The following is a 115,343-nucleotide window of genomic DNA, read 5'->3' as shown; positions in this document are numbered from 1 at the left end:
TGGGCGCCGGAGTTACGAACCGCAAAGCGCTCACCGGCGGTGCCGGCCGCAAACAGCTTGCCACCGGTGGCGCCATACAGACAGGTGTTGCCGACAATGGAGGTTTCCTGGGTCTTGAAATCGCTGCCACGGGGCGGCTTGACCACCAGCTTGCCGCCGGTCATGCCTTTACCCACGTAGTCGTTGGCATCACCCTCCAGAATCAGGTTCAGACCACCGACGTTCCAGACACCGAAGCTCTGGCCAGCGGTGCCGGTCAGGTCCAGGGTGATGGGGGCATCGGTCATGCCCTGATTGCCGTAACGGGCGGCAATCTCGCCAGACAGGCGTGCACCAATGGAACGGTCACAGTTAGTCACCCGGTAACTCCAGGCACCGCCGGACTTCTCGGCGATGGCAGCAGCGGTGTCCTGCACCATCTGCTCCGCCAGCTTACCTTCATCGAACGGCTTGTTGCGCTCAATCTGGCAGGTGTGCGGCTTGTCAGCCGGAATGTGGTCGTTCTGCAGCAGACGGGTCAGATCCAGCTTCTTCTGGCGCTCGGTATTACCCGGCAGACGCTCCAGCAGGTCAACACGGCCGACCAACTCTTCCAGAGAACGCACACCCAGCTTCGCCAGCCATTCACGGGTTTCCTCCGCCACAAAGCGGAAGAAGTTCATGGCCATTTCCACGGTGCCCTTGAAGTGCTCTTCGCGCAGATAGTCGTTCTGCGTGGCGACACCGGTCGCACAGTTATTCAGGTGGCAGATCCGCAGGTATTTACAACCCAACGCCACCATCGGCGTAGTACCGAAGCCAAAGCTCTCCGCGCCCAGAATCGCGGCTTTCACCACGTCCAGGCCAGTCTTGATGCCGCCGTCGGTCTGCAGGCGAATCTTGCCTCGCAGATCATTGGCGCGCAGCGCCTGCTGGGTTTCCGTCAGGCCCAGCTCCCAGGGGGAGCCAGCGTAGCGGATTGAGGTCAGCGGACTGGCTGCGGTACCGCCGTCATAACCGGAAACCGTAATCAGGTCGGCATAAGCCTTGGCAACGCCCGCGGCAATCGTGCCCACCCCGGGCTCTGATACCAGCTTGACGGACACCAGCGCCTCCGGGTTCACCTGCTTCAGGTCGAAGATCAGCTGCGCCAGGTCTTCAATGGAGTAGATGTCGTGGTGCGGCGGTGGTGAGATCAGAGTGACGCCCGGCACCGAGTAACGCAGGCGGGCGATCAGGTCATTCACCTTACCGCCCGGCAACTGGCCACCTTCGCCCGGCTTGGCACCCTGGGCCACCTTGATCTGCATAACATCGGCACTACGCAGGTACTCAGCGGTCACACCGAAACGACCGGAAGCCACCTGTTTGATCTTGGAACGCTTGTTGGTGCCATGACGGGCCGGGTCTTCGCCGCCCTCACCCGAGTTGGAACGACCACCCAGCGTGTTCATGGCCACGGCTAGAGCCTCGTGCGCCTCCGGAGACAGGGCACCCAGAGACATAGCCGCAGAGTCAAAACGCGGGAAAATATTCTCCACGGGCTCAACGTCGCTCAGGTCAATTGACTGGATGCCCTCACGGAACACCAACAGGTCGCGCAGGGTGGCAACCGGGCGCTCATTGACCAGACCGGCGTATTCCTTGTAGGTGCCATAGTCGCCACTGATCACGGCATCCTGCAGTTTGCCCACCACATCCGGGTTGAAGGCGTGGTATTCCTGGCCATGCACGTACTTGAGCAGGCCGCCCTGGGAAATAGGCTTACGGGGCTTCCAGGCAACCGCGGCCAACTGCTCCTGATCCTGCTGGAAATCGAAGAAGTCGGCGCCCTGAATCCGGCTCGGGACGCCTTTGAAACACAGGTCTACCACATTGTCGGCAAGACCAATGGCTTCAAACAGTTGGGCACCGCGATAGGAGGTAATGGTGGAGATACCCATCTTCGACAGGATCTTCAGCAAGCCCTTGTTGATGCCCTTACGGTAATTGTTCTTGGCTTCGATCGGATCCATCAGCATTTCGCCGGTGCGAATCAGATCGTTCAGGATCTGGTACGCCAGGTACGGGTAGACCGCCGTGGCACCAAATCCGAACAGTACCGCAAAGTGATGCGGATCCCGAGCCCAGCCGGTCTCAACAATGATGTTGGAATCACAGCGCAGACCACTCGCCACCAGGTGATGATGCACTGCGCCGGTGGCCATCAGGGCATTGATGGGGAGATCTCCCTGAGCCAGGTCCTTATCGCTGAGAATCAGCAGCACCTTGCCATCACGGACGACTTTTTCAGCCTCGTCACATACTCGACGAACCGCCTGCTCCAAGCCCTCTTCAGGACGATAGCTCAGGGCGATTTTTGCCACCTCAAATCCCGGACGATCGTTATTACTGATCTTCAGGAACTTGGCCGGCGACAGCACCGGCGTGGTCAGGATAATCCGGTTAGCATGCTCCGGAGACTCCTCGAAAACGTTCTGTTCCGCGCCCAGACAAGTCTCCAGAGACATGACGATGGTCTCACGGAGAGGATCAATGGGCGGGTTGGTGACCTGCGCGAATTTCTGCCGGAAGTAATCCGCCACATGGCGCACCTTGCTGGACAGAACCGCCATCGGGGTATCGTCCCCCATGGAACCGACCGCCTCCTGGGCACTCTCAGCCAGTGGGCGCAGCACCTGGTCCCGCTCTTCAAACGAGATATTGAACATCTTCTGATGAACCAGAAGCTCTTCGGATTCCATCAACTTGAATTCCGGGGTCGCCTGATTCAGCGTGGTCTCGACTCGCAGTGCATTGTCCTTGAGCCAGCGCTTGTAGGGCTGGGCTTTTTTGAGCCGCTGGTCGATATCCCCGGTATGCAGGACCTCGCCGGATTCGGTATCGATGGCCAGCATCTGACCCGGGCCAACCCGCCCCTTGGCCACCACATCATCCGGTGAGTAGCTGTACGTTCCCACTTCCGAGGCCAGGGTGATGAAATCGTCCTTGGTGATAACCCAGCGTGCGGGACGCAGACCATTGCGATCCAGCATACACAGCGCATAACGGCCATCTGACATTACCAGGCCCGCAGGGCCATCCCAAGGCTCCATATGCATGGAGTTGTACTCGTAAAAGGCCCGCAGCTCAGAATCCATGGTATCAACATTCTGCCAGGCAGGCGGAATCATCATGCGCACCGCCCGGAACAGGTCTACACCACCTGCCAGGAGCACTTCCAGCATGTTGTCCATGCTTGAGGAGTCGGAGCCAGTCAGGTTAACCAGCGGCTGCAGGGTCTGCAGATCCGGCAAATCCGGTGAGCTGAACTTGGCTGCGCGGGCAATTGCCCAATTACGGTTACCGTCGATGGTGTTTATCTCACCATTATGGGCCAGGAACCGGAACGGCTGCGCCAGTGGCCAACGCGGCATGGTGTTGGTCGAGAAGCGCTGGTGGAAAACACAGATGGCCGTTTGCAGATCCGGATCACCAAGGTCTTTGTAGAAGTTGGCCAGATCTGCGGGCATCATCAGGCCTTTGTAGGCCAATGTCTTGTGGGAAAGACTGCAGATATAGAATTCCGGGTCTTCCGTCATATCCCGCTCGGCATGACGGCGCCCCACAAACAGGCTAATCGCGAATTCTTGCTCGGCCTTACCGCCAGGCTCTACAAACACCTGTTCAATGCGCGGCAGACAGTCCAAGGCCATAGGACCAAGGCAGCTGTCATCAACGGGCACTTCCCGCCAACCCAAAACCTCAAGCCCTTGCTCCGTAAGCCTTTTTTCTATAGCAGCCCGACCAGCAGAAGCTTTTGCGTCGTCCTTAGCCAAAAAAACCTGGCCAACTGCAAACAAGTCGCCAGGTTTTTTGCCGAAGGCTGCCTGAGCAGCTTTGTAGAGGAAGGCCTTGGGGCTCTGAATAAGCAGACCACAACCATCACCGGTCTTACCATCGGCGGCAATACCGCCCCGGTGGGTCATGCAGGTCAGAGATTCAATGGCTGTCTGCAACAGCTTATGGCTCGCTTCGCCCTTCATGTGGGCAATCAGGCCAAAACCGCAGTTGTCCCTGAACTCATCAGGATGATACAAGCCTGTCGTCATAAGCGTTCTCTCGCGTGTAAATGCTTCCCGCCAGCGACACTCCCGCACCAAAAAAGTGCAAAAAATACGCTGACACCGAAAAAAGGGGGAAGGGATTTTACACACGTGAAACTACGTATACAATTTTTTTCGTAGCTTGGTGCCTGAAGCGCACCGGAATGGTGCGAAAATCAATAATCCTCGTAGGGTCGAACCCAAGGATTCGAGATCCTCAGCGCGTCGGGCAGACTAGCCGCCGCCGCCCCGGCCTCTTCTCGGCTAGAGTATTGACCATAAACCAGCATAAACCAAGGTAAGCCCTGGCGCTCACCCTTAGTGTAGCTCAAATTCGCATCCTCGGGCGCTCGACGCAGTACATTCAACACCGTTTGTTCCTGATTGCCTGCAACAAGTTGCAGCGTCCAACCCTTGCGCTGACGTAACTGGTCAAGTGCCACAAATTTAACGGGGTTAGCTGGCACAAACTCTGGCTCTGGCTCTGGCTCTGGCTCTGGCTCTGGCTCTGGCTCTGGCTCTGGCTCTGGCTCTGGCTCTGGCTCTGGCTCTGGCTCTGGCTCTGGCTCTGGCTCTGGCTCTGGCTCTGGCTCTGGCTCTGGCTCTGGCTCTGGCTCTGGCTCTGGCTCTGGCTCTGGCTCTGGCTCTGGCTCTGGCTCTGGGACAATCTCTGTTTCAGGCAGAGGCTGTGTCAAATCTTCAGTAGCATTGGTTTCGCCCGGAACGCCAGACTCATCTTCGCCCGCAGGCGCAATCAAAGTCGCTATTTCCGGCTCAGGCTCCTCAGTACCCGGACCAATGGTAATGCTCTTACGGACTGGCTCAGGCTCAACCTCGGCGTCAGCCTGTCGCTGAACCGTGCTCTCATATTGCTGGGAAACAAACCACCAGGATGCCGCCAGCAATAGCAGCCCCAGCGCAGGCCACCGCATATGCGCAACCGTAAAACCAGCTTTCGAGGAGGACGTTGCCGACGACGGAACCATGTCCAGCCAAACACCCGGCGCAACACGCTTTAGCCGACCAAAGCTGCCCTGGCTCAACACCTCCAGCTTTTTCAGACGAGAGGTCGACAGCAGCTCAGACTGAGAGCCGCCCGCCCGGTGAACCCTGGGTTCGAGATAAGCCTTGATATCTTCGCGGCTTAACGGAGGCAGGTTCAGGTGATGCGCATAAGCGGAATCCGGGCGATCTTCCAATTGGTGCCACACCTGCTCGGTTCCGGCCAGAATCGGAACGGCAGAAACAGACCGTTCTGATGCCACAAAGCCTGCTACCAGAAGATTCAGAACATCCGACTCAACCCGGTCTGCATCGTCAATCAGCAGCACTTGCCGGTGACCTCGGCGGAGGCCGGATTCGGACCAGCGAAAATAGCGATAAACGGCCTCTCTGGGCTCAGAGTCTGCCGGTATCCCGGATTTCGCCAATTGTTTCAGGTAACGCGCGAGGGCCTGGCGGCTGGTAAGCGCCGATGCGGGAATTCGATGAAAATCAAGCCTTGAGGACTCGCTGCGCACCAACTCTGCCAACACCCGGGTCTTACCGGCCCCCGGCGCACCGGTCAGAACCAGCACCATATCCCCGAACCCACAAAGATGGCGCAACGTTTCCAAAGCATGCTGACGCATGGCATCCGGAAAAAACGGTGTTTCCATCTCGAGAGGGTTGTCGCGCAGACCGTATCGCTGCTGGAGTCGGGGGAAAAGCCCCCCGCCATCGGTACTGTTCAAGGATTCTTGAGTCACACGCCGTCCCTGTTTCTGAAACTCAGAGCCCATCAGCCTGCCTGCGGCAGGAATGCCCTCAAGGTATCACGGATGTTGTCAGCGGAGGCATTCTCGGTGATAAAGGCATCACCTATTGCTTTCAGGAGAACCAACCGTAGCCGACCATCCACATTCTTCTTGTCCACGGACATCAGATTCATGAAGTCCTCTGATGTCATGCCGCTCGGTGCCCACTCAGGCAAACGAGCGCGCCGAATCAGGGCAACCGCCCGGGCCCGGTCGTCCGCCGAGATCAGCCCCTCTCTCACAGAGAGATCGGCTGCCATCATCATACCCGTGCCCACGGCTTCACCGTGCAACCAGTTGCCGTAGCCAGCAAAGGTTTCAATGGCATGACCAAAGGTATGACCAAGATTGAGGATTGCACGCAACCCGCCCTCTCGTTCGTCAAGCGCAACAACTTCCGCCTTACAGACACAGGAACGATAGATCGCCTCACCTAACGCCTTGGCATCAAGTCGTAACAGGCTCTCCATGGAATCCTCAAGCCAGGCCAGGAAAGACTCGTCCCGAATCAGGCCATATTTGATCACCTCTGCGAGACCGGCAGACACCTCCCTCTCCGGCAGTGTTTGCAAGCTGTTGGTATCGATCAGCACCGCCTGCGGCTGATGGAAAGCACCGATCATGTTCTTGCCAAGCGGGTGATTTATCCCTGTTTTCCCCCCAACAGACGAGTCCACTTGAGAGAGCAGCGTGGTTGGAACCTGTATGAAGGGAACGCCGCGCTGGTAACAGGCCGCCGCGAAACCCGCCATATCACCCACAACGCCGCCGCCCAGGGCAACGAGTGTCGTTTTGCGGGTATGTCGTTTTTCCAGAAGCGCGTCGAAAATGAGGTTGAGCGTCTGCCAATCCTTGAACTGTTCTCCATCGGGCAAGGTCACTACGTCAATGGCCTTGCCGGGAAAACAGCCTTTCACCTTCTCAAGATACAGGGGGCCAACGGTATCGTTAGTTACGATCATGACCTGCTGGCCTGCCACCCAGGGTGTCAGGTCAAACGAGCCCAGCAGCCCCTGCCCGATAATGATCGGATAGCTGCGCTCCCCGAGCTCAACCTTCAGCTCTCGAAGTACCTTGTACATTATGCCTGCCCTCTTTCCGCCGCTGTCTTCTGTGGCGGGGCGTTTTAGGATTGATTCGGTTCACCAGTTGCCGAACCACAAGACGGGGGCTTTTACGATCGGTAAACATAACGATATCCGCCAACTCGGTATAGAGCGGGTCCCGAATCGCAAACAGCCTGCGCAACACGCCTTCCGGATCGTCGTTCTGCAACAACGGTCGGTTCCTGTCCTTACGTGTGCGCTCAACCTGTTGGTCTATAGACGTTTTGAGGTAAACCACCACAGCGTTCTTTTTCAGCAATCCGTGGTTTTCAGCACGCATGACGGCACCGCCCCCGGTTGCCAGTACCGTGCCCACCTCATTGGACAGCTCGTCAAGCATTGAGGTTTCACGCTGACGAAAACCGTCCTCACCTTCAACATCGAAGATCCAGGGAATATTGGCACCACATCGCTCTTCGATAATCCGGTCCGAGTCCAGGAATCGATAGCCGAGCTCCTTGGCCAGCAACCGGCCAATGGTGCTTTTTCCAGCCCCCATGGGCCCAACCAGAACAACGCGCTTGGGCAAAGACATAATTTCCGCTCAACAAGTTTCAGGCGGGTGAGAATAGCATAAGGACCGGCAATCCATAAGCGGCTTGGAACCGGTGAACCACCCCTGAACGAAAAAACCGCCGGGGTTACCGGCGGTTTTTAGACTGCAGCGAGCTTATTGCAGTATGTCGTTCTTGATGATCTTCGGCGTAATAAAGATCAACAGCTCGCTGCGCTCATCAACATGCTCGGTGCGTTTGAACAGGCGCCCGAGATAGGGGATGTCACCCAGGAATGGGGTTTTCGTGGTCTGAGTGGCAACTTCAGACTGAAAGATACCACCCAGTACAACCGTCTCGCCGTTAGCAACCAATACCTGAGTTGTAACCTCGTTGGTATTGATAGACGGGATACCTGCAGTCACTTCTCCTCGGGAATCCTGATTTACAACGAGATCCATAATGATCTTGTCGTCGGGCGTAATCTGCGGTGTAACCTCAAGCGAGAGCACTGCTTCTTTGAACTCTACGTTGGTTGCACCGCTGGATGTTGCCTCCTGATATGGAATTTCTTCACCGGACTTGATAGACGCAGTCTGACGATCAGCCGTTACAACCCTAGGCTGCGAAACCACTTCCGCGCGACCATCACTCTCCAGTGCCGAAAGCTCCAGATCCACCAGGAAGTCATCACTTCCCCACCCGATGGCAAAGGAGGATGCTCCATCACCACTTACACCAAGATCGACTCCCAGCGCACCCGGGAAAGAAATGGTGTTGCTGCCTCCGCTTGCAGCATCTCTGGCTTCTTGCAGGGTTCCGAGAGAACCACCAACAGTGATCACATCATCACCATCGACGTTGTAAGCCGCGCCGCCCCAGCGAACACCAAGATCTTCCGCAACGTTTGTCTGAGCGCGAACAATTCGAGCTTCAATTGACACTTGGCGAACCGGGACATCCCACGTGGATACCAGCCGGCGAATTTCCTCCAGCTTCTCAGCGGTTTCCCGAACACTGATGGTATTGGTTCTGGCATCGGAAGACACAAAACCACGGGAGGAGATCAGTTCTTCATCCGCCTGAATCAGAGCAACCACATCCGCCGCCTTGGCGTAGTTCACCTGAATAATATCCAGCCGGACCGGTGCCAACTCAGCGATCTGTTTGTTAGTTTCAAGCTCAAGCTTTTCACGGGCCGCAATTTCCTCAGCAGGCGCAACCAGCAGTACGTTGCCAATCTGACGCTTATCCAAACCTTTGGTCTTGAGGATCAGATCCAACGCCTGATCCCAGGGAACGTTCTGCAGACGCAGAGTGATACTGCCGCCCACCGTGTCACTGGCAACCAGGTTCAGGCCAGTGAAATCAGCAATCAGCTGAAGCACAGAGCGAACTTCAATATCCTGGAAGTTAAGGGAAAGCTTCTCGCCGGTATACGGGAACTTCTCCTCGCGACGAGCTTCCGCCTCTTCCTGACTCAGAGCTTCAACACTCACAGTGAATTCGCGACCAGACTGATAGGCGATATAGTCGTAGTCGCCCTCCGGTCTAATTTCGACGACCGCACTTCCATCTTCCACAAAGGTATCAATGCGAGTCACCGGCGTTGCAAAATCCGTAACATCAAGGCGCCGACGTAGATCCGCGGGAACCTGGAGATCCGGCATTGTCAACCGGATCCGGCCACCCAACTCGTTCAGATTAACGGTCGCCGTGTTGCTACCGAGATCGACGATAACCCGACCTTCACCCTCTTTACCACGACGGAAATCGACACCGGCCAACGCGTTCGAGGATGCTGACGAAACCGTTGCCGTCCGTTGCGCAGGTTGAGAAGTTGAGGCGACGGCATCGGACTCACCACCAATGGTCATTACCAGAGAGTTATTGGTACGTACGGTATCGTGAGGCACCAATTCGACCAGATTAAAGATCAAACGGGTGCGATCCTTGGTTTCCACCACGGTGACGCTCTGGGCATTACCTGTACCCAGCGGAATGCTGCGCTGATTCAGGGCACTGGTGGTATCCTTCAGATCCACCGCAATCCGGGCTGGCCGCTCTATGGTATAGCCCGAAGGCTCAGGCGGCGTGCCATCAAACTGCATGGTGACTTCCAGCCGCTCCCCTGGCAGCGACGAAAACGACAAGTCCTGAAGCGTGACCGCGCTGGCCAGGCCGCTCCATAACCCGATGGCAATCACGCCTACGCAGACATTGAGTTTTTTGAACATCGCTAGCCTCGACCCTAAACCTGTTTGTTCGTGCATGTTTCTTGAATTCATACCGTTACCGCTCCTCAGCCTTCATCCAAAGACAGGGAGCGCGGGCGTTCTACCCAACCACCCCGGCCATTCGGAACGATTTCAATCAGTTCAATGCGGGTTTCACTGACCCCCACAATACGGCCATAGTTCTGGCCCATGTAATTACCGGTGCGCACCCGGTGAATGCCGCCCGAGTTATCTCTAATCAGAGCGAACAGGTTGCCCTCAACCCCCTGTAGCGTGCCCACCATGGCCAGAGACTTGAGGTCAAAGTTCTCAAGCACTTCCCGGGGCCGGTCCAGATCCGGCTCAACGTCACTGACTGGCTCCTCATCAACCATCGTAAGTTGGACATCTACCGGCGGCTCAAACGGTGCGCGCCGATCTGCTGCCGAATAACTAAAGGCCTCGTAGGCCTTGAACTCCGGCAAGGGTTCCACATGCCCACGGGGTTTCGCCCGGGTATCTGCCATAAACTTGTCGAGATCCGAGAAACCGTTTCCCTGGGAACAAGCCGTCAGCAAAGACGCCAGACACACACCCAGCCAGGCTTTTCCCGCATGCTTTCCTGTCATGCTCATTCTCCAGCCCGGTAGCGGTAAGTACGGGCAACCACCTGCATGTCCAGCTGGTCTCCGTCTCCGCCCATTGGTTTAATGGTTAAATCGTGCAGTGTTACGATGCGCGGCAGGCTCGCCACACTGCTTACGAAAGAGGCCAGCTCATGATAGGAGCCGGATACCCGAATATTAATGGGAAGTTCGGAGTAGAAGTCTCGCTGCTGCTCCGGCTGAAGCTTGACTTCCTGCAGCGCCAACCCACTACCTAATGCGGTGTTGGTAATATCTTCCAGCAAGCCTGGCACTTCCGTCTCACTGGGCAACTGACGCACCAGAGCCCCAAAGGTTTCTTCCATTTCTTCCATCTGGGCCTTGAATACATCCAGGTTCGCCACCTGATAGGCCTTCTGCTCGTAGCGCTGCTTGAGTTCCTGCTCCTGCTGCTCCACCCGATCGAGCTGGGCATACTGATCCTTGATAAAGAACCAGTAACCACCGCCAAGTATCAGGCCGAAGACAACTAACGCCACAATGGCCTTGATTGGTGCCGGCCAGATGCCGGCATTGTTGATATCAAGATCATTGATATCGAATTCGTTAAGACTTTTCAGAGAGTCCGCGAGGCTCATCAGTTATCCTCCCCTTCGGGCTCAGGTGTGCGCTGCTGGACAGAAAGATTGAACTGGCTATAGCCAGAACGGGCGCTGTCTGCTGCGGCCACATTGGTCAGGTTGGGATTGGCAAACCATTCAGAATCTTCGAACTGACGCATCAGGTTCGAAATGCGGCTATTGGACTCAGCCATACCCACTATGTCGAGTCGCTCACCGGTTTTCTTGAGATCGGTGTAGTAAAGTCCGTCAGGAAGGGTTCTCACCAACTCATCGAAGACCCGCACAATTACCGGCCGTTTGCCCTGAAGATCCTGAATCACCTGCATGCGCGCCAGCAACTCATCGCGCTGACGCTTGAGGTTTTCAATCTCCTTGATCTGCTTGTCCAGCTCTTTGGTTGCAGTCTCAATATAGGCATTACGGGATTGCTGATAGGCAATCCGGCTGTCCATATCCGATTTCCAGAGGAAAGCCAGGCCACCCGCGATAATCACGGCGCCCAGTATCATCACAACAAACTGTTTCTGCTTCTCGGCGCGAAGCTCTTCCCGCCAGGGTCTGAGGTTAATCTTTGCCATCAGTCGAAACTCCTCATTGCCAGACCGCAGGCAATCATCAACGAGGGGGCATCATTGCTTAGCGCAGAGGCATTAACCCGGGAGCCCACCGCCATATTGGCAAACGGATTGGCCACCAGGGTTGGCGTTCCAGTTTTCTCTTCCACCATTTCCGTGAGCCCCTGAATCGACGCTGTTCCTCCGGCAAGCACCACGTAATCCACCGCGTTGTACTGACTCGCGCCGAAGAAAAACTGCAGCGCCCGCGCCACTTGCTGAACAACCGCTTCCCGGAACGGGGTCAGGACTTCCTCGTTGTAGTCGTCTGGCAAACCACCCTGCTTCTTGGCCAGACCAGCTTCTTCGAGCGACAACCCGTAACGACGCTGAATTTCTTCCGTCAGCTGTTTTCCGCCAAAAATCTGCTCGCGGGTATAGACCGTCTTACCCTCTGCCAGCACACTCAGAGTTGTCATGGTCGCGCCAATATCAACAATGGCAACCACCAACTCTTCACCCTGGGAGTCGAGCTGAGGTTCAATCAGGCTGTAAGCCCGCTCCAGAGCATAGGCTTCCACGTCGACAATCCTGGTTGTCAGCCCTGCAATTTCCAGGGCGTCTTCGCGGATGTCGACGTTTTCCTTACGGCAGGCCGCCAGCAGCACATCCACCTGATCCGGGTTGGATTCGGACGGGCCCTGGACCTCGAAATCGATCGCCACTTCATCGAGGGGGTAAGGAATGTACTGATCGGCTTCCAGCGCAATCTGGTCTTCCATTTCAAACTCGTTGAGACCACCATCCATCTGGATAACCTTGGTGATCACCGCCGAGCCGGAAACAGCAACAGCCACCTGTTTCACACTGGTACGTGACTTGGACGCGACACGCTTGAGCACTTCCCCAACCGCTTCGACGTCTGTGATGTTTTTTTCAACAACTGCATTGGCCGGCAACGGCTCTACCGCATAGCTCTCGACCTTGTATCGATCGCCATGTTTTGACAGCTCTAGCAGCTTGACCGAACTGGAGCTTACATCCACTCCAAGGACGGCACTGGATTTTTTTCCTGGTAATCCGAACACGCGCTCACCCTATACCTGGTTAAATGCACCCGGCGTTGGAACCCCTGAACCACTCCCTGTAAAGGCGATCATTTCAGAGGCGTTCTATGTGTTTTTTATGTAAGAGAATTTCTTATTTATTCCGTCTACAATGCAATCTCTCGAATTTCGGGAGACATTGCAGACGGCGAGGCGACCGAACCTTCCTAAAGCAATTTCTCAAATAATAGACCTATATCCAACAGTTGTCAGAAAAAAATGTCTCATTTGTTGCGTACATCTCGCGTTTTTGCCTGGTTCTTTCTTACCGGCCTGAGTGTCGCCATTATTATTTCCTCAAGCCTGTATCTTTATCTTCGGCCCAATCTGCCACCGGTCGAGCAATTGCTGGATGTCCGGCTGCAGACGCCGCTTCGGGTGTATAGCAAAGACAACAGATTAATAGCAGAATTCGGTGAAAAGAGAAGGGCACCGATCACAATAGAACAGATCCCTACAATTCAGTTACAAGCCTTCCTGGCAGCGGAAGACGCGCGGTTTTACGAGCACTTCGGAGTCGACATTAGAGGCCTGACGCGGGCTGCAGTGGAACTGATCACCACCGGAGAAATCCAGTCTGGCGGCAGCACCATCACCATGCAGGTTGCAAAAAATTACTTTTTGTCACGCGACCGGACCTTCATACGAAAGTTCAACGAGATACTGCTGGCTCTTCAGATTGAACGTGAACTGGACAAAAACAGGATTCTTGAGCTCTACCTGAACAAGATCTACCTCGGCAACCGGGCCTATGGAATCGCCGCTGCCGCTCAGGTTTACTACGACAAACCGGTGACAGAACTTTCACTGGCCCAGATGGCAATGTTGGCAGGTCTCCCCAAAGCGCCCTCTGCCTACAACCCCCTGGCAAATCCGGAGCGAGCCCTGATTCGCCGTAACTGGATTCTCGGCAGAATGAAAGACCTGGGCTACATCACCGAAGACGCCTGGTCTCTGGCCAGCAAAGCACCGCTGACCGCCAGCTATAACACTCGTGACGCCGAAGTGGATGCCGACTATGTGGCCGAGATGGCCCGGGCCGAAATGGTTCGCCGCTACGGAGAGAATGCTTACACCGATGGCTACAGCGTGACCCTGACCGTCGACAGCGACAAGCAACAAACCGCTACCGAAGCCCTGAGGGCAGGCCTCGAAGCCTATGACCGCCGGCACGGTTTCCGGGGCCCCATCGGACAGTTCGATACTGAAGGCCTGACCCCGGCCGAACTGTCGGACAAGATGCAGAACTACCCGCGGGTTGAAACGCTGATGCCAGCCGTTGTGACATCAATAGACGACGAAAAGAACGAAGTAAAAGTACATGCCCGGCACCTGGGCCCCGGCGTCATGCCCTTTGAAACCATGACCTGGGCGCGCCGATTCCGAACCGAGAGCATCACCGGCCCCGAACCAGAAAAACCTTCGGATGTGGTCAACCCCGGGGAGGTCATCTATGTAAAAGTTGACCAACTGCCACAGATTAAAGACTCTGAGTCAGAACCTGGCAGCGAGAGCGCATCCACGCAGGCCATCACCGAACTGCGAGTTTCCCTGGCGCAAGCACCCCGAATCGAGGGCGCACTTATCTCCCTGGAAGCCAAAACCGGCGCCATTGAAGCTTTGGCGGGCGGCTACAGCTTTAACCAGAGCAAGTACAATCGCGCCACCCAGGCCAGCCGCCAACCAGGCTCAACGTTCAAGCCGTTCCTGTACCTTTCCGCGCTGGAAAACGGCCGAACACCGGCGACCATCTACAACGACGCTCCGATCGTATTCGAAGACTCCGAACTTGAAACCGCATGGCGGCCACAGAACTCATCGGGCCAGTTCTACGGACCAACCACCTTGCGCGAGGGCCTTTACCGCTCCCGCAACCTGGTTTCCATCCGCCTGCTGAGAGACCTGGGCATCAACACCACCCTCAGCTACCTGAAGCAACTCAAACTCCCGACTGAAAACATGCCCTCCAACCTCTCGCTCTCCCTGGGCAGCGGCCTGCTGACACCCATGGAGCTGGCACGAGGCTTTGCGGTGATAGCCAACGGAGGTTACGACGTACAGCCCTACCTGATTGAACGAATCGAGGAATGGGACGGCACCGTGGTCTATGAAGCCCCGAAGACCATATTATGCGACGAGAACTGCGACGCCTCTCAGACGCAGGTCGCCGATGCCGAACAAAGCACTTCGGAGCAACCACCCGAAATTGAAGGGATGACACTGCCAGCCTCCGCAGCCGAGGAGAACACAACCAAACCACGGATTATGCAACGCCTGGCCGACGAACGATCAATCTACATCATGCACTCCATGATGCAGGACGTGGTTCGCCGGGGAACGGGACGTCGCGCCCTGGCCCTGAATCGAAGCGACATTGCCGGCAAGACGGGTACCACCAACGAGCAGAAAGACACCTGGTTCGCAGGCTTCAACCACGATATCGCAACTACCGTCTGGGTCGGATTTGACCAACCCTCTCCCCTGGGTCGCGGCGAGTATGGCGCCAGTACCGCACTGCCGATATGGGTCGACTATATGAAAGTAGCACTGGCAGACCAGCCAGCAGCCACCATGCCCAGGCCCAACGGCATCGTGAATATCCGCATCAACCCGGAAACCGGAGAAAGAGCCCGACCCGGCGAAGAAGCCGTGTTCGAAATATTCAAGGAAGAAGACGCACCCTCGCCTCTGCCAGCCGAGAGTATCGGAGGGAACGGCGACAACGGTAACGGAGGCGACCTGTCACGGCAGATCTTCTGATCTGTCGCAGCACCACCCCAAGCAGGACGCACAAAAAAACCGGCGGGATCTCCGCCGGTTTTTTGAAGCCAGACTACATCCCGATCAGATGATGTCGTCCATAGACTTCAGCGGGTAGTGCGCAGGGTACGGATTACGCGCAACACCGGAATCTACTGCAGCGCGGGCCACGGCGGCCGGCACTACTTCCAGCAGACGAACGTCCATCGGCTTTGGAATGATGTATTCCTTACCGAATTCGAACGAATCAACACCGTAGGCTTCACAGATTTCCTGCGGCACCGGCTCTTTGGCCAGTTCACGGATTGCGTTAACCGCGGCAACCTTCATTTCCTCGTTGATAGCGGTCGCACGTACATCCAGTGCACCACGGAAAATGAACGGGAAGCCAAGCACGTTGTTCACCTGGTTCGGATAGTCAGAGCGACCGGTCGCCATGATCAGATCATCGCGGGTGGCCAGAGCCACTTCCGGGCTGATTTCCGGATCCGGGTTGGAACAGGCAAACACCACCGGGTTCGGTGCCATTTTCGCCAACTGCTCGGCAGACAGAAGATCCGGGCCGGACAGACCCAGGAACACGTCTGCGCCGTCGATGGCGTCGTCCAGAGTGCGCTTGTCGGTATCGTTGGCGAACATCGCCTTGTACTGGTTCAGATCATCACGACCAGAGTGGATCACACCCTTACGGTCGAGCATGAAGATGTTCTCAGAGCGCATACCGCAGCTGATCAGCAACTTCATGCAGGCAATGGCGGCCGCACCGGCGCCCAGACATACCACCTTTGCCTCTTCAATTTTCTTGCCCTGCAGCTCAAGGGCATTGATCATGCCGGCCGCAGTTACGATAGCGGTACCGTGCTGGTCATCGTGGAAGATGGGCACGTTACACTTTTCAATCAGCGCACGCTCAATCTCGAAGCACTCCGGTGCTTTGATGTCTTCGAGGTTGATACCACCGAAGGTATCGGCGATACGCTCAACAGTTTCAATAAACGCTTGCGGGCTTTCGGAATTAACCTCGATGTCGAAGACGTCAATTCCGGCAAAGCGCTTGAACAGTACGCCCTTGCCTTCCATAACCGGCTTGCTCGCCAGAGGGCCGAGATTACCCAGACCCAGGATAGCGGTACCGTCAGAGATCACGGCAACCAGGTTACCCTTGGCTGTGTATTTGTAAGCGTTCTCGGGGTCCTTCGCGATCTCGCGGACCGGTTCGGCAACCCCGGGGCTGTACGCCAGGGAGAGGTCGCGGGAAGTCTGGGTCGGCTTCGTGATTTCAACACTCAGCTTACCCGGCCGCGGTTTGGCGTGATATTCAAGGGCTGCTTCTTTCAGATCTTGAGACATTGCCACTGTTCCGTTTGTCACGTTTAAAGGTAAATCCCGCTGGAGCTCGCCCAACGGAGCGCGCCATTATGGCGCGCCCGACCCAAAACGACAAGCCGAAATCGAATATTTTATGAACAGTCAATAGTGCATTTTGCGTATATAGCAAACTTTATTTTTCATTGGCGCACAAAAAAAGCGCCAAAAGGCGCTTTTTTCAACATCCCGGCGCGGATCAGTCTTTCTTGCCACCGATACGGCTGCCGAAACGCTTCTGGAAGCGATCGATACGACCACCGGTGTCCATAACCTTCTGCTTGCCGGTGTAGAACGGGTGGCACTGGGAACATACGTCCAGCTGCAGATCGTGGCCGATGGTAGAACGGGTCTTGATCACATTACCGCAGGAACAGGTAGCGGTGATGTCTTCGTACTTCGGGTGAATACCTTCTTTCATGGCGAACCTCGTTAGGTCATGCCGCTACCTGATCACGGGGCATCTTAGCTGCCCAAGTGCCAGGCACCGCATGTTTGAATCAATTGAAAAGACCGTGCACAATCAAGCCCGGCCAGAAACAGACCGCGAATCTTACTGACAAACCCGACCACAGGCAAGTATCTTGGCCATCCGGAACAGTCCGGACACCATGCAACCAGCCTACTTTTGCCCGCTTTCAGGATACGCAGTTACCGTGACACGGCCCTCAACCGCTCGCATCGCCCTGAATCGCCCGCTCCGGCGACTCTTTGATTACCGAATCCCGGAGACCATGACCGTCTCCCCCGGGCAACGCGTGAAAGTACCCTTTGGCAGGCAAACCCTGACCGGCCTTGTGGTGGAAACCGGCGTGACACCACCGGACGGCATTACCCTCAAGCCCATCCTGGAAGTGCTGGAGCCGTGGCTCGCCTTACCCACAGCCACCTTCCAACTCCTTAGCTGGGCCAGCGACTACTATCAGCACCCCTTGGGTGAGTGCCTGTTCACCGCCCTGCCTCCCGCATTACGCCGAGGCCGGCCGTCACAGCAGAAACAGGATGAACACTGGCAAGGCACCCAAAACATCGCCCCACTGCCGGCCAACGCCCATCGACAGAAAGCCTTGCTGGAATCCATCCAGCGCGCACCCGGCATATCGACCGGCGAACTGGTTAAAGCCGGCTTCAACCGCCCTCAGATCAAAAGCCTTCGCGATAAAGGCCTCATCGAACTTAGCGATCCACAGCATCCGACTTTCAGCGAGAGCATCGTCACAGTAGACGGCCCCAGACTCTCACCCGCGCAACTGGCAGCGGCCAAAGAATTACCGCAGGTTACAGATCGCTTCAGCGCCACACTTCTTTATGGCATCACCGGGAGCGGCAAAACCGAGCTCTATCTTCATTACCTGACACAAAAACTGCAGGACGACCAACAGGCTCTGGTACTGGTTCCCGAAATCAACCTCACGCCCCAGACCCTCGAGCGCTTCAGGCGTTACTTCGGCAACCGGATTGTAGCCTGGCACTCGGCCCTGAACGACAGCGAACGCTTGGCTACCTGGCTGAGAATCCGACATGGGGAACCGGTTATTCTGATTGGCACCCGCTCCGCCGTCTTGCTGCCGTTCACGAATCTTCGCGCCATTGTTGTGGACGAAGAACACGACAACTCCTACAAGCAGGGCGAAGGGTTTCGCTATTCGGGGCGGGACGTTGCTGTCTATCGGGCTCACCTGAATCAGTGCCCCGTCATCCTGGGCTCAGCAACGCCTTCGCTGGAATCATGGCACAACGCCAGGCAAGGCAAATACCACCTTATCCGGCTGGAACAACGGGCTGGCAATGCCTCACCTCCGGAAGTGGAATTGCTCGACATCCGCAGCCGCCCTCTGGAGGCCGGCCTTTCGCGCCCCACCCTGAACGCTATAAAGGAAACACTGGTACGAGGTGAGCAGGCACTGGTATTTGTGAACCGGCGGGGATTCGCCCCCATTATGATGTGCTTCGATTGTGGCCACATGGAGGAATGCCCGCGCTGCGATACCCGACTGACATACCATCGCCGGGACAGAGCCATGCGTTGCCATCACTGCGACTTCCAGATGGCCGCAAGCCACAGCTGCCCCAAATGCCGGAGTGAAAATTTCAAACCCGTAGGCCAGGGCACAGAGCGCACAGAAGAAGCCCTGGCCGAACAGTTTCCGGACACCCCCATTGTACGGGTAGACAGGGACAGCACCCAGCGCAAAGGGAGTATCCAGAATATACTGGCTCAGGTTAACAGCGGTGCCCCCTGCATACTGGTGGGCACCCAGATGCTCGCCAAGGGCCATGACTTTCCCAACGTGACCCTGGTTGCCGTCGTCAACGCCGATGGCGGCCTGTTCAGTGTCGATTTTCGGGCGCCGGAACAGATGGTGCAGACACTATTGCAGGTCAGCGGCCGCGCTGGCCGGGGCGAAAAACCTGGCAAAGTGCTTATCCAGACCTGTCACAGCGACCACCCGCTATTGAAATCTCTCTGTAAGGGCAACTACGCCGCCCTGGCAGACCAACTTCTGACTGAACGCCAAACCGGCGCCCTGCCACCATTCCGCGCCATGGCCATACTCCGCGCGGAAGCCGACACCATGCAGGCAAGCCTGCAACTGTTAGACAGCATTAAACCAATGACGGCCGCGAACGGCATAGAAACCTGGGGGCCGCTACCGGCGGTAATTGCACGTAAAGCCGACCGGCACCGAGCGCAACTAATCTTGTGTAGTGACAGCCGAAAGCAGCTGAACCGGCTACTGAGCCAGATCTGTCAGCATCTGGATCAGAGCAAACTGCCGGCGAGCACTAAATGGATTGTGGATGTGGATCCCCAGGAGACCGGGTGATACCCTACACTCCAAAATGTGACACAGCGCCCACCATGCAATTCGTTACAATCTTTTTCAGAATTCCCCATTCGTAACCATTTCGTTTGAATTGACTGTGCTATGATTTCCAGCCATATAACCAACAAACCTAGAAAGAGACCTGAGGTTGCGGTTCTCGTGCAGGGAATACGCAGCGAAAAGGCTTTTGCTGTAAACGAAAACTGGAGATAAAAAATGTCAGGGAAATTCCTTGCGCGTGCGTCGGCGTTGTCGCTGGCTGTGTTGTTGGCGGCTTGTGGGGGTGATGATGATTCTACTCCGATTGTTAATGTGAACCCACCTTCCAACCCGGATTCCACTCCCGGCGAAACCGACACAGGGACAGGAACCACCAATCCGGATGATGGAACAACAACGCCTGGAGAAGAAACTCCGCAGATATTGGCACTACTCGGCAACGGGACAGGTAGCAGTTTTTCCGAGGGCCAACTTTTTAGCACAACTCCAACAATACCGTCTGGCGGATCGCACTCTTTTGATCTGACAATTGCCGACCCTGAAACCAAAGAGCCTTGGCTTAAATCCGGTCAAAGCATTAGCTATGCCTCACCCTGCATTGACGCTGGCCTTGCAAGTATTGAGGGCCCGACAACCGCGGCCTCTGGCATAATCAAAGCACGCTATGTCAGTTCGGGATGCTATGACACAGATCTAGTTCACGCATTTGTCGAAGACAGCCCCACTCCGGCGGCCTCTGGCGCCGTCACTATCGAACCACCAGAAACATTGGAATTGGCCTTAACCGATTACAACCCTGTTACCGAGTCCTTCTCGTCAGTCAACACCATCCTTAGCACTTCCACTAGCATCGCAAAGAATGGTCAAGCTCGACTCACAGTGGGTATTGTTGATGTTAATAACGGTAACAGCTTGCAGAATGGCATCCCCTTCACCGTAAACTTTGAATCATTTTGTGCCGGCGGAGAAAATAACTCTCAATTTGAACCAGCATCTGTGAGCACCACCAGCGGTATCGCAGAGACAATTTTCACTGCCGGCAGTTGCACACAAAACCCGCAAAAGATTACCGCAACACTTGAGAGTGAAAGTGGTCAGCTCGTTCCTAAAGCCACTATCGAAATAGCTGTTGATGAAACACAGGCATTCCAGCTTGTAGCTGCGCTTCCGGACCCGATGAGCATCGCCCCCTCGACCTTGTCCGAAGAAGGGCGTGAAACTGCCGCAACTGTCAGCTTTACCCTCAAAGATCAAACAGGCGAACCGCTAAAATTTGAAGACGTCACCTTCACAATAGATCGCCCTGGCACCGCCGACTTTATTGAACAAGGCACTGGCAGCATCGTAAACAGCGTTACTGCGAATACGGGCAACGATGGTGTGGCGACAGCCCAGGTGCGAGCAAAAGAAGGCGTTGATCATGAAGAGTTTCGGGTTATCGCAACCTTCGGAGACCTGATGACATATACGCAACCAATTGTGGTGAATTCACTACTTCCGTACCAACCGAAGTTCTCACTCAGTGCAGAGAATTTCGCACCTGACACTTGGGGTGTAAATGGCGTTCAATCCAACCTGACCCTTTACGTTGCGGATATAAATGGCAACCGCATTAGAGGGAACGTCTATGTAAACTTTCAGACCGATCAAGGCTCAATTGACCCTGATTGCGTAGTGACCGATGGCCGCTGCACCGTGACCTGGGAAAGTCTGCTAACTGACGCCCCATATGCCAACATCACCGCTTCAACACATGGTCGGATCACCACAACACAGATAGGGACAATCTCATCTACAACCACACTGTTAATGTCAACAAATGATAACGTTTTCCTAGAACTCTCACGAAAAGGCGCCCAAGAGATTACAGGAACTGAGTATTGCGCAACCGCGTGGGTTCAACTTCCTGGAGAGGGTTCCTCCAAATTTTCTCCGCCTGTAGGGACAACGATTAACTTTGCCGTCGATACGGGGGAAGCCGTACAAGGCGCCGTTACTTCCAAGACTATTGGCTCTACCGGAAGCCTTGTCTTCGATTCTGATGGCTACGAGGTTTGCACAAAAATTAAACCGGAAGCGGATGAAACCGTAACCCCGACCGTTTACACCATCGAGCTTACGGCAACGGTGCAAACCCCTGGCGAGGGAGCAGCAGAAACAGAAATTATCGCTGAGACCTGGTAAATCGTAAAAAGCCCGGCCCCCAGCGCCGGGCTTTTTGCTTACACCCCAACTTTCCGCGATAATACGCCCCTTCTGATTTCAACGGGCGCCCTGCCCTGTACCCATTCTCCTGAACACCGAGTCATCTGACGCATGAAAGAGACCGTATCCGAGCTTCTCCAGTCCGCACTGGCGGCCCTGCAGTCTGAAGGCACCCTGCCGGCAGACCAGGCCTTTACCCCGCAGGTGGGCAACACCAAGGACAAATCCCACGGCGACTACGCCTGCAACATTGCCCTGGTGGCCTCGAAAGCTGCCGGCTGCCCGCCGCGAAAGCTGGCCGAGGCACTGGTAGCCGCGTTGCCGGAAAGCGCGGCCGTGGAGAAGGTAGAGATTGCCGGGCCGGGCTTTATCAACTTTTTCATGAGCACCGCCAGCGCCTTCGGCATTGTGAACACCATCCTGGATGAAGCTGACCAGTTTGGTCGCAACAACTCGGGCAAAGGTGAAAAGGTTCAGGTGGAGTTTGTCTCTGCTAACCCCACCGGCCCGCTGCACGTGGGCCACGGCCGCGGTGCCGCCATTGGCGACTGCCTGTGCCGCCTGCTGGAAGCCAACGGCTACGACGTTACCCGGGAGTTCTACTACAACGACGCCGGCGCCCAGATCAACAACCTGGCGCTGTCGGTTCAGGCCCGGGTGAAAGGCCTGACGCCAGAAGACGAAAGCTGGCCGGAAGACGGCTACCGTGGCGACTACATTGTTGACGTGGCTAACGCCTATATGGCCGGCGAAACCGTGATTGCAGACGACCGGAAAGTGACCGCCAAGGCCGATCCGGAAGACCGGGATGCCATCCGGGAATTCGCCGTCGCCTACCTGCGCCGTGAACAGGACCTGGACCTGAAAGCCTTTGGGGTTCAGTTCGATGTGTATTTCCTGGAATCCTCTCTGTACGAGGATGGCAAGGTGGAAGCCACCGTTGAGCGCCTCAAGGCCAACGGTTACACCTATGAGCAGGATGGCGCCATGTGGCTGAAAACCACCGAGTTCGGCGACGACAAAGACCGGGTGATGCGCAAGAAAGACGGCGGCTACACCTACTTCCTGCCAGATGTCGCTTACCACCTGGACAAGTGGCAACGCGGTTTTACCACCGTGATTAACGAGCAGGGTGCCGACCACCACTCCACCGTAACCCGCGTTCGCGCGGGCCTGCAGGCCCTGAAGGTAGATATTCCACAGGGTTGGCCGGATTACGTTCTGCACCAGATGGTGATGGTGACCCGCTCCGGCCAGGAAGTAAAAATCTCCAAACGTGCCGGTAGCTACGTTACCGTGCGGGATCTGATCGACGAAGTGGGCCGGGATGCCACCCGCTTCTTCCTGGCGGCACGTCGCGTGGACTCCCAGTTGACTTTCGATATCGACCTGGCGCGCTCCCAGACCAATGAAAACCCGGTGTATTACATCCAGTATGCCCATGCCCGGATTTGCAGCGTGCTGCGCAAGCTGGCCGCCGAGGGCGTACAGCGTGGCATGAACGAATGCGTCGGCGAACTGAGCCTGCTGACTCTGGATGAAGAAAAAGAGCTGGCCAACCAGTTGGCGAAGTATCCGGAACTGATTGCCAACTCCGCCGCCCAGCGCGAGCCGCATCACCTCACCCATTACCTGCGTGAGCTGGCGGGCCAGTTCCATACTTACTACAACGCCCACAAGGTGCTGATTGAAGATACCGCCCTGCGGGACGCAAGAGTCAGCCTGTACCTGGCCGTGCGCCAGGTGATTGCCAACGGCCTGGACCTGCTCGGCGTAAGCGCACCAGAGGAGATGTAATCAGGCCATGGCCAGAGATTACGCCAGGAAAGATCGCCCTGCGGGCAAAGGGGCCGCCGCCAGCAAGCCTGCGGCCAAGCCCCGCAAGTCGTCCAAACCCCAAAAGAGTGCACCATCACACTCACAGCATGGCGCGTTGTCTATGAAAACCATCCTGTCTCTGGCCGCCGTGGGTGGCTTCATCGGCTTTATCGTCTACCTGAACACCTTGCCCGGCGGGCCGGAAACGGCCAGGCAAACCCCGATTCAGGAGCAAACCCCGGTAGCGCCCAAGCAACCCGCCAACACCACGGCTAAACAGGATGGCCGGCCGAAAGAGCAGAACTTCCGGTTCTATGAAATGCTGCCGGAATCCGAGGTCGTTCCGCCCAAAGTGGAAGAATATACCCCGGGCCCGGCCATGCAGGAGTTCGATTATGTCGTACAGTCTGGCTCGTTCAGGAGTATGGAAGACGCCGAGCGACAGCGCGCGCAGATCGCCTTCCAGGGACTCAGGGCTCATGTACAGCGTATTGATCTCGACAACGGAAGTGTTTGGTACCGCGTAAATGTGGGACCATTCAACTCACGCAGCCAGATGAACTCGGCGGTCGACAAACTGGTTACGATCAATATCCAGCCTCTGGTGCGGAAGATCCCGAAAGAAGGCTGAACTTTGTTCAGCCACCTCCCCTGCTCTTGAAATCCCGCCCAGCGCCTCCATAAAGCCAAAATACAAATTCAAACAGGCAACTGGAGCGCCAATGACCACGATAGTTTCCGTACGCCGGGAGAATGAAGTCGCCATGGGCGGTGATGGCCAGGTATCCCTTGGCAACACCGTTATGAAAGGCAATGCCCGAAAGGTACGCCGCCTGTACAACGGCCAGGTAATCGCTGGTTTTGCCGGTGGCACCGCCGATGCCTTCACCTTGTTCGAGCGATTCGAAGCCCAGCTGGAAAAGCACCAGGGCAACCTCACCCGTGCCGCTGTAGAACTGGCCAAAGACTGGCGCACAGACCGCGCCCTGCGCAAACTGGAAGCCCTGCTGGCCGTTGCGGACAAAACCGCTTCTCTGATCATTACCGGCAACGGCGACGTGATCGAACCGGAGCAGGGGCTGATCGCTATCGGTTCCGGCGGGCCGTTTGCCCAGGCCGCCGCCCGGGCGCTGCTGGAAAACACCGAGCTCAGCGCCCACGAAATCGCCGAGAAGGCGCTCGAAATTGCCGGCGACATCTGCATTTACACCAATCAGAACCGCACTCTGGAAGTGCTGCCCATTAAAGACTGACGACCGGAGCGACCATGTCTGCAATGACTCCCCGAGAGATTGTCCACGAACTGAACAAACACATCGTGGGCCAGGAAGAAGCCAAACGCGCCGTCGCCATTGCCCTGCGTAACCGCTGGCGCCGCATGCAACTGGACAGCAGCCTGCGGGATGAAATTACCCCGAAAAACATCCTGATGATCGGCCCCACCGGCGTCGGCAAAACCGAAATTGCCCGCCGGCTGGCCAAACTGGCGGATGCCCCCTTCCTGAAAGTGGAAGCCACCAAATTCACCGAAGTGGGCTATGTAGGCCGGGATGTTGAGTCCATCATCCGCGACCTGGCCGACATGGCGGTTAAAATGCTGCGCGAACAGGAAATGAAGCGGCATGAACACCGTGCATTGGATGCCGCCGAAGACCGCATTCTGGATGCCCTGCTGCCGCCCCCCAGGGATTTTAACGAAGACAGCCAGCGCACCAATGCGGACTCCTCGACCCGACAGCTGTTCCGCAAGAAATTGAGGGAAGGCGAGCTGGACGACAAGGAAATCGAGATCGATTTGCGCAGCAGTGGAGCCGGCGTGGAGATCATGGCACCTCCGGGTATGGAAGAGATGACCTCCCAGTTGCAGAGCATGTTCTCCAACCTGTCTTCGGACAAGCGCAAAACCCGCAAGATGAAAGTGGCGGATGCCATGAAGCGGGTGAAGGACGAAGAAGCCGCCAAGCTGGTGAATGAGGAAGAGATCAAGCAGAAGGCCATTCAGGCGGTTGAGCAGAACGGGATTGTCTTTATCGATGAGATCGACAAGGTTGCCAAACGCTCGGAAAACACCTCCTCGGATGTGTCCCGGGAAGGCGTTCAGCGCGACCTGTTGCCTCTGATTGAAGGCAGCACCGTAAGCACCAAATACGGTTCCATTCGGACCGACCACATTCTGTTCATTGCCTCTGGCGCCTTCCACCTGTCCAAGCCTTCTGACCTGATTCCGGAACTGCAGGGCCGCCTGCCAATTCGCGTGGAGCTGCAGGCGCTGACGCCGGACGACTTCAAGCGTATTCTGACCGAACCGGATGCCTCGCTGGTGCAACAGTATGAAGCGCTGATGGGCACCGAAGGTGTGAAACTGACCTTCGCCGACAATGCCATCGCCCGCATTGCGGAAGTGGCTTACAAGGTGAACGAAACCACCGAGAATATCGGTGCGCGCCGCTTGCATACCGTGCTTGAGCGCTTGCTGGAAAGTCTGTCCTACGACGCTGGCGACCAAGTCACCGATACCTTTGAGGTGACGGCGGACTACGTTGACGAGAAGCTCGGCGAGCTGTCTGAAGACGAAGACCTGAGCCGCTACATTCTCTAATTCGCGGTTTCCTGAAATGCCAACAAAAAAGCCGGAGGGGATGACCTCTCCGGCTTTTTCATGCCCGTATCGGCGGCATCAGTACTTATTCTGCCTTTGAGAACAGGTGCGTGACGGTACTGAAGCCGCTCGCAATCCGGTTCTTCTCGCCCTGCTTCTTGCGACCTTTGGCCACATACAGGGGCAGCATTTCACCATACAGGCTGGTACTGATGGTTCTCTGCTCATCCTCAAGACGATCCCGGCGCAGCGTAATGCCGTACTTGCGCAGTTTGGGCTCCAGTTCATCTGCCCGCCGGAGCAGATCTCGGCGGGTCATCTGATAGGCGTGCTCACACACCATCCGGCGACTCTGGAAGCTGAACACATTTGAGAAAAACAGCTTGGCATCATCCCGGGTAGGTTCAAACAGCAGTATGTCCTTATCCGGATAATCACGGGTATATTGAGCAATACCCGACTGCATACGGGAATAAACCATGGTCCGGAACATCTGGGACAACAGATTCGGCATTCCCGAGCGGGTAAGCTCCCCCGGCTTCATGGTACCGGCACGCACCGCAGCACTGGCATCGATGGGCACCTGGGGATTGACCGCCAACACCAGGTCCGCGCCATCCTCGAAGGCGACAGAGGCATGCAGTCCCTTTCTCAGGGTGCCATCTACGTAATAGCGACCATCAATCTCGACCGGTACGTACAGACCTGGCGAAGAGGTGCTGGCCTGAACCGCCCGGGATATGGGAACGTGATCATACCCGGGCGCACCAAAGCAGACCGCCTCCGTGCTCTCCACGTCTGCAGCAACCACATACAGACTGCGCTTGAGCTGACGAAAATCATTCGTGCGGCCAAGCATGGTGAAGGCGCGCTTCAGGTACTCGTGCAACCCCTCGTTATCGAAAAGTCCGGCCGGTGCCGCCTGGGCCAGAATGGTCATGGCTTCCAGCAGGCTCTGGTCGTAAGGGTTGTTCACAAACCGGCTGACCGCCGTTGAAAGCAAGCCCGGAACAGCGAGCAACCGGCGCCCGATCTCACGCAAAGCCGGACGATAGAAAACCTCAGGGTGAAACGGGTGAACCTCAGCTTCGTTCCTTACGAAGATGCGGCAAAGCTGGGCTGTGGTCATCTGGTTTGCCAGATTGGCAGCCACAAAAGAGCCGGCATTTACGCCGACATAGACATCGATATTATTGAAATCCAGACCATCCAGGGCTTCGTCCAGAGCCCGCAGGGCACCGATCTCGTAAATACCACCCAGAGGCCCACCACCGCCAAGGGCGAGGCCAATTCTCGGTGCTGGCTTGAGCTCGGTCGCTGTCTTCATTGACTGTCCTTATCGGATACTGCTGCAGGATTTCAGTTATCCAACAACCTAACAAGGGAATTTAGAGTGCGCACACTATAACCCTCACACTGCTCAGGAAACGGCCTGTTCTGCCAGTGCTGCCGACGAGGTACGGGCTGGACGCAAGTAGCGACCAAAACCAGCATTGCGTAACGCCAGATCGACACAGCTCTTGATGACATGGGGCGAATCCAGCAGCAGCACATCTTCCAACAGTTGAATGGCCCATTCCCGCCCCACGCTGCGGATCACGGATTTCACTTTCGGCAGACTCGCTGCGTTCATCGACAGGGAATCATAGCCCATGGCCATCAGCAACAGCGCGCCGCCCGGATCACCCGCCAGTTCGCCACAGATACCCACCGGCTTGCCCACCGAATGGGCATCCTGAGCCACCCGCACCAGCGCCTGCAGCACCGCCGGATGATAGGAGTGATACAGCTGCGCCACCCGCGGATTGTTGCGGTCTACTGCCAACAGGTATTGCGTCAGATCGTTGGAGCCCACCGACAGGAAGTCCACCCGCTCAGCCAGCTCACGAATCTGGTACACCGCCGCCGGGATTTCCACCATCACACCCACCTTGGGCATGTGGATGTCGTAACCTTCTTCACGGACTTCGTGATAGACCCGATAGATCAGGTGCAGGGACTCCTCCACCTCAGAAATATTGCTGATCATCGGCAACATGATCTGCAGATTGTTCAGACCCTCACTGGCCTTGAGCATGGCCCGCACCTGTACCAGGAAGATCTCAGGATGGTCCAGCGTTACCCGGATACCGCGCCAGCCGAGGAACGGGTTTTCTTCCTGTATGGGAAAATAGGTCAGTGCCTTGTCACCGCCAATATCGAGGGTTCGCATGGTCACCGGATTGGGAGCAAAGGCCTCCAGCTGTTCCCGGTAGTATTCCCGCTGCTCCTGCTCTGACGGGAAGCGATCCTTGATCATGAACGGCACTTCGGTGCGGTACAGGCCAATGCCCTCGGCACCATGGGAAAGAGAGCGCACTACATCGGTCATCAAACCGGTGTTTACCAGCAGGGAGACCCGATGGCCATCGGTGGTTTCACAGGGCTTGTCCCGCAGTGCTTCAAGGCCCCGAACCAGCTCGTCCTCTTCGTCGCAGATGGCCTGGAAAAAAGCCCGAAGATCCGCAGAGGGAGACGCGAAAATCTGTCCTTCAAAACCGTCAACAACCAGCTCCCGCCCATCGAGCTGGTTTACCGGAATGTCCACCAGTCCCATCACCGTGGGTACACCCATAGCCCGGGCCAGAATGGCGACGTGGGAGTTGCTCGAACCCTTAACCGAGACCAGCCCGACCAGCTGCCCTTTGGGCACTTCACCGAGCATGGCCGGCGTCAGCTCTTCACTCACCAGCACGGTGCGCTCGGGATACTCCAGATGCTTCTGCTCACCTTCCTGCAGGTGTGAGAGTAGTCGGCGGCCCAGATCACGGATGTCGACTGCGCGTTCTTGCAGGTACAGGTCGTCCATCATCTCGAAATGACGAACATACTGCTGAACCACCTGTTTCAAGGCGCCCTGAGCCCAGACGCCTTCCCGAATTCGATTCGCCACCTCACCAGGTAGCGCCTCATCTCCCAGCATCCGCAGGTAGACATCGAACAACGCCTGCTCTTCCGGCCGGAGCTGGGACGCAAGGCGGTTGGCAACGCGCTCAATATCTTCCCGCACCGCCGAAACAGCTGAACGAAAGAGTTCCAGCTCCTGGTCAATGTCTTCGGTCGGCTTTTCCGGAACCACGTCCAGATCGGCAGCAGGATAAACCACCACGCCCGTTCCAATGGCGACACCCGGCGCGCCGGGAACACCACTAAAACTCACATCCCGCGCTTCCTCACCCGTCAGCGACAGGCCACTGATGGCCCCTGTCGCCTCGCTGTGGGCAATCACCCCTGCCAATTGAGCTGAAACCGTGACCAGAAAAGCTTCTTCACCTTCATCGAAGCAACGGGAACTCTCCCGCTGCTGCACCACCAGCACGCCCATTACCCGGCGATGGTGGATAATCGGCACCCCCAGAAACGAGCGAAAGCGCTCCTCACCGGTTTCCGGGAAGTAACGGTAGCGCGGATGGGATGGCGCATCCTCAAGATTGATGGGTTCTTCACGGGAACCGACAAGCCCCACCAGACCCTCGGAGTAGGCCAGGCTGACCTGGCCCACGGAGTCTTTGTAAAGGCCTTCAGTGGCCATCAGGATATAGCGATTGGAGGCGGGATCCAGCAGATAAACCGAGCAGACTTCTGTGCCCATGGCCTTTTGCACCCGCGATACAATGATTTCCAACGCCTCCTGGAGATCGCGGGCGCTGTTTACCTCTTGTACTAGACTTCGCAGGATGCTCAGCATGGAGTCAGTCCGTCATTTCTGATGTTCCTTCATACGCCATGGGTTCTCGGCCCGGTGCCACTGTTCCATGTTATGAAACAGTCTTGGAGCCAGCTCCCTCAACGCGCGTCTGTATACTTCTCGTTTGAATGAAACCACCTGCCCCAACGGATACCAGTAGCTCACCCACTGCCAGCCGTCGAATTCCGGTGAATCCGTGCCATCCACGCGTACGTGCGCGTCTGGCGATAACATCCTCAGCAGGAACCATTTCTGTTTTTGCCCCACGCATACGGGGTGCGAGTTATGGCGTACCATCCTCCTCGGAAGCCGGTAACGCAGCCAGCCTCGGGTGCAGCTGATGATTTCCACATCGCTGGCACACAGGCCGATTTCCTCTCCAAGCTCCCGGTAGAGTGCATCCTCGGGGGTTTCGTTGTGCTTGATCCCACCCTGAGGAAACTGCCAGGAGTCCTGCCCTATTCGCCTTGCCCAGAGAACTTCTCCCCTGTGGTTGGCCAGAATGATTCCGACGTTGGGTCTGAAACCGTCTGAGTCGATCACGGCACAGTCCTCGTAGTAGTCGGCTGCCGGTTATTTTTTAACCGGCGAAAATTGTCCAAGTTGCTCTCATTCTTACAGAAACCCAAGACTTCGGCAAACGGAGCTGTTGGCGGCACGTTACTGGCGTGCCGTGGTAGACTGTCGCCTTTGCCATAAGGCCTGTACGGATGGGAGGAGAAGGCTTGACGCTCGCGATTTTTGATCTGGATAACACTTTGCTGGCCGGGGACAGCGACCATGCATGGGGCGAATTCCTGGTGGAAGAGGGCATGGTGGATGCGGAGGAGTACAAGCGGGCCAACGACCGCTTCTATCAGGAATATCTGAATGGAGAGCTGGATGTTTTCCATTACCAGCGCTTTGTCCTGGCCCCCCTCACCCGCCACAATCTGGAAGAGCTTGAAGGCTGGCGGGCTGCTTTCATGGCCAAGAAGGTGCAGCCGATGATGCTGGACAAGGCGGTGAAGTTACTCGCGGATCATCGCGAGCGGGGCCACACGCTGATGATCATTACGGCAACCAGCCGTTTTATTACCGAACCTATCGCCGAAATGCTGGGAGTGGATCATTTGATTGCCACTGAGCCAGAGCTGGTGAACGGGAAATTCACGGGTGAAGTGGCGGGCACACCGAGTTTTCAGGAGGGCAAGGTGGAGCGGCTGAATGACTGGCTGACTGCCCACGGCGAGAGCCTTGAGGGCGCCTGGTTCTACAGCGATTCCCACAATGATTTGCCGCTGTTGCGGAAGGTGGATAATCCCGTGGCGGTGGACCCGGACCCTACCCTGGAGAAAACGGCAATTGAGCATGGCTGGCAGGTTATGTCCCTTCGGAGGTAAGAACTTCCGGCCAGTAGCGGGGTAGGGTTCTCCGGGATACGCTGTAAATACATCCATGTACGCTCGACAAAATCATCCATGATTTTGACGATCCCGGAGAACCCTACCCCGCTACTGGCCTACCTCTGGCGAATATGCCTCTCACAAAAACCCTGTCAGGGAACGCACAAAACAAGACTTGATGTAGTCGGTCTCCGGAATCCCCGGTACGATCGGATGATCCGGCGCCTGGTGACCCTGTTCCAGCAACTGCACAAACCGGTCGATCTTACGGCCGCTGCTACGAATAATATCGATCAGCTTTTCCTGGGAAAGGTGCATGGAACAGGAGGCCGACACCAGTAGTCCGTCGCGCTCCAGCAGCCGGAGCCCCAATTGATTCAACCGGGCATAGGCCTGTTCGCCGGCTTTCTGGTCCCGGCGGCGCGGGATCAAGGCAGGAGGGTCCAGCACCACGATGTCGAATTTTTCCTTTTCGTCCGCCAGGGCTCTCAGGGCATCAAAGGCATCGCCTTCAATGGTATCCACGTTTTCCAGCCCGTTCAGTTTGGCGTTGTGGTGTACCGCATCTACGGCGGCTGACGATGCGTCCACGCAGGTCACCTGGGATGCGCCGGCGCAAGCGGCCTGAATGCCCCAACCGCCCACGTAACTGAACACATCGAGAACTTTTTTGCCGGGCGCGTAGGCCTGCAGGCGCTGGCGATTCATGCGGTGGTCATAGAACCAACCGGTTTTCTGGCCGCCCGCCAGGGGCACTTCAAAGCGGGCGCCGTTTTCTTCCACCAGCACAGTGTCGGCTTCCGGACCGTGGGCAAATTCCACGTACGTATCCAGCCCTTCTACTTTGCGCATTTTTCCATCGTTCTTCAGCACGATGATGCGGGCATGAGCCAGGCGCTGGACGGCACGGACAATAGCCTCCTTCATCTGCTCCATGCCGGCGGTGGAGATCTGCACTACGACGACATCATCGAACCGGTCTACTACCAGGCCAGAGAGACCATCGCTGTCGCCGAATACCCAGCGATAGAAGGGTTTATCAAACAATCGCTCCCTCAGACTCAGGGCCGCCACCATGCGATCGGTCAGCCGCTTGGGCGTCATGCCGTGAGCAGCATCACGACTGATCAAACGACCGCAGATCAGGGCATGGGGATTCACAAACGCCACCCCCATCGGTTTGTCGTTCGATGCCCGAACCTGCACCTGCGCGCCGGACTGAAACTCCGTCAGCGGGCTGCGGCGGGTATCCACCTCGTTGCTGTACACCCACAAATGACCGGCCCGGAGACGACGTTCTGCGCCTTTGCGCAGGTATAGAACGGGGAAATCCATCAACAATTATTCCTCAGCGGCCACGTGTTCAGCGTAGGAAGCCGCATCCATGAGGCCTTCCAGCTCGCCTTCGTCGGCCAGCTTTACCTTGAACATCCAGCCATCGCCGTAAGGGTCTTCGTTCACGATCTCCGGCTCGTCTTCCAGCTTTTCATTGATCTCGATGACCTCGCCGGTTACCGGACTGAATACGTCTGAGGCGGATTTCACGGATTCTGCCACGCCGGCTTCTTCGCCGCCGTTTACCGTTGCGCCCATTTCCGGCACACCGATGTAGACCACGTCGCCCAGCTGCTCCTGGGCAAAATCAGTGATGCCCACGGTGGCGGTGCCGTCGGCATCCACGCGCACCCACTGGTGAGTTTCGATGTACTTCAGATCAGAAGGGATTTCGCTCATGATTTGTGTGTCCTGTAATAATTTTCCGCGCAGTTTAACCGAAGAGATTAGTTCCAGCGAATGCTGCGGGCCAGCTTCACGAACGCGTTCAGATAATCCACCGCCTCATCGCGCTCCCGGAAACCCAGAAAAATCTGTTTGGGCATACCTTGTTGTCCGAGTTTCAGGGCTCTGATGGGCATATTCCGGGCATAGTCATCCACCAGCCAGCGTGGTAGCGCACTCACCCCCCGCCCTGCAGCAACCATCTGCAACATGATATCGGTGGTTTCAATGGTCTTGTGGCGCGCCGGTGTGGTATGAGCCGGCAGGAAAAACCGCGTGAAGATGTCCAGACGCTCTACTGCCACCGGATAAGTAATCAGAGTTTCTTTTTCGAGTTGATGCGGCTCTACCCATTTTTCATCGGCAAGCGAATGATCCTCCGACACCACCAACACCTGTTCATAATCAAACACGGGCTCAAAACGTACGCCTGGTTTGTGCAACGGGTCCGGGGTAACCAGCAAGTCGATGTCATGACCAAACAACGCGCCCATGCCGCCGAACTGGAACTCCTGTTTGACATCCACATCGACATCCGGCCACTGCTGCAAGTAAGGGCCTACTACTTTCAGAAGCCATTGATAGCAGGGGTGACACTCCATGCCAACTCGCAAGCTGCCGCGCTGCCCTTGGGCAATCTGGTGAATCTGCATCTCAGCGTGTTCAAACTGCGGCAGCAAACGATTGGCCAATGCCAGCAGTTGATGACCAGCCTGAGTCAAACGCAACTGACGCCCCTCTCGGAGCCAGACCGAAGTGCCCAGTTGTTGCTCCAGTTTACGAATAGCGTGGGACAACGCCGACTGGGTGAGGTGTAGCTGTTCCGCCGCAGCCGTCAGTGAACCCTGGCGCTCCACCGCTCGCATGATTTCCAGATGATGCCGCTCGACCATAACCTGTCCGTGAACGTTTTTCATGATTTAGTGAAATAATACCATTTTTATTCATGCAAAAGCCCGCCTAACCTTGAGACCTGACTCAACACACAGGATTCAAGGACTCAATCATGGCAACCACACATAACCTCGGCTTTCCCCGTATCGGTGGCCAGCGTGAGCTGAAATTCGCGCTGGAAAACTATTGGGGCGGCCGGCAAACCGAACAGGAACTGGCCATCACGGCAGCCGATCTGCGCCGGCGTCACTGGCAGCAACAGGCCGGGCTCGATTACGTGCCGGTGGGAGATTTTTCCCTTTACGACCAGGTACTGGATATGTCCGTCACTCTGGGCAACCTCCCGATCCGGGCCGCCGGCAAAGAAGGCTCGGAGCTGGACGCTTACTTCCGTGCCGCACGTGGCCGGGGTGCCAATGATAGCCCCTGCTGCGCCACTGCCGCTGGCGAGATGACCAAGTGGTTTGACACCAACTACCACTATATTGTGCCGGAGCTGACAGCTGACACTCACTTTGAACTCAATCCGGAACGACTGTTAACACAACTGTCCGAAGCACGGAAGCAGGGACTCAACGCAAAACCCGTGATTATTGGCCCGGTGACCTATCTCTGGCTGGGAAAAACCTCGGATGGAAGCAGTCCTCTGGATTTGCTGGAGCGCCTGCTACCGGTGTACTCCGAACTCCTGGAAGCCCTGGCGGATGCCGGCGCGGAATGGGTTCAGATTGACGAACCTGCCCTGGTCACGGACCTGGACGCCAACTGGCGTTATGCCTTTAATCTGGCTTACCACCAGCTCAAAACGAACCGCCCGAAACTGCTATTGGCCACCTATTTCGGCGAGCTCAGGGACAACCTTCAGCTGGCGTGCGAATTGCCCGTTGCAGGCCTGCACGTTGATGCCATCAGCGCGCCGGCCGAGGTCAGTCGCGTGGCAGACTGGCTGCCGAGCCACAAGGTGCTTTCTCTCGGGGTGGTCAACGGTCGCAACATCTGGAAATCGGATCTGAACAGCACTCTGGGCTGGTTGGAGCCCCTGAACGAAAAACTGGGCCAACGTCTGTGGCTGGCACCGACCTGCTCGCTTCTGCATGTCCCTGTCGATCTCTCCCGGGAACAGGAGCTTGATAGCGACATCCGCAACTGGCTGGCGTTTGCGGTTCAGAAACTCGACGAACTGAAGATTCTCGCCAGAGCACTGAACGAGGGCCGCAGCAGCGTGCGCGCCGAGCTGGCAGACAATCAATTGGCCATCGATAGCCGCCGCAGCTCCCATCGCGTGACCAATCTGGAGGTTCGAAAGGCCGTTGCCGCCGCCACGTCTGAGCTTGGCAATCGCCAGAGTCCCTACCCTCAGCGGATCGTCCGCCAGCGGGAGAGACTAAACCTGCCCGCCTTCCCGACCACGACCATCGGATCTTTCCCGCAAACCCGCGAGATTCGACAGGCGCGACTGCAATTCCGTAAGGGCGAGCTGAGCGAACAGGCTTACATCGAACAAATGCGAGCAGAAATCGTTCGTTGCGTGGAAGAGCAGGAAAAGCTCGGACTGGATGTCCTGGTACACGGCGAACCCGAACGTAATGACATGGTGGAATACTTTGGCGAGCAACTGGACGGCTATGCCTTCACGCGCTTCGGCTGGGTTCAGTCTTACGGTTCGCGCTGCGTGAAACCTCCGATTCTGTTTGGCGATATCCGCCGACCCCAGGCCATGACCGTGGAATGGATCCGCTATGCCCAGTCGCTGACGGACAAACCAGTGAAAGGGATGCTGACCGGCCCGGTGACGATTCTGAACTGGTCTTTCGTGCGGGATGATCAGCCTCGCAAGGATTCCTGCCTGCAACTGGCCCTGGCAATTCGCGAGGAGGTTCAGGATCTGGAACAAGCCGGCGTGAACATCATCCAGATCGACGAAGCCGCTCTGCGCGAAGGTCTGCCGCTGAGAAAGTCGGACTGGGCAACGTATCTGGAGTGGGCAATCAACAGCTTCCGCATCGCCGCCAACGGCGTAGATGACAGCACCCAGATCCATACCCATATGTGCTACTCGGAATTCAACGACATCATCGAAGCCATTGCCCGTATGGATGCCGATGTCATCACCATCGAGACCTCTCGGTCAGACATGGAACTGCTGGATGCGTTCCGGAGCTTTGAATACCCCAACGACATTGGTCCGGGCGTATACGACATCCATTCGCCCAACATTCCAGACAAGGAACATATCATCAACCTGATGACTCTGGCGGCTGAACGTATCCCCGCAGAACGGCTGTGGATTAACCCGGACTGCGGCCTGAAAACGCGGAAATGGGAAGAAGTGACGCCGGCACTGGAAACCATGGTAGCGGCAGCGCGGGAACTGCGCAGCTCAGTTCTGAGGATTCAAAACGGCAGGTGTACTGAGCTGAATTCACCTGCCGGGTTGCAGCGCTGCCCGGATTAAGCGGGGCTTGACTCAGACAGAACAGCCTGAGGCAAGCCTTAATCAGTACCCGGAGCTTTCCTCATCCAGATCAAACTCGAAACTGTCTGCCCGGCGGACTACCGTCTTGAAGCTGCCCGAGGGATCAAGCTCCAGCCAGCGATAGCCGGGGGCCAAAGGTTCCACGGCAAAGTCACTGGATCCTGTGGCGAACTGGATGCAAGTAGAAGGGGTGGCTAGCAGGCAAGCACCATTGCGCTGCTGCTCAAGCTCTTGATGGATATGGCCCCACAGCACTACCCGAACCTGCGGATGCCGGTCAATCACTTGCCAGAAGGCGTCCCGGTTTTTGAGCCCGATTTTTTCCATCCAGTCTGAGCCGATATCCACCGGGTGGTGATGCAGGCAAACCATAGCAGGCAGCTCTGGTTGCTCGGACAAAGCCCTATCGAGAAAACTCAGCTCATCGGCCGAAAGCTCTCCAAACACCTTGCTGTGTACCGAGGAATCGAGCATGACAAACTGCCAGCCGCCCTGGATCCATTGTTTCTGATCAGAGCCGGACTCCGCCGCAATGGAAGACAAGAGCGCGGAATCGTCATGATTGCCAGCAATCCAGAGCGAGGGGCAATCAAACGCCTTCAGTTGTTCAGCGAAATAGCGATACGCCTCCGGCGATGCATCCTGGGTGAGATCTCCGGTGGCAAGAATCAGGTCGGGCTGGCCGTGATTACGAAGCACTTCGTCAATCACCGCCGCCAGGCTGTCACGGGTGTTGACTCCCAGCAAGGCGCCATCCGCAGACGCCATCAGGTGCGGATCGGTAAGCTGCAACACATTGAGTGGGCGCGCCGTTGTGGGTTTGGTCATGCCAGGCCTGTTCTGTTTTCTGCAAGCAGTTGATAATCCAGACAAGTGTACGATGGCTTAGTTCAGATTGATTGTTCACGAATGGAAGGTGGATCACATTCTGACCAGCGGCACGCTATATTTTGCAGTATTTGACAACTCTGCCACAGGTCCGACAACCGGCTTTATAGACTTTCGGCGAACTGAGAAACCGTTCAGAGATGAGGGTTTTCAATCGATGCCTTCGCCCGCAGACCAGGCTGCATGCTCCATCGGCAGGTGGCCGAAACGCAGGCAGTAGTCCAGCCAATCGGCCAGGAAGCCGTTCACCTGAACCTTTTCATCCGGGTGATGCATAAACCGGTTCGGATAGTCATTCACGGGCGCAATCTGTCGTTGCCGGTAGCAGCTGATTACTTCGGCCATGAGGGCATCGTGGTATACGCGCACAGTCATCCGCGGGTTGTTCAGCCATCGGCCGCTGTTGTGGACTTGCTCCAGCAGCAGGGTTTCTGTGAATCTGGCCGTTTGCAGCACTTCAATTCGCACCCGGCCCAGGTACTGGTTCTCCCGGTGCAGTTCGAACTCACATACGGGTTTGCCATCCACCTCAAGCTGGCGCAGCTTGCGCAGGCGCTGATAGTTGCCGTCGCAGAGCGCCCCCAACTGGCGCAGGTCCGGCACATATTGCCTGGGCCGCTTTACCCACTCCGTCATGCTTGCCACTCCCGCCGCAAACGCTCCCGGTTCAATTGCAGCCACTGGATGGCAATAATCGCGGCGGCGTTATTGATGCGGCCATCAGCAATCATGGCAAAGCATTCTTCCGCTGACACCACGTGGCTGAGAATGTCCTCGTGCTCATGTTCCATACCGAAAACACCACCAGCCTCGGCGGTGCTGATCTGACCGCAATACAGGTGGATCATTTCCGTGGTACCGCCGGGGGAAACCAGGTAATCGCAGATTTTGTCCAGGCGACTGAAACTCAGCCCAGCCTCTTCCTGACCTTCTCGCTGGGCCACCTCTTCCGGACTCTCACCATCCTCATTCATGCCAGCAACAAGTTCCAGCAACCAGGGGGACTGGTTACGGTGGAGCGCCCCCAAACGAAACTGCTCCAGAAGTACAACCTCGTCGCGCGCCGGATCGTATGGCAGCACGCAGGTGGCATCACCCCGGATAAACAGTTCCCGGGTAAAGACGGGCATGTCGCGACCATCGAAGCGCGGATGCGTCAGCCAGAGTTTGTCCATTCGGAAGAAGCCCTGGAACACGGTTTCACGTTTTTCGACTTTGACGTCGCTGGCGTTGAACTGGAATGGTTTTGGCATTACTTCACCCGGTTGCGCATTCGGCCTTGAACGATAGCCGGAGCCACGGCGGGGTGCAAGTTAACACCCCGCCAGGCTCGGATTCACGCCATCACGGAACCAAGTGAATGCGGGTCAGATCTTGTCGTAGATCTTGCTGCCCGATTCCACGAACTCCCGTGATTTCGCCTGCATACCGGCATCAATCGCCGACACCTCATCGATACCGTGCTCTGCCGCGTAATCCCGGACCTCCTGGGAGATTTTCATGGAGCAGAACTTGGGGCCACACATGGAGCAGAAATGCGCCACTTTGGCCGATTCCTTGGGCAGGGTTTCGTCGTGGTAGGCGCGGGCCGTATCCGGGTCCAGCCCCAGGTTGAACTGGTCTTCCCAGCGGAACTCGAATCGTGCTTTGGACAACGCATTGTCGCGGATCTGGGCACCCGGGTGACCCTTTGCGAGATCTGCAGCATGCGCGGCGATCTTGTAGGTGATAATGCCGGTTTTCACGTCGTCCTTGTTGGGCAATCCAAGGTGTTCCTTGGGCGTGACATAACAAAGCATGGCACAACCGTACCAACCGATCATGGCCGCCCCGATGCCGGAGGTGATGTGGTCATAGCCCGGGGCAATATCGGTGATCAGCGGTCCGAGCGTATAGAACGGCGCTTCGTCACAGCATTCCAGCTGTTTGTCCATGTTCTCCTTGATCAACTGCATCGGCACATGGCCGGGGCCTTCGATCATGCACTGGACGTCGTGCTTCCAGGCAATTTTGGTGAGTTCTCCGAGGGTTTCCAGTTCACCAAACTGGGCAGCATCATTGGCATCGGCAATAGAGCCCGGGCGCAAGCCATCACCAAGACTGAAGGAGACATCATAGGCCTTCATGATTTCGCAGATGTCTTCAAAGTGCTCGTACAGGAAACTTTCCTTGTGGTGAGCCAGGCACCACTTGGCCATGATGGAGCCACCTCGGGACACGATGCCGGTGGTGCGTTTGGCGGTCAGTGGCACGTGGTGCAGGCGTACGCCGGCATGGATGGTGAAGTAATCCACGCCCTGCTCCGCCTGTTCAATCAAGGTGTCGCGGAAGATTTCCCAGGTCAGATCTTCGGCCACGCCGCCGACTTTTTCCAGGGCCTGGTAGATGGGCACGGTGCCGATGGGAACCGGGGAGTTGCGAATGATCCATTCCCGGGTTTCGTGAATGTTCTTGCCGGTGGACAGATCCATGATGGTATCCGCTCCCCAGCGAATGCCCCAGGTAAGCTTTTCCACTTCCTCTTCAATGGAGGAGGTCACTGCCGAGTTGCCGATGTTGCCGTTGATCTTCACCAGGAAGTTACGGCCGATGATCATCGGTTCAATTTCCGGGTGGTTGATATTGGCGGGGATAATGGCGCGGCCACGGGCCACTTCGTCGCGGACGAACTCCGGGGTAATTTCTTTCGGCAGGTTGGCACCGAAGGACTGGCCAGGGTGCTGATCCGCCAGCAACCCATTCTCACGGGCTGCCTGCAGCTTCATATTCTCCCGGATGGCAATGTACTCCATTTCCGGCGTGACAATGCCCTGCCGGGCGTAATGCATCTGGGACACATTGTTGCCGGGTTTGGCACGCAGGGGTTTGCGCTCGTCCATAAACCGGAGCGGATCCAGAGTCGGATCTTTCATACGCCGGCGGGTAAACTCAGAGGTATACCCTTCCAGTTGTTCGACATCGCCGCGTTCGGCAATCCATGCAGCGCGCACCGGCGGCAGCCCCTTGCGCAGATCAATGCTGGCTTCCGGGTCTGAATAGGGCCCGGAGGTGTCGTACACCACCACTGGCGGATTCTTTTCGCCGCCCATTTCAGTGGGCGTGTCGCCCACAGTAATTTCCCGCATAGGCACGCGCAGATCGGCTCGGCTACCCTGCACGTATATTTTTCGTGAGCTTGGTAATGGTTTGATTGCTGCGGAGTCTACTTGTGCGGAATCGCTCAGGTAGGATGGGATGTCCGTCATCGTCTGCTCCCGTGTTTGCTCAGGTGGTCGGGTCGCGTATGACGGAGTTATGCCGAAGGTAATTCGAAACCTACTTCCGGCATGGTTCGTACGGTCTTAATCCCTACGCCGGTATTATCCGGATCAGGTCGCGGGTTCTGCGTTGCAATCTCAGCCGATCACCTGCTTCAGGCGAATCAGCACCCCGTCAAGACGCGATAAATATTCTGTTTTGCTCACAAAATGAGTGAGCTTTTCAAGTGTAGAGACGGGAACGATTATTGTCCATAATGGGCCACCAATACCTTTGGGTCACTATCGGGATAAACCCGCGCTCTACACGTTGACCTGCCGATACCTGTGTCCAGATCACGGATGCCCGGAGATAGTTTTCAGGAGCAATAATGAAGAAACGTTTACTTCCAGGTTTGATCACCCTGCTGGCAGCCCAGCCCGCTTTCTCTCTGGATCTTGTGGAGGCTTATGAGCAGGCACTGTCATATGACTCCGGCATCGCCTCTGCGCTGGCACAGTTTCAGGCCCAGCAAGCCGCCAGCGATGTGAGCAAGAGTACCTTATTGCCGCAGGTTGGTGCGTTTGCCGAAGCCAACCACACGGATTTCGACGCTGAAAACGGCCCGGGAGACAGCTACAAGTCATTCAACTATGGCGTGCAATTGTCGCAACCGGTTTTCCGCGCCGACAACTGGTTCCGCTACGACGCCAGCCAGTTCCAGACCGAAGCCGCCCAGGCCCAGTACAACCTGGCCCAGCAACAACTGATTCTGGATGTTGCAACCGCCTATTTTAATGTCCTGCGCGCTCAGGATACCGTTGCAACAGCTCGCGCGACTGAAGCAGCAATCCAGCGCCAGTATGAACAGGCGCAGGAACGCTTCGACGTCGGCCTGATCGCCATCACCGAGGTGTACGAAGCCCGCGCCAGCTATGACGACAGCAAAAGCCAGCGCATCGCAGCCGACAACCAGCTGAATGTCGCCCGGGAGCAGCTGGCGCGACTGACCGGCGAATACGCCGATGACCTGGAAAACCTGCGCGAGAATTTCCCGCTCGGTCGACCTGAGCCCATGAACCCGAATGCCTGGGAAACAACAGCCCTGGACCAGAACTGGTCCATTCAAGCGGCTTTATCACAACTGAACGCCAGCGAGGCCAATCTTAAAGTTGCCAAATCCGGCCATTTGCCAACACTGGACCTGGTGGCATCCTATGGCGAGTCCGAGCTGGACGGCGCCCGAAACCCTCAGCAGGAAGGAACCCAGGGGGTTATTGGCCTGGAGCTCAACGTGCCTCTCTATATGGGCGGCGGCACCCAGGCCGGCGTGCGCCAACAACGCTCTCTGGTCACCGCTGCAGAGCAGGATCTGAACACCGTCCGTCGCGATGTACAGGTAAACACCCGCAGCCTGTTCCTCACCGTGAACAACAACGTGGAAACGGCATCGGCACTGGAGCAGACCATCATCTCTCGTCGTAGCGCCCTGGATGCCACCCGGGCCGGTTATGACGTTGGTACCCGCAACATCGTGGAAGTGCTGGATGCAGAGCGGGCTTACTACGTCGCCCTGCGGGACTACGCCAATGCGCGGTATGATTACGTGATCAACACTCTGCAACTGAAACAGGCGGCCGGAACCCTGAGCCCTCAGGATCTGGTGGATCTGAACAACTGGCTGAGTGAAGGTGCCCGCGGCATAGAAGCGATGGCAGAGGAAGACCGTACACTGGACAATCCGGCCCAGTAATCCCCAAAAGGCGAACCCCGGGTATCACCAGCGATACCCGGGGCTACAAACGTTCAATAATCCCCTCGACAACCTTATCCAAGGCACCCCGGTTTTTCTGAACGACGCTTAATGCACGCACTCCGTAGGCCCGGCATTCCTCTTTATCAGTCATCAGCTTACTGAGCGCCATGGCCAGGGCGTCCGCCCCGTCTATTACCTGGACAGCACCATCTGTCAGCAGGTGCTCGTATATGGTTTCAAAATTGAAAACATGAGGACCTGAAAAAACCGGTATTCCCCAGGCTGCCGGCTCCAGTGGATTATGCCCACCACGCTCGATCAACGAACCTCCAACAAAGGCGATATCACTGGCACCGTACAGCATCATCAGTTCGCCCATGGTGTCACCCAGATAAACCTGAGCTTCGGCAGGGTCATCACCGGTTGAACGACGGGCAACAGAAAACCCCTCTTTCTCCGCCAGCTCGGCGACAGAGTCAAAGCGATCCGGATGCCTGGGCACAATAATCAGCAAAGCCTCAGGATGTTGCTGAAGTATTCCCTGATGAGCGTCAAGCAACTGCTGGTCTTCTCCGGAATGCGTGCTGCCGGCAATCCAGACCGGGCGAGCCCCAAGCTCCTCACGCAAGGCACGGGAAGCCGCACGCACATCATCCGGTATATCGACATCAAACTTCACACTGCCAGTAACCTCAACGTGGGAGGCGGCAACGCCAATGCGCCGAAACCGGTCAGCATCCCGGTCGGCCTGCGCCGCCACCCAGGTAATGCTTTTCATGATCGGCGCGGCCAGCCCTTTGACCCGTTCGTAACCACGGGCAGAACGCTCGGACAAGCGCGCATTTATCAGGAAAACCGGAACTCTCCTCCGGCGGCATTGGCGGATCATATTGGGCCAGATTTCAGTTTCGAGAATAACCAGAATCCTGGGATTGATGCGATCCAGAAAGCGACGGATAGCTCCGGGCGTATCGTATGGGGCGTAGGCATACGTTACCCTGTCACCGAACATCTTGCGGGCCTGGGCCAACCCGGTATCGGTCATCGCCGTCATCAGAATAGTGGCACCCAGATTCCTGGCGAGCAGGCGCCTGACCAACGGGCCTGCCGCAATGGTTTCACCCACAGACACGGCGTGTACCCAGATAACCGGCCCAGAAATTTCGGGCACCCAACCCAGGCGGTGTTGCCAGTCGCGCCGAAGGGCGGGCGCTTTACGCCCTTGCCACCACAGCCGGATCAGTATGAACGGCAGCACAAGGCGGATCAGCTGGGAATAGATAAACTGGAACACGCAGGACTCCCGGCAAAACAGTGCGTTATCATAGGGCCAATTTTTCTTTGGACGGGCATCTTGCCCCCCGGAAAACCGTTTGTCGATGCAGGATTCACGATTTTGAAGAAGAAGTACCGCAAACTACCACGAAACACAGACTATTCAGCCTACCGCCATCCACGATGGTGGCCAACCTGGCTTGGCATAGCCGCGATGTGGCTAGTGGCCCAGTTGCCGCTGCGCCTGCAATGGTGGCTGGGCAAGATTGCTGGCCTGCTGGCCTGGCGGCTGGCGAAAAGCCGGCGCCATATTGCCGAAGTGAATATTCGCCTGTGTTTCCCGGAGCTGAACCAGCAGCAACAGGCCGCGCTGGTTCGCAATGCCTTTATCGCCAACGGGATTGGCTTGATGGAGATTGGTGTTGCCTGGTTTCGCGATGCGTCAAAACTCAAAAAGATCACCAGAGTTCACGGTCTCGAACACTTCGAGCAAGCGCTCGAAGAGGGGCATGGCGTATTGTTGCTCGGAGGCCACTACAGCACGCTGGATCTGGGTGGTAGCCTGGCGACGGAGTATATTGAGGCAGACGTCATGCAGCGGGATCACAACAACCCACTGATGAACGCAGTGATGACGCGGGCTCGCGGCCGACGTTACGGTTCGGTGCTGGGCGCACGTGACCTTCGCGGGCTATTTCGCTGCCTGAAAAACAACCGGGCCGTCTGGTACGCCACGGATCAGGACTATGGCCGAAAAGACATCGTTTTCGCGCCCTTCTTCGGGATTCCAACCGGCACCATTACTGCCACATCCCGGATTGCTGAGCGCAGCAAGTGCAAGGTGGTTCCCTTCAGTCATTTCCGTCGGGAAGATGGCCCGGGCTACGACATCTATTTCCACCCTGCCCTGGAGAACTTCCCCAGTGGCGATGATCTTGAGGATGCCACCAGAATCAACGCCATTATCGAGCAGGAAATCCGCAAGGCGCCCGACCAGTATCTTTGGATGCACCGCCGCTTCAAAACCAGACCGAACAGGGATGATCCGGGCTTCTATGGCCGAAAACGGAAGAAGAAGAGGTAACTCTTGAACAGGGACTCCGGCGCCACCGCACCCGTTATCTGGCTGATTACCGACAACAAGGCCGGCCATCGCAACCAGTTACGCGGTTTGGGTAATCGATTGCGCGTCCTCGCCGGCGCGGACCTCCATTGGATAAACGCCACGGATTACCCAACCCCGATGTGGCGAGCACTGACGGGAATTGCGCCGGCTTCGGTGCCAAACCTGCCCGCCCCTGCACTTATAATCGGGGCCGGTTCAGGAACCCACCGGTTATTGCTGGCCTTGCGACGCTATCGCAAGGCAAAAACGCTCGTGCTGATGAAGCCTGGATTCCCCCTCCGTTTGGTCGATGCCGCCATTATTCCGGCCCACGACAAGGTTAAGCCTGCTCGCAACATTCTGATCACAGAGGGGGTAATTAATGCCGTCACGCCCCTGGCCAGGCTCACCAGCAAGCCCGAAGCTCTGGTACTGATCGGAGGACCATCGCAGCACTATGACTGGCATGATGATGCCATTCTTTCGCAGTTGGGCGACCTGATGGCACGCTACCCCGAATGGCGCTGGACCATCACCAACTCCCGGCGCACACCAAAAGCCCTGTCCGACAGCCTCTCGGAGCTTCAGGGCCCCAGGATTTCAGTCGTTGACCACAATCAGACGCACGAGGGCTGGCTGAACCACCAGCTCGCGTCATCAAGAGCCGTCTGGGTAACACCGGATAGCCAGTCCATGGTGTGCGAAGCCGTTACGTCGGGGGTGCCAACCGGCCTTCTGGATCTTAATCCTCGATCGGGAAGCAGGGTAGCCAATGGTGTCGAGCAACTCGCAAAGAAAGGACTGCTGGCGCACTGGGCCGACCACGCATCAATCATGGCCGAACAGCCCGAACGACACGATCGTCTCTGGGAAGCGGACCGGGCCGGCCGCTGGGTAATGCAGATATTCCTGGGCAAGTATCAGAACAAGGACGGGGAGCGGACAAGGTGAGGGTTCTACAAGCGTTACCGGCGCTGCACAGTGGCGGTGTGGAAAGAGGTACTGTTGAATTCGCTGCCGAACTGGTGAAACGAGGCCACGAATCCTTCGTGGTTTCCAACGGCGGCCCGATGGCCGAACAGGTCCGCGGCCAGGGCTCCTCGCATATTCACATGCCGATACACCGAAAAACGCCGGCTTCATTCGGACAGATACTGCCCATGCGCAAGCTGCTGAAGGATCTGAAGCCAGACATCGTTCACGTGCGCTCCCGAATGCCGGCCTGGATTGTTCACCTGGCGTTGAAAACGCTGCCACAACATGAACGCCCGGCCGTAGTTTCGACCTTCCACGGCATGTATTCAGTGACGCCTTACAGCGCCATCATGGCAAAAGCGGACCAGGTCATAGCGGTGTCCAATTGCGTACGAGACTATGTTCTGAAGCACTTTTCTGTGCCGGAACACAAGCTGACGGTGGTCCAGCGTGGCGTAGACATTGAAGCCTTCCGCAACCGAGCCATCAACGAACAATGGCAAAACCACCTCCTCGGGAGGTTTCCTCAACTCGCCGGCAAAAAGATCATCATGATGCCGGGCCGTATCTCTCGCTGGAAAGGCCAGTTGCATTTTCTGGAGGCCATGGCGCGTATCGTACGTCAACGCCCGGATTGTCACGGCATCATCGTTGGCGGCGCAGAACCGGGTAAGGAGCGCTTTCTGCAGGAGCTGGAAAAGGAACGCAGTCGTTTGCAACTGACTGATAAAGTCACGTTTCTCGGCCAGCGAAACGACATGACCAACCTCTACCTGCTGGCCGATGTGGTGTGCCACATGTCCACCAAGCCAGAGCCCTTCGGCCGCACAGTCACCGAGGCCCTGGCGTCCGGTACACCGGTGGTGGCGTACAACCGCGGCGGTGCAGCGGAAACCCTGCAAGCCTGTTTCCGGGAAGGGCTGGTGACACCGGACGACACTGGCGCGTTTGCCAGCGCCGTGCTCGGGCTACTGGACAAACCCAAGCCTGAAATATTTCTTCCGGACCGGTTTTTACTGCGGGCGCAGACAGAGTCCACACTCGAAATATACGAAGCAGCAATTCAGACCAAACGGGCGGAGCTCCAGTGAAAGTTCTGCTGATGATGCTATCGCCTCCGTCCGCAAAAGGCGGCATGGAGAAACACTTCGCCGATCTTGCCAACGGACTGGCGGGAGCGGGTGTATCTGTCTACTGCATGTCGGCACCGGAACACCTCGAATCTCTTGATCCCGGAGTAAACCGGTACCCGGTCAACACCAAAGGGTCCCGTTATTCTCCTACATTGATCGCCGCGATCGTAAAGGCGCTTCGGGCTCAGGAATTCGACCTGATCCACGCTCAGGGCAGTAAGTCCGCTGCGACAATCCAGCTACTGTCGCCCCTGTTTCCCAAAACCCGTTTCATCGCGACCATTCACAATTTCAAATCCCGATATCCGGCTGCCAATCGGTTTTCAAGGATTATTGCCGTTAGCCACGCATTGGCCAGTGATATTGGCGGAAACGTAACTGTCGTTTATAACGGAATAAACATCGAGCGATGCCCGGAAGCGCCCTTCAACTTCCAGACTTACGATCGCCCCTTGTGGTTGGCTGTCGGCCGATTGGTTCACGCAAAGGGCTTCGATCAACTTATTGATGCCTTCCAGAGCGCAAAAGGCAGCCTGCTGATCGCAGGGGACGGGAAAGAGCACGAGGCACTGCAGGAGAGGATCGAGCGGCTAAAGCTTACCAGCAGAGTCAAGCTCATCGGCTATCAGGAAGATATTCCCGGACTGATGCAGTCCGTCGACGGAATTGTAATTTCTTCTCGGCGCGAGGGTTTTTCCTATGTCTGTGCAGAAGCTCTTCTTTCGGGAAAACCAGTAGTCTCAACCGATGTGCCCGTGGCCAATGAGTTGCTCCCACCACAGCACATCTGTCCGACGGGTGACACCGCCGGGCTATCTTCGCTTCTCAACACGCCGATTGCCGAACTGGTGGAGTCTCAGGCTGGAGTACGGGATTTTGCTGCCCGTGAACTGAGCGTCGATTCTATGGTTGCGAACACCTTGCAGGTGTACCGTGAGGTTACACGCCGTGGATAGTGCACATAATCAATACCATCAGGCGGAAGCCAATCTGGATTCACTGTTGCCCTTTGCGCAAGGTGCCAATCGTTTTTGCTTTCAACATCCGGACAATCCGGACCGCTGCCTGAAGGTAATTCGTCCCGGGAGTATCCAGGCAAGGTATCAAAAACAGTCAGTGGTGAAACGGCTTTTGGGAAAAGCCCGGCTCAATGACAACACCCAGGAACTGAGAGCACACCAGCAACTGGCTATAAGACGCCTGATTCAAACAGGTAACGAAGAAAGCCTGTGGAGTCACTTACCAAAGTTCTATGGCCGTGTTGCGACCACCCTGGGTCCAGCGAACGAGAGCGAAATGCTTCGCTGCAAGGACGGCAATATAGCACCGACACTCGAATTCCTGATCCGGGGCGGAGGGCTAACGCATGAGCTCCTTGAAGCCATTCAGCGGTTTGAGAACTGGCTGACCGCGAACCGCATTCTTACCCGCAATCTACTGCCACACAATCTTGTGGTAACCGATCGTACCGGCCAACCTGAGCTGTTTCTGGTGGACGGCCTGGGGGCTCCTGCTATCCCCCAGGCCCTGGCCTCGGCACCCGGCTGGAGCGAGCGCTATATTGAAAGGAAGATTCGACGTTTCGAAAAGCGATTAGCCTGGGAGCAGGATAGCCAGGGACATTCCTGGGAAGATTTCCAACGCTTAAGATAAAACCGTGCCTGGCAGCGTGATAAGATATCGACCACTTTTATCTGCATCCATCGCAACTTTCACAACCCGGAGTGTGCACATGATTCACCCCGTCATCATGGCCGGAGGCACCGGCTCACGCCTTTGGCCACTGTCCAGGCAACTGAATCCGAAACAGTTCCTGAAACTGACGGACGATCGACTGTCCATGCTGCAACTCACGGTCGCCCGACTTGAGGGCATGGAATCTGCTGACCCGCTGCTGATCTGCAACGAAGATCACCGGTTCCTGGCGGCAGAACAGATGCGCCAGTCCGGCTACAACGATGCCCGCATTATCCTGGAGCCCTGTGGCCGCAACACGGCGCCGGCCATCGCCCTTGCTGCCCTGCAACTGATCAGAAAAACCGATGAGAATCAGAACCCACTGATGCTGGTACTGGCGGCGGATCATCTGATCAAGGATATGGGCGCATTCCAGAACGGTATTCGAAAGGCAATCCCGCTGGCCGAGCAGGGCAAGCTGGTCACCTTCGGGATTGTACCCGGCCATGCCGAAACCGGTTACGGCTATATTCAACAGGGTTCCGGACTGGCAGACGGCAGCTTCGAAGTCAGCCGGTTCGTCGAGAAACCAGACCAGAAGACTGCGGAACAGTATCTCAGCTCCGGCGATTACCTGTGGAACAGCGGCATGTTTCTTTTTGGCGCTCGCACTTACCTTCAGGAACTTCAGAAACACCGCCCGGATATTCTCGCCATTTGCCAGGCTGCGCTGGATGACGCCAGTGAGGATCTGCATTTCACCCGCGTAAACGAAAGCGTCTTTGCTGAGTGCCCGGAAGACTCCATTGATTATGCCGTCATGGAAAAAACGGATAACGCTGCGGTAGTCGCACTGGATGCAGGCTGGAGCGATATTGGTTCCTGGTCAGCGCTTTGGGAAGTGAGCGACAAGGATGCCAACGGCAACTGTTTCTCGGGCGATGTCATTGCCCACAATACCGAGACCACCCTGGTTCGGGCCGATAGCCGACTGGTAGCCACCGTAGGTGTGAAGGACCTGGTGATCATCGAAACAAAAGATGCCCTGCTGGTCGCTCACAAAGATCAGGTTCAGGACGTCAAGAAAGTGGTGGAAACGATCAAGAATGATGGTCGCCACGAACATATGAATCACCGGGAAGTTTACCGCCCCTGGGGGGTATACGATTCCATTGATAACGGTACCCGTTATCAGGTCAAGCGAATCACGGTTAAACCCGGCGCCAAGCTATCAGTTCAGATGCATCACCACAGGGCTGAACACTGGATCGTGGTCAGTGGCACCGCCAAAGTTACCAATGGCGAGAAAACCTATCTGGTCACGGAAAACCAGTCCACTTACATCCCGGTTGGCCAGATCCATTCTCTGGAGAATCCCGGCGTCATCGATCTTGAGCTGATTGAGGTTCAATCCGGCTCCTATCTCGGTGAAGACGACATTGTTCGTTACGAGGATCGATACGGTCGGTCATGAGCAAGCTCAAGTATTTTCTGATTGCCGGCTTGTTACGTATCGCCGGCCTGCTGCCTCTGAAACTTGCCCAGGCCATTGGCAGGTTCGTCGGTTTGCTGGCCTGGCGCCTGAACGGTCGCTCGCGAAAAACCACCGACGTAAACCTCAGGATCTGCCTGCCGGAACTATCGGCGGAGGAACAGCAAAGACTGTCGAAGGAATCCATGGCCCATACCGGCATGACGGCGATGGAGATTCCTTTGATGTGGGAATGGCCGGTCGACAAGTGCTTCAAACTTATCAAGGAAACCCGAGGGTTGGATCTGGTTGATCAGGCGTTGGCCTCCGGCAAGGGGCTGATTCTGCTCGCCCCCCACCTCGGCAACTGGGAACTGACCGGACTGTTTTTTTCGTCTCGCTACAAGATGGCTGCCCTCTACAGCCCTCCCCATATCAAGGAATTCGAGGACTACATGATCCGCGTACGTGGTCGTCTGGGTTCCGAACTGGTGCGCGGTGACCGTAAGGGACTGCTCCGGCTGATGGGCATTCTGAAAGAAGGCGGGGTGGCCGGCATACTTCCGGATCAGTCGCCACGAGGCAAAACCAACGCCTATGCTCCCTTCTTCGGGATGGAAGTGCGCACCATGACGCTGGTGAATCGCCTGATTCAGAAAACCGGAGCCAACGTTCTGGTCACTTTTGCTGAACGCCTGCCGGATGGCAATGGATTCCGCCTGATCGTTGAGGAGGCAGTTCCGGGCAATGGCGACTCAGATCCCGTGGTGGCCGCAACTGCGCTGAATCAATCGGTCGAGAAAGTCATTCGAATGGCACCAGCTCAGTATCAATGGGAATACAAGCGCCTGCGACATCGCCCGCCCGGCAACCCCAACCCCTATTACCCTCATAAAATCTGTCGTTAGCGCCAGCCCCAACGTCATCGAATTGCCACAGAATCGTCACCCGGATGACATGGGGCTTGATTACAACTTATTGCCATACATTTCTCGTCCGGTATTCAGGAAGGTTGTATGGCAAAGCAGAACGCCCGCCCCAATCGGTTGCACAAAGCCGGCTTCTATGCCGCCAACGCGTTGTCCGGCGCTCTGCCCTGGGCGTGGTGGTCACAGCAACGTGACCGCCTTATGTCTGAGCTGGAAAGCCTGACGCCAAGCATCCGAGCGGACATCATGGCCCGGGTTCGTTACTACAACCGTTTACACCAAACCTTCGCACCGGCGCCCGATGCCGAGCCCATCCGCTTGTTTTCACCGCGCAATAAAAGCAGTGCCTATTACTTTGACCTTCGTAACGTGATTCGTTACTTTCCACGGGACGCCAGGGTTGCCTATCAGTTAGGCGATGTTACCCGCATACCCGAGCATCCCCGTTTCGTTAAAAGCCGGCCAATCACCGCTAACGATACCAACGCGCACTCCGTGCTCCTGAAACTCAATACTGTTCGCCACTACGTCAAGGTAGACGATAAGCTCGCCTTCGAAGATAAACACCCCACGGCTGTCTGGCGGGGAAAATCCAATCACCCGGAACGCATTGCTTTCGCCCGAAAATGGGCCGACAGCCAACTTTGCGATATCGGATGTGTGCGCCACAAAGAGCCCGCATTGCAGGCCTATCACAAGCCTTTCATGACCATCCCGGAGCAACTCGAGCATCAGTTCATCGTTAGTGTGGAAGGTATCGACGTTGCCACCAACCTGAAATGGATCATGGCATCGAACTCTCTGTGCCTGATGCGGCGGCCGAGATTTGAAACCTGGTTTATGGAAGGCACCCTGCAGCCAGACATCCATTACGTCCAGCTCAAGGATGATTTTTCCGATCTTGAGCAGAAGGTCACCTACTACCGTGAGCACCCTTCGGAAGCAAAACGCATTATCACAAACGCCCGACAACATGCGGCGAGGTTCAGTAATCACAACCATGAGCGGCTGATCTCGCTTCTGGTTATCGATCGCTATCTGAGGTTGTCCGGGCAGATCTGAAAAACCCCTGACAGGCATCCAGGCCGGAGCAAGTGTATACTAGGGCCCGTTTCAATCTGACGGCTCGGGCACTGGTATCTTATGTCTCCAAATTCCATTGGTGTGGTGATTACCACCTACAACTCCCCCCTCTGGCTTAGCAAAGTGCTCACTGGCTATGAATGCCAGAGCTTCAAGTCATTCCGTGTCATAATTGCGGACGATGGTTCGGCCGATGAGACAAAAGAACTGATTGATACCTTCAAAGCCCGCGGCATTCTCACGATCGATCACGTATGGCACGAAGACGACGGGTTCCGAAAGTGTCAGATTCTCAACAAAGCCATCCGTGAAACTGAGTGCGACTACCTGATCTTTACCGACGGCGACTGCATTCCCGAACCGGATTTCATTCAGACCCATCACGATCTGGCCCGGCCCGGTTACTTTCTTTCCGGCGGTTACATCAAGCTGACCATGCCGGTATCCGAGGCCATCACCGACAATGACATTCGCTCCGGTGAAATCTTCAAGCCCCAGTGGCTGGTTGCCCACGGCCAACCCAAAAACCACAAACTCTGGAAACTTTCCTCTTCACGCGGGTTCCGTCGTTTTATGAACCGGATTACCCCTGCAGCCGCAAGCTGGAATGGCATGAACAGCTCCACCTGGACCAAAGATCTGATTGCGGTGAACGGTTTCAACGAAGACATGCAGTATGGTGGCCTGGACCGCGAGCTGGGGGAGCGTCTGTGGAACTATGGCCACAAATCCATGCAGATTCGATACAGCACGGTGTGCCTGCATCTGGATCATGCCCGGGGCTATTCAAAACCCGAGATCTGGGCCAGAAACCGGGCCATCCGGAAAGCCGTGAAGGATAACAAGACCTTCTGGGCCGAAAATGGCATCAAGAAGAAGCAACCGGCATGAGAACACTGGTTGTTATCCACAGTCTGAAAATGGGCGGCATGGAACGCGTCGCGGTCAATCTGGCCGATGCTTTTGCCGGGGAAGGCCATGAAAGCCATCTGCTTTCTTGCCGGAATCACCCCAATGACCTGGCGCCTGCCAACCCGGGCGTGAAACTGCATTACTTTGATCAGTTTCAGGCCTTGATGAAGTCGATTATTGGCATTCCGGTATTTCTGTTATCCCGGCTGCTGTTTGGCGTCCTGCTCCCACGCTCCCACTTCATGTGGGTTGGCTGGCTCAGTGGCTGGCTGCTGAAACGCCACATCCGCGCCCTGGAAAAGCAGCACGGCCGGTTCGACCGAATCATTTTCCGTGGACTGGGCACCTTCAAATATTTCTGGTCGTTTCGGGACGAGCGTTGTGTCTACGTTCTTGAAAACGTCATTCATTACGACCGGCCACTCTGGCAGAAAAAGCTGGAGTGGAAGCTGGTGTTCCACCGCCGTCACCTGGCCTGCGTGTCGTCCGGCGTCATGGACTCGGCCCTTGAGGCCTTCGAAAAAGGCAGCATTCAGCCCGCCAGCCTTCGGGTAATCACCAACCCTTGTCCGATCGGACAGATCGAGACACTGGCTGGTGAGGCCGATCCGGATATTCCCACCGCGCCCTACATTCTGAATGTGGCGCGCCTGGTGCCCCAGAAGGGCCATGCGCTGCTATTGGAAGCCTATGCCCGGTCAGGAATCAGCCACAAACTTGTGATTGTCGGGGAAGGGCCTCTGCGCAGCGAGCTCGAAGACAAGGCCAAAGAACTTGGTATCCACGATCGAGTGTTATTTGCAGGCAAGCGTAAGAATCCCTATCCCTGGATGAAAAATGCCGACCTCTTCGTGCTCGCGTCTGAATACGAAGGTCTTGGAATTGTGCTGACCGAAGCCCTGGCCTGTGGCACGCCCATTATGGCGGTCGAGAGCCGTGGTGGCGTTCGCGACGTATTCCGGGGAGATCTTGAAGCCTACCTGACGCCGAGAACGGTAGAGGGGCTGGCCAATGGACTGTCAGCGGTAACACAGAAGCTGCCGATTATCGTAGAACCTGAATGGCTGGCACCGTTTCGTAGTGAGGTGGTCGTGGCCGCCTTTCTTGACGCCCCCGATTCCAGACTGTGAAGAATGCCTATGACTGAATACTCCAATCCGCTCAATATCTTGGTAGCCGGCATTTACTGGTCCGGCTCAGGGGCTGTGGTCGACTATCTTAAGGGCCATCCAGATTGCTTCGTACCCCGTGGAGAATTTACGGATTTCAAGCGCAGCGGCCGTATTGGCTCGATGCTGGAGGCACCAACTGCTCAGCGTGCAAAATGGTTGGCCAGGGGCATGTGGCTGGAAACCCGTCTTGGAAAACTTCCAGCCGCCCAGTTGAAAGCAGCAAAAGGCAAAGCGCAGGCATCCATGCCTTTGAAAGAACAAGTCGGGCATAACCGGTTAAAACTGGAGTATCTTGGCAAATACCGACGTCATCTTGGCAACAACGGCAACCACACCGACACCACAGTCTGGAACAACTGGCTGCAAGCCGTGGGGCTAGCCCAGGCTGGCGGAAAACCCGCGATTGTCTGGAATCAGCCGATCTGGGTAGGTAAACACGAGCATATCTGGCCAGCCGTCTTCCAACCGTACAGATTGATTGTTGTTCATCGCGACCCGGTGGACCAGTTTGCGGAAGTGGTTCGGCAAGGAAAAATCGGAAAACGGAAGTCCGATCCCGCGTTCAACGATGATGAAAAAGACGATATTTCCTACGTACTAACGGGTATTCGGGCCAAAATAAAAAGCCTGAGAGCCTTGGCAGACCAACTTGGCCGCGAGCAGATACTGCTGGTCAATTTTGAAAGTTTCGTAAAAGACCACGGCTCGGAAGCACAAAGGCTCTGCGCCTTTCTCAGCCTGCCAGAATCGCAAACGTCCTCAGCGCCCTTTGATCCAAGCAAATCCGTTCTGAATATCGGAATTGGTCAGACCGAGGCTATTCAGACCATGCTCGCCCCATACCAGAACCTGGTGGACGAGCTTTATCAACTACGCCATCAACTGGACAGTTTGCAGTAAGAATCAAGGCGGCCATCCGCCGCCATTTCAGAATAGGCTTCCAGCTCCTCTGCTGTATCGACCTCCAGCCAGCCATTGGAAACAAGACAGGCTTTGACCGGCCAGCCTGTATCAATCAGGTGCTGAATAAAGCTGGTCATATACATGTTGTCGAAGTCTTTACCGTCGTATAAACGGGACCGGTCCAGTGCCAGAAAAGCATCCTTGAAAGCCTGGACGTGGTCTGCGCGAACCTTGATCAGCCCCATATACTGGGCCTCGACCTGATCGTAACTTTCCGGCTTTTTACCCAACTCGATGACAAGTCCCTTCTCGTTCATACGGAAAGTCTCAGCGTCATCAAGTGGCTCATCCATCCTCAACTGCCAGAGTCTGCGCCATTCACGATCAGCGGCAAGACACACAGGCGCCTCGCAATCCAGTAGCGATTGAAAAACGCCTGGCTCGTAGATAATGTCACCGTAACTGATGACCAGATCCTCACCGGGTACCATCTGGTCTTGAGCACAGAACAACGTGCGAACCATGTTGGTTGAGGCATACTCCGGGTTAATCACGAGACCAGCCCCGAGCGTATCCAGATCGCCGGATCGGTAACCTCCAATGACCGTGATGCCATCCGTAATGCCACATTGCCTCATCGCAGCCATCTGACGGTGCAGCAGCGGAACACCAGCAAGAGCAACCATGCATTTAGGGCGGTCTTCCGTATAAGGCCGCAACCGGGTTCCCTGGCCTGCAGCCAGTATCAGTGTTCGCATGCTTCACCTCGGAGAATATGATTAAACAAACGGCTGTCAGCGTCGCTGAATGTCGACTCGCGCTCTGGGTGCCACATGATACCCGCCCAGGCCAGTCGATTATGCAGGAAGGCCTCAACATGCCCCTCGGGGCTATAACACTGAGGCGTCAGGGCTCCAGCCAGGCCATTGCTGGCAATCCCCCAGCCATGGTAACTGTTCACTTCCGTGCACTGCTGAAAACAGACCTTTGCCTCTGAGCTGGATACCAGAGGATGCCGAACGGCCACATGGCCCTCCACAGGCACCAGATCGCCGCCCAGCCAGACATTCATTATCTGCAAGCCTCGGCACACACCGATAACCGGCACTTCATTCTCGTGAGCCCATGACAGCAACTCCACCTCCAGTTGATCACGTTCTGGCGCGGTGTTCACGGCACCAGGCAGATGCGTCAGATCGTTCCCTCCAGACAGTATCAAGCCTTCGATTCCTGCAGCCCGGACCCAACGTTGAACATCGTCAAGCCGATTGGGAATCGGTATGGGCGTATAGCCCAGCGCTTCCATAAACAGGAACCATTGCTGATCCAGGCAATCCCGGCGCTCGCCATAAGAGGCGACCACCTCTACCCTCTGAGTGATGCCGATTCTCATGTTATCGAATCACCTCGATACGCTTGTTGACAGGGTCCAACTCCAGAACGTCAGCCTTGGCGAGCGCCGCGTATTTACCCTCCCCTACACCAATGGCAGCTGGCAGACCAAACTCCGCCGCACGAATGGCCATATGGGAGTTTGCACCGCCGTACATCGTAATCAGTCCTGCAATCCCGTGGCCGAACAACCAGTCATAGCCCGGATCCGCCTGAGGGATGAGCGCTACCTTGCCTTCCAGGATTGCTCCCTTCTCATTGGAAACGTTACGGAGATCGACGCACTCGGCGACCACCCGCTGCTTTCCGACGAAATTGGCGTGGCTCTCAGAATAGACAAAAGAATAAAAGTCAGCCTCCGAGAACAACAACGGCGGCAATTCAATCATTGCCGCAGCTCGGGCTGCTTGCTCGCCTTCTTCCGCTCGCAAAGTCAGCCAGCTGCCTCTGTCGGCCCCTCCAACCTGCCCGGCGCGCAGCGTTGCGAACGCCTCCAGCGGAATCCCGGCAACCTGCTCTCTGCCAAGGCCATACTCCGCACCAACACGGGCAAGACACTCAATCGCCAGTGACAAATGGCGCGTAAACACAAATTTAGCCCGTTCACGGCCTTCGATGGCACCCCGCAAAAAACGCTCAAGAACATCAACATCCGACGGCAGCCCAACCGATGCCATCGCGCTCGCAAAAGCGGCCCTCTCCTCATTCCAGGCACCCATAGGTGACTCGTCGCCATGTCCGAGCTCCGCCAATTCCGCACGCGCCACGGCAGGCGCCAGATATTGCTCCGGGTTCTCCCCGTAACAGGCAGAAGTGATGTCATAGGTTCCCGGCCGAAGATGCCCGTACCGAGACACCAACTCTGCAAAAGGCATTCGCTTCTGCGCAACACTGGCCATATCGTCGGTAAACTGGTGCGACACCGTGCGGATCGAATTCATGAATTCGTCTACGGCGGCCTGGGATAACACGCCATTACGAACAGCGGACCTCAGCAACGTCACCGCCACAAAGCCACTCCTCGCAAGATGGGCAAATACCAAAGTTCCATAACGTCGGCACTCCTCGAGAAGTGCAAACACAAGATCAAGGCTGGGCTTCGGCTGACAATCAAAACGGTCGAATCTGGCCTCGGCCTCCGCAACCAGACGTAAATCTCCATCGGTGCGGGCAACGGCACCGGCCGTTATGGCTCGAAGGCCTTCAGCCAGTTGCTCAATCTCCTGCGGCTGGAATTCCCCCTCAACGGCAAGGCGCTCACGCCAACGCTCAAAGTCCAGCGCATAACAGGTAGGCACCACATCAAATTCCACCTTGTCGTGCAGGTGCGGATGCTGCCTCAACCAACCCAGATAGAAATCGACGAGCCGTTCCGCCAGGCCATCGGGCACGGTAGCGGGGATAAATGAGTTGAAGCTGGCACGCACGTCAACGTAGGGGTGGCCTGCAAACATCTGTAACAACGGTTGCGGTCTGACGTCCCGGTATCCGTATTCCGCCCTTTGAGTCGCCCAGACATCATCAAGAATCAGATATCGGTAAAGACTGGACGCCAGACGCCCCGGCCGGGTACCAATGATTTCCGCCGGATTCCAGTCGGGCATGACGCCAAAAACACCGTTTCGACCCAGCACGAAAGGCCCCGGACACTGCAGCTCGCGGAAACGCGCCACGGCTGCTTTCAGGTAACCATCCTGGAAGTCATCCGGATTCAGTTCATGCTGGACAGCAATCGGACGGACCTGAAGGATGTGAATACTTCCACCCTCCGTGATCGCAAATTCGATATCAAGAGAGTCAAAATCCAGAAGATCTTCCACTTCCCGCAACGCCGGGAGCAATCCCGCCAGGTTATCGGGTATGCAAAGCCCGTCTTCGGGCGCAGTCCGGCGGACAACCAGAGTTTTGTGCTCCCGACTCGAGCCACTGGTGATCGACTCCGTGCTGCGGGTGGTATCGTCATAGTTCACAACATAGTAGGGGGCGCCGGAGGAAAGCGTTTTGGTAAAGGCGACGCCACTGGCAATAACCCGCTCCAGCATCGGTTGGACCAGCACCTGATTCTCCGGATGACCATCCGGGTAGGACGCGATCACCTCCTCAACCGCAGAACGCAGTGCCTCCTTATTTGCCCGCTCCACATTCAGAATACTGGTGTACGCGCCGGCGTTGGACACTCCGAAGCCATCCTCAGACAGGGCACTGCTTCGTACCACCAAACGGGAATATGCCGCCAACTCCGTTTCGATGTCGGCCAGAACATCCGTCGAGCCTTCCAGCCAGTCCGCGACGGTGAAACTGACCTGATCCTCAATTCGACTGCGGGTGACAACGCCCTGTAATCGATACAACGTCTGAGCCTTGGTACCCAAAACGAACCGGCTCAAATCATTGGCGTCATTCATCTCGGCCCATTCACCAGCCACGTCCACAGCGGCAATTGGGAACCCGCGAATACGCAGATACTCAAGCAACTGACTCAAACTACCAGATTTCAAGGACTCCGGTATGGCCGCAGTATCCGCCAGATAATCAGCCACACCACCCGATAACCGCACCAGACCAACAAACTCCGCGTCGGCCAGCTCTTCCGGGATATCTCGGCCGAGTCTTGTGACCATGCCGCCGTGAAGGTTAACCTTTTCACACCGGGCCATATCCTCCCGGGATCGGCCCTCGTAGCGGCTACGCCAATTGGAATCCACCAGTATCGCAATCTCGGTCTGCAAGGCTGCCAATGCATCGACGGCTGAATCACGGAACAGAATGTCCGCGTACGATACATAATGGGTATGCTGCGCATCCAGTGGCGCTTCCAGTAACGAGGCCGCTGCGCCCGTGGTTTCCCAATGGGGATTCAATGAGTAGTGCAGGTCCGGATAACGCTCAACCACCGCCTCCAGTTGGTAGCCACCCACGAAATGCGTCTGAGGGTTCAGACCTCGCATCGCGTGAAGCAACCAGTCCAGAACCCGGCGGCGGCCAGTGGTTCCCCGAAGCACGCTGTGCTGTTCGCCTTTGAACGGCTTCCCCGCTCCGAGAATAATCAGACGCGTATTAGAGTGATTGTCGGTTTGTTTCACAGGCGATGACCAAAGCAAAAGTGGGAATACACCGAACCAGCTAGAACTGGTCCGCAATTGCGGCGATGGATCCAAGCGTCATGTCGGCGTCCCTGAAGTCAAAACTCGACTCGCTCCAGTCGCTGACGAAAATGAAATCCAGGCTCGCGCGCCCGGCCGCTTCGATATCGTACTGACTATCACCAACAAAAATGGCCGGCTCGCCAATAACACGCTCGACCTTGAGGCGGCTAAGTATCTCGTCCTTCGTATCCGGACTGCCATAGATACCTCCATCGAACAGATGGTCCAGCCCGCGCTGACTGAATACCGAGCGCAATTCCACCTGATCTCCACCGGAGACGATCAGCCAGTTTGAGTCCTTTGTCAGCTGTCGCAACCGATCAATTCCCGGGGCGACATCGCAGGATAATAATCCCTGCTTCACATACTCAGCGTAGGTCGACAACAGGTGGCTCAGCTCCGCTTCATCCACGGACTCACGACCCAGAATCCCGGTCATGAAATACTGGAACTTGATGTACCGGGAAATCCCCCCGTTTTTTACATGGTAGTCGACCAATTGCCGCGCATAATGAGCACCATAGGGTTCGGCCGCTCGAAAAAACGCATCCGTTTTGATGCGATTGGAGTCCAGAACCACGCCATCGCAGTCGAATACCCAGGTTTTGTAGCACGTCATGTTCATCATGTCTGAACTCGTCCTATTCATAGCTACAACAAGCCGTTCTGTTAGCTGTTGGACCGCAGTCTCTGCAACACCGGAATGGCTGAAATGTGCACACAGCCCAACTGAGCAGGGAAGGGACTATCGAGCAGCATGGCAATGGCAAACCGGTGACAACCAGCGCCCGAAAAGACCGGTTCCCCACCCGGTCCCAGGTGCATCAGCACACCACCGACCTCGCGGAAGTTGTCGGGTTCCAACTGTGCTTGCGAGGCAAGATACCCTTGCTGCCGAGACGCGATCCAGATCTGCTCCAGAGTTTCAAACCGCTGTATGACATCCTCACGGGTTCGACATTTATCGGTAACGCCAGTTGGTGAAACCCGAATCCGGCTCATCATGAACTCAATGGCGCCGGCCTCTTCCCAGGTTTTTCCGTCGCGCCAGTGTGCCCAGCAATAGGTAAGCTTAGGATGAGAATCAAAGGATTGCAGGAGATCCTCGGGCCAATCGCGGACGACCCGCCCCGATAACTGCCGCGAGCCCGTTCCCATTCGCCTGGCAAGATCAGCGGCCTCGATGTACTGCGAGCACTGGCGAGGGTCTATCCACACCCGTTCCGCATACCTTGGTGCACCTGGCCCATAACGTAAACGATTCAAGGTATCGGTCCTGAGGGCCCGTATTCGATATTTAAGCGCCAAAGAACAACTCCCGGGTTTCTTTCAGCATGCGATCCATCCCGAACTCCTCAGCAATGTGGGCGCGCAACGCCTCTCTCTCGAAACTGAGCTCTCCGTCAAGGATTCGCCGGATGCCGTTCGCCATCGCGTCTACGTCATCAATGTTCACCAGAACACCATAACGTCCGTGATCCAACAACTCTTCACTACCGGGGACCCTCGTCGAAACAACCGGTACGCCAAGACTCATGGCCTCATTCAGAACGTTTGCCATTCCTTCATTGCGGGAGCAAAGAAGAAAAAGATCAATACTTCGAAAGTACGCGGGCATATCGGCCTGATAGCCCAGAAAATGAATGCGGCCGGATTCCGGGCGTGCCTGGATGGCGGATTTGATCTGGACCTCAAACTCTCCCTCGCCCACGTGCACAACATGAACATGTTCAGGCAGGCGGGCCACCACTTCGGGCAAAAGGTCAAAACCCTTCTGCGGACTGAATCGACCGGCGCATCCGACAATGATGCTGTCTTCGGACAGACCTAGCGTTTGCCTGATCGAAAGCTGCGTTCCCTCTATCGGCGGCAGATCAAAGCCATTGTAAACGCGGCAGACCCGCTCGGGACTGAATAACCGCCGGTGCCGAAGCATGGCGTCCCGCAATGAGTTACTGTTCACCATCAAAATGGCGTTCATGATTCGAAAGATCAGAAAGAACTTGACCGGACTTTTAACGCGACGGGCAATGCCCAGATAGAGGATGACGCGTTCAACACCCGCCAATTTCGACGAGAGGGTAACCAGCCACCAGTCTTTTTTCAGAGCTGAAAAGACGGCGTCCGGCCGGATTCGCTTCAGAATTCTCACGTAGTTGGCAACTACAAAAAGGTTAAAATCCCCTCCCCTGGAGCCCACCTCTATCACCGTCACGTTATCAAGGTCCTGAAAACGGTCTTCAAAAAAACCTTTCAGTAACACGACGTAAACGGCCACTCCCTGCTCCCCCAGGAGCCGGGCCCGCAAGCGAACATTTTTCTCGATACCACCCCAGACTTTGGACGGGCAAAACATAACGGTTTTTTTCATTGATCCTGCCTTGGCTGAGATTCAGGGGGTCGCTGGCCGACCTTGGCCTTATTGCTGCTTCTTCCGGCGTATATCGCGCTTGGATTCCCGTATTGCAAAACTGAGGTTCTCCAGCCTGTGGGCGAGCCGTAACCAGAGGGACGCCCTCTCCTGGTCGGTCAGATGCACGGCGGCCTCCGGACAGCTCCTGATGAACCGATCCAGCTCTCTCGCTTTCTGAAGACTCGCAAAAAAGCGCGGTCGCTTGAGACGGAAATCAATAAACACAACCTGATCACCATCCATCAGAAAATTGGCACGTTGAGCATCCGTTCTCAGGTAACCAGCTCGGTGAAGCCTTCTGAGGGCATCAAGAACCAGACCGGCGTCACCGGCCTCTGCCGGCCGACCGTCAACAAACCGATAACAGAGGAAAGCATCGACCACCACACCCGACTGACGCTTCTCACACGCCAGGACCGGATCGGGCGCTGCAAAGCCCATGGCTTTCATCTTCTCGAGCTGATGGAACGATCGGACCGCATCACTGCCGCGAAAAAAGGTAAGCATCCGCTCCCAACGTCGACCATTCCGGGCGCGAGGAACCTTGAGCATAAGCGCCCCGTCGGTATCCGTCTCAATCCGGGCACTCAAGGTCCGGCGATTGTCACGAAACACCCGGGTGAAAGTCATTTCACCCTGTTCAATGACTGACAGCAGAGCAAGACTCTCGGCCTCCCCGAGGTAAGACACCAGTCGCCACGCCCCCTGACGAAAATGGTTTGCCGGAGCTACAGTATTCTCCGGCACGACCTTGCCTGCGCTTTCAGAGGCCATCAGATCAGCGCCTGCTTACGTGCACCATAAGCCTCCTGCAACTGCAACAGGTACTGTTCCAGCCCCATAGCCATTACGGCCTCAAACCGTTCATCTCCGGATATGTGCCCTACCGTCCACAAACGGTTCAGGATCAGGAACTGGACCACAGGGTCGTGCGTCTTGATAAAGGACCGCGTGTAGTCGATCGGTTTCTCATCCGGCGCTTTGTAGCCTGCGAATCGCCCCGATGACAACATCATGTCGGTATTGAATACCTTGAGCGACCCCGGTCCGAAACGCAGAAGGTCAAGAACCGCATTGGGCCCGGCGTTCAGATGTGTATCCGGCATCAGCCACTGCAACGACGCCAGTTGGCGAACGCTATTCAGCTCTTTTGGAAAAAACGAGCGGCCCTTGTGATTGTTAAACACGGCCCAACGCAAAGAGGCGAGAACCCCGGTGTATGGCATCTGGGACAGCTGCTGAGCCTGTTTGTTGTTGTAGTAGCTGATATCGACCCTCTCACCCTGAGTGGCAGGATCTCTCCCGGTATCGCCCCCCCGATAACCAAACTTGATGACCAGGTCGTTGGCATCAATCTCTGAGCCATTCATGGCCTTGGTTGCCACCGGCCCTACCAGGGCCAGATTTCTGCCTTGGAGCTCCTTTCGGAACTCCGCATCCACCGTCGTGTCATCCAACTTGCGATGATGCCCCCCTGGCGTCGGTTGTGCACTGAACAACTGCAGCAGCCAACGGCCCTGATCGTAGCGCGACTGATCCAGTCCTCTTGACTTCATTCGCTCAAGCAAGTCGTTTGCGCGCTGGTAATTTTCCGTTTCGATCGCTGCATAGCACCCCGCGGTGAGCTCGTTTAGTGAGGCTCTGGCCTGCTGGGACCGAACCAGCATTGCCGCAATCGCTTTATCCCGAAACCGGTTCGCTGGCAAAAAAAGACCGATACCCAGCCCGAGGCGATACAGGTCGAGCCAGGCCATGGCATTGATCGTGGTGGCGGGCAAGTCGGCTATTGCGCGCTCGACACCAGTGATTGCTTGCTCCGAAAGTGCGGTGCAGCGTAACGCTCCAACCTCCGTAAGCCGTTGCCACACAGCGAGGAGTTCTCCAGGAGGCGCCTTATAGCCGAAGCGTTTGAAGGCATGGGATAACGATTGGTCGTTGGCCTCTTCAGCGTGCTGAGCCTGCTGGTACGCTTGCTTCAGAATGCCATAGCGCCACCAACGATCTTTACGACGTCTGAAATCAGAAAAAAAAGCCATCACACCCATGACACTCAATATCAGAAGGGAAACCAGAGCAAGCCCGGGTAATCGTGTTACTCATCACGATAGAAGGCCTTCATGGCAAGGGCCATCTCGTAGTCCTCAAACTCATCAATATCCACCCCTGCCATCTTACCAACCTGATGCATGTAAGGGTTCGGACCCAGGAAATACCCCTCTGCCAGGGTCTGTTCCCGGCTTCTCATGTACAGGCCATTGGTCACACGATAGATATCCGGCAATTCCTGACTGATCGTATGATTCTTGTCAGCCTGATAATTCAGTGGGCCGTTCTTGTCCCAGAAATACTCCTTCAAAAGATTGACCGAGACCAGACTGTCGTGGCTCTGCTTGTCGACAACGTGCTCAAGGTAAAGCTCGAATCCCGAACGATATTCGGCAGGCGACATCAATGGCACAACAACAGTGACCCAGGCAAAGTGATCGGTGGGTATGTCCTGAACAACCCCGGTAATGACTTCGCTGAATGACGCCTGGTGTCCGACGCTGAGGTAATCGTTGCGGGGCAGAAACTCGACACCATGAGCCCGGGCCGCTTCTTTCACTCGTTCAGAGTTCGAACTCAGGAAGATACGATCCGGCCATTGCACTTTTTTCAGCTGGCTGATCTTCCAGTCGAGCAGCGTCGTGTTGTCACCGAAGGGAAGGAAGATCTTTTCCCGAACCCGGCTACTGCCCTCGCGGACAGGGATAACCACTGAGATATCAGAAAAATCAGCCACAAATATCTCCTTTCATACGCTGGCACGCTTCCGCAAACACATTAACGTCCACCGAGTGAGCAATGTAGTTGAAGCCCGCAGCCATAAGATCTTTTGAGCGGGAAACCTGATCGCTGAAAGCCCCAAGCAAAACACCTTTGGCCGAAGCTTTCGCCGCAATTTCCTCAATCAGAGCCAGTACCTCCGGCGCGTCCACCTGGCCCGGCAAACCGACAGACTGTGAAAGATCATAAGGGCCCACAAACAGGACATCAAAACCGCCGACGTCGAGAATGGCATCCATATTCCGGACGCCTTCAGTGCCCTCAACCTGAAGCACCAGTGTCTGAGTATTCGAGTCGGAGAAATAGCGGTCTTTCTCCATCGTTCCGTAGTTTGCTGCCCGGACAAACCGGCACACTCCCCGCTGCCCCATTGGGTGGAATCTTGCAGCTGCAACTGCTTGCCGAGCCTGCTCCGCGGTATTGATATTGGGCACCTGGACACCATCGGCCCCGCTGTCCAAAGCACTGCCGATGGCATGACTATCCACGCCCCGAACCCGAACAATGGAAGCAATTCGCCCGAGCCGGGCAGCCCGCACGTGATGGTGCAGTGTCTCCAGGCCGCAGGGCCCGTGTTCCTGATCCAGAATAATAAAATCCATTCCGCCAAGACCCGCGGCCTCAACGAAGGCACTGTCCGTGGTCTTGCTGAATAAGCCCAGGCACGGGCCATTGTTCAGCTTACTGTTAAAGTCTGACATCGTTGTTTTTCTCCAGGAACGTCAACTCACAAGACCATAAATACTGATGGTCGGTACGCGGTATCGGGTCGGTGTTACGCTCCGTAGCGGCAGATGCTCCGGGTGCTGCAGATAGAGCTCAAGAAGCTTCTCCATCTCAGCATTTCTTGGATCATCTGCCGAAAACCCGTCAAAACCCGCAAGAGAAATGCGGCACGCGCCACCGCTGGTGGCAATCGCCAACACGTAAGCAACAACCAGTGAGTTAGGCAGTTGGGCGCTGCTTGCGTTGAACTCAAAAGTATCGCTGGACACCTTGAGCCCGAAGTCGAGGATCTCCTTTCCCTCCAAAGACTGCCTTACATCCTCGGGCAGCATTGAATAAGGGGTAATTAACGGCTGCGGAAGGCTACGATGAGCATCGCAGTCTGCCAACAACCTGACAGGATGGCACGCTGCCCGCGCATCGATCAAAGCGTCACTTACCCCACGCTGCGCGTTCAGAGCAAGCACAAACGGCTTGAACGTCTTGATATAGAGTTCAATGATATCTTTGTGCCGCTCAACCCCGGGCCCTGAGCCCAGAACCAGGACCTCTCGCCCCTTGAGGCTGGCCTCAGGACGCCAGCGTCCAGTCAGCTCACCACGGAAGAAGTGCCTCGCGGCCTCGAGGTTGGTAAAGCTGAACCGCTTGCCCCCTTCAACCTTCAGATGCTCAATGGCCGCCAGGATATCCTCTTCACTGTATCGCTGGTCGCTCAGCATTTCCTGAATGTAGGTTGGGTGTATACCGTACTGGCCTGCCAGAAAATAGTAGGGGTTACTCCCCCACTGGTGTTCACTCTTGAGAGGATCAAAGTAATTTCGGATAACTGAAAGCAGTGGTGTGATATTAAATTCACGACTACCGTCGCCAGACAGCGCCAGAGCGAGATACTCTGTTCTGGTGTTACCCGGCCCCCGCCCCATGCCGGTCACGGTCGCGTCCAGCCAGGTCACGCCCTCCTCCAGTGCTGCCATGGTGTTGGCCAGAGCGTTACCCATATTGTCGTGGGTGTGGATTCCCATGGCACCGGTCCAGTTTTCCCGAAAGAGCGCCACCAGACGACGTGTATCAGCCGGGTTCATGCTCCCCATGGAATCGGCGAAGTACAGAACGTCCAGAGGATAACTCGAGGCCAGTCTGCTAAGCCGGCGGATCTCATCGGCCTCACGGTCCGCCACTTGCATCAGATTGAAGCCGACCTGATAACCACGATCTTTAAGCCATACGGACGCCTCAAGAGCGGGCTCAAACTCATGGACATGGCAGGCAATCCGTACGAGGGACACCGGAGAGCCGTCAGCCGGGACAAAAAGACTCTCGAGCCGGCTCGACAGAGAGCCTTCACCACTGACTAACTCGGATGCATTCACCATAACACCAAGCTTGAGACTCTCCGGAACGCTAAGCGTCCGGATAAACTGATCCGTGGTATAGGCACAGCCGCCCTTGAAGCCCTCATTTTTCAGGGAGCGCAACCCGAGTTCAACGTATCCGACAGGAAGTGCAGCCATGGCTTCCAGATAGTCGTTGATGAGATCAACCGGAAAGTCCCAGCTGTTGTAATAGCCTCCATCCCGGAGTGTGCAGTCCAATAGGATCGGGGTACTCAAACTAGCCTCCTGGAGGAAACAAGGGCTGATGACTGTCCATCAGCATCTTCAGCCTCCGACTGACGAATGATGGCCCACAAAAACAGGGGCAGGATAACGTACATCATAACCCCGAGATTCCGGCTGAACATACCCTGCGTCAGGCAGAAAACCACGAAGGATAAGGTAAAAGCGACGCCGGCGAAGGCACAGGCCTTGATCGTCGGTTCTGTTGACGACAGGTAGCGCCAGAACAGCATCACGGGAACAACAAACACCAGAAGCAGTGCCGCCAACGCCAACAGCCCGCCTTTGGCAGCATGATCTACGAACTGGTTATGCAGGTGCCGGAAGGTGAGCAACCCACCATCGATTTTCCGGTCTGCAACCAGGGACTGAAGCTCCGAATGAAACTGACTTTCACCGACACCCGTCACAGGATGGGCAGAGAACATCAAGGCTCCGGCTTTCCACATTTCCAGCCTCAGCCCGACGGAGGTACCCACTCGGTGTTCCGTGAAGTACGAGCGCGCTTCGGACATGGCCACATCGACACGGTCGCTCACGATCTTCATGTTTCCTGCCACAACCCCAAGCGTTGCGATGATCACAAGCGCCAATGCCAGCAGCCTGGGTCGACGGATCAATACACCTCGATAGGCCCAGAGGCCCACAAGCGCAATAACGGGCAAGGCCAACCAGCCACCACGGGTGCCCGACAACAGCAATGCGGCGACACCTCCCACCGAGCCAAGGCCATAAAACAACAGCAGCGACCGGCGGCGACCGGGCTTTGGCAACTCCGCGAACAGTCCAGTGAGAGACACCAGGGCGAGGATCAGCGCTCCATTTCCGAAGTAAATCGCGTTGTCAAAACTGGACACTCTGGCCACACCAGACACGAACACCTCATAAACAGCAAAAACACCGGAGGCAATGGCCCCGATTGCAGCCCCCGCAAATACTGCACGCGCTGTAACAGGAACACGGAGCAGCATCGTCAGAATGATTGCGGCAGCAACAAAGCGGCTGGGACGATCAAAGCTGGACATGTTGTCCTGATGCCAGAGAGTCAGCACCACGTACACCATGCCATAGAGCAAAAAAGCTAACGCGAAAACCCGATCCCGGCGGTTCATGACCATAGCAATCTCGCGAGTTCGCCAGCAACCGAGAGCAGCCAGAAGCAGAAACGCCGGTGCGTAGCCGTAGACGGCAGGAACAATCGCCAGAGTCGCCAGATAGAAAAAAATGGCAACCGCAATGGAGGAGGAAAGAATGGAGTGGTTTGAGGCTATGAACAATTTCGTTATCCGGGAATAAAAGAGAGAGTGGGCCTTAAGATCGAAAAACGTAACGGCCTTGTCACGATATGTCGCTATGATAACCCGAGAGTAATTGCTTCCATAGGCGCTCTACGTCAAGATCAGCGCGGAGGCCGAGTCTTTTGTCGACCGATCGCTTCAGGCGCTGAAGGTTATTCGCCTGCCACTGCCGGGAACTTGAAGGATCCCGGCGCCTGCAGCGATCGAAATCGATCAGATAGGTCCTATCGTTGGCGACCAGAATGTTGTCGCAATTCAGATCGACATGATCCAGCCCCCAGTCATGGAAGCGGCGAATCATCTGCCCCGTCTGAATCCAGAGCTTTTCACTATTCACCCGAGTGCTGATTGGCAGGTTCACAGCCTCTGGAATACGCTCAACAATAATCGCCGCGCGATAGAAGCACAGCGAACGACGCCAGACCGCTGCAGCAATCACGTTCGGCACGGGAAGCCCGGCCAGTATAAGCTCCCGGGTCAAGCGGAACTCACGAAATGAGCGCGCGTGCAGCAGACCGGTGTAGATGTAGGTTCTCTCCACAAACTTGCCGATCAGACCACCACGTCGATAATGCCGAAGCACAAACTCGTCGCCACCCGCATCCAGGAACCAGGCGCCGCCTCGGCCGCCTTCGTCTACCACCGCGGCATTAGCCCCCCAAAAGCAGGGCTGAAACCAGTCTGCCGTCACCCCCTCATACCCGGGAGAGATCAACAGACTCGCCTCTTTGGCGACAGATAGTTTTCCCTCGGAAAGGTGCAAGTGCAGACTTCCTCATATGAACGGGTCAGCGCCTGGCTCGAGACGCCAGGATACTAGTACGCTAGAATGGCCGACAGTTTACCAATCAGCCCCGAACACCTCTACATACCCTGGTTAAAGAATCGCAACGGACCGTAACGTGACGCGCCAAACACAGCTATCAAGCCCAGCCTCCATCTGCATCCTGCGCCTGTCGGCCATTGGCGATGTTACCCATGTCATCCCCGTGGTCCTCAGCCTTCAGGAACAACTCCCCAACGTAAAAGTCACCTGGGTCATAGGCAAAATCGAGGCAAAACTGATTGGCGACCTGCCCGGTGTCGAGTTCATCATTTTTGACAAAAAGGCCGGCCGAGCAGGCTACGCGGAGCTTCGCCGGAAAATGAAAGACCGCAAATTTGACGCTCTGCTACACATGCAGGTCGCTTTCCGAGCAAACCTGGCGGCGGCCTGCATCCCGGCGAAACTCAAAATCGGCTACGACAAGGTCCGGAGCAAAGACCTCCACAGCCTGTTTATCAATCGGCGCATCGCGCCCGCACCGCATCAGCATGTCAGGGACTGCCTGGCAAGCTTTCTGGAACCACTGGGGCTCAAGGCCGCGCCTCCCCGCTGGGATATTCCGCTCTCTGACACTGATCACGAATTTGCTCATGGCCATCTGGCCAAGGACAGGAAGAACCTGGTCATCAGCCCCTGCGCCAGCCATACACTGCGTAACTGGCCCGCTGAACGCTATGCTCAGCTGGCCGATTACGCCATTGAAACTCATGGCATGAAGGTCATTCTGGTGGGCAGCCCCGCACCGTTCGAGAAAGAATATTGCGAGGCTATCGAAAGCGCCATGAAACACCCGGTTCACAATATCTGTGGCCAGGACACCCTGAAACAGCTGACTGCTCTGATGAGCCATGCCGACCTGGTTGTGGCCCCCGACACGGGCCCGGCGCACATTGCCAGCGCCGTCGGAACTGATGTACTCGGACTGTTCGCAGCCAGCAATCCTAACCGCTCAGGGCCATACAGTTCGCTGAAATGGTGTGTAAACCGCTATCCGGAAGCCCTGAAGCAATTCACGGGAAAAACCGTTGAAGAAGCCCGCTGGGGCGCCAAGGCAGAATTTGAAGGGGCGATGGAACTGGTATCGGTGGACGATGTAACGACCATGCTCGACCGATGGGTCGCGGAGCATTCAGGGTAGCTGCACCCGCCCCTCAGGGGCGGATGCATTCGGAAATGGGATTATTTCCGTGCGGTATAGTCCTGATAAGACTTCTCTTCCACAAAACGTGACCCCAGAGCCAGGTTCACTTCTTTTTTAATGGCCGCACGCTTGTCATTCGTGACATAAACAGCGCGTGCCAGCTCAATAAAGCGGGGACCAAAGTCCTGCTCCGCTTCCTGGTCACGGATGTCGTCCTCAATCACCCAAAGCTCCTCGTTAACCGCTTTGAGCTGCTTACGCAGATCGGCGATATCATCGGCTTTGTCGGCCACGGCTTCATCCCAGGTCTTGCTGAGCTCTTCCAGTTCAAGGCGAACATTTCTGACCTTTTCTTCGTCCTTGATGCGCTCGGATTTGATTTCGAGGATGGTGATCTTGTCCAGCACCTCACCAAAGGAAACGGGAACCTTGATTACGTCTGCCATTGTCTCGTCCTGCTTGCTCGTGGATTCCAAATAACAAGGCCGCCGGGGCCTGTTCAGCGCCGGCGGCCACTTCATACAGATACTGGCTGGATCAGCCTTTTACGTGGCTCAACCACTCTGAGTGCTTGTCCAGCTTCCCCTTCACCGCGTCAAAATACATGCTCTGCAGCTTTTCGGTAACGGGACCGCGCTTACCTTCACCAATCTGGCGACCATCCAGTTCGCGGATAGGCAGCACTTCGGCAGCCGTGCCAGTAAAGAACGCTTCCTCAGCAACGTACACCTCATCGCGGGTAATGCGGCGCTCTTTGACCTGCAGACCAAGGTCTCGGGCAAAGTCAATGATAGTGGCACGGGTGATACCTTCCAGGCAGGAAGTCAGCTCGGGGGTGTGCAATACACCATCACGCACGATAAAGATGTTCTCACCGGAACCTTCCGCCACGTAGCCCTCGTTATCCAGCAGCAGCGCTTCCTCGGCACCACCGGAGATGGCTTCATTCAGGGCCAGCATGGAATTGATGTAGTTACCGTTGGCCTTCGCCTTGCACATTGTGATGTTTACATGGTGGCGAGTGTAGGACGAGGTGCGCACCTTGATGCCCAGCTCCTTCGCTTCCGGAGACATGTAAGACGGCCAGCTCCAGGCCGCAACCATCACATGCACCTTCAGGTTGTCGGCACGCAGACCCATGCCCTCAGAGCCCAGAAATGCCATCGGGCGCAGATAGGCCTCATCGAGATTGTTTTCCCGCACCGCTGCTCGCTGGGCCTCGTTGATCTCGTCCTTTGAGAACGGCATTTTCATGTTCAAGATGTGCGCTGAACGGAACAGACGATCAGTATGTTCTTTCAGACGGAAAATCGCCGGGCCATTCGCGGTGTTGTAGGCACGCACACCTTCAAAGCAACCCAGGCCGTAGTGCAGGGTGTGGGTGAGGACGTGGGTTTTGGCTTCCCGCCAGGGAACCATTTCACCATCCAGCCAGATAAGGCCATCGCGATCAGCCATCGACATTCTGTTCTGCTCCTGAGTAAGCGGTTTTCGGGGAACTGGCATTCTAGCAGCAAACGCCGCCTGAAATAAATTTAGCTTGCTACTCAACCATGACTTTTTTCCACATACTTTGGATGTAGTCACGCTCTTCTATGAAGGCTCCGCCCTCGACCTGGCTGTTGAGATTCTGCAAAGCTCTCCGGTGGATGGTGGAGCGCAGTGTGATGAACACCTCCCGTAGCCGCTCAGTGTCGTCAACTGGCAAAACGCCTGCGCGGCCCAATTCTTCCAGTTGGCGGATGTTATCACTCCACTGGGTCAGCTCCGGGTGTTCCGGGCACCAAGCCAGCATCAGGTACTGCACCATGAACTCGACATCTACGATGCCACCGTTGTCATGCTTGATATGAAAAACGTCATTCTGCCCGGCTGCGGGCGTCCCGAGGTTGCTGCGCATTTTCTCACGCATATCGACCACCTCCTGCCGAAGCGACGCCTTGTCCCGTTGTCGGCACAGTATCTGGTGGCGAATATCCTCGAACGTTTTGAGCGTATCGTCGCAGCCTGCCACTCCCCTGGCGCGGGCAAGCGCCTGATGCTCCCAGGTCCAGGCATCCTCCTGCTGGTATTTCTCGAACGCCTGCAAGGTACTTACCAGCAAGCCGGAGTTACCAGACGGGCGCAATCGCATATCCACTTCGTAGAGCTGCCCGGAGGGTGTCTGGGTACTGAGAATGTGTACGATTCGCTGGCCGAGCCGGGTATAGAACACGGCGTTATCAATAGGCTTGTCGCCATCGGTGGCCAGTTGAGGATCAGCCTGGTGCACAAACACCAGATCCAGATCTGAGGTGTAGCCCAGCTCGATACCGCCGAGCTTGCCGTAACCGATGATGGCGAAATCGGTATCACAGGCGGAGCCATCGGCGCGCCGCGGGTAACCGTGCCGGCTGACCAGATTCGAGAACGCCACATCCACCACATGATCCAGCACCACCTCGGCAATCCAGGTCAGGTAATCACTCACCTTCATCAGCGGCAGCGTGCCCTTTAACTCTGAGGCCGCCACCCTCAACACATGGGCCTTCTTGAAGTAACGCAGAGCCTCCATCTGCTCTTCCAGATCTTCATACGGAATCCGCAGCATTTGCTGACGCAAATCATCCTGCAACTCTTCCTTGGCCGGCGGACTGTATAGGCTCTCCGCATTCAAAAGTTCGTCCAGGAGCAAGGGCGTATCCGCCAGCAGGCGCGCAATCCAGGGGCTTTCACTACACAGCCGCACCAGCTGCGTCATGGCTCCGGGATTTTCCATCAACAGAACCATATAGGCGGTTCTGCGCAGAATGGCTTCAACCAGTTGCAGCACACGGTCCAGCGTTTCCGAAGGATTCTCCACATCCATCAGGGCGTTAATCAGGAGCGGCACAAACTGATTGAGCCGCTTACGCCCCTGGGTCTGCAGAGTCTGCACGGTGCGACTGTCGCGCAGGCTGGTCAGGCGCTTATAACTGCCATCCGGGTCCTCAAACCCGCTTTGCTCCAGCCAGCCCAGGGCACTGGCTTCATCCATTTCCGCCAGCCACAGCTCGTAGCAGCCATCGTCGACACCACCCTCATCGGCGTCATCCTGTTCTTCCGTGGCGATGATATCCGCAAAATGACGAGCCACCCGGCTTCGATGTTCATCCAGCGCAGACAGGCAGTCTTCCCAGCTATCGAAGCCCATAATCCTCGCAACCCGAGCGCAGGACAGCGCATCCTCAGGCAGAACCTGAGTCTGTTTGTCTTCCATACCCTGAAGGGCATGTTCCAGATTGCGAAGGAACACATAGGCGCCCCTCAGCTCACCGACCACCCGGGACGGGAGCAACTCCAGTTCCTCCAGCTCCTTCAAGATCTGTAGCAACTCGCGCTGTTGCAGCTCCCGATCACGCCCGCCGCGGATTAACTGGAACGCCTGCACCACAAACTCAATTTCCCGAATGCCACCACTGCCGAGCTTGATATTGTTCTCCAGCCCCTTCCGGCGAACTTCCCGGCTGATCATTTTTTTCATGCTGCGAAGCGATTCAAAGGCGCTGAAATCAATGTATTTGCGGTAAACGAAGGGTTTGAGGCTAGCCATCAGCACCTCACCGGCTCGCTGGTCGCCCGCCACAACGCGGGCCTTGACCATGGCATAACGCTCCCAGTCGCGCCCCTGATCCTGGTAATAGGTTTCCAGGGCGGCGAAGCTCAGGGCGAGCGCACCACTCTGGCCATATGGCCTCAAGCGCATATCCACCCGAAACACGAAACCATCGGCGGTAATCTGGTCCAGCGCCTGAATCAGCCTTTGGCCAAGCCGGATAAAGAACTGCTGATTATCCAGAGCACGCCGGCCGCCATGGGTTTCGCCTTTCGAGGGAAACGCAAAAATCAGATCGATATCCGAGGAAACGTTCAGCTCCCGGCCGCCAAGCTTGCCCATTCCAAGCACCACCATTTTCTGAGGTGCCTCTTGCCCTGTTACCGGATCATAGCCCATTGGAGTACCGAACTCTTCACAGGCTCGCTCGTAAAGCCAATTCAAGGCACCATCAATGGCGGTATCCGCAAAGGCACTGGTGGCCGTCATGGTTTCATGCAGATCGGCCCACTTCATGAGATCGCGCCAGATAATCCGGAACTGCACTTCCCGCCGGTACTGGCGAAGTGCCGCATGCAACGCCGGTTCAGAGTCAACGTTCTGGAGGTAATCGCGCCAGCGATCAGCCAGCCAGGCCTCGGTGGTTGGTTCGGCTAAAGGCCGGGCAGCAACGGCGGGCTGAATCTGCTCCGGATGTCGTTCAAGGGTTTGCCGGAGAAACAGGCTACGGGAAATAGCCTCTGCCGCATCGGCCTCGGAGACAGGGTCACCGGCCAGCCAGCCTGGCAGCCCCTCCGGGAATACCGATGGCCAGCATCCGGAAATCTCCTCCTTGAGTACGTCCGGCAGTGAAGCCCATGGCTCAGACATAACGCAACCCTCTGTCTCTCTGATATATTTCAGGTACTGTATAACGAACTCGCCAAGGACTGAACAGGCACCCGCTCTCCATGATGCGAAATAAACGCCCTCTGAATCCGGAACATACCCAATCCCACCTCCCTATGGGCGGACTTATACGAAGTCGGATCAATCGGCTCTTTGCCATCCTCGGGGGACTGGTATCGGCGCAGATTCTTATCCTGTGGGCAGCAGAGCCACTCTCGTTCTTTGAAGCCGTATGGCTCACCATGACGACACTGGTTACCGTGGGCTATGGCGACTACTCCCCGGTCACGCCCGTGGGCCGCATCAGCACCATCGTACTGATGTTTGTCTCCGCCATTACCCTGTTAACCCTGATCGTAAGTGATTACATCGAATACCGTTTCTACCGCAGAGAACGCATACTGACTGGACGCTGGATTTACAAAATGAAAGACCACATTGTCATCATCAACACCCCTCGAAGCGGCGGCGAACAGTACTTCATGCGATTCGCCTCGCAGATTCGCTCTGTCCCTGAGTACCACACGGTGCCGATAATGCTGCTTACGCGGCAATTTCCGGGAGGGCTGCCTGCGGAACTGTCCGACTGCGGCGTCGTTCACTTTCACGGCGCAGGAAATGACCCGGAGGCTCTGAAATCCGTGCACGCTGGCAGCGCCAAGCACATCATCGTGCTGGCCGCCGACGAATCAGACCCGATGTCAGACAGCCTGACCTTCGATATCGCCCATCGACTGGCCGAATCCAATCTGGGCGGCAGAACCACGGTGGAATGTGTCGGCGACCATAACCGTGCAAGAGTCAAAGCCCTGGGCGTTCGCACCACCATTCGCCCCGTGCGCACCTACCCTGAAATCATGGTTCGGGCGGTAGTGGCGCCGGGCTCCGAAAAAGTTCTGGAAGACATGTTCAACTACGAGCGGGACCATCCACACCGTTACGACCTGGAGCTGGATGACCTTATCTGGGCGGATATTGTCAGCGCTCTGGTTCGCCACGGAATAGGAACCGCCTTGGCCTACATTGATCACGACAACGAGGTAATCTGCCACCCGGATACCAACGCCGAAGTTGAGGGCAAGGGGCTGATTGTTCTGGTTCGCTCCAGCGAGACGCCGGAGGTGTCAGTGGTAGAGGAAGCGCTTGACCGGTATCGGGATTTTCTCAAGCAGTGGCGAGCCATGCACGAGCAGAACCAGAAAGCCGCCACCGAGAGATCCGAGGAGAACGTTTCAGCCGGCAGCAGCGAGCGCTAATTGCAACTGGCCGAACTCAGGAAATTGCTCAACCAGGGTCGGCACCGTAATACCGGTTTCCAGCGCCTTGGCTACCGCCCTCCAAACGGGCAATAGTCCGGCCGCTTTCGCCTGCGGCTCAATCTTCGCAAGCGTGCTTGCGGGCAGACGCATCGTGTCACCGGTTAACCAGGCCTGACTCAGATAATGCAGAAAAGATACCGAGCTGAATCCTGAAGCTGGCAATGCCAGTGACGGGCAGTAGATTCCGGCAAGGTAGTAGCCCTGCTCGGCTTTGCTTACCAGGTTAAGAAAAACCGGAACCGTTTGCGCAAGAGCACGGGCGTTTTCAAGCAGCGCTGCGGGCTCTCCCGCTTTCAGCTCAAGTTCCACCTCATGAAGAGGCCTTGCCCGCGTTCCACCTACCACTTCGCCTGAGTCCAGAGCGACCTCAATTACGGACTCCGCTTGCGCCAGCATGATAATGCGCCGCCGGAAGTTGGTCTCGAATGCCAACTCCAATTCGTCAAGGTCGACCTGAGACCTCAACGGAGTCTGCTCCAAAAGCCCAAGATCCAGATCCGGCCCCGGCAGATCCCACTCCCATTCCTGGCGGCGATGGGCTCCGTTTACGAACTCGCCCTGGGTTTTCAAGGTCTGGATGTAGCGATCACCGGCCTGACGGACTCGCAACGCAGCACGGGCCTGATTCAACGCAGCATTCGGGGTGTCGTAGTAGCGATTGACCAGTGTTTTGACCGGACCTTCGCTTGCACCCGATTGACCTTTGAGCCACTCGAAGGCCCGGGACTGTACGGATTCCGATAGGGTCAGCTTTACTTCAAGTTCCGTGGCCACTCAAACGCTCCTGATGATTTCTTTTCCTGTAAAAATAAAAAAGCCGGTGACAGAGTCACCGGCTTTCAACACTACTTGATTAGCTTATTAGCTGATCAGAAGTAGTAAACAGCACCCACGGCTGCAAGAGTGCGCTCGTCAGTAACGGCATCGTTACCCTGAGAGTCTTCGTACTCATAGACGTCGTCACCACCACCGAAGTAGCCTTCAACGTAAACGTACATGTGATCAGACAGGTTGTGAAGCGCCTGCAGTGTGATTACATCTTTCTTATCATCGCCTGCGTCGCCATCTTCTTCGCCACGCTCGTAGGACAGAGCGAACTGGTTTTTACCAATAGCATAAACGCCCATCACGCCGAACACATCGCCTACGTCCTTACGAGTCTGATACTGACCAGTCACACGCAGGTCACCCACAGTGTAGCTGGCACGCAGACCGTAAGTGTTTTCATTGTTGTCGTTCAGAGTAGAGTTACCGTCGGAATCTACGCCATTCGTGGAGTAGTCCAGGCTACCGTCGTTAGAGTCGATGGCAAAAGCCAGTTCAAGCGCATCGACAGCGTAAACAGCAGACAGCTGCCACGGATAGGACTTATCTCCACTCTTGTTGTCACCGTTAACCTGCACAGCAGCTCCCAGTGTCAGGCCACCGAAGGACGGAGACTTGTACTGGACGAGATCGCCTTCACCTGTGTCGTAACCGCCGCCAATGTTCATCGAACCCACTTCGTAGAAGTTTGCGATCTCATCGATAGCACTTTCGTAAGTGGAGTCGTCAGAGCCTACCCAAACTTGGCCAAAGCTGTCGCCTTTAACACCAATGTAGGCTTCGTCCAAGCCATCTATACCAGAGCTCTCGGCTTTATCATCGGCATCAATACCTTCCAGCTCAAGCTTGAAAAAGCCAGTGATGCCCGGAGCCACTTCATGGCTGTGAGTTACGCCCAAGGTAGAACCATTGTCAAAATGATCTACAGAAGAGGGACCACCGTCGTAATTGTCGTGGGAGATGGCGTACTGGATGTTACCGTACACTGTCGGCAGGTTGCTTTCCTGTGCCAGAGCAGCGCCAGAGAAAGTTGCAGCTGCAATAGCAGAAGCAAGAATCGTTTTTTTCATGTTGCGTCTTCCTTTTTGAGTTAACTCAGGTTTTCGACGGGTCTAAATCCCGATTTTTATTGGCCGGCACAACCCTGGGCTCTGCCTGCCGGGTATCTGACTGCCCCTGTTATTCCTGTGGGAACAGCTTTTCTTCTTTTTAGAAGACAAGCACGCTTGCCTTAGATCTCAACCACTTACACAGCTTTATTAAAGCTCTGCGTGATGAACCTGTTTTAATACAATGTGCCATTTTTTGCAAATTTTTAATGGCTGTTTTTTAGCCCCATTTGCATTCGTAACCTTTGTCGTTAGATCAGCCTGGACTAACAACCTCTCCCATTTCCACAACAAATTCAGGGCCAGATAACCAAAAAAATCTGAAAAACAACCGGTTATCATACGCTCAACGCTTCCTCAGCTGAGAGCCACAAAACAATACCTCAAATCACGCACTTTCGTGAGGCACTGCTGGCAACTGCGTCACATTTTTGTGCACGACCCTCTCTGGCCAGATTCCACCATAAAGGTAACCGGGCCATCGTTGATCAGTGCCACTTTCATATCAGCACCAAACTTCCCCGTACCCACACGCTCGACGCCTAGCTGGCCACTTGCTTCAGCCACAAAGTCACCATAAAGCCGGTTCGCCAGCTCCGGTGCAGCCGCCAGGGAAAAACCCGGGCGCGTGCCAGAGGACGTGTCAGCAGCAAGCGTAAACTGAGGGACTACAAGTAATGAGCCACCGGCATCCTGAACATTCACGTTCATCCGGCCCTGCTCATCGGGGAAAACCCGATAGGAGAGGATTTTTCGGCACAATTCCTTTGCCTCATTCAGTGTATCGTTCCTTTCTACGCCAAGGAGCAAGAGCAACCCGGGACCAATACGGGCAATCGTTTCACCATCCACGGCTACACTGGCTTCCGAAACGCGCTGGATCAGTCCTTTCATTCATTCCCTTGAGCGTTAACACCGAGGGTTAAATTTCTGAAACGCGAAAAGTGTATAGAGCCCGTGAGACCACCGCAACCCCGTCAGATCAATAAAAGGTCGCATTCTCAGCCAGCAGTGGGAAGACTTCTGGCAACCACATTCTCAACGCCCCGCATCAGGGCATCCACAATTGCCGGTTCGGATGCCGAGTGACCGGCATCACGGATAATCTGAAGCTCCGCCTCCGGCCAGGCCTTGCTCAGCGCCAGGGCATTATCCAGCGGGCAAACCATGTCATAGCGGCCGTGAACAATCACGCCCGGAATGTCTTTTAGCCGCGAGGCATCACGCACAATCTGATCGGGCTCAAGGAATGCATGATTCATGAAATAGTGGCATTCGATACGAGCCAGCGCGATAGCTACATGAGGATGCCCAAAATGCTCCACCACCTTGGGATTGGGATGCAATGTGGCGCACCGCCCTTCCCAGATGGACCAGGCTTTGGCAGCCTGAATCTGCTCCAGCTCATTGGCACTGGTCAGGCGCCGGTAGTAGGCCGCCACCATATCGTCGCGCTCCACCTCCGGAATCTGGGCAAGGTAATCCTGCCAGTAATCCGGGAATACCCGGCTGGCGCCGTCCTGATAAAACCAGTGAATATCCCGGGGCCGACACAGAAAGATACCCCGCAACACCAACCCCAGAACCCGGTCAGGGTGGGTCTCGGCATAAACCAGACTTAGCGTGGAGCCCCAGCTGCCCCCAAACAGCAACCAGCGATCGATGCCGAGAAAATGCCGAACCGCCTCAAGATCCTCAACCAGTTTGTCTGTGCTGTTACCCTCCAGCTCGGCCAACGGGGTCGATCTTCCGGCACCTCTCTGATCCAGCAAAATAATCCGGAAACGTTCGGCGTCGAAAAAGCGCCGGTGGTAATCCTCACAACCGCCGCCCGGCCCGCCATGCACCACAATCACCGGAATACCGTCCGGATTACCGGATTCTTCCAGGTACAGCTCATGGGGATGATCTACAGCCAGTCGGTGGCGTGCGTAGGGCTCAATTTCAGGATAGAGGGTCAGCATGGAAAACTCCGTTTCGGGGATAACGGCAGTCTAGCTGAGACAGGCGAGGAAAATACAGGGGCCAGGAAAACAGGCGGAAGCGTTTACTGCCTCACAACGATTTCCTGGCCCCGGAGGGGTTATTTCTTGTTAGCGCGCTTACGCTCGTTTTCGGTCAGGAGCTTCTTGCGCAGACGAATGGACTTGGGCGTTACCTCAACCAGTTCATCGTCGTCGATAAACTCCAGCGCCTGCTCCAGAGTGAACTTGATGGGCGGCACCAGGCCGATCACTTCGTCTTTACCAGAGGCACGCATGTTGTCCAGCTTCTTGCCCTTGGTGGGGTTCACCACCAGGTCATTATCACGGCTGTGGATGCCGCAGAGCTGACCTTCATAGATTTCCTGGCCAGGGTCCAGGAACAGCTTGCCCCGGCTCTGCAGAGTTTCGAGGGAGTAGGTCAACGCAGTACCGGTGGCCATGGAAACGATGACACCGTTCTGACGGCTGGTTACGTCACCCATCTTCACCGGGCCGTAGTGGCTGAAGGTGGAGGTCAGGATGCCGGTACCGGAAGTCATGGTCAGGAAGGTGTTACGGAAACCGATCAGGCCACGGGCCGGAATGGTGTATTCCAGGCGGATACGGCCCTTACCGTCCGGGATCATGTTGGTCATGTCACCCTTGCGCAGGCCCATCTGCTCCATAATCGGGCCCTGATGCTGCTCTTCGATGTCGATGATCACGTTTTCATACGGTTCTTGCTTCTCGCCGTCGACTTCCTTGATCACCACCTCCGGACGGCCTACGGCCAGCTCGAAGTTTTCGCGGCGCATGTTCTCGATCAGAACCGACAGATGCAGCTCACCACGACCGGACACCTTGAACTTGTCGGCCGAGTCGCCTTCTTCAACCCGCAGCGCCACGTTGTGCAGCAGCTCTTTTTCCAGACGCTCTTTGATATTACGGCTGGTTACATACTTGCCTTCTTTACCGGCGAACGGGGAATCGTTCACCTGGAAGGTCATGGATACGGTGGGCTCGTCTACGGTCAGCGCCGGCAGCGCTTCAACGTTAGAGGGATCACACAGGGTATCGGAAATATACAGCTGGTCCAGGCCACTCACACACACAATGTCGCCAGCCTGGGCTTCTTCAACTTCCACACGCTGCAAGCCGGAATGGCCCATGATTTTCAGGATACGGCCGTTGCGCTTCTTGCCGTCGGCACCGATAGCCACCACCGGGGTGTTGGTCTTCACTTTACCGCGCATAATACGACCGATACCGATAACACCCAGGAAGCTGTTGTAGTCCAGCTGGGAGATCTGCATCTGGAACGGGCCGTCCAGATCAACAGAAGGCGCAGGCACGTGGTCAACGATCGACTGGAATACCGCATCCATGTTGTCGTCGAGGTTTTCGTGCTCCATGCCGGCAATGCCATTCAGGGCGCTGGCGTAAACAATCGGGAAGTCCAACTGCTCGTCGGTGGCACCCAGGTTGTCAAACAGATCAAATACCTGGTCCACAACCCAGTCCGGGCGCGCACCCGGGCGGTCAATCTTGTTCACAACCACAATCGGGCGCAGGCCCGCTGCGAAAGCTTTCTGGGTCACGAAACGGGTTTGCGGCATGGGACCATCGATGGAATCCACCACCAGCAGCACACTGTCTACCATGCTCATCACACGCTCTACTTCACCACCAAAGTCGGCGTGGCCCGGGGTGTCTACGATATTGATGTCGTAGTCTTTCCATTTAAGAGCGGTGTTTTTTGCCAGAATGGTAATGCCACGTTCTTTTTCCTGGTCGTTGGAGTCCATTACGCGCTCGTTTTCGAGCTCTTTACGGTCCAGCGTGCCAGACTGGCGCAGCAGCTGGTCAACCAGGGTGGTCTTGCCATGGTCAACGTGGGCAATAATGGCAACGTTTCTAAGCTTATCAATCACAACGGGTATCCTGAAGAAATTAGCGGCGCGCAGTATATCGAAAAGTCCATGGCGATAATATGAAGATTAGCGCCTAATATGTAACCAACTAGGACTTGCACCATAATTATGCGTTATCGGCGAACTCGCACCACTATGGTGCGCCGCAATGGTGCAACAGGCGCTGCCTTCGACCAACAAGCTGCGCCACATTAGCCCGAAAGCCTTGTCGCTGCGCTGTTCTGGCGCAGCCGACAAAAACTGGCAAGCCGATTGCTTATCCCAAAGCAGCCGCATAGTGAGGGTAAGGGCCACAAGCTTCTGGTAAGCTTCCCTGACCTGAAAAAGATCGGGCCTCAGAACACCGAACGATCCGGCACAACGAACATGTAAAACCTTACGGAGCATGCACAATGTCCAAGACGATTGATTTGATCAAAGAACACGAAGTCAAGTGGATTGACCTGCGTTTCACCGACAGCCGCGGTAAAGAGCAGCACGTGACCCTGCCGGCCACCGAGGCGGACGAAGACTTTTTTGCTGACGGCAAGATGTTCGACGGTTCCTCCATTGCCGGCTGGAAAGGCATCAACGAATCCGACATGATCCTGATGCCGGACGACGAAACCGCCGTTCTGGACCCGTTCACCGAAGAAACCACCGTCAACATCACCTGCAACATTGTAGAGCCTTCTACCATGCAGGGTTATGAGCGTGATCCCCGTTCTGTTGCCCGTCGCGCCGAAGAATACCTGAAGTCCACCGGCATTGCCGATGGCGCCCTGTTCGGCCCGGAGCCCGAGTTCTTCGTGTTCGATTCCGTTAAGTGGAACGTCGACATGCAAGGCGCTTCTTACCACATCCACTCTGAAGAAGCGGCGTGGGTTTCCGGTGAAGATTTCGACCGCAACAACATTGGCCACCGCCCGGGCGTAAAAGGCGGCTACTTCCCGGTTCCGCCGGTTGACAGCCTGCACGACCTGCGTGGCGCCATGTGTGCGGCCATGGAATCCATGGGCCTGACCATCGAAGTGCACCACCACGAAGTGGGCACCGCTGGCCAGTGTGAAATCGGTGTTGGCGCCAACACCCTGACCCGCAAGGCAGACGAAGTTCAGATCCTGAAGTACTGCGTGCACAACGTAGCGCACGCCTACGGCAAGACCGCCACCTTCATGCCCAAGCCGGTTGTAGGTGACAACGGTTCCGGTATGCACGTACATATGTCCCTGAGCAAAGACGGCAAGAACCTGTTTGCCGGCGACAGCTACGCAGGCCTGAGCGAAGCGGCTCTGTACTACATCGGTGGCGTGATCAAGCATGCCAAGGCCATCAACGCCTTCACCAACCCGGCCACCAACAGCTACAAGCGTCTGGTTCCGGGTTACGAAGCACCGGTTATGCTGGCCTACTCCGCCCGTAACCGTTCTGCCTCTATCCGTATTCCATACGTGAACAGCCCGAAAGCACGCCGTATCGAAGTGCGCTTCCCTGATCCGGCAGCCAACCCGTACCTGGCCTTTGCCGCCCTGATGATGGCCGGCCTGGACGGTATCCAAAACAAGATCCACCCTGGCGATGCCATGGACAAGGATCTGTATGACCTGCCGAAGGAAGAAGCCCTGAACATTCCGAAGGTTGCCGAGACTCTGTCCGAGGCCCTGGACTGCCTGCAAGCAGACCACGAGTTCCTGACCCGTGGCGGTGTGTTCACCGAAGACATGATCAAAGGCTACATCGACCTGAAGCGTGGCGAAGTCGAGCGTCTGAACATGACCACTCACCCGGTCGAGTTCGATCTGTACTACTCCTGCTAAAGCCCTGCACCAATTCGGTGCAGACCATGCAGGCCAGAAGCCCCGCCCCGTGCGGGGCTTTTTTGTGGCCTCAATCCCAGTTCTTAACCAAGACCCACGCCCTTAACGATATGTAACCAAGGAAGCAGGCCACAACATTGAAATGACCTTGCCCGCAATCGATAATCAAAGCAGTTCATTACCACAGGTTATCGCCATGAAAGCACCGTTCGTACTCGCCGCTGGCCTGCTGATGCTGGCTTCGACCACAGCATACAGCGAGGTCTACCGCCACGTTGACGCCTATGGCAACGTCACCTTTTCCGACGAACCCATGGAAGGCGGTGAAGAGGTCCAGGTGAAGCCCGTGACCACCATCACCCTGCCCAAGCCGGAAGCGGTTCAGGAACCCGAACAACTCCGCGAGCGGGTGGAACGTGAGGGAGCAGCCTACCAGGCTGTCTCATTCCAGTATCCGGCCAATGAACAGGCCTTTCACAGCGGCAACGGCAACGTCACCTTCGAGGTTCAAAGTACACCACCGCTGAAGCGGGGCCATAAATTTGAAGTGACCCTGGATGGACAACCGGTCGGGCAAAGCAGCTCAGGCTCAGTAGCCGTCAGCAATATCGACCGGGGCACTCACAATGCGGGCGTTCATATTGTCGATGAAAACGGAGTACGCGTGAAATCCGGCAATTCAATTACCTTCACGATTCACCGCCCATCCGTTCTCAACTAAATCTTATCTGCACCGCAATGGTGCAATTGCACCATGTTGTGACCATACTTTGGGCAGCCAAGGGGCAAAATCCGGGCTGCCTGTCGCCAGACCGTTCACTACTGCACCAAGCTACAGCACCGCGTACCGGCTACCGCGCCCGTTCTGCCCGATCCTTGCCCATTGGCTACCCGATGCCAAAAAACTGGTTCGCTTTTTGCAGCCGCAGGGGTACATCCTATGAGTCGAGAACGGAAGCAACGCATGCCATTCCATCCAGCCACCATATCCGGAAGCAGTTACAAGAGCATTCTGGACAGTCTGACAACCGCAGTACTGGTACTTGGCGATGATCTGGCTATCCGTTACCTCAACCCCGCCGCCGAGAGCCTGTTTGAAACCAGTATGACCCGAAGCCATGGCCTCCCCTTACAGGAGGTTCTGGTGGATTCCGAAGATGCCCTGACCACTCTGCATGCCGCGGTGGAGAACGGCCAGTCCTACACCCGCCGGGAAGCTGAATTTGCTTTGATCAGCGGTGCCAGACTGACGGTGGATTACTCGGTGACTCCCATCAGCCTGGACCCGACCGAACTGCTGATCGAGATCCAGCCCCGAGACCGACTGATGCGTATCAGCCGGGAAGAAGACATCATCTCGCAACAGGAGACCACGCGAATCCTGGTGCGGGGCATGGCCCACGAGATCAAGAACCCGCTGGGCGGCATCCGTGGCGCGGCGCAACTGCTGGACCGCGAGCTCTCAGACGACGACCAGCGTGAATATACCCGTGTGATTATCGACGAGGCGGACCGTCTGCGCAGCCTGGTGGATCGCATGCTCGGCCCGAACAAAGCCCTGAAGATTGCGCCCACCAATATCCACGAAATTCTGGAGCGGGTCCGCACGCTGATTGAGGCCGAAAGCAAAGGCCGAGTGCGCCTCAGACGCGACTACGACCCGAGCATCCCGGAATTCCCCGGCGACAAAGAGCAACTGATCCAGGCCTTCCTGAACATCGCCCGCAACGCCATGGAGGCGGCATTCGAAAACGAAGCCGCAAGCGGGCGCTCCGCAACGCCCACGATTACCTTTCGCAGCCGGGCCTTGCGACAGTTCACCATCGGCCACCGTCGTCACCGACTGGTGTGCCGGGTCGACATTATAGATAACGGCCCAGGCATCCCGCCCGAGCTGTTGCAGAACATCTTCTACCCCATGATCAGTGGTCGGGCCTCGGGCACCGGACTCGGCCTTTCCATTACCCAAAGCATTATCGGCCAGCATCGGGGGCTGGTGGAGTGCGAGAGTGAGCCCGGAAGAACCGATTTCATCATCTTCCTGCCTCTGGAGGACAGCAAATGAGCCAACCGGCAAACGTCTGGATTATCGACGATGACAGAAGTATTCGATGGGTGCTGGAACGTGCCCTGAGCCAGGCTGGCATGCAACCGCGTGTATTCGACAGCGGCGACAGCATCATGATGCGGCTGGAACACGAGCAACCGGACGCCATCATCAGCGATATCCGGATGCCTGGCGTGGATGGAATCACCCTGCTCTCCCAGATCGTAGAACTGCATCAGGATGTGCCGGTTATCATCATGACCGCGCACTCGGATCTTGAAAGCGCGGTGACCAGCTACCAGACCGGCGCCTTCGAATACCTCCCCAAGCCCTTTGATGTGGATGACGCCGTCGCACTGGTAAAGCGGGCCGTAGCCCACAGCCATGAGAAACGCGCCGCCAGCGAACCACAGGCCGATGCTACACCACGCAATACCGAAATTATCGGTGAAGCCCCGGCCATGCAGGAGGTTTTCCGGGCCATTGGCCGGCTGTCTCACTCCAACATCACCGTATTGATTAATGGGGAAAGCGGCACCGGTAAAGAGCTGGTAGCCCAGGCCCTGCACAATCACAGCCCCAGAGCACGAAACCCGTTCATCGCCCTGAACATGGCGGCAATTCCGAAAGACCTGATTGAATCCGAATTATTCGGCCACGAAAAAGGCGCCTTCACTGGCGCCGGCGCTGCCCGTCAGGGCCGCTTTGAACAGGCCAACGGAGGCACCCTGTTTCTCGACGAAATCGGCGACATGCCCGCCGACACTCAGACTCGACTGCTGCGGGTGCTGGCCGATGGCGAGTTTTACCGGGTAGGCGGCACCACCCCCATCAAAGTGGATGTGCGCATCATCGCCGCAACCCATCAAGACCTGGAAAAACTGGTACAGGCCGGCAACTTCCGGGAAGATCTGTTCCACCGTCTGAATGTCATTCGCGTGCACCTGCCCAAGCTGGCTGAACGCCGCGAAGACATTCCACGCCTGATGCAGCACTTCCTCAAGCGAGCAGCCAAAGAGCTGGCAGTAGAACCCAAGATCCTGCGCCCGGACGCCGAGGAATACCTCACCACCCTGCCCTGGCCCGGTAACGTCCGCCAGCTGGAAAATACCTGCCGCTGGCTGACCGTCATGGCCAGTGGCCGGGAGATCCACATTGATGACTTGCCCCCGGAACTGCTGCATCAAGCGGAAAACGAGCATGCTGCCACCGGTCTGACCTGGCAGGAAGGCCTGAGGAACTGGGCAGAACAGGAACTGAAGCGCGGCAAGAAAGGCATACTGGATACCGCAGTGCCCGAGTTTGAGAAAATCATGATTGAAACGGCGCTGAAGCACACCGGCGGCCGCCGCCGGGATGCCTCCATTCTGCTGGGTTGGGGGCGAAATACGCTGACCCGGAAAATCAATGAGTTGGGGATGGATCAGCCGGAGGGGGATGACTGACCCCCACCCGGCTGCTGCTCAGCTCTCTCGCTGGTAGTTTATCCGTATGCTCTCGACTAGAACGGAATATCATCGTCAAAATCATCAATCGGCTCAGGCATGCCACCACCTTGCTGCTGGGGTGCCGGGTTGTTGTAGCCACCAGCCTGTCCACCCTGCTGGGGCGGCGCATTGTATTGCGGCTGTTGCTGCGGCCGTCCCTGGGGCGCCCCTGGATTCATACCGCCCTCAGAGCCACGGCTGTCCAGCATCTGCATCTGGCCATTGATATCCACAACCACTTCGGTGGTGTAGACATCCTGCCCTTCCTTGTTCTGCCATTTCCGGGTCTGCAGCTTGCCTTCAATGTAGACCTTGGAGCCTTTGCGCAGGTATTGCCCAGCCACCTCAGCCACCTTGCCGAACAACACAACCCGATGCCATTCGGTCTTCGGCACCAGCTGTCCGGTCTGGCGATCCTTGTAACTCTCGTCTGTGGCAAGGTTCAGGTTGACCACGGCATTGCCGTTGGGGGTATAGCGGGTGTCCGGGTCCTGCCCCAGGTTACCAATGAGAATTACCTTGTTTACGCCTCGTGCCATCGTATGCTCCTGATCATGTTTTGCGGAGTGCCAGCCGTCCATGCCAGCATCCTGTGTTTAAGAACTCTTACCCTGCCGGACAAATTCAAAGTCCGCAAGCTGATCTTCCCGAAAATGCTGACGGTCCACCTTCAGGTAGGCTGTGGATGCATCCTCAACAATCACAACATCCTGCACGCCAGGCAGCTTCCGTAGCTGACGGTCTACCTCGTCGAAAGTATTTTCCAGCGCATCTCTCAGCTCCACAACCAGGCTGGTCGTGTAGCTCGGGGCCGGCATGGTTAACGCTGCCAGCAGCCACACCAGGAGGCAGCCGGCCATCAACCAGAGCACCCCCTCCACGCCGGTATTCTGCAGCAGGTACCCTCCCAGGGCCCCGCCCAGAAAAGCACCAAAAAACTGGGAGGTGGAATAAACCCCCATGGCCGTTCCCTTACTGGCAGCCGGAGCCTCTTTACTGATTAACGAAGGCAGACTGGCTTCCAGAAGATTGAACGCCATAAAGAAGAAAAATAGCACACCCCAGGCCGCCCAGAGACTGGCATTCACCTGGGTCAGCGTTGCTGTTGCCGCTGTCAGCAAGGCAATGGCCATGCACAGTATCGGCTTCATTTTGCGCTTCTTTTCGCCAATGATGATAAAGGGCACCATGGCAAAGAAAGAAAGCACCATCACACTCAAATAGAACCACCAGTGGGAGCTGCTGGCCAATCCCAACTGATCCTGAAGCATGGTCGGAAAGACCAGGAACAGGGCCGTCAGAACCAGGTGCAGCACAAAGATCCCGAAGTCGAGCCGCAGCAGGCGGCCATCGGCCAGAACGCGCCCGACCATTTCGCGGGCAGGATGGGTATCGGCGCTGACTTTATGGGTATGTGGCGTAGGCACCACCCTGGCGACCACAACAAGGGCCAACAGAGCCATCACGGCAGTCACGTAGAAAATGCCCGACAAGCCCCAGGCCGCGCCCAGCAACGGGCCCAGCACCAGCGATACCGAAAACGACAGGCCGATGGAAATACCCACCGTGGCCATGGCCTTGGTTCGCTCTTCCTCCCGGGTGAGATCTGACAGCAGTGCCATCAGCACACTGGCGATGGCACCGGCACCTTGAAGAATCCGACCGGCGATCACAACGTATATGGAATCGGTCGACGCGGCCAGCAGGCTCCCGCAGGCAAACAGGATCAAGCCCAGGTAGATCATCTTCTTGCGGCCAACCCGATCTGACAACAGGCCAAAGGGGATCTGCAGCAGCGCCTGGCTCAGCCCGTAGGCACCAATCGCGAGGCCCAGTAGCGCTGGCGTCGCGCCCTGCAGGTCCGTACCCAGCAGCACAAACACGGGCATGACCATAAACAGGCCCAGCATACGCATGGCGTATACCGAAGCCAGAGCCACAACTGAGCGTTTTTCGAGCGCGTTCATGCCTACCCGTGCGGTTTGAATGAATGGTGAGCGGCCGGTAACCGCAGGCGGCGCATTGTACCAGAACCACCCCGGCGACGGGACACCCGCAGAGCGGGTCGTTCCGCACTTAGCCGGAACGACCCGAAACCGATATACTGGCAGTTTTTACCAAGCGAGGTGTTATGGACCATATCCAGATCAAGGGCGCGCGCACCCACAACCTGAAAAACATCGACCTGGATATGCCAAGGGACAAACTGATCGTCATTACCGGTCTGTCCGGCTCCGGCAAGTCCTCATTGGCGTTCGATACGCTCTATGCCGAGGGCCAGCGCCGGTATGTCGAGTCGCTGTCCACCTACGCACGGCAATTCCTCTCGATGATGGAAAAGCCCGATGTGGATCATATTGAAGGCTTGTCGCCAGCCATCTCCATCGAGCAGAAATCCACGTCTCACAACCCCCGCTCTACCGTGGGGACCATCACCGAGATCTACGACTACCTGAGACTGCTTTTCGCTCGTGCTGGTGAACCCCGCTGTCCTGATCACGGCCAGCCGCTGGAAGCCCAGACCGTGAGCCAGATGGTTGACCAGGTTCTCGCCATGCCGGAAGGCAGCAAGCTGATGATATTGGCACCGGTGATCCGGGATCGCAAAGGTGAGCATCTGCAGGTGATCGACACCATGCGCAGCCAGGGCTTCATCCGCCTGCGAGTGGACGGAACGGTCTACGACATCGACGACGTTCCTGCCCTGGACAAGAAGCGCAAGCACCAGATTGACGTTGTGGTCGATCGATTCAAAGTCAAGGAGGGGCTGGAGCAACGACTGGCCGAGAGCTTCGAAACCGCCCTGGAGCTGGCCGACGGCATTGCTCTGGTGGCGCCCATGAGTGGAGAAGGCGAGGAACACACCTTCTCGGCGCGCTATGCCTGCACCCAGTGCGGCTACTCCCTGAGCGAACTGGAACCTCGCCTGTTTTCGTTCAACAACCCGGCCGGCGCCTGCCCCACCTGCGACGGTCTGGGGGTGCGCCAGTTCTTTGATGCCGAAAAGGTGATCCAGAGCCCGGAAGCGACCCTGGCATCAGGCGCCATCAAAGGCTGGGACCGCCGTGCCGTGTACTACTTCCAGATGCTGACCAGTGTTGCCGAACACTACGGCATTGACCTGGAAACGCCTTGGGAAGAGCTGCCCGAAAACTTCCAGGAGGTGCTCCTGTATGGCTCCGGCAACGAGGACATTCCCTTTCGCTATGTGAACTCTCGCGGTCATATCATGGAAAAGGCCCACCCGTTCGAGGGCATACTGCCGAATCTGGAACGCCGTTACCGCGAGACGGAATCTCAGAGCATGCGCGAGGAACTGGCTCGCAACCTGAGCACACAGCCCTGTAAAGACTGCGGCGGTTCGCGCCTGCGTCGCAGTGCCCGTCACGTCTTTATCGAAGAGCGAAACCTCCCGGAAATAACCCACCTGCCCGTGGGTGATGCCCATCGCTACTTCAGCACTCTGGCATTGCCCGGGCGTAAAGGTGAGATCGCCGAAAAAATCCTGAAAGAGGTGCGGGAGCGCCTGCAGTTTCTGGTCAACGTGGGCCTCGAGTACCTCACCCTGGAACGCAGCGCAGACACCCTCTCGGGCGGCGAAGCCCAGCGCATCAGGCTGGCCAGCCAGATAGGCGCAGGCCTGGTGGGCGTGATGTACATTCTGGACGAGCCGTCCATTGGCCTGCACCAGCGGGACAACGACCGACTGCTTGCCACCCTCACCCACCTCCGGGACCTCGGCAATACGGTGATTGTGGTGGAACACGACGAAGATGCTATCCGGGCTGCCGACTACGTTATTGACATTGGCCCCGGCGCTGGCGTCCACGGCGGAGAGATTGTCGCGCGGGGAACCCCGAAAGAGATTATTGCCAACCCGGCTTCAATGACAGGTCAGTATCTCAGTGGCGAGAAGGAGATCTCGGTACCTTCTGAGCGAAACAAGGGCAATGGCAAGAAGCTGGCACTGACCGGCGCCTCCGGCAACAATCTCCGGGACGTAACGCTCACGCTGCCGCTAGGCGTGATGACCTGCGTTACCGGGGTATCGGGCTCAGGCAAATCCACTCTGATTAACAGCACCCTCTATCCGGTCGCGGCCGCCAAACTGAACAAAGCGACCAGCCTCAATCATGCGCCCTACAAAAGCCTGAAAGGACTTGATCAGCTCGACAAGGTGATCGACATTGACCAGAGCCCTATCGGACGGACACCCAGGTCTAACCCCGCCACTTACACCGGCCTGTTTACCCCCATCAGGGAACTCTTCGCCGGCACTCAGGAGGCACGCTCACGCGGCTACAAACCTGGCCGCTTCTCCTTCAACGTGAAGGGCGGCCGGTGCGAGGCTTGCCAGGGCGATGGTGTCATCAAAGTCGAAATGCACTTCCTGCCAGACGTCTATGTGCCCTGCGACATCTGTAAGGGCAAACGCTACAACCGGGAGACCCTCGAGGTCCGGTATAAAGGCAAAAACATTCACGAGGTTCTGGAAATGACCGTTGAGGAGGGCCGGGAGTTTTTCGACGCAGTCCCCTTCATTGCCAGAAAACTGCAAACGCTGATCGACGTGGGCCTGTCTTACATTCGTTTGGGCCAGAGCGCAGTGACCCTCTCGGGGGGCGAAGCACAGCGGGTCAAGCTGGCTAAGGAGTTGTCCAAACGGGACACAGGCAAAACCCTGTACATTCTGGACGAGCCCACGACCGGCCTGCACTTCTACGATATCCAGCAACTTTTGAACGTGCTGAAGCGCTTGCGCGATCACGGCAATACCATCGTTGTCATTGAGCACAACCTGGACGTCATCAAGACCGCAGACTGGATTGTCGACCTCGGCCCGGAAGGTGGGTCCGGTGGCGGACAGATTATTGCTGAAGGAACGCCCGAGGAAGTGGCCGCCAATCCGGCTTCGCACACCGGACGTTACCTCAAACCGATGCTCACCAAATAGCCCGCCCGAGCGACGGGCACAAAAAAACCGGGAACCTTGCGGAACCCGGTTTTTTTATGGACTCAGAAGAACTTACTCTTCGTCGTCGTCCATCTCTTCAGCTTCGATGTCCAGAGGACGGCCGACCAGCTCAACGAATGCCATCGGGGCATTGTCGCCAGCGCGGAAACCGCACTTCAGAATACGAAGATAACCACCCGGACGCTCGCTGTAACGGGGGCCCAGCTCATCAAACAGCTTGGCTACCGCAGCATCGTTACGCAGGCGAGAGAACGCCAGACGACGATTTGCAACCGAATCATTCTTTGCGAGCGTGATCAACGGCTCAGCTACCCGACGCAGCTCTTTGGCTTTCGGGAGCGTCGTTTTGATCAGCTCGTGCTCAACCAGTGACGCAGTCATGTTACGGAACATGGCCTTGCGATGCGCACTGGTCCTGTTGAACTTACGACCACTCTTACGATGACGCATTGCTCTGATTCCTTACCTTAAACTAATCGGCGATCAACCGCCCAGAACCCGGTCATCACCACGAAGGCTTGCCGGCGGCCAGTTATCAAGACGCATACCCAAAGACAGACCACGGGACGCAAGAACGTCCTTGATCTCGGTCAGCGACTTTTTGCCAAGATTAGGCGTCTTCAGCAGCTCCACTTCCGTGCGCTGGATCAGATCGCCGATATAGTAAATGTTTTCAGCCTTCAAGCAGTTAGCTGAACGCACAGTCAACTCCAGATCATCAACCGGGCGCAGCAGAATCGGATCGATTTCTTCCTCTTCCTCTACACGCTCAGGCTCTTTCTCATGATCGAAATCGACGAACACAGCCAGCTGTTGCTGGAGAATGGTAGCGGCCCGGCGAATTGCTTCTTCCGGATCGATGGTACCGTTGGTCTCCAGATCAATAACCAGCTTGTCCAGGTCTGTACGCTGCTCAACCCGAGCGCTCTCGACGGCATAGGCCACACGACGAACCGGGCTGAACGTTGCATCCAGCTGCAAGCGTCCGATGGCACGAGTTTCGTCCTCGTCCAGACCACGCTGATCAGCCGGCTCGTAGCCACGACCACGTGCCACGCGCAAGCGCATGTTCACTTCGCCGTTTTCGCTCAAGTGACAGATCACGTGCTCCGGGTTAGCGATTTCCACATCGTGGTCCAGCTTGATATCGCCGGCAGTCACCACGCCCGGACCTTTCTTGCTGAGGGTAAGCTCAGCATCGTCACGGCCGTTCATCTTTACGGCAACGCCCTTGAGATTCAGCAGAATCTCGATGACGTCTTCCTGGACACCTTCAATGGCACTGTACTCGTGCAGGACACCGTCGATCTGTGCTTCAGTCACGGCGCAGCCCGGCATCGAAGACAGAAGAATACGACGCAGCGCGCTGCCCAGGGTGTGGCCGAAACCGCGTTCGAGCGGCTCCAGAGTCACCTTGGCGCGCGTAGCGCTGGACTCTTTCACGTCAATGGTACGAGGTGTCAATAACTCATGTACTGAACGCTGCATAGACGCCCCTATCTGCTATCGTTGCTAACTGGGCTTTACTTGGAGTAAAGCTCGACGATGAGGTTCTCGTTGATGTCGGCCGGCAGTTCAGTACGCTCAGGTACTGACTTGTAAACGCCGGACATCTTGTTGGCGTCAACCTCTACCCAGCTTACCGGTGCACGGCTTGAAGCCAGATCCAGAGCGCCTTTAACGCGCAACTGATTCTTGGCCTTCTCGCGCACGCTCACAACGTCGCCCGGCTTGACCTGATAGGACGGGATGTTAACCGGCTTATCATTGACCAGGATCGCCTTGTGAGAGACGAGCTGACGGGCTTCTGCACGGGTAGAACCAAAACCCATGCGATATACAACGTTATCGAGCCGGCCTTCCAGCAGTTGCAGCAGGTTTTCACCAGTTGCACCTTTGCCTCGGGCAGCCTCTTTGTAATAGTTGCGGAACTGCTTTTCGAGAACGCCGTAGATACGACGAACTTTCTGTTTTTCACGAAGCTGAACGCCGTACTCGGACAGACGACCGCGACGCGCGCCGTGCATACCCGGCGGAGTCTCGATGTTGCACTTGGAATCGAGCGCGCGAACGCCGCTCTTCAGAAAAAGATCTGTCCCTTCACGACGAGACAGCTTGCACTTCGGGCCTATATAACGAGCCATATTTCACTGTCTCCTGTGTTAGACGCGGCGCTTCTTGGGCGGACGACAGCCGTTGTGGGGAATCGGCGTCACATCAGTGATGTTGGTGATCTTGTAGCCACACGCATTCAGCGCGCGAACTGCAGATTCACGTCCGGGCCCAGGACCCTTAACCTCTACGTCCAGGTTTTTAAGGCCGTATTCAGCAGCCGCATTACCGGCTCTTTCAGCTGCTACCTGCGCAGCAAAAGGTGTACTCTTACGTGAGCCGCGGAAACCGGAACCACCAGAAGTGGCCCAGGACAGGACGTTGCCCTGACGGTCCGAAATGGTCACGATGGTGTTGTTGAAGGACGCGTGAATGTGCGCGACGCCATCAACAACCGTCTTTTTCACCTTTTTACGGGTACGTGTACCTGGCTTTGCCATGTTTGCCTACCTGTTACTTACGAATAGGTTTGCGAGGACCTTTACGGGTGCGGGCGTTGGTCTTGGTGCGCTGGCCACGGACCGGAAGGCCATGACGATGACGCAGACCACGGAAGCAACCGAGATCCTTCAAACGCTTGATGTTCATCTGTACTTCACGACGCAGATCGCCTTCGACGGTAAACTTGCCCACTTCAGTACGAAGTGCTTCAAGTTGCTCGTCGCTCAGGTCTTTGACCTTGGCGTCCGGCTTAACGCCGGTTGCATCGCAAAGCTTCTGGGCTGTTGTCTTGCCAACACCGAAGATGTAGGTCAGCGAGATAACAGCATGTTTGTTATCGGGTATATTGACACCGGCTATACGTGCCATCCAAATTACTCCGCGTTCAAAGCTTTGCTGTGTGAATTTTCCGCCACAAAAAGGGCGCGAAATAATAGCGCCTGACCCACCTGTGAGTCAAGCGCCACTATTCCGAACCCCTTTTACAGTGTCAGCGCTTATCCGAAACGGATTAGCCCTGGCGCTGCTTGTGACGAGGCTCCGAGCAGATGACTCGAACTGAGCCATTGCGTCGAATTACTTTGCAGTTACGGCAAATTTTCTTTACCGAAGCGCGTACTTTCATTGTCGACTCCAGTTTTCAAGGGGAACGGCTTGTTCAGCCGTTCCGTCCATAGCCCTTGAGATTGGATTTCTTCATCAGCGATTCATACTGGTGAGACATCAGGTGCGACTGAACCTGAGCCATGAAATCCATCACCACGACTACAACAATCAGCAGAGAGGTGCCCCCAAGATAGAAAGGCACATTCCCGGCCACCATCAGGAACTGAGGGAACAGGGACACTGCTGCAATATACATAGCACCGAACAGAGTCAAACGGGTCAGCACACCATCGATGTACTTGGCCGTCTGTTCGCCGGGACGAATACCGGGGATAAACGCGCCGGAACGCTTGAGGTTATCCGCAACTTCCTTGGGGTTGTACATCAGCGCTGTATAGAAGTAGCAGAAGAAGATAACTGCTGCTGCGAACAGGATAATATACAACGGCTGGCTCGGTGCCAATGCCTGAGAGATATCGCTCAGCCACTCCATGCCTTCGCCCTGACCGAACCACTGCCCCAGAGAAGCCGGGAACAGAAGAATCGAAGAGGCAAAGATCGGCGGAATGACGCCGGCCATATTCACCTTCAGCGGCAGGTGGCTGGACTGCTGGGCAAATACCCGCCGCCCCTGCTGCCGTTTGGCATAGTTGATGGTCAAACGCCGCTGCCCACGCTCCATGAAGACCACGAAACCGACAACAGCAATCGCCAGAACACCAATTCCGAGAACAACCAGCAAGCTCATTTCACCGTTACGAGCCTGCTCCAGAGTCTGGCCAATGGCGCCAGGGAGACCGGCAACAATACCCGCGAAGATCAGCAGCGAAATACCATTACCAATACCTCTTTCGGTGATCTGCTCACCGAGCCACATCATGAAGACCGCACCGCAGACAAAAGACACAACCGCCACAAAGTGAAAGCTGAAGCTGTCATTAAAGGTAACGCCCTGTGATGCCAGACCCACAGAAATACCAAAGCCCTGAACCAGGGCCAGGATAACCGTACCATACCGCGTATACTGGCTGATCTTGCGACGACCAGCCTCGCCTTCTTTCTTCAGCTGCTCAAGCTGCGGACTAACCGCAGTCATGAGCTGCATGATAATAGAAGCCGAAATGTACGGCATGATACCGAGTGCGAAGATACTCATGCGCTCAAGCGCACCACCGGAGAACATGTTGAACAGACTCAGGATGGTTCCCTGGTTCTGATCAAACAGTGCCGCCAGCCGATCCGGGTTGATACCGGGAACCGGAATGTGGGCACCGATCCGGTACACCAGCAGCGCCAGAAACACGAACCAGAGCCGCGAGCGCAGCTCTGCAAATCCTTTTCCGGCGCCCGCAGGCAATGATGCTGTCTTGGCCATTTAGTCCTCGACTCGTCTTAGTCTTCGACTTTACCACCCGCGGCGGTAATCGCTTCGCGTGCGCCCTTGGTGACTCGAAGGCCTTTCACGGTTACCGCACGGTCCAGCTCGCCGGACAGGATAACCTTGGCCTCGCGAATTTCTTCGCGAATGATGTCAGCCTTTTTCAGGGCCGCCAGATCCACCACGTCGCCTTCAACCTTGGCCAGCTCGTTCAGGCGGATTTCCGCCACGTAACGCTGCTGACGCGAGGTGAAACCGAACTTAGGCAGACGACGGGCCAGAGGCTGCTGACCACCCTCGAAACCAGGAGCAACGGAGCCACCGGAACGGGATTTCAGACCTTTATGACCACGACCGCCGGTTTTGCCGAGACCGCTACCGATACCACGGCCGACACGCTTGGCGGACGGACGTGAACCGGGTTCCGGAGCAAGTTCGTTCAGACGCATCTTAGTTCTCCTCAACCCGAACCAGGTAATTTACCCGGTTGATCATGCCGCGAATGGAAGGAGTGTCTTCCACTTCCACGGTGTGACCGATTTTACGAAGACCCAGGCCCTTGACGCACAGCTTGTGCTTGGGCTGACAGCCGATCGGGCTGCGGGTCAGAGTTACTTTGATCGTTTTTGCGTTCGCCATGACTTCAACCCAGAATATCTTCCACGGATTTACCGCGCTTGGCTGCAACGTCTTCAGGCGCCTTCATGGCCTGCAGACCCTTGATGGTGGAACGTACTACGTTCACCGGGTTGGTGGACCCGTAACACTTGGACAGTACGTTCTGCACACCGGCCACCTCGAGTACGGCGCGCATCGCACCGCCGGCAATGATACCGGTACCCTCAGAAGCAGGCTGCATGAAGACCTTGGAACCACCGTGCTGCGCCCGAACCGGGTACTGCAGGGTAGTGCCGTCCAACGCTACGTCTACCATGTTTTTGCGTGCAGCTTCCATGGCCTTCTGGATGGCAACCGGAACTTCCCGGGCCTTGCCACGACCGAAACCAACGCGACCTTTACCATCACCCACTACAGTCAGTGCAGTGAAGGCAAAGATACGGCCGCCTTTAACTACCTTGGCGACACGATTGACCTGAACCAGCTTTTCCTGGAGCTCAGGCGCCTTCTGTTCGTTAACGCTCATCTTCTCCACCTCTTAGAATTGCAAGCCAGCTTCACGGGCAGCGTCGGCAAGAGCCTGAACACGACCGTGATAACGGTAACCTGAGCGGTCAAAAGCGACCTTCTCAATGCCTGCTGCCTTGGCGCGCTCAGCAATCAGCTGACCGACCTTCTTGGCAGCGTCCACGTTACCGGTTGCACCCTGGCGCAGTTCCTTATCCAACGTGGAGGCAGTGGCAAGCACTTTGCTGCCATCTGCAGTCGTAACCTGGGCGTACATATGACGCGGTGTACGGTGCACGCACAGACGGTCAGTACCCAGCTCACGGATCTTCATGCGCACTTTGCGCGCGCGACGCAGTCTTTCGTTATTTGCGCTCATAGTCCCGCCTTATTTCTTCTTGGCTTCTTTGCGTCTGACCTGCTCATCCGCATAACGCACACCCTTGCCTTTATACGGCTCGGGCGGACGGAACGCGCGGATTTCCGCAGCGACCTGGCCAACCTGTTGCTTGTCGATACCGCGAATCACAACTTCCGTATTGGACGGAGTTTCAGCGGTAACACCCTCGGGCAGCTCATACTCGACCGGGTGGGAAAAACCCAGTGTCAGGTTGAGCTTCTTACCTTGCGCCTGCGCACGGTAACCTACGCCCGTCAGCTGCAGCTTACGCTCCCAGCCTGTGGATACGCCGGTAACCATATTGTTAACCAGCGCACGAGTAGTACCAGCAAGAGCGCGGGACTGTTTTGCACCATCGCGGGCCGCAAAACGCAGGACATTTTCTTCCTGCTTTACTTCAACCGCCTGGTGAATGGTGAACTGAAGCGCTCCCTTGGAACCCTTCACATTGATTTCCTGTCCGTTCAGCTTAACCTCAACACCGGAAGGCAGCACGACAGGATTATTGGCAACCCTGGACATGTGTATCTCCTAGAATACGGTGCAGATGACTTCGCCACCCACGCCTGCAGCTCGTGCGGCGCGGTCTGTCATAACGCCCCTGGACGTTGAGACAATCGCGACTCCCAGACCACCGGCTACTTTCGGCAGTTCCCCGGCGCCTTTGTACTGGCGCAGACTCGGACGGCTGACCCGCTGAATCTCTTCAATAACCGGCTTGCCACCGAAGTATTTCAGAGTGATGGTCAGTTCGGGCTTCGCGTCAGCTGAAACAGAAAAATCTGCTACGTAGCCTTCGTCCTTGAGGACCTGGGCTACTGAGACCTTCATTTTTGAAGATGGCATCGTTACGTCAGCTTTTGACGCCATCTGGGCATTACGGATACGGGTAAACATATCCGCAAGCGTGTCTTGCATACTCATTGGTATGAGGCTCCTGATCTTTTTAGTTGTGCAGCGGCTTGCCGCACCGCTTACCAACAGGCACCTGACCGAAGTCAGGCGGCCTATCTTACCAGCTTGCCTTGGTCAGGCCCGGAACGTCACCGCGCATGCCGTATTCACGGAGTTTGATCCGTGACAGCTCGAACTTGCGCAGAACGCCGTGGGGACGACCAGTCACCTGGCAACGATTCCGAAGACGCGAAGGAGATGAATCACGCGGAAGCTGCTGGAGCTTCATCTGTGCATCCCAACGGTCATCATCGCTGGTATTCGGGTTTTTGATAATCGCCTTGAGCTCGGCGCGCTTGGCAGCATACTTTGCTACCAGTTTCTCGCGCTTTTGCTCACGGTTTTTCATTGAAACCTTCGCCATGTCACTCGTTCCTTATTTCTTGAACGGAAAGCCAAAGGCTTTCAACAGTTCGCGACCTTCGTCGTCGGTACCGGCAGTGGTGGTGATGGTGATATCCAGCCCGCGGATCTTGTCGACTTTGTCGTACTCGATCTCCGGGAAGATGATCTGCTCACGCACACCCATGCTGTAGTTACCGCGACCGTCGAAGGATTTCGGGTTCAGACCGCGGAAGTCACGAATGCGGGGAACCGCAATGTGCACCAGACGATCAAAGAAATCCCACATGCGCTCACCGCGCAGGGTCACTTTACAGCCAATCGGCCAACCTTCACGGATTTTGAAGCCCGCGACGGATTTACGCGCTTTGGTAACAACCACCTTTTGACCTGCCAGGCGCTCAAGATCTGCCACGGCATTTTCAATCAGTTTCTTGTCACCAACCGCTTCGCCAACACCCATGTTCAGGGTGATTTTCTCGATACGCGGCACCTGCATCACGTTCTTGTAACCGAACTCTTTCTGCAGGGCGGGTACCACTTCCTTAGTGTACTGCTCTTTCATGTTAAGCATCGTAACCACCACCGCTTACTGGTTATCGACAGCTTCGTTCGTGGACTTGAAGATCCGCACTTTGGTGCCGTCTTCCTTGATCTGGAAGCCAACACGATCGGCTTTGCCGGTCTGCGGATTAAAAATAGCCACGTTGGAAGCCTGGATAGGCGCTTCTTTTTCGACGATACCGCCCGGGGTGCCAAGCATCGGGTTCGGCTTTGTGTGCTTCTTCATCATATTGATGCCAGAAACAAGCACGCGACCGTCGTCCAGAACTTTCAGGACTTTACCACGTTTGTCTTTGTCTTTCCCCGTGGTGACGATTACTTCGTCATCTCGTTTGATCTTTTTCATAACCGGCCTCTGGTCCTTTAAAGTACTTCGGGTGCCAGTGAGATAATCTTCATGAACTTCTCGTTACGCAGTTCACGGGTAACCGGTCCGAAGATACGGGTACCAATGGGAGCGTCCTGATTGTTCAGAAGTACCGCCGCGTTACCGTCAAAACGGATCAGAGAACCGTCCGGACGACGCACACCCTTACGGGTACGTACTACAACAGCCTTCAGGACCTGGCCTTTTTTCACCTTGCCGCGGGGGATGGCTTCCTTGACGGTTACCTTGATGATATCCCCAACGGTTGCATAACGCCGGTGAGATCCGCCCAGGACCTTGATGCACATAACCTGACGTGCACCACTGTTATCCGCGACTTCAAGCATTGTTTGAGTCTGAATCATGGTTGTTCTCCGGGCGAATTACACCTTGGCAGCGCGTTCGGTAACTTCCACCAGGGCCCAGCTCTTGGTCTTGGAGACCGGACGGGTTTCCTGGATGGTTACGGTGTCACCAATGTTGCACTGATTGCTTTCATCGTGTGCATGAATCTTGGTTGAACGCTTCATGTACTTACCGTACAGCGGGTGTTTAACCTGACGCTCAACCAGGACCACGATGGACTTGTCCATCTTGTTGCTCACGACCTTGCCGCTCAGAGTTCTGGCAGTTTGGGTAGCTTCGGTCATGTCACTGTCCTGCCTTTTCGTTCAATACTGTTTTCACGCGAGCGATATCGCGCTTCACCTTGCCGAGAAGGTGAGACTGATTCAGCTGACCTGTCGCCTTGCGCATGCGCAGGTTGAACTGCTCCTTCAGGAGGTCGATCAGCTCTTTGTTCAGCTCCTCGACTGACTTTTCACGCAGCTCTGTTGCTTTCATCACATCACCGTCCTCTTAACAAAGGTGGTCTGTACCGGCAGTTTGGCGGCAGCCAGAGTGAAAGCTTCGCGTGCGATTTCTTCCGCGACACCTTCCATCTCGTACAACATGCGGCCTGGCTGAATCTCAGCCACCCAATACTCGACAGAACCTTTACCTTTACCCATACGTACTTCCAGCGGCTTACCGGTGATCGGCTTATCCGGGAATACCCGGATCCAGATCTTACCGCCCCGCTTGATGCGGCGAGTCATGGTACGACGCGCTGCCTCAATCTGGCGCGCAGTTATACGCCCACGGCTGGTCGCCTTCAATCCGTATTCACCGAAGCTCACCTTGTTTGCGCGCTGAGCAAGACCGGTGTTACGGCCTTTCATTACCTTGCGGAATTTGGTGCGTTTTGGTTGCAGCATAAGAGTGCCCCTTTACTTAGAACCTTTCTTCCCAGAGGCTTTCTTGTCAGCACGGACCTGCTCCATACCACCAAGAATCTCACCTTTGAAGATCCATACCTTTACGCCGATAACGCCGTAAGTGGTGTGCGCTTCATAGGTTGCATAATCAATATCTGCACGCAGTGTGTGCAGAGGTACACGACCTTCGCGATACCACTCGGAACGTGCGATTTCAGCACCCCCAAGACGACCGCCAACCTGAATCTTGATACCCTTGGCTCCCTGACGCATGGCGTTTTGAACCGCACGCTTCATAGCGCGACGGAACATCACACGACGCTCCAGCTGACCGGCAACGTTTTGCGCTACCAGGCGGGCATCCAGGTCCGGCTTGCGGACTTCTTCGATGTTGATGTGCACAGGCACACCCATCATGTCGCTGACTTCGCGACGCAGACGGTCAACATCTTCACCCTTCTTACCGATAACAATACCGGGGCGGGCGGTATGGATCGTGATCCGGGCGTTCTGAGCAGGGCGCTCGATCACGATCTTGCTGACAGACGCCTTAACCAGACGCTTGTCCAGGAATTCGCGAACCTGAATATCATTCAGAAGATTCTTCGCGTAGTCCTTTTTGTCGGCGTACCACACTGAGTTGTGCTCTTTGATCACACCCAGGCGAATGCCGGTTGGATTTACTTTATGACCCATCTGAGCATCTCCTACTTGTCGGCGACCTTGACGGTGATATGACAGGTGCGCTTGAAAATACGGTCAGCGCGCCCCTTGGCTCGAGCTTTGATTCGCTTGAGCGTTGGGCCCTCATCCACCATCACGGTGGAAACCCGCAGATCATCTACGTCCAGACCTTCGTTGTGCTCAGCGTTGGCAATGGCGGATTCAAGAGCTTTCTTGATCACAACCGCTGCCTTCTTAGGGCTGAAAGTCAGAATGTTCAGGGCGTCCTCAACAGCCTTGCCGCGTACTTGGTCAGCGACAAGACGTGCTTTCTGAGCTGAGAGGCGAGCGCCCTTGTACTTGGCTGCTACTTCCATTTCTATTACCTCAGAATCAGCGTTTAGCTTTCTTGTCGGCCGCATGACCACGATAAGTACGCGTTGCCGCGAACTCACCCAGCTTATGTCCAACCATATCTTCGGTGACATAAACCGGCACGTGCTGCTTGCCGTTGTGGACTGCAATGGTCAGGCCTACCATCTCCGGGAAGACTGTTGACCGGCGGGACCAGGTTTTAATGGGCCGCTTGTCATTTGCTTCCAGAGCTGCCTCGACCTTCTTCAACAGATGCAGGTCTATAAAAGGACCTTTCTTCAAAGAACGTGGCACAGCAATTACCTCTATGTAGTCGTTTACTTGGCCGAACGACGACGTACTATCATCTTGTCAGTACGCTTGTTCTTACGAGTCTTATGCCCTTTGGTCGGAACACCCCACGGAGTAACCGGGTGACGTCCGCCAGAGGTACGCCCTTCACCACCACCATGCGGGTGGTCAACTGGGTTCATAGCAACACCACGTACTGTTGGCCGTTTGCCGCGCCAACGTGATGCACCCGCTTTACCAAGCTGCTTGAGGCTATGCTCACTGTTGGACACTTCGCCCAGAGTGGCACGGCAATCTACAAGCACCTTACGCATTTCACCTGAACGCAGGCGGATGGTGGCATACGCCCCTTCCCGAGCAACCAGCTGTACGGATGCGCCCGCAGAGCGAGCCAGCTGTGCACCTTTGCCAGGCTTGAGTTCGACGCAGTGGATTACGGAACCGACCGGAATGTTCCGGAGCGGCAGCGTGGAGCCCACCTTGATCGGCGCGTCGACGCCGGAGCGCACAGGATCACCAGCCTTCATACCTTTGGGAGCGATAATGTAACGACGCTCGCCATCGGCATATTTGACCAGTGCAATGTGCGCAGAGCGGTTAGGATCGTATTCCAGGCGCTCAATGACCGCCGGGATACCATCTTTGGTCCGCTTGAAGTCGATAACACGGTAGTGCTGCTTATGACCACCACCAATGTGACGAGTAGTAATGCGGCCAACATTGTTACGGCCACCAGACTTACTCTTTGTTTCTACCAACGGCTCGTAAGGACGTCCTTTGTGCAGATCCGGGTTGTAAAGTTTTACAACGTGACGGCGTCCGGCAGATGTTGGCTTGGTTTTGACGATCGGCATATTACGACCCCTTTACCTTATTCCACATCCAGAAAATCGATGTCCTGACCTTCTGCCAGCTTGACGTAAGCCTTACGAATGTCATTACGCTTGCCGAACCCGCGGATAGTGCGCTTGAGCTTACCCTTACGGTTCAGAACCTGAACACCTTCGACGGTGACGTTGAACAGTTGCTCAACGGCTTTCTTGATCTCGGGCTTGGTCGCATCAGGCGCTACACGAAACACCACCTGACCACGCTCTGCCGCCAGAGACGCTTTTTCTGATACGTGCGGCCCTAACAGGACCTTGTAAATACGTTCCTGATTCATCCCAGCATCTCCTCGATCTTCTTCAGAGCGGGAACAGTCACCACGACTTTCTCGAAGGCAACCAGGCTGACCGGATCCAGACCTGCCACATCGCGAACGTCCACATGAGGAACGTTGCGGGAAGCCAGGTGCAGATTCTGCTCAACATTCTCAGACAGGATCAGGGCGTTGGACACACCCAGATCGCTCAGCTTGGCAGTGAAGGCCTTGGTCTTGGGCGTATCGACATTCATGTCGTCAACCACAACCAGACGCTCCTGGCGTACCAGCTCGGAGAAAATGGAACGCATCGCCGCACGGTACATCTTGCGGTTAACCTTTTGCTCGAAGTCACGGGGCTTGGCAGCAAAGGTTACGCCGCCTGAACGCCAGATCGGGCTACGAATGGTACCAGCACGGGCACGACCAGTACCCTTCTGACGCCATGGCTTCTTGCCACCACCATTGACTTCGGAACGTGTCTTCTGGGCCTTGGTACCCTGACGGCCAGCTGCCATGTAAGCAGTAACCACCTGATGCACCAGAGCTTCGTTAAAATCTTTGGCAAACGCAGCGTCGGAAACAGAAATCCCCTTGCCGCTACCAGTAATTGTCAATTCCATCGCACCGCTCCTCAGGCTTTAACTGCAGGCTTGATGACAACGTCGCCGCCAGTTGCGCCAGGTACGGCACCACTTACCAGCAGCAGGTTGCGCTCGGCATCGACACGGACGATTTTCAGGTTCTGCACAGTAACCTGCGCATTACCCATCTGACCGGCCATCTTCTTGCCCTTGAACACCTTACCCGGAGTCTGGTTCTGACCAATGGAACCCGGAGCACGATGAGACAGGGAGTTACCGTGAGTAGCGTCCTGCATGGAGAAGTTCCAGCGCTTAACACCGCCCTGGAAGCCCTTACCCTTGGACTGACCTACTGCGTCAACCACCTGACCGTCTTCAAACACGGAAACGGTCAGCTCGCCACCGGCGGCCAGGTCTTCACCTTCGCCATCAGCCAGACGGAATTCCCAAACGCCACGACCAGCTTCAACACCTGCTTTTGCAAAGTGCCCGGCAGCCGCCTTGTTTACACGGGAGGAACGACGAGAACCTACGGTTACCTGCACTGCACGGTAGCCGTCGCTTTCGAGGGTCTTGAGTTGGGTAATGCGGTTGGGCTCAACCTCAATTACCGTGACAGGCAGCGCCTGCCCTTCATCCGTAAAAATACGGGTCATACCGGCCTTACGACCGACAACACCAATTGCCATGTTTCACCTCTTAAGTGTACGGGGCTTGCACCCTCTATGGCCTATGACAGTTACACAGACTAATACCGGGCGGTATTAGCCGAGGCTGATCTGAACGTCTACACCTGCTGCCAGGTCCAGCTTCATCAGAGCATCTACTGTCTTTTCCGTCGGCTCAACAATGTCGAGCAGACGCTTATGCGTACGAATTTCATATTGATCACGCGCGTCTTTGTTGACGTGCGGAGAGATCAATACCGTGTACTTTTCCTTCCGCGTCGGCAGAGGAATGGGACCACGCACCTGAGCGCCGGTCCGCTTGGCGGTATCGACAATCTCCTGCGTGGACTGGTCGATCAGGCGATAATCAAACGCCTTCAACCGGATTCGAATTTTTTGGCTTTGCATGATGCACCAAACTCCACTCGTAGCAGCTACTAGTTAGCCGACCTTCAAAAAAAGGAGCCGCATTGTATGCATAATACCCAACCCTGTCAACAGCATTGCCATTGACAGGGTTGAGCGACATTTGCGACCTAAACAGAAAAAGGGGCTGAACGCTCAGCCCCTTTTCCCTGATCAATCGAGCAAATTACTCGATGATCTTGGAGACCACGCCGGCACCAACGGTACGACCACCTTCGCGAATCGCGAAGCGCAGGCCATCTTCCATGGCGATCGGAGCGATCAGGGTGACGGTCATTTTCACGTTGTCACCCGGCATTACCATTTCTACGCCTTCCGGCAGTTCGCAAGAACCGGTCACGTCAGTGGTCCGGAAGTAGAACTGCGGACGGTAGCCCTTGAAGAACGGAGTATGACGACCACCTTCTTCTTTGGACAGTACGTACACTTCACACTCGAACTTGGTGTGCGGCTTGATGGAGCCCGGTACACACAGAACCTGACCACGCTCAACGTCGTCACGCTTGGTACCACGCAGCAAAACACCGACGTTCTCACCGGCACGACCTTCGTCCAGCAGCTTGCGGAACATCTCAACACCGGTACAGGTGGTCTTGGTGGTGTCGCGGATACCCACGATTTCCACTTCGTCACCAACCTTGATGATGCCACGCTCTACACGGCCAGTTACTACGGTACCACGACCGGAGATGGAGAATACGTCCTCGATCGGCATCAGGAACGGCTGATCGATCGCACGCTCCGGCTCAGGGATGTAGGCGTCCAGGGCTTCTACCAGCTTCTTAACCGCGGTAGTACCCATCTCGTTGTCGTCTTTACCTTCCAGAGCCATCAGGGCAGAACCGGTGATGATCGGAGTGTCGTCACCCGGGAAGTCGTACTGGCTCAGCAGGTCACGAACTTCCATCTCAACCAGCTCCAGCAGCTCCTCGTCGTCTACCATGTCGGCCTTGTTCAGGAACACGACAATGAAAGGAACGCCAACCTGACGGGACAGCAGGATGTGCTCACGAGTCTGCGGCATGGGGCCGTCAGCTGCGGAGCAAACCAGGATCGCGCCGTCCATCTGTGCCGCACCAGTGATCATGTTCTTCACATAGTCAGCGTGGCCCGGGCAGTCTACGTGGGCGTAGTGACGGGTCGGAGAATCGTACTCTACGTGAGAGGTCGCGATGGTAATACCACGCGCACGCTCTTCCGGTGCGTTATCGATCTGATCGAAAGCACGGCTCTCGCCAGTGCCCCAAACTTCGTGACATACACGAGTCAGGGCGGCTGTCAGAGTGGTCTTACCATGGTCAACGTGACCGATGGTGCCCACGTTTACGTGCGGCTTGTTACGCTCAAACTTTGCTTTGGACACGGTTACACCTCTTCCTGTTTCTTAAGTCCTGGGATCAACCCTTTTTAATGATCGCTTCGGCAATGTTCGAAGGAGCTTCCGCATAGCGGGAGAACTCCATCGCATAAGACGCCCGGCCCTGTGTTGCAGAACGCAGGTCGGTGGCGTAACCGAACATCTCCGACAACGGAACTTCTGCACGGATGACCTTGCCCGCAGGGCTCTCATCCATACCCTGCACGAGGCCGCGACGACGGTTCAGGTCGCCAACAACGTCACCCATGTAGTCTTCAGGGGTAACAACCTCTACCTTCATGATCGGCTCAAGAAGGGCAGGATTTGCTTCGAGGGCGCCTTTCTTCATCGCCATGGAACCAGCGATCTTGAACGCCATTTCGTTGGAGTCGACGTCGTGGTAGGAACCATCGTACAGCGTCGCCTTGATACCCAGCAGCGGATAGCCGGCCAGACAGCCGTTCTGCATCTGCTCCTCGATACCCTGCTGAACCGCCGGAATGTATTCCTTGGGAACCACACCACCAACGATCTCGTTCACAAAGATAAAGTTTTCGCCATCTTCATCATCCAGAGGCAGCGGCTCCAACTTCACTTTTACGTGACCGTACTGACCGCGACCACCAGACTGACGAACGAATTTACCTTCAACGTCAACCGGCTTACGGATGCACTCACGATAAGCCACCTGAGGCTTACCGATGTTGGCCTCAACCTTGAACTCGCGACGCATACGGTCAACGATGATGTCCAGGTGAAGCTCACCCATACCAGAGATGATGGTCTGACCGGACTCTTCGTCGGTGCGAACACGGAACGAAGGATCTTCCTGAGCCAGTTTGCCCAGCGCCACACCCATCTTCTCCTGGTCAGCTTTGGACTTCGGCTCAACAGCTACGGAGATAACCGGCTCAGGGAACTCCATGCGCTCCAGAACAATCTTGCTGTTCTCGTCACACAGGGTATCACCGGTGGTCACGTTCTTCAGGCCAATGGCAGCGGCGATGTCGCCCGCCAGAACTTCCTTGATCTCTTCACGGTCGTTGGCGTGCATCTGAACCATACGGCCCACACGCTCTTTCTTGCCTTTAACCGAGTTGAACACGGCATTACCGGATTCCAGCTTACCGGAGTAAACACGGAAGAAGGTCAGCGTGCCCACGAACGGGTCGGTGGCGATCTTGAACGCCAGAGCAGCGAACGGCGCATCGTCGTCAACCGGACGAGTCTCTTCTGTACCTTCGTCGTCAACCTCACCGCGGATGGCTTTAACCTCATCTGGAGCCGGCAGGAATTCGATAACGGCATCCAGTACCGCCTGCACACCCTTGTTCTTGAACGCGGAACCACAGGTCGCCAGAACGATTTCGTTGGCGATGGTACGATCGCGCAGACCTTTCTTGATCTCTTCGTAGGTCAGCTCTTCGCCTTCCAGGTACTTGTCCATGTACTCTTCGTTGGCTTCGGCAGCAGCTTCAATCATCTGCTCGCGAGCCTTCTCGGCTTCAGCCTTCATGGATTCCGGAATGTCGCGAAGCTCGTAGGTCATGCCCTGGTCAGCTTCGTTCCAGTAGATAGCCTTCATGCGCAGCAGGTCAACGATGCCTTCGAAATCGTCTTCCGCGCCAATCGGCAGCTGGATGGGCACAGTGGTCGCGCCCAGACGGTTACGGATCTGCTCAACAACGCGCATAAAGTTAGCGCCGGCACGGTCCATCTTGTTGACGAACACCATGCGCGGAACTTCATACTTGTTGGCCTGACGCCATACAGTCTCAGACTGCGGTTCAACACCAGAGGAACCACAGAACACAACCACGGCACCATCGAGAACCCGCAGAGAACGCTCTACTTCGATAGTGAAGTCAACGTGCCCCGGTGTGTCGATAATGTTGATGCGGTGCTCGGGGTATTGCTTGTCCATACCCTGCCAGAAGGTTGTAACAGCGGCAGACGTGATGGTGATACCACGCTCCTGCTCCTGCTCCATCCAGTCTGTAGTGGAAGCGCCGTCATGGGTTTCACCCATTTTGTGACTACGACCGGTGTAGTAAAGAATACGCTCGGTTGTAGTGGTCTTGCCCGCATCCACGTGCGCACAGATACCAATGTTTCTGTAACGTTTGATAGGAGTCTTGCGTGCCACGATATAAACCTCGGCTTGTTAGAAACGGAAGTGAGAGAATGCTTTGTTGGCTTCTGCCATACGATGCACGTCTTCGCGCTTCTTCACCGCGGCACCTTTGCTGTCTGCCGCGTCAAGAATTTCGCCGGCCAGACGTTGCGCCATGGACTTCTCACCACGCTTCCGTGAGTATTCGACGAGCCAGCGCATAGCCAGCGCGTTCTGACGGGAAGGCCGTACTTCTACAGGCACCTGGTAAGTAGCACCACCCACGCGACGGGATTTTACTTCCACCATCGGCTGGATGTTCTCCAGGGCCTTTTCGAACATTTCGATCGGCTCTTCCTTGGATTTCTCGGCAACAATATCGAGCGCGCCATAAACAATGCGCTCTGCAACAGACTTCTTACCGCTTTCCATCACGTGGTTGATGAACTTGGCAAGACGTGCACTGCCGAATTTCGGATCGGGAATGATTTCCCGCTTAGCTGCAACTCTTCTTCTAGGCATCGATAAGCCCTTATATATCTAAAAGGTCTTCAGGAACCCCTGAGATAGCCATCTGCTACTCAGCCTTACTCTTACCGTTCTGACAAGCAACGATAAAAGACACCCGCTCGGGACATCAGGACTTGGGTCGTTTTGCACCGTACTTGGAGCGGCCCTGCTTACGGTTCTGTACACCCTGGGTGTCCAAAGTACCGCGAACAGTGTGATAGCGCACACCCGGAAGGTCTTTTACTCGACCGCCACGGATCAGCACAACACTGTGCTCCTGAAGGTTGTGACCTTCACCACCAATGTATGAGGAAACCTCGTAGCCGTTAGTCAGACGAACACGGCACACTTTACGCAGTGCTGAGTTCGGCTTCTTCGGCGTAGTGGTGTATACACGAGTGCACACACCACGGCGCTGAGGGCAAGCCTGGAGCGCGGGAACGTCGCTCTTGGCTACCTTGCGCTTACGAGGCTTACGCACCAACTGATTAATCGTTGCCATGTAAGCAAACTCCAAAAAAACCATACCAATGAAACTTACCCCCAATGCAGGGGGTAAAATTTAAGGGACGCAAGTTTAAGCTTGCGCCCCGAGCCAGTCAAGATGACTGATCTCTTTTTAACCACCCTGGAGGTAGGTATCTACCCCGAGGGTGGCGCGCTCGAACTCAGCTTTCGCGGTTAAGTTCGGCGCTCAGAGCTTCTTCAACATCGGCCGCAGTCACGCCCTGCTCTTCCAGGTCACGCTTGCGACGGCGCTCGTTGTGATAGGCAAGCCCTGTACCGGCCGGAATCAGACGCCCTACCACCACGTTTTCCTTCAGACCGCGCAGGTAGTCCCGCTTGCCAGTCACCGCACCCTCGGTCAGAACCCGGGTGGTTTCCTGGAACGAGGCCGCAGAGATGAAGGACTCGGTCGCCAGCGATGCCTTGGTGATACCAAGCAGCAGACGCTCGAAGCGTGCAGGCTCTTTGTCTGCCGCATTCGCCTTCTCGTTCTCTTCCATCACCTGGGTAATTTCTACCTGGTCGCCCGACAGCAGAGTGGTATCACCCGGATCGGTGATTTCCACCTTGCGCAGCATCTGGCGAACGATAACCTCGATATGTTTATCGTTGATGACAACGCCCTGCAGACGGTACACGTCCTGGATTTCGTTGGTGATGTACTTGGCCAGCTCGACCACACCCAGCAGACGCAGGATGTCGTGCGGGTTGGACGGACCATCCGAGATCACCTCACCCTTTTCAACGGTTTCACCTTCGAACACGTTGAGCTGGCGATGCTTCGGAATCAGAACCTCATAGGCATCATCATCCTTCGGCGTGATCACCAGGCGCTTCTTGCCTTTGGTCTCTTTACCGAAGGAAACCACGCCGCTGATCTCCGCGAGGATCGCGGACTCTTTCGGACGACGGGCCTCGAACAGGTCGGCAACCCGAGGCAGACCACCGGTGATGTCCCGGGTCTTCGAGCTTTCCTGCGGAATACGGGCGACCACATCACCCAGTTCGATCTTGGCACCATTCGCCATGGTTACCAGAGCGTTGGCCGGCAGGAAGAAGATCGCGGTACCGCCCCCGGGCAGCTCCACTTCCTCTCCCGAGTCGTCGACCAGCTGAATGGCCGGACGAATGTCCTTACCCGCAGCCGGACGCTCTTTCGGGTCAATCACTTCCATCGTGGACAGACCGGTCAGCTCGTCAGCCTGGGTACGGACAGTAATGCCCTCTTCCATGTTGACGAACTTGGCGGTGCCCTTCGCTTCCGCGATGATCGGGTGCGTGTGCGGATCCCACTTGGCAACCACAACACCGGCTTCTACCTGATCACCGTTCTTCACAGACAGCACGGCACCGTACGGCAGCTTGTACCACTCGCGCTCACGCCCCTGCTCATCGGCAATAGCCAGCGCGGAGGAACGGGATACCACCACCAGCGACCCGTCGGTTTTCTCGATCGACTTCAGGTTGTGCAGGCGTACCGTACCACCATGCTTCACCTGGATATTGTCTACCGCAGACGCCCGGCTCGCGGCACCACCAATGTGGAAGGTACGCATGGTCAGCTGGGTACCCGGCTCACCGATGGACTGGGCAGCGATAACACCTACCGCTTCGCCCACGTTCACCTGGTGACCACGTGCCAGATCACGACCGTAACACTTGGAACAGATGCCGTGACGGGTCTCACAGGTAATCGCAGAGCGTACCCAGATTTCGTCTACACCCGCGCGCTCAACCATTTCGACGGTCTTCTCGTCGAGCAGGGTGCCCGCAGGAACAACGGCGTTGTCCTTATCGGTCGGCGTGAACACGTCGCGAGCCGTCACACGACCCAGAACCCGGTCGCCCAGCGGCACAACTACGTCGCCGCCTTCGATGTGCGGCGTCATCAGCAGACCTTCATCGGTACCACAGTCTTCCTCGGTCACCACCAGATCCTGAGACACGTCAACCAGACGACGGGTCAGGTAACCGGAGTTCGCAGTCTTCAGTGCGGTATCCGCCAGACCTTTACGAGCACCGTGAGTCGAGATGAAGTACTGGAGTACGTTCAGACCTTCACGGAAGTTGGCCGTAATCGGCGTTTCGATGATGGAACCATCCGGCTTGGCCATCAGACCACGCATACCGGACAGCTGACGGATCTGGGCGGCGGAACCCCGCGCACCGGAATCGGCCATCATGTAGACGGAGTTGAAGGACTCCTGCATCAGGTCTTCGCCGTCTTCGCCCTTCACTGGCTGGCCATCAGGACCAATAACCTGCTCTTTGGACAGACGCTCCATCATGGCCTTGGACACTTTGTCGTTGGCACGGGACCAGATATCGATAACCTTGTTGTACTTCTCACCCTGGGTCAGAAGACCGGATGCGTACTGGTTTTCGATGTCTTTTACTTCGTCTGAAGCGGCATCCACCAGCTCATACTTCTCCGGCGGAATCTCGAAATCGTTAAAGCCGATCGAGATACCGGAACGGGTTGCGTAGTGGTAACCCATGTACATCAACTGGTCAGCGAAGATAACCGTGTCTTTCAGACCGGCATCCCGGTAACAGGTGTTGATCAGGTTGGAAATTGCCTTCTTCACCATCGGCTTGTTGACGATCTCGAACGGCAGGCCGTCCGGCACGATATCGTAAAGCAGAGCGCGACCAACGGTGGTATCGACAATGCGGAAGCTCTCGGTACGAGTACCTTCCTCGTCAACCGCCACTTCCTTGACCCGGACCTTAACCTTCGCCTGCAGGTCAACCTGCCCGGCACCGTAGGCGCGATGGGCTTCCTTGACGTCAGCAAAGACCATACCTTCACCCAGAGCGGCGTGACGCTCACGGGTCATGTAGTACAGCCCCAGTACCACGTCCTGAGACGGTACGATGATGGGCTCGCCGTTGGCGGGCGACAACACGTTGTTGGTGGACATCATCAACGCGCGGGCTTCGAGCTGGGCTTCCAGAGTCAGCGGTACGTGAACCGCCATCTGGTCACCATCGAAGTCAGCGTTGTAGGCCGCACACACCAGCGGGTGCAGCTGAATGGCCTTACCTTCGATCAGAACCGGCTCGAACGCCTGGATACCCAGACGGTGCAGGGTCGGCGCACGGTTCAGCAGGATCGGATGCTCACGGATGACCTCATCCAGGATATCCCAGACCACGCCTTCCTCACGCTCGACCATCTTCTTGGCGGCCTTGATCGTGGTCGCCAGTCCGCGGTGCTCAAGCTTGGAGAAAATAAACGGCTTGAACAGCTCCAGGGCCATCTTCTTGGGCAGACCGCACTGATGCAGGCGCAGGTACGGACCAACCACGATGACGGAACGGCCGGAGTAGTCGACACGCTTACCCAGCAGGTTCTGACGGAAACGACCCTGCTTACCTTTGATCATATCAGCCAGGGACTTCAGCGGGCGCTTGTTGGTGCCAGTGATGGCACGACCACGACGGCCATTGTCCAGCAGGGCATCCACAGCTTCCTGCAGCATCCGCTTCTCGTTACGCACGATGATGTCCGGAGCATTCAGCTCCAAAAGGCGCTTGAGCCGGTTGTTCCGGTTGATCACCCGACGGTACAGGTCGTTCAGGTCTGAAGTGGCAAAACGGCCACCATCCAGCGGAACCAGGGGGCGCAGGTCCGGCGGAAGAACCGGCAGCACGGTCATGACCATGTCGCCCGGCTTGTTGCCGGAATACAGGAACGCTTCCAGAATTTTCAGGCGCTTGCTGAATTTCTTGATCTTGGTCTCGGAGTTGGTCTGCGGAATTTCTTCGCGCAGCGCGTCAACTTCGGCCTGCAGATCGATGTCTTCCAGCAATTGCTTGACGGCTTCCGCACCCATGCGGGCGTCGAACTCGTCACCAAACTCTTCCAGGGCTTCGTAATACTGCTCATCGTTCAGCAGCTGGCCCTTCTCCAGAGTGGTCATGCCCGGATCGATAACAATAAAGCTCTCGAAGTACAGAACCCGCTCGATATCACGCAGGGTCATGTCCAGCATCAGGCCGATGCGGGACGGCAGCGACTTCAGGAACCAGATATGGGCGACCGGGCTGGCCAGCTCAATATGGCCCATGCGCTCACGACGAACGCTCGCCAGGGCAACCTCGACACCACACTTTTCACAAATGACACCGCGGTGCTTGAGGCGCTTGTATTTTCCGCACAGACACTCGTAGTCCTTGATCGGGCCGAAGATCTTGGCACAGAAAAGACCGTCACGCTCCGGCTTGAAGGTACGGTAGTTAATGGTCTCAGGCTTTTTTACTTCGCCAAAAGACCAGGAACGAATCATGTCAGGCGACGCCAGGCCAATGCGGATGGCGTCGAATTCCTTGCTCTGATTCTGGCTCTTGAGAAGATTCAGCAAATCTTTCATCAGTTAAAGCTCCGGATGGCGTTAATCTCGGGCGGGCACACGGAGTGCCCGCTCACGCTGCCAAAAACAATTCGGCTCACTCGGATTCCAGCTCGATGTCGATACCCAACGAGCGGATTTCCTTGACAAGAACGTTGAAGGATTCGGGCATGCCCGGCTCCATGCGATGATCGCCATCGACAATGTTCTTGTACATCTTGGTCCGACCGTTTACGTCGTCAGACTTGACGGTGAGCATTTCCTGCAGGGTATAGGCGGCACCGTATGCCTCCAGAGCCCAGACTTCCATCTCACCGAAGCGCTGACCACCGAACTGAGCCTTACCACCCAGCGGCTGCTGGGTAACCAGGCTGTAAGAGCCGGTAGAACGAGCGTGCATCTTGTCGTCGATCAGGTGGTTCAGCTTGAGAATGTACATATAGCCAACAGTCACCGGACGATCAAACGCATCGCCGGTACGGCCGTCATAGAGCTTGGTCTGACCGGTGGTATCCAGGCCAGCCAGCTCAAGCATTCTCTTCACCTCGGCTTCCTTGGCACCATCGAAGACTGGTGTTGCCATGGGAACG

At 56.3% G+C, this 115,343-nt stretch carries 107 protein-coding genes and 1 riboswitch (2 of these 108 cut by a window edge); of the genes, 28 read left to right on the top strand and 79 right to left on the bottom strand.

The annotated features are described in order from the left end of the window. From gltB to ACF8YQ_RS03085, 9 genes are all read right to left on the bottom strand, one after another. Positions 1 to 4,070, bottom strand: partial view of a glutamate synthase large subunit gene (gltB, locus tag ACF8YQ_RS03125; protein ID WP_396622563.1) — the 5' portion only. The gene continues 379 nt to the left of window position 1, outside the view; only the first 4,070 of its 4,449 coding nucleotides appear in the window; its start codon is at positions 4,068 to 4,070; the stop codon falls past the left edge of the window. A 170-nt stretch (positions 4,071 to 4,240) separates the two neighbouring features. Further along, positions 4,241 to 5,812 (bottom strand): AAA family ATPase, encoded by a 1,572-nt coding sequence (locus ACF8YQ_RS03120; protein WP_396622562.1) that lies wholly within the window; start codon positions 5,810 to 5,812, stop codon positions 4,241 to 4,243. A gap of 32 nt (positions 5,813 to 5,844) precedes the next feature. Beyond that, complete coding sequence (gene aroB, locus ACF8YQ_RS03115) at positions 5,845 to 6,942, bottom strand: 3-dehydroquinate synthase (protein ID WP_396622561.1); 1,098 nt, start codon at positions 6,940 to 6,942, stop codon at positions 5,845 to 5,847. Then, positions 6,911 to 7,501: a shikimate kinase AroK gene (gene aroK, locus ACF8YQ_RS03110; RefSeq protein WP_396622560.1), complete on the bottom strand. Its 591-nt coding sequence runs from the start codon at positions 7,499 to 7,501 to the stop codon at positions 6,911 to 6,913. Before aroK ends, aroB begins: the two co-directional genes overlap by 32 nt. Positions 7,502 to 7,636: 135 nt before the next feature. Next, positions 7,637 to 9,748, bottom strand: coding sequence for a type IV pilus secretin PilQ family protein (pilQ, locus tag ACF8YQ_RS03105; protein ID WP_224851273.1), 2,112 nt, complete (start codon positions 9,746 to 9,748; stop codon positions 7,637 to 7,639). Between the two features lie 14 nt (positions 9,749 to 9,762). Further along, on the bottom strand, positions 9,763 to 10,305 hold the full coding sequence (locus tag ACF8YQ_RS03100) for a pilus assembly protein PilP (RefSeq protein ID WP_153741467.1): 543 nt from the start codon (positions 10,303 to 10,305) through the stop codon (positions 9,763 to 9,765). Between the two features lie 2 nt (positions 10,306 to 10,307). Beyond that, positions 10,308 to 10,919, bottom strand: coding sequence for a type 4a pilus biogenesis protein PilO (locus ACF8YQ_RS03095; RefSeq protein ID WP_396622559.1), 612 nt, complete (start codon positions 10,917 to 10,919; stop codon positions 10,308 to 10,310). Beyond that, positions 10,919 to 11,482 (bottom strand): PilN domain-containing protein, encoded by a 564-nt coding sequence (locus ACF8YQ_RS03090; protein WP_011784346.1) that lies wholly within the window; start codon positions 11,480 to 11,482, stop codon positions 10,919 to 10,921. Before ACF8YQ_RS03090 ends, ACF8YQ_RS03095 begins: the two co-directional genes overlap by 1 nt. Then, positions 11,482 to 12,546, bottom strand: a complete 1,065-nt coding sequence (locus ACF8YQ_RS03085; RefSeq protein ID WP_036149326.1) for a pilus assembly protein PilM — start codon at positions 12,544 to 12,546, stop codon at positions 11,482 to 11,484. Before ACF8YQ_RS03085 ends, ACF8YQ_RS03090 begins: the two co-directional genes overlap by 1 nt. Positions 12,547 to 12,783: 237 nt before the next feature. Here ACF8YQ_RS03085 and ACF8YQ_RS03080 point away from each other — a divergent pair, with 237 nt between their 5' ends. Further along, on the top strand, positions 12,784 to 15,324 hold the full coding sequence (locus ACF8YQ_RS03080) for a penicillin-binding protein 1A (protein ID WP_396622558.1): 2,541 nt from the start codon (positions 12,784 to 12,786) through the stop codon (positions 15,322 to 15,324). Positions 15,325 to 15,408: 84 nt separating this feature from the next. Here ACF8YQ_RS03080 and ACF8YQ_RS03075 read toward each other — a convergent pair whose 3' ends face one another. Both ACF8YQ_RS03075 and rpmE read right to left on the bottom strand, forming a co-directional pair. Continuing rightward, positions 15,409 to 16,674: a malic enzyme-like NAD(P)-binding protein gene (locus tag ACF8YQ_RS03075; RefSeq protein WP_396622557.1), complete on the bottom strand. Its 1,266-nt coding sequence runs from the start codon at positions 16,672 to 16,674 to the stop codon at positions 15,409 to 15,411. Positions 16,675 to 16,888: 214 nt separating this feature from the next. Beyond that, positions 16,889 to 17,110, bottom strand: coding sequence for a 50S ribosomal protein L31 (rpmE, locus tag ACF8YQ_RS03070; protein WP_014420566.1), 222 nt, complete (start codon positions 17,108 to 17,110; stop codon positions 16,889 to 16,891). Positions 17,111 to 17,300: 190 nt separating this feature from the next. Here rpmE and ACF8YQ_RS03065 point away from each other — a divergent pair, with 190 nt between their 5' ends. The 6 genes from ACF8YQ_RS03065 to hslU all read left to right on the top strand — a co-directional run bounded on the left by ACF8YQ_RS03065 (position 17,301) and on the right by hslU (position 26,139). Then, entirely contained in the window at positions 17,301 to 19,517 is a 2,217-nt protein-coding gene (locus tag ACF8YQ_RS03065) for a primosomal protein N' (RefSeq protein ID WP_396622556.1), read from the top strand. Between the two features lie 216 nt (positions 19,518 to 19,733). After that, a complete protein-coding gene (locus tag ACF8YQ_RS03060) occupies positions 19,734 to 21,701 on the top strand; it encodes a hypothetical protein (RefSeq protein WP_396622555.1) in 1,968 nt (655 codons plus the stop codon). Positions 21,702 to 21,833: 132 nt separating this feature from the next. Further along, positions 21,834 to 23,519 (top strand): arginine--tRNA ligase, encoded by a 1,686-nt coding sequence (argS, locus tag ACF8YQ_RS03055; RefSeq protein WP_396622554.1) that lies wholly within the window; start codon positions 21,834 to 21,836, stop codon positions 23,517 to 23,519. Between the two features lie 7 nt (positions 23,520 to 23,526). Beyond that, positions 23,527 to 24,171, top strand: coding sequence for an SPOR domain-containing protein (locus tag ACF8YQ_RS03050; protein WP_224851265.1), 645 nt, complete (start codon positions 23,527 to 23,529; stop codon positions 24,169 to 24,171). 91 nt (positions 24,172 to 24,262) lie between these two features. After that, complete coding sequence (gene hslV / locus ACF8YQ_RS03045; protein WP_011784337.1) at positions 24,263 to 24,793, top strand: ATP-dependent protease subunit HslV; 531 nt, start codon at positions 24,263 to 24,265, stop codon at positions 24,791 to 24,793. A gap of 14 nt (positions 24,794 to 24,807) precedes the next feature. Beyond that, positions 24,808 to 26,139 (top strand): HslU--HslV peptidase ATPase subunit, encoded by a 1,332-nt coding sequence (gene hslU / locus ACF8YQ_RS03040; RefSeq protein WP_224851264.1) that lies wholly within the window; start codon positions 24,808 to 24,810, stop codon positions 26,137 to 26,139. A gap of 85 nt (positions 26,140 to 26,224) precedes the next feature. Here hslU and ACF8YQ_RS03035 read toward each other — a convergent pair whose 3' ends face one another. The 3 genes from ACF8YQ_RS03035 to ACF8YQ_RS03025 all read right to left on the bottom strand — a co-directional run bounded on the left by ACF8YQ_RS03035 (position 26,225) and on the right by ACF8YQ_RS03025 (position 30,409). Further along, a complete protein-coding gene (locus ACF8YQ_RS03035) occupies positions 26,225 to 27,466 on the bottom strand; it encodes a patatin family protein (RefSeq protein ID WP_224851263.1) in 1,242 nt (413 codons plus the stop codon). Between the two features lie 93 nt (positions 27,467 to 27,559). Further along, entirely contained in the window at positions 27,560 to 29,866 is a 2,307-nt protein-coding gene (ptsP, locus tag ACF8YQ_RS03030; RefSeq protein WP_224851262.1) for a phosphoenolpyruvate--protein phosphotransferase, read from the bottom strand. Between the two features lie 12 nt (positions 29,867 to 29,878). Then, positions 29,879 to 30,409, bottom strand: coding sequence for an RNA pyrophosphohydrolase (locus ACF8YQ_RS03025; RefSeq protein ID WP_224851261.1), 531 nt, complete (start codon positions 30,407 to 30,409; stop codon positions 29,879 to 29,881). 182 nt (positions 30,410 to 30,591) lie between these two features. Here ACF8YQ_RS03025 and ACF8YQ_RS03020 point away from each other — a divergent pair, with 182 nt between their 5' ends. Further along, entirely contained in the window at positions 30,592 to 31,248 is a 657-nt protein-coding gene (locus ACF8YQ_RS03020; protein ID WP_224851260.1) for an HAD family phosphatase, read from the top strand. Between the two features lie 141 nt (positions 31,249 to 31,389). On the opposite strand, the gene ACF8YQ_RS03015 is transcribed toward ACF8YQ_RS03020, so the two are convergent. From ACF8YQ_RS03015 to ACF8YQ_RS03005, 3 genes are read right to left on the bottom strand one after another with little or no spacing between them, the layout of a single operon-like run. Beyond that, positions 31,390 to 32,586: a class I SAM-dependent rRNA methyltransferase gene (locus tag ACF8YQ_RS03015; RefSeq protein WP_396622553.1), complete on the bottom strand. Its 1,197-nt coding sequence runs from the start codon at positions 32,584 to 32,586 to the stop codon at positions 31,390 to 31,392. 6 nt (positions 32,587 to 32,592) lie between these two features. Further along, positions 32,593 to 32,985, bottom strand: coding sequence for a glycine cleavage system protein GcvH (gene gcvH / locus ACF8YQ_RS03010; protein ID WP_396622552.1), 393 nt, complete (start codon positions 32,983 to 32,985; stop codon positions 32,593 to 32,595). Between the two features lie 47 nt (positions 32,986 to 33,032). After that, complete coding sequence (locus ACF8YQ_RS03005; RefSeq protein WP_224851258.1) at positions 33,033 to 33,923, bottom strand: LysR family transcriptional regulator; 891 nt, start codon at positions 33,921 to 33,923, stop codon at positions 33,033 to 33,035. Positions 33,924 to 34,036: 113 nt separating this feature from the next. Here ACF8YQ_RS03005 and metE point away from each other — a divergent pair, with 113 nt between their 5' ends. Continuing rightward, positions 34,037 to 36,379 carry a 5-methyltetrahydropteroyltriglutamate--homocysteine S-methyltransferase gene (gene metE, locus ACF8YQ_RS03000; protein ID WP_396622551.1) on the top strand — a complete coding sequence of 781 codons (2,343 nt, stop codon included), beginning with the start codon at positions 34,037 to 34,039 and terminating at the stop codon, positions 36,377 to 36,379. 42 nt (positions 36,380 to 36,421) lie between these two features. On the opposite strand, the gene cpdA is transcribed toward metE, so the two are convergent. The 4 genes from cpdA to thiC form a co-directional block, all read right to left on the bottom strand. Beyond that, positions 36,422 to 37,228, bottom strand: a complete 807-nt coding sequence (cpdA, locus tag ACF8YQ_RS02995) for a 3',5'-cyclic-AMP phosphodiesterase (RefSeq protein WP_396622550.1) — start codon at positions 37,226 to 37,228, stop codon at positions 36,422 to 36,424. A 210-nt stretch (positions 37,229 to 37,438) separates the two neighbouring features. Next, a complete protein-coding gene (locus ACF8YQ_RS02990; protein WP_023010963.1) occupies positions 37,439 to 37,924 on the bottom strand; it encodes a DUF1249 domain-containing protein in 486 nt (161 codons plus the stop codon). Further along, the gene (locus tag ACF8YQ_RS02985) at positions 37,921 to 38,541 is read right to left on the bottom strand and encodes an NUDIX domain-containing protein (RefSeq protein WP_014420552.1); all 621 of its coding nucleotides are present in this window, start codon (positions 38,539 to 38,541) and stop codon (positions 37,921 to 37,923) included. Before ACF8YQ_RS02985 ends, ACF8YQ_RS02990 begins: the two co-directional genes overlap by 4 nt. Before the next feature lie 114 nt (positions 38,542 to 38,655). After that, positions 38,656 to 40,533, bottom strand: coding sequence for a phosphomethylpyrimidine synthase ThiC (thiC, locus tag ACF8YQ_RS02980; protein ID WP_396622549.1), 1,878 nt, complete (start codon positions 40,531 to 40,533; stop codon positions 38,656 to 38,658). Positions 40,534 to 40,616: 83 nt separating this feature from the next. After that, positions 40,617 to 40,730: riboswitch (TPP riboswitch) on the bottom strand. Between the two features lie 186 nt (positions 40,731 to 40,916). Between thiC and ACF8YQ_RS02975 the strand changes: the two genes are divergently transcribed. Then, complete coding sequence (locus tag ACF8YQ_RS02975; protein WP_113880411.1) at positions 40,917 to 42,278, top strand: TolC family outer membrane protein; 1,362 nt, start codon at positions 40,917 to 40,919, stop codon at positions 42,276 to 42,278. Between the two features lie 43 nt (positions 42,279 to 42,321). Here the strand turns inward: ACF8YQ_RS02975 and waaA are convergent, their stop codons facing one another. Then, the gene (gene waaA, locus ACF8YQ_RS02970; RefSeq protein ID WP_113880412.1) at positions 42,322 to 43,575 is read right to left on the bottom strand and encodes a lipid IV(A) 3-deoxy-D-manno-octulosonic acid transferase; all 1,254 of its coding nucleotides are present in this window, start codon (positions 43,573 to 43,575) and stop codon (positions 42,322 to 42,324) included. A 102-nt stretch (positions 43,576 to 43,677) separates the two neighbouring features. Here waaA and lpxL point away from each other — a divergent pair, with 102 nt between their 5' ends. The 11 genes from lpxL to ACF8YQ_RS02915 all read left to right on the top strand — a co-directional run bounded on the left by lpxL (position 43,678) and on the right by ACF8YQ_RS02915 (position 54,913). Further along, positions 43,678 to 44,640 carry an LpxL/LpxP family Kdo(2)-lipid IV(A) lauroyl/palmitoleoyl acyltransferase gene (gene lpxL / locus ACF8YQ_RS02965; protein WP_081496549.1) on the top strand — a complete coding sequence of 321 codons (963 nt, stop codon included), beginning with the start codon at positions 43,678 to 43,680 and terminating at the stop codon, positions 44,638 to 44,640. Between the two features lie 3 nt (positions 44,641 to 44,643). After that, a complete protein-coding gene (locus ACF8YQ_RS02960) occupies positions 44,644 to 45,612 on the top strand; it encodes a mitochondrial fission ELM1 family protein (RefSeq protein ID WP_041654559.1) in 969 nt (322 codons plus the stop codon). Then, on the top strand, positions 45,609 to 46,727 hold the full coding sequence (locus ACF8YQ_RS02955) for a glycosyltransferase family 4 protein (protein WP_224851249.1): 1,119 nt from the start codon (positions 45,609 to 45,611) through the stop codon (positions 46,725 to 46,727). Before ACF8YQ_RS02960 ends, ACF8YQ_RS02955 begins: the two co-directional genes overlap by 4 nt. Continuing rightward, complete coding sequence (locus ACF8YQ_RS02950; protein WP_224851248.1) at positions 46,724 to 47,725, top strand: glycosyltransferase; 1,002 nt, start codon at positions 46,724 to 46,726, stop codon at positions 47,723 to 47,725. Before ACF8YQ_RS02955 ends, ACF8YQ_RS02950 begins: the two co-directional genes overlap by 4 nt. Continuing rightward, on the top strand, positions 47,718 to 48,422 hold the full coding sequence (locus ACF8YQ_RS02945) for a YrbL family protein (RefSeq protein ID WP_224851247.1): 705 nt from the start codon (positions 47,718 to 47,720) through the stop codon (positions 48,420 to 48,422). The genes ACF8YQ_RS02950 and ACF8YQ_RS02945 overlap by 8 nt, the downstream gene beginning before the upstream one ends. Positions 48,423 to 48,501: 79 nt before the next feature. Next, positions 48,502 to 49,920 (top strand): mannose-1-phosphate guanylyltransferase/mannose-6-phosphate isomerase, encoded by a 1,419-nt coding sequence (locus ACF8YQ_RS02940; RefSeq protein WP_396622548.1) that lies wholly within the window; start codon positions 48,502 to 48,504, stop codon positions 49,918 to 49,920. After that, positions 49,917 to 50,825, top strand: coding sequence for a lysophospholipid acyltransferase family protein (locus tag ACF8YQ_RS02935; protein ID WP_396622547.1), 909 nt, complete (start codon positions 49,917 to 49,919; stop codon positions 50,823 to 50,825). Before ACF8YQ_RS02940 ends, ACF8YQ_RS02935 begins: the two co-directional genes overlap by 4 nt. Positions 50,826 to 50,933: 108 nt before the next feature. Continuing rightward, the gene (locus tag ACF8YQ_RS02930) at positions 50,934 to 51,908 is read left to right on the top strand and encodes a glycosyl transferase family 90 (protein WP_396622546.1); all 975 of its coding nucleotides are present in this window, start codon (positions 50,934 to 50,936) and stop codon (positions 51,906 to 51,908) included. 81 nt (positions 51,909 to 51,989) lie between these two features. Continuing rightward, positions 51,990 to 52,820, top strand: coding sequence for a glycosyltransferase family 2 protein (locus ACF8YQ_RS02925; protein WP_224851244.1), 831 nt, complete (start codon positions 51,990 to 51,992; stop codon positions 52,818 to 52,820). Beyond that, the gene (locus tag ACF8YQ_RS02920; protein ID WP_224851243.1) at positions 52,817 to 53,971 is read left to right on the top strand and encodes a glycosyltransferase; all 1,155 of its coding nucleotides are present in this window, start codon (positions 52,817 to 52,819) and stop codon (positions 53,969 to 53,971) included. The genes ACF8YQ_RS02925 and ACF8YQ_RS02920 overlap by 4 nt, the downstream gene beginning before the upstream one ends. Before the next feature lie 9 nt (positions 53,972 to 53,980). Continuing rightward, positions 53,981 to 54,913: a sulfotransferase gene (locus ACF8YQ_RS02915; protein ID WP_396622545.1), complete on the top strand. Its 933-nt coding sequence runs from the start codon at positions 53,981 to 53,983 to the stop codon at positions 54,911 to 54,913. Here the strand turns inward: ACF8YQ_RS02915 and ACF8YQ_RS02910 are convergent. The 13 genes from ACF8YQ_RS02910 to ACF8YQ_RS02850 all read right to left on the bottom strand — a co-directional run bounded on the left by ACF8YQ_RS02910 (position 54,892) and on the right by ACF8YQ_RS02850 (position 69,096). Beyond that, the gene (locus ACF8YQ_RS02910) at positions 54,892 to 55,674 is read right to left on the bottom strand and encodes an NTP transferase domain-containing protein (RefSeq protein WP_041654557.1); all 783 of its coding nucleotides are present in this window, start codon (positions 55,672 to 55,674) and stop codon (positions 54,892 to 54,894) included. The genes ACF8YQ_RS02915 and ACF8YQ_RS02910 overlap by 22 nt on opposite strands. Next, a complete protein-coding gene (locus ACF8YQ_RS02905; RefSeq protein ID WP_206855006.1) occupies positions 55,662 to 56,309 on the bottom strand; it encodes a gamma-glutamyl-gamma-aminobutyrate hydrolase family protein in 648 nt (215 codons plus the stop codon). Before ACF8YQ_RS02905 ends, ACF8YQ_RS02910 begins: the two co-directional genes overlap by 13 nt. Position 56,310: 1 nt before the next feature. Then, positions 56,311 to 59,391, bottom strand: coding sequence for a PEP-utilizing enzyme (locus ACF8YQ_RS02900; protein ID WP_396622544.1), 3,081 nt, complete (start codon positions 59,389 to 59,391; stop codon positions 56,311 to 56,313). Between the two features lie 40 nt (positions 59,392 to 59,431). Next, positions 59,432 to 60,082, bottom strand: coding sequence for an HAD family hydrolase (locus ACF8YQ_RS02895; RefSeq protein WP_396622543.1), 651 nt, complete (start codon positions 60,080 to 60,082; stop codon positions 59,432 to 59,434). A gap of 41 nt (positions 60,083 to 60,123) precedes the next feature. Beyond that, positions 60,124 to 60,720: a hypothetical protein gene (locus ACF8YQ_RS02890; protein ID WP_396622542.1), complete on the bottom strand. Its 597-nt coding sequence runs from the start codon at positions 60,718 to 60,720 to the stop codon at positions 60,124 to 60,126. 31 nt (positions 60,721 to 60,751) lie between these two features. Next, a complete protein-coding gene (locus tag ACF8YQ_RS02885; RefSeq protein ID WP_396622541.1) occupies positions 60,752 to 61,825 on the bottom strand; it encodes a glycosyltransferase in 1,074 nt (357 codons plus the stop codon). Between the two features lie 48 nt (positions 61,826 to 61,873). Further along, the gene (locus tag ACF8YQ_RS02880; RefSeq protein WP_014420531.1) at positions 61,874 to 62,641 is read right to left on the bottom strand and encodes a lipopolysaccharide core heptose(II) kinase RfaY; all 768 of its coding nucleotides are present in this window, start codon (positions 62,639 to 62,641) and stop codon (positions 61,874 to 61,876) included. Next, positions 62,641 to 63,903 carry a hypothetical protein gene (locus ACF8YQ_RS02875; RefSeq protein ID WP_396622540.1) on the bottom strand — a complete coding sequence of 421 codons (1,263 nt, stop codon included), beginning with the start codon at positions 63,901 to 63,903 and terminating at the stop codon, positions 62,641 to 62,643. Before ACF8YQ_RS02875 ends, ACF8YQ_RS02880 begins: the two co-directional genes overlap by 1 nt. 56 nt (positions 63,904 to 63,959) lie before the next feature. Then, positions 63,960 to 64,649 (bottom strand): cytidylyltransferase domain-containing protein, encoded by a 690-nt coding sequence (locus ACF8YQ_RS02870; RefSeq protein WP_396622539.1) that lies wholly within the window; start codon positions 64,647 to 64,649, stop codon positions 63,960 to 63,962. After that, positions 64,642 to 65,394 (bottom strand): HpcH/HpaI aldolase/citrate lyase family protein, encoded by a 753-nt coding sequence (locus tag ACF8YQ_RS02865; RefSeq protein WP_014420528.1) that lies wholly within the window; start codon positions 65,392 to 65,394, stop codon positions 64,642 to 64,644. Before ACF8YQ_RS02865 ends, ACF8YQ_RS02870 begins: the two co-directional genes overlap by 8 nt. Positions 65,395 to 65,415: 21 nt before the next feature. Further along, positions 65,416 to 67,029: an aldolase catalytic domain-containing protein gene (locus ACF8YQ_RS02860; protein ID WP_183580441.1), complete on the bottom strand. Its 1,614-nt coding sequence runs from the start codon at positions 67,027 to 67,029 to the stop codon at positions 65,416 to 65,418. After that, complete coding sequence (locus ACF8YQ_RS02855; RefSeq protein WP_396622538.1) at positions 67,026 to 68,312, bottom strand: O-antigen ligase family protein; 1,287 nt, start codon at positions 68,310 to 68,312, stop codon at positions 67,026 to 67,028. Before ACF8YQ_RS02855 ends, ACF8YQ_RS02860 begins: the two co-directional genes overlap by 4 nt. Positions 68,313 to 68,373: 61 nt before the next feature. After that, the gene (locus tag ACF8YQ_RS02850; protein ID WP_396622537.1) at positions 68,374 to 69,096 is read right to left on the bottom strand and encodes a 3-deoxy-D-manno-octulosonic acid kinase; all 723 of its coding nucleotides are present in this window, start codon (positions 69,094 to 69,096) and stop codon (positions 68,374 to 68,376) included. Between the two features lie 139 nt (positions 69,097 to 69,235). Between ACF8YQ_RS02850 and ACF8YQ_RS02845 the strand changes: the two genes are divergently transcribed. After that, the gene (locus ACF8YQ_RS02845) at positions 69,236 to 70,297 is read left to right on the top strand and encodes a glycosyltransferase family 9 protein (RefSeq protein ID WP_014420524.1); all 1,062 of its coding nucleotides are present in this window, start codon (positions 69,236 to 69,238) and stop codon (positions 70,295 to 70,297) included. A 41-nt stretch (positions 70,298 to 70,338) separates the two neighbouring features. Here ACF8YQ_RS02845 and ACF8YQ_RS02840 read toward each other — a convergent pair whose 3' ends face one another. From ACF8YQ_RS02840 to glnE, 3 genes are all read right to left on the bottom strand, one after another. Continuing rightward, positions 70,339 to 70,746 carry a DUF6165 family protein gene (locus ACF8YQ_RS02840; protein ID WP_014420523.1) on the bottom strand — a complete coding sequence of 136 codons (408 nt, stop codon included), beginning with the start codon at positions 70,744 to 70,746 and terminating at the stop codon, positions 70,339 to 70,341. A 91-nt stretch (positions 70,747 to 70,837) separates the two neighbouring features. Next, a complete protein-coding gene (locus ACF8YQ_RS02835; protein ID WP_041654552.1) occupies positions 70,838 to 71,764 on the bottom strand; it encodes a branched-chain amino acid transaminase in 927 nt (308 codons plus the stop codon). 79 nt (positions 71,765 to 71,843) lie between these two features. After that, positions 71,844 to 74,744: a bifunctional [glutamate--ammonia ligase]-adenylyl-L-tyrosine phosphorylase/[glutamate--ammonia-ligase] adenylyltransferase gene (gene glnE / locus ACF8YQ_RS02830; RefSeq protein ID WP_396622536.1), complete on the bottom strand. Its 2,901-nt coding sequence runs from the start codon at positions 74,742 to 74,744 to the stop codon at positions 71,844 to 71,846. A gap of 80 nt (positions 74,745 to 74,824) precedes the next feature. Here glnE and ACF8YQ_RS02825 point away from each other — a divergent pair, with 80 nt between their 5' ends. Further along, a complete protein-coding gene (locus tag ACF8YQ_RS02825; RefSeq protein WP_396622535.1) occupies positions 74,825 to 76,018 on the top strand; it encodes a potassium channel family protein in 1,194 nt (397 codons plus the stop codon). Here ACF8YQ_RS02825 and ACF8YQ_RS02820 read toward each other — a convergent pair. From ACF8YQ_RS02820 to typA, 5 genes are all read right to left on the bottom strand, one after another. After that, a complete protein-coding gene (locus tag ACF8YQ_RS02820; RefSeq protein WP_396622534.1) occupies positions 75,995 to 76,855 on the bottom strand; it encodes a CYTH domain-containing protein in 861 nt (286 codons plus the stop codon). The two genes, ACF8YQ_RS02825 and ACF8YQ_RS02820, sit on opposite strands and share 24 nt — an antisense overlap. 95 nt (positions 76,856 to 76,950) lie before the next feature. Continuing rightward, on the bottom strand, positions 76,951 to 77,976 hold the full coding sequence (locus ACF8YQ_RS02815) for a porin (protein ID WP_396622533.1): 1,026 nt from the start codon (positions 77,974 to 77,976) through the stop codon (positions 76,951 to 76,953). 462 nt (positions 77,977 to 78,438) lie between these two features. Further along, positions 78,439 to 78,909 carry a D-aminoacyl-tRNA deacylase gene (gene dtd, locus ACF8YQ_RS02810; protein WP_396622532.1) on the bottom strand — a complete coding sequence of 157 codons (471 nt, stop codon included), beginning with the start codon at positions 78,907 to 78,909 and terminating at the stop codon, positions 78,439 to 78,441. Positions 78,910 to 79,016: 107 nt separating this feature from the next. Next, complete coding sequence (gene pip, locus ACF8YQ_RS02805) at positions 79,017 to 79,979, bottom strand: prolyl aminopeptidase (RefSeq protein WP_396622531.1); 963 nt, start codon at positions 79,977 to 79,979, stop codon at positions 79,017 to 79,019. A 119-nt stretch (positions 79,980 to 80,098) separates the two neighbouring features. Next, the gene (gene typA, locus ACF8YQ_RS02800; RefSeq protein ID WP_224851225.1) at positions 80,099 to 81,910 is read right to left on the bottom strand and encodes a translational GTPase TypA; all 1,812 of its coding nucleotides are present in this window, start codon (positions 81,908 to 81,910) and stop codon (positions 80,099 to 80,101) included. A 392-nt stretch (positions 81,911 to 82,302) separates the two neighbouring features. Here typA and glnA point away from each other — a divergent pair, with 392 nt between their 5' ends. From glnA to ntrC, 4 genes are all read left to right on the top strand, one after another. After that, complete coding sequence (gene glnA / locus ACF8YQ_RS02795) at positions 82,303 to 83,706, top strand: glutamate--ammonia ligase (RefSeq protein ID WP_396622530.1); 1,404 nt, start codon at positions 82,303 to 82,305, stop codon at positions 83,704 to 83,706. 196 nt (positions 83,707 to 83,902) lie between these two features. After that, on the top strand, positions 83,903 to 84,427 hold the full coding sequence (locus ACF8YQ_RS02790) for a DUF4124 domain-containing protein (protein ID WP_222447318.1): 525 nt from the start codon (positions 83,903 to 83,905) through the stop codon (positions 84,425 to 84,427). 219 nt (positions 84,428 to 84,646) lie between these two features. Continuing rightward, entirely contained in the window at positions 84,647 to 85,771 is a 1,125-nt protein-coding gene (gene glnL, locus ACF8YQ_RS02785) for a nitrogen regulation protein NR(II) (RefSeq protein ID WP_394133339.1), read from the top strand. Then, positions 85,768 to 87,198, top strand: a complete 1,431-nt coding sequence (gene ntrC, locus ACF8YQ_RS02780) for a nitrogen regulation protein NR(I) (RefSeq protein ID WP_153741280.1) — start codon at positions 85,768 to 85,770, stop codon at positions 87,196 to 87,198. Before glnL ends, ntrC begins: the two co-directional genes overlap by 4 nt. 56 nt (positions 87,199 to 87,254) lie before the next feature. On the opposite strand, the gene ssb is transcribed toward ntrC, so the two are convergent. Next, positions 87,255 to 87,779, bottom strand: a complete 525-nt coding sequence (gene ssb, locus ACF8YQ_RS02775) for a single-stranded DNA-binding protein (protein ID WP_113880451.1) — start codon at positions 87,777 to 87,779, stop codon at positions 87,255 to 87,257. Between the two features lie 57 nt (positions 87,780 to 87,836). Further along, on the bottom strand, positions 87,837 to 89,207 hold the full coding sequence (locus ACF8YQ_RS02770; RefSeq protein ID WP_396622529.1) for an MFS transporter: 1,371 nt from the start codon (positions 89,205 to 89,207) through the stop codon (positions 87,837 to 87,839). Positions 89,208 to 89,371: 164 nt separating this feature from the next. Here ACF8YQ_RS02770 and uvrA point away from each other — a divergent pair, with 164 nt between their 5' ends. Further along, entirely contained in the window at positions 89,372 to 92,194 is a 2,823-nt protein-coding gene (gene uvrA / locus ACF8YQ_RS02765; RefSeq protein ID WP_396622528.1) for an excinuclease ABC subunit UvrA, read from the top strand. Between the two features lie 72 nt (positions 92,195 to 92,266). On the opposite strand, the gene rplQ is transcribed toward uvrA, so the two are convergent. The 34 genes from rplQ to rpoB all read right to left on the bottom strand — a co-directional run. After that, positions 92,267 to 92,665, bottom strand: a complete 399-nt coding sequence (rplQ, locus tag ACF8YQ_RS02760; RefSeq protein ID WP_022992024.1) for a 50S ribosomal protein L17 — start codon at positions 92,663 to 92,665, stop codon at positions 92,267 to 92,269. A gap of 33 nt (positions 92,666 to 92,698) precedes the next feature. Then, on the bottom strand, positions 92,699 to 93,703 hold the full coding sequence (locus tag ACF8YQ_RS02755) for a DNA-directed RNA polymerase subunit alpha (protein WP_008174911.1): 1,005 nt from the start codon (positions 93,701 to 93,703) through the stop codon (positions 92,699 to 92,701). A gap of 35 nt (positions 93,704 to 93,738) precedes the next feature. Next, positions 93,739 to 94,359 (bottom strand): 30S ribosomal protein S4, encoded by a 621-nt coding sequence (gene rpsD / locus ACF8YQ_RS02750; RefSeq protein WP_014420494.1) that lies wholly within the window; start codon positions 94,357 to 94,359, stop codon positions 93,739 to 93,741. A gap of 18 nt (positions 94,360 to 94,377) precedes the next feature. Beyond that, entirely contained in the window at positions 94,378 to 94,767 is a 390-nt protein-coding gene (gene rpsK / locus ACF8YQ_RS02745; RefSeq protein ID WP_007153992.1) for a 30S ribosomal protein S11, read from the bottom strand. Positions 94,768 to 94,780: 13 nt separating this feature from the next. Beyond that, complete coding sequence (gene rpsM / locus ACF8YQ_RS02740) at positions 94,781 to 95,137, bottom strand: 30S ribosomal protein S13 (protein ID WP_011784262.1); 357 nt, start codon at positions 95,135 to 95,137, stop codon at positions 94,781 to 94,783. Positions 95,138 to 95,279: 142 nt separating this feature from the next. After that, entirely contained in the window at positions 95,280 to 95,393 is a 114-nt protein-coding gene (rpmJ, locus tag ACF8YQ_RS02735) for a 50S ribosomal protein L36 (protein WP_008174902.1), read from the bottom strand. Positions 95,394 to 95,426: 33 nt separating this feature from the next. After that, on the bottom strand, positions 95,427 to 96,749 hold the full coding sequence (gene secY, locus ACF8YQ_RS02730) for a preprotein translocase subunit SecY (RefSeq protein ID WP_011784261.1): 1,323 nt from the start codon (positions 96,747 to 96,749) through the stop codon (positions 95,427 to 95,429). A 17-nt stretch (positions 96,750 to 96,766) separates the two neighbouring features. Further along, a complete protein-coding gene (gene rplO / locus ACF8YQ_RS02725) occupies positions 96,767 to 97,201 on the bottom strand; it encodes a 50S ribosomal protein L15 (RefSeq protein ID WP_011784260.1) in 435 nt (144 codons plus the stop codon). A 1-nt stretch (position 97,202) separates the two neighbouring features. Next, on the bottom strand, positions 97,203 to 97,391 hold the full coding sequence (gene rpmD / locus ACF8YQ_RS02720) for a 50S ribosomal protein L30 (protein WP_008174894.1): 189 nt from the start codon (positions 97,389 to 97,391) through the stop codon (positions 97,203 to 97,205). A gap of 4 nt (positions 97,392 to 97,395) precedes the next feature. After that, positions 97,396 to 97,896 (bottom strand): 30S ribosomal protein S5, encoded by a 501-nt coding sequence (gene rpsE / locus ACF8YQ_RS02715; RefSeq protein WP_011784259.1) that lies wholly within the window; start codon positions 97,894 to 97,896, stop codon positions 97,396 to 97,398. 12 nt (positions 97,897 to 97,908) lie between these two features. Continuing rightward, complete coding sequence (gene rplR / locus ACF8YQ_RS02710; protein WP_011784258.1) at positions 97,909 to 98,256, bottom strand: 50S ribosomal protein L18; 348 nt, start codon at positions 98,254 to 98,256, stop codon at positions 97,909 to 97,911. 9 nt (positions 98,257 to 98,265) lie between these two features. After that, the gene (rplF, locus tag ACF8YQ_RS02705; protein ID WP_011784257.1) at positions 98,266 to 98,799 is read right to left on the bottom strand and encodes a 50S ribosomal protein L6; all 534 of its coding nucleotides are present in this window, start codon (positions 98,797 to 98,799) and stop codon (positions 98,266 to 98,268) included. A 9-nt stretch (positions 98,800 to 98,808) separates the two neighbouring features. After that, on the bottom strand, positions 98,809 to 99,201 hold the full coding sequence (gene rpsH / locus ACF8YQ_RS02700; protein WP_011784256.1) for a 30S ribosomal protein S8: 393 nt from the start codon (positions 99,199 to 99,201) through the stop codon (positions 98,809 to 98,811). Between the two features lie 88 nt (positions 99,202 to 99,289). Beyond that, complete coding sequence (rpsN, locus tag ACF8YQ_RS02695; RefSeq protein ID WP_011784255.1) at positions 99,290 to 99,595, bottom strand: 30S ribosomal protein S14; 306 nt, start codon at positions 99,593 to 99,595, stop codon at positions 99,290 to 99,292. A 12-nt stretch (positions 99,596 to 99,607) separates the two neighbouring features. Next, positions 99,608 to 100,147 carry a 50S ribosomal protein L5 gene (gene rplE, locus ACF8YQ_RS02690; RefSeq protein WP_011784254.1) on the bottom strand — a complete coding sequence of 180 codons (540 nt, stop codon included), beginning with the start codon at positions 100,145 to 100,147 and terminating at the stop codon, positions 99,608 to 99,610. 15 nt (positions 100,148 to 100,162) lie between these two features. Further along, positions 100,163 to 100,483, bottom strand: coding sequence for a 50S ribosomal protein L24 (gene rplX / locus ACF8YQ_RS02685; RefSeq protein ID WP_011784253.1), 321 nt, complete (start codon positions 100,481 to 100,483; stop codon positions 100,163 to 100,165). A 17-nt stretch (positions 100,484 to 100,500) separates the two neighbouring features. After that, positions 100,501 to 100,869 carry a 50S ribosomal protein L14 gene (rplN, locus tag ACF8YQ_RS02680; RefSeq protein ID WP_011784252.1) on the bottom strand — a complete coding sequence of 123 codons (369 nt, stop codon included), beginning with the start codon at positions 100,867 to 100,869 and terminating at the stop codon, positions 100,501 to 100,503. Between the two features lie 18 nt (positions 100,870 to 100,887). Next, positions 100,888 to 101,154 carry a 30S ribosomal protein S17 gene (gene rpsQ / locus ACF8YQ_RS02675; protein WP_011784251.1) on the bottom strand — a complete coding sequence of 89 codons (267 nt, stop codon included), beginning with the start codon at positions 101,152 to 101,154 and terminating at the stop codon, positions 100,888 to 100,890. A gap of 1 nt (position 101,155) precedes the next feature. Then, positions 101,156 to 101,347, bottom strand: a complete 192-nt coding sequence (rpmC, locus tag ACF8YQ_RS02670) for a 50S ribosomal protein L29 (RefSeq protein WP_008174877.1) — start codon at positions 101,345 to 101,347, stop codon at positions 101,156 to 101,158. Further along, a complete protein-coding gene (gene rplP, locus ACF8YQ_RS02665; protein ID WP_011784250.1) occupies positions 101,347 to 101,760 on the bottom strand; it encodes a 50S ribosomal protein L16 in 414 nt (137 codons plus the stop codon). Before rplP ends, rpmC begins: the two co-directional genes overlap by 1 nt. Before the next feature lie 12 nt (positions 101,761 to 101,772). Further along, positions 101,773 to 102,456, bottom strand: coding sequence for a 30S ribosomal protein S3 (gene rpsC, locus ACF8YQ_RS02660; protein WP_011784249.1), 684 nt, complete (start codon positions 102,454 to 102,456; stop codon positions 101,773 to 101,775). Between the two features lie 11 nt (positions 102,457 to 102,467). Continuing rightward, positions 102,468 to 102,800, bottom strand: coding sequence for a 50S ribosomal protein L22 (rplV, locus tag ACF8YQ_RS02655; RefSeq protein ID WP_008940674.1), 333 nt, complete (start codon positions 102,798 to 102,800; stop codon positions 102,468 to 102,470). A 16-nt stretch (positions 102,801 to 102,816) separates the two neighbouring features. Next, complete coding sequence (gene rpsS, locus ACF8YQ_RS02650; protein WP_007154011.1) at positions 102,817 to 103,092, bottom strand: 30S ribosomal protein S19; 276 nt, start codon at positions 103,090 to 103,092, stop codon at positions 102,817 to 102,819. 23 nt (positions 103,093 to 103,115) lie between these two features. Next, complete coding sequence (gene rplB / locus ACF8YQ_RS02645; RefSeq protein WP_011784248.1) at positions 103,116 to 103,943, bottom strand: 50S ribosomal protein L2; 828 nt, start codon at positions 103,941 to 103,943, stop codon at positions 103,116 to 103,118. 17 nt (positions 103,944 to 103,960) lie between these two features. Continuing rightward, complete coding sequence (rplW, locus tag ACF8YQ_RS02640; RefSeq protein ID WP_008174862.1) at positions 103,961 to 104,254, bottom strand: 50S ribosomal protein L23; 294 nt, start codon at positions 104,252 to 104,254, stop codon at positions 103,961 to 103,963. Next, positions 104,251 to 104,856 (bottom strand): 50S ribosomal protein L4, encoded by a 606-nt coding sequence (gene rplD, locus ACF8YQ_RS02635; protein WP_396622527.1) that lies wholly within the window; start codon positions 104,854 to 104,856, stop codon positions 104,251 to 104,253. The genes rplW and rplD overlap by 4 nt, the downstream gene beginning before the upstream one ends. An 11-nt stretch (positions 104,857 to 104,867) precedes the next feature. Beyond that, positions 104,868 to 105,506, bottom strand: a complete 639-nt coding sequence (rplC, locus tag ACF8YQ_RS02630) for a 50S ribosomal protein L3 (RefSeq protein WP_011784246.1) — start codon at positions 105,504 to 105,506, stop codon at positions 104,868 to 104,870. A gap of 75 nt (positions 105,507 to 105,581) precedes the next feature. Continuing rightward, a complete protein-coding gene (gene rpsJ, locus ACF8YQ_RS02625) occupies positions 105,582 to 105,893 on the bottom strand; it encodes a 30S ribosomal protein S10 (RefSeq protein WP_004580743.1) in 312 nt (103 codons plus the stop codon). Positions 105,894 to 106,077: 184 nt separating this feature from the next. After that, the gene (gene tuf, locus ACF8YQ_RS02620) at positions 106,078 to 107,274 is read right to left on the bottom strand and encodes an elongation factor Tu (RefSeq protein WP_396622526.1); all 1,197 of its coding nucleotides are present in this window, start codon (positions 107,272 to 107,274) and stop codon (positions 106,078 to 106,080) included. Between the two features lie 34 nt (positions 107,275 to 107,308). Continuing rightward, on the bottom strand, positions 107,309 to 109,414 hold the full coding sequence (fusA, locus tag ACF8YQ_RS02615; protein ID WP_224851702.1) for an elongation factor G: 2,106 nt from the start codon (positions 109,412 to 109,414) through the stop codon (positions 107,309 to 107,311). Between the two features lie 18 nt (positions 109,415 to 109,432). Continuing rightward, positions 109,433 to 109,903 (bottom strand): 30S ribosomal protein S7, encoded by a 471-nt coding sequence (rpsG, locus tag ACF8YQ_RS02610; RefSeq protein ID WP_011784243.1) that lies wholly within the window; start codon positions 109,901 to 109,903, stop codon positions 109,433 to 109,435. 115 nt (positions 109,904 to 110,018) lie between these two features. Further along, a complete protein-coding gene (gene rpsL, locus ACF8YQ_RS02605; protein WP_008174844.1) occupies positions 110,019 to 110,393 on the bottom strand; it encodes a 30S ribosomal protein S12 in 375 nt (124 codons plus the stop codon). 166 nt (positions 110,394 to 110,559) lie between these two features. Next, on the bottom strand, positions 110,560 to 114,774 hold the full coding sequence (gene rpoC, locus ACF8YQ_RS02600) for a DNA-directed RNA polymerase subunit beta' (protein ID WP_224851703.1): 4,215 nt from the start codon (positions 114,772 to 114,774) through the stop codon (positions 110,560 to 110,562). A gap of 76 nt (positions 114,775 to 114,850) precedes the next feature. After that, positions 114,851 to 115,343 carry the 3' end of a DNA-directed RNA polymerase subunit beta gene (gene rpoB, locus ACF8YQ_RS02595; RefSeq protein ID WP_206854965.1) on the bottom strand. Its footprint extends 3,584 nt past the window's final position, so only the last 493 of its 4,077 coding nucleotides appear in the window; the start codon falls outside the window, past its right edge; it ends in the stop codon at positions 114,851 to 114,853.

The organism is Marinobacter sp. W-8 (assembly GCF_044342215.1).
In the GTDB taxonomy this organism is placed as follows: domain Bacteria; phylum Pseudomonadota; class Gammaproteobacteria; order Pseudomonadales; family Oleiphilaceae; genus Marinobacter; species Marinobacter nauticus.
This window is presented reverse-complemented; position numbering and strand designations above follow the sequence as displayed.

Bases quoted from the DNA above. Each gene is read 5' to 3' on its own strand.
- ACF8YQ_RS03100 (WP_153741467.1), bottom strand. From the start codon at position 10,305: ATGACAGGAAAGCATGCGGGAAAAGCCTGGCTGGGTGTGTGTCTGGCG.
- thiC (WP_396622549.1), bottom strand. From the start codon at position 40,533: ATGACGGACATCCCATCCTACCTGAGCGATTCCGCACAAGTAGACTCC.
- ACF8YQ_RS02915 (WP_396622545.1), top strand. From the start codon at position 53,981: ATGACTGAATACTCCAATCCGCTCAATATCTTGGTAGCCGGCATTTAC.
- ACF8YQ_RS02990 (WP_023010963.1), bottom strand. From the start codon at position 37,924: ATGACGGAGTGGGTAAAGCGGCCCAGGCAATATGTGCCGGACCTGCGC.
- rplD (WP_396622527.1), bottom strand. From the start codon at position 104,856: ATGGAATTGACAATTACTGGTAGCGGCAAGGGGATTTCTGTTTCCGAC.
- ACF8YQ_RS02840 (WP_014420523.1), bottom strand. From the start codon at position 70,746: ATGGCAGACGTAATCAAGGTTCCCGTTTCCTTTGGTGAGGTGCTGGAC.
- rpsD (WP_014420494.1), bottom strand. From the start codon at position 94,359: ATGGCTCGTTATATAGGCCCGAAGTGCAAGCTGTCTCGTCGTGAAGGG.
- ACF8YQ_RS02885 (WP_396622541.1), bottom strand. From the start codon at position 61,825: ATGAAAAAAACCGTTATGTTTTGCCCGTCCAAAGTCTGGGGTGGTATC.
- rplN (WP_011784252.1), bottom strand. From the start codon at position 100,869: ATGATTCAGACTCAAACAATGCTTGAAGTCGCGGATAACAGTGGTGCA.
- gcvH (WP_396622552.1), bottom strand. From the start codon at position 32,985: ATGAGCGAAATCCCTTCTGATCTGAAGTACATCGAAACTCACCAGTGG.
- ACF8YQ_RS02905 (WP_206855006.1), bottom strand. From the start codon at position 56,309: ATGAGAATCGGCATCACTCAGAGGGTAGAGGTGGTCGCCTCTTATGGC.
- ACF8YQ_RS02920 (WP_224851243.1), top strand. From the start codon at position 52,817: ATGAGAACACTGGTTGTTATCCACAGTCTGAAAATGGGCGGCATGGAA.
- ACF8YQ_RS02935 (WP_396622547.1), top strand. From the start codon at position 49,917: ATGAGCAAGCTCAAGTATTTTCTGATTGCCGGCTTGTTACGTATCGCC.
- ACF8YQ_RS03060 (WP_396622555.1), top strand. From the start codon at position 19,734: ATGTCAGGGAAATTCCTTGCGCGTGCGTCGGCGTTGTCGCTGGCTGTG.
- rplE (WP_011784254.1), bottom strand. From the start codon at position 100,147: ATGCTTAACATGAAAGAGCAGTACACTAAGGAAGTGGTACCCGCCCTG.
- rplO (WP_011784260.1), bottom strand. From the start codon at position 97,201: ATGCGTCTGAACGAACTTGCTCCGGAACCCGGTTCACGTCCGTCCGCC.
- ACF8YQ_RS03065 (WP_396622556.1), top strand. From the start codon at position 17,301: ATGCAACCAGCCTACTTTTGCCCGCTTTCAGGATACGCAGTTACCGTG.
- secY (WP_011784261.1), bottom strand. From the start codon at position 96,749: ATGGCCAAGACAGCATCATTGCCTGCGGGCGCCGGAAAAGGATTTGCA.
- ptsP (WP_224851262.1), bottom strand. From the start codon at position 29,866: ATGCTGAGCATCCTGCGAAGTCTAGTACAAGAGGTAAACAGCGCCCGC.
- rplB (WP_011784248.1), bottom strand. From the start codon at position 103,943: ATGCCGATCGTCAAAACCAAGCCAACATCTGCCGGACGCCGTCACGTT.
- uvrA (WP_396622528.1), top strand. From the start codon at position 89,372: ATGGACCATATCCAGATCAAGGGCGCGCGCACCCACAACCTGAAAAAC.
- ACF8YQ_RS03075 (WP_396622557.1), bottom strand. From the start codon at position 16,674: ATGTCTCAAGATCTGAAAGAAGCAGCCCTTGAATATCACGCCAAACCG.
- rpoC (WP_224851703.1), bottom strand. From the start codon at position 114,774: ATGAAAGATTTGCTGAATCTTCTCAAGAGCCAGAATCAGAGCAAGGAA.
- ACF8YQ_RS02985 (WP_014420552.1), bottom strand. From the start codon at position 38,541: ATGCCAAAACCATTCCAGTTCAACGCCAGCGACGTCAAAGTCGAAAAA.
- rplQ (WP_022992024.1), bottom strand. From the start codon at position 92,665: ATGCGTCATCGTAAGAGTGGTCGTAAGTTCAACAGGACCAGTGCGCAT.
- ACF8YQ_RS03005 (WP_224851258.1), bottom strand. From the start codon at position 33,923: ATGGTCGAGCGGCATCATCTGGAAATCATGCGAGCGGTGGAGCGCCAG.
- ACF8YQ_RS02940 (WP_396622548.1), top strand. From the start codon at position 48,502: ATGATTCACCCCGTCATCATGGCCGGAGGCACCGGCTCACGCCTTTGG.
- argS (WP_396622554.1), top strand. From the start codon at position 21,834: ATGAAAGAGACCGTATCCGAGCTTCTCCAGTCCGCACTGGCGGCCCTG.
- ACF8YQ_RS02910 (WP_041654557.1), bottom strand. From the start codon at position 55,674: ATGCGAACACTGATACTGGCTGCAGGCCAGGGAACCCGGTTGCGGCCT.
- rplC (WP_011784246.1), bottom strand. From the start codon at position 105,506: ATGGCAATTGGTGTTGTCGGTCGTAAGGCCGGTATGACCCGTATTTTT.
- ACF8YQ_RS03080 (WP_396622558.1), top strand. From the start codon at position 12,784: ATGTCTCATTTGTTGCGTACATCTCGCGTTTTTGCCTGGTTCTTTCTT.
- metE (WP_396622551.1), top strand. From the start codon at position 34,037: ATGGCAACCACACATAACCTCGGCTTTCCCCGTATCGGTGGCCAGCGT.
- ACF8YQ_RS02930 (WP_396622546.1), top strand. From the start codon at position 50,934: ATGGCAAAGCAGAACGCCCGCCCCAATCGGTTGCACAAAGCCGGCTTC.
- glnL (WP_394133339.1), top strand. From the start codon at position 84,647: ATGAGTCGAGAACGGAAGCAACGCATGCCATTCCATCCAGCCACCATA.
- ntrC (WP_153741280.1), top strand. From the start codon at position 85,768: ATGAGCCAACCGGCAAACGTCTGGATTATCGACGATGACAGAAGTATT.
- rplW (WP_008174862.1), bottom strand. From the start codon at position 104,254: ATGAATCAGGAACGTATTTACAAGGTCCTGTTAGGGCCGCACGTATCA.
- ACF8YQ_RS02770 (WP_396622529.1), bottom strand. From the start codon at position 89,207: ATGAACGCGCTCGAAAAACGCTCAGTTGTGGCTCTGGCTTCGGTATAC.
- glnE (WP_396622536.1), bottom strand. From the start codon at position 74,744: ATGTCTGAGCCATGGGCTTCACTGCCGGACGTACTCAAGGAGGAGATT.
- aroK (WP_396622560.1), bottom strand. From the start codon at position 7,501: ATGTCTTTGCCCAAGCGCGTTGTTCTGGTTGGGCCCATGGGGGCTGGA.
- ACF8YQ_RS03050 (WP_224851265.1), top strand. From the start codon at position 23,527: ATGGCCAGAGATTACGCCAGGAAAGATCGCCCTGCGGGCAAAGGGGCC.
- cpdA (WP_396622550.1), bottom strand. From the start codon at position 37,228: ATGACCAAACCCACAACGGCGCGCCCACTCAATGTGTTGCAGCTTACC.
- rpsN (WP_011784255.1), bottom strand. From the start codon at position 99,595: ATGGCGAAGGTTTCAATGAAAAACCGTGAGCAAAAGCGCGAGAAACTG.
- ACF8YQ_RS02790 (WP_222447318.1), top strand. From the start codon at position 83,903: ATGAAAGCACCGTTCGTACTCGCCGCTGGCCTGCTGATGCTGGCTTCG.
- rpsH (WP_011784256.1), bottom strand. From the start codon at position 99,201: ATGAGTATGCAAGACACGCTTGCGGATATGTTTACCCGTATCCGTAAT.
- ACF8YQ_RS02875 (WP_396622540.1), bottom strand. From the start codon at position 63,903: ATGGCTTTTTTTTCTGATTTCAGACGTCGTAAAGATCGTTGGTGGCGC.
- glnA (WP_396622530.1), top strand. From the start codon at position 82,303: ATGTCCAAGACGATTGATTTGATCAAAGAACACGAAGTCAAGTGGATT.
- ACF8YQ_RS02755 (WP_008174911.1), bottom strand. From the start codon at position 93,703: ATGCAGCGTTCAGTACATGAGTTATTGACACCTCGTACCATTGACGTG.
- rpsJ (WP_004580743.1), bottom strand. From the start codon at position 105,893: ATGCAAAGCCAAAAAATTCGAATCCGGTTGAAGGCGTTTGATTATCGC.
- ACF8YQ_RS02835 (WP_041654552.1), bottom strand. From the start codon at position 71,764: ATGTCGATGGCTGATCGCGATGGCCTTATCTGGCTGGATGGTGAAATG.
- pilQ (WP_224851273.1), bottom strand. From the start codon at position 9,748: ATGAATTCAAGAAACATGCACGAACAAACAGGTTTAGGGTCGAGGCTA.
- hslV (WP_011784337.1), top strand. From the start codon at position 24,263: ATGACCACGATAGTTTCCGTACGCCGGGAGAATGAAGTCGCCATGGGC.
- rpmJ (WP_008174902.1), bottom strand. From the start codon at position 95,393: ATGAAAGTACGCGCTTCGGTAAAGAAAATTTGCCGTAACTGCAAAGTA.
- hslU (WP_224851264.1), top strand. From the start codon at position 24,808: ATGTCTGCAATGACTCCCCGAGAGATTGTCCACGAACTGAACAAACAC.
- ACF8YQ_RS02865 (WP_014420528.1), bottom strand. From the start codon at position 65,394: ATGTCAGACTTTAACAGTAAGCTGAACAATGGCCCGTGCCTGGGCTTA.
- rpsK (WP_007153992.1), bottom strand. From the start codon at position 94,767: ATGGCAAAGCCAGGTACACGTACCCGTAAAAAGGTGAAAAAGACGGTT.
- rpsQ (WP_011784251.1), bottom strand. From the start codon at position 101,154: ATGACCGAAGCTACCCAAACTGCCAGAACTCTGAGCGGCAAGGTCGTG.
- rplR (WP_011784258.1), bottom strand. From the start codon at position 98,256: ATGAGCGCAAATAACGAAAGACTGCGTCGCGCGCGCAAAGTGCGCATG.
- rplX (WP_011784253.1), bottom strand. From the start codon at position 100,483: ATGAAAAAGATCAAACGAGATGACGAAGTAATCGTCACCACGGGGAAA.
- rplF (WP_011784257.1), bottom strand. From the start codon at position 98,799: ATGTCCAGGGTTGCCAATAATCCTGTCGTGCTGCCTTCCGGTGTTGAG.
- rpmC (WP_008174877.1), bottom strand. From the start codon at position 101,347: ATGAAAGCAACAGAGCTGCGTGAAAAGTCAGTCGAGGAGCTGAACAAA.
- rpmE (WP_014420566.1), bottom strand. From the start codon at position 17,110: ATGAAAGAAGGTATTCACCCGAAGTACGAAGACATCACCGCTACCTGT.
- rplP (WP_011784250.1), bottom strand. From the start codon at position 101,760: ATGCTGCAACCAAAACGCACCAAATTCCGCAAGGTAATGAAAGGCCGT.
- rpsG (WP_011784243.1), bottom strand. From the start codon at position 109,903: ATGCCTAGAAGAAGAGTTGCAGCTAAGCGGGAAATCATTCCCGATCCG.
- pip (WP_396622531.1), bottom strand. From the start codon at position 79,979: ATGCTGACCCTCTATCCTGAAATTGAGCCCTACGCACGCCACCGACTG.
- ACF8YQ_RS02815 (WP_396622533.1), bottom strand. From the start codon at position 77,976: ATGAAAAAAACGATTCTTGCTTCTGCTATTGCAGCTGCAACTTTCTCT.
- ACF8YQ_RS02825 (WP_396622535.1), top strand. From the start codon at position 74,825: ATGATGCGAAATAAACGCCCTCTGAATCCGGAACATACCCAATCCCAC.
- dtd (WP_396622532.1), bottom strand. From the start codon at position 78,909: ATGAAAGGACTGATCCAGCGCGTTTCGGAAGCCAGTGTAGCCGTGGAT.
- rpmD (WP_008174894.1), bottom strand. From the start codon at position 97,391: ATGGCGAACGCAAAAACGATCAAAGTAACTCTGACCCGCAGCCCGATC.
- ACF8YQ_RS02880 (WP_014420531.1), bottom strand. From the start codon at position 62,641: ATGGCCTCTGAAAGCGCAGGCAAGGTCGTGCCGGAGAATACTGTAGCT.
- rpsL (WP_008174844.1), bottom strand. From the start codon at position 110,393: ATGGCAACGATTAATCAGTTGGTGCGTAAGCCTCGTAAGCGCAAGGTA.
- ACF8YQ_RS03015 (WP_396622553.1), bottom strand. From the start codon at position 32,586: ATGGATTTCCCCGTTCTATACCTGCGCAAAGGCGCAGAACGTCGTCTC.
- rpsM (WP_011784262.1), bottom strand. From the start codon at position 95,137: ATGGCACGTATAGCCGGTGTCAATATACCCGATAACAAACATGCTGTT.
- rplV (WP_008940674.1), bottom strand. From the start codon at position 102,800: ATGGAAGTAGCAGCCAAGTACAAGGGCGCTCGCCTCTCAGCTCAGAAA.
- rpsC (WP_011784249.1), bottom strand. From the start codon at position 102,456: ATGGGTCATAAAGTAAATCCAACCGGCATTCGCCTGGGTGTGATCAAA.
- aroB (WP_396622561.1), bottom strand. From the start codon at position 6,942: ATGTACAAGGTACTTCGAGAGCTGAAGGTTGAGCTCGGGGAGCGCAGC.
- ssb (WP_113880451.1), bottom strand. From the start codon at position 87,779: ATGGCACGAGGCGTAAACAAGGTAATTCTCATTGGTAACCTGGGGCAG.
- ACF8YQ_RS02895 (WP_396622543.1), bottom strand. From the start codon at position 60,082: ATGATGAACATGACGTGCTACAAAACCTGGGTATTCGACTGCGATGGC.
- ACF8YQ_RS02925 (WP_224851244.1), top strand. From the start codon at position 51,990: ATGTCTCCAAATTCCATTGGTGTGGTGATTACCACCTACAACTCCCCC.
- ACF8YQ_RS03035 (WP_224851263.1), bottom strand. From the start codon at position 27,466: ATGAAGACAGCGACCGAGCTCAAGCCAGCACCGAGAATTGGCCTCGCC.
- ACF8YQ_RS03095 (WP_396622559.1), bottom strand. From the start codon at position 10,919: ATGAGCCTCGCGGACTCTCTGAAAAGTCTTAACGAATTCGATATCAAT.
- ACF8YQ_RS03090 (WP_011784346.1), bottom strand. From the start codon at position 11,482: ATGGCAAAGATTAACCTCAGACCCTGGCGGGAAGAGCTTCGCGCCGAG.
- rpsE (WP_011784259.1), bottom strand. From the start codon at position 97,896: ATGAGCGTTAACGAACAGAAGGCGCCTGAGCTCCAGGAAAAGCTGGTT.
- ACF8YQ_RS02975 (WP_113880411.1), top strand. From the start codon at position 40,917: ATGAAGAAACGTTTACTTCCAGGTTTGATCACCCTGCTGGCAGCCCAG.